This window comes from Halonotius sp. GCM10025705, assembly GCF_042662885.1.
Classification (GTDB): Archaea; Halobacteriota; Halobacteria; order Halobacteriales; family Haloferacaceae; genus Halonotius; species Halonotius aquaticus.
In genome coordinates this window covers 111,265-221,411 of the sequence record NZ_JBHSZD010000001.1, presented here as the reverse complement: position 1 = coordinate 221,411, position 110,147 = coordinate 111,265, and the positions used below count along the sequence as shown (strand labels likewise).

The 110,147-nt window shown below is 62.4% G+C and carries 107 protein-coding genes, 1 tRNA gene and 22 pseudogenes (2 of these 130 only partly in view); 66 read left to right on the top strand and 64 right to left on the bottom strand.

Features of this window, described 5'->3' with window-relative positions; all coding sequences use genetic code 11:
* The 4 genes from ACFQJB_RS01320 to ACFQJB_RS01305 form a co-directional block, all read left to right on the top strand.
* Positions 1 to 293, top strand: the 3' portion of a protein-coding gene (locus tag ACFQJB_RS01320) for a hypothetical protein (protein ID WP_379723050.1). It extends 274 nt beyond the left edge of the window; the window shows 293 of its 567 coding nt (coding positions 275-567); the start codon falls outside the window, past its left edge; it ends in the stop codon at positions 291 to 293.
* A 126-nt stretch (positions 294 to 419) separates the two neighbouring features.
* On the top strand, positions 420 to 878 hold the full coding sequence (locus ACFQJB_RS01315; RefSeq protein ID WP_379723047.1) for a PH domain-containing protein: 459 nt from the start codon (positions 420 to 422) through the stop codon (positions 876 to 878).
* Positions 875 to 2,560 carry a PH domain-containing protein gene (locus ACFQJB_RS01310; protein ID WP_379723044.1) on the top strand — a complete coding sequence of 562 codons (1,686 nt, stop codon included), beginning with the start codon at positions 875 to 877 and terminating at the stop codon, positions 2,558 to 2,560. Before ACFQJB_RS01315 ends, ACFQJB_RS01310 begins: the two co-directional genes overlap by 4 nt.
* A gap of 87 nt (positions 2,561 to 2,647) precedes the next feature.
* The gene (locus ACFQJB_RS01305; protein WP_379723041.1) at positions 2,648 to 3,016 is read left to right on the top strand and encodes a hypothetical protein; all 369 of its coding nucleotides are present in this window, start codon (positions 2,648 to 2,650) and stop codon (positions 3,014 to 3,016) included.
* A gap of 47 nt (positions 3,017 to 3,063) precedes the next feature.
* On the opposite strand, the gene ACFQJB_RS01300 is transcribed toward ACFQJB_RS01305, so the two are convergent.
* Positions 3,064 to 4,407 (bottom strand): RNA-guided endonuclease InsQ/TnpB family protein, encoded by a 1,344-nt coding sequence (locus tag ACFQJB_RS01300; protein ID WP_379723038.1) that lies wholly within the window; start codon positions 4,405 to 4,407, stop codon positions 3,064 to 3,066.
* 389 nt (positions 4,408 to 4,796) lie between these two features.
* Positions 4,797 to 5,443, bottom strand: a pseudogene (locus ACFQJB_RS01295) (bifunctional 4-hydroxy-2-oxoglutarate aldolase/2-dehydro-3-deoxy-phosphogluconate aldolase).
* Positions 5,444 to 5,986: 543 nt separating this feature from the next.
* On the opposite strand from ACFQJB_RS01295, the gene ACFQJB_RS01290 reads away from it, so the two are divergent.
* Positions 5,987 to 7,306 (top strand): winged helix-turn-helix domain-containing protein, encoded by a 1,320-nt coding sequence (locus ACFQJB_RS01290; protein ID WP_379723035.1) that lies wholly within the window; start codon positions 5,987 to 5,989, stop codon positions 7,304 to 7,306.
* 85 nt (positions 7,307 to 7,391) lie between these two features.
* Here the strand turns inward: ACFQJB_RS01290 and ACFQJB_RS01285 are convergent.
* Both ACFQJB_RS01285 and ACFQJB_RS01280 read right to left on the bottom strand, forming a co-directional pair.
* Positions 7,392 to 8,155, bottom strand: a pseudogene (locus ACFQJB_RS01285) (ABC transporter permease).
* Positions 8,152 to 9,135: an ABC transporter ATP-binding protein gene (locus ACFQJB_RS01280; protein ID WP_379723032.1), complete on the bottom strand. Its 984-nt coding sequence runs from the start codon at positions 9,133 to 9,135 to the stop codon at positions 8,152 to 8,154. The pseudogene ACFQJB_RS01285 and the gene ACFQJB_RS01280 overlap by 4 nt, the downstream one beginning before the upstream one ends.
* A 288-nt stretch (positions 9,136 to 9,423) precedes the next feature.
* On the opposite strand from ACFQJB_RS01280, the gene ACFQJB_RS01275 reads away from it, so the two are divergent.
* Complete coding sequence (locus tag ACFQJB_RS01275; protein ID WP_379723030.1) at positions 9,424 to 10,440, top strand: aldo/keto reductase; 1,017 nt, start codon at positions 9,424 to 9,426, stop codon at positions 10,438 to 10,440.
* A 22-nt stretch (positions 10,441 to 10,462) separates the two neighbouring features.
* Here the strand turns inward: ACFQJB_RS01275 and ACFQJB_RS01270 are convergent, their stop codons facing one another.
* From ACFQJB_RS01270 to ACFQJB_RS01255, 4 genes are all read right to left on the bottom strand, one after another.
* Entirely contained in the window at positions 10,463 to 10,702 is a 240-nt protein-coding gene (locus ACFQJB_RS01270; RefSeq protein ID WP_379723027.1) for a SelT/SelW/SelH family protein, read from the bottom strand.
* Between the two features lie 62 nt (positions 10,703 to 10,764).
* Positions 10,765 to 11,337, bottom strand: a complete 573-nt coding sequence (locus ACFQJB_RS01265) for a response regulator (protein ID WP_165853233.1) — start codon at positions 11,335 to 11,337, stop codon at positions 10,765 to 10,767.
* 99 nt (positions 11,338 to 11,436) lie between these two features.
* Complete coding sequence (locus tag ACFQJB_RS01260) at positions 11,437 to 12,135, bottom strand: DUF7546 family protein (protein WP_379723023.1); 699 nt, start codon at positions 12,133 to 12,135, stop codon at positions 11,437 to 11,439.
* A 3-nt stretch (positions 12,136 to 12,138) separates the two neighbouring features.
* Positions 12,139 to 13,485 carry a heme o synthase gene (locus tag ACFQJB_RS01255; RefSeq protein WP_379727916.1) on the bottom strand — a complete coding sequence of 449 codons (1,347 nt, stop codon included), beginning with the start codon at positions 13,483 to 13,485 and terminating at the stop codon, positions 12,139 to 12,141.
* 180 nt (positions 13,486 to 13,665) lie between these two features.
* Here ACFQJB_RS01255 and coxB point away from each other — a divergent pair, with 180 nt between their 5' ends.
* The gene (gene coxB, locus ACFQJB_RS01250; RefSeq protein WP_120101249.1) at positions 13,666 to 14,388 is read left to right on the top strand and encodes a cytochrome c oxidase subunit II; all 723 of its coding nucleotides are present in this window, start codon (positions 13,666 to 13,668) and stop codon (positions 14,386 to 14,388) included.
* Positions 14,389 to 14,474: 86 nt separating this feature from the next.
* Positions 14,475 to 16,283, top strand: coding sequence for an ATP-binding protein (locus ACFQJB_RS01245; RefSeq protein WP_379723019.1), 1,809 nt, complete (start codon positions 14,475 to 14,477; stop codon positions 16,281 to 16,283).
* An 82-nt stretch (positions 16,284 to 16,365) separates the two neighbouring features.
* Here the strand turns inward: ACFQJB_RS01245 and ACFQJB_RS01240 are convergent, their stop codons facing one another.
* Positions 16,366 to 16,986, bottom strand: coding sequence for a hypothetical protein (locus ACFQJB_RS01240; RefSeq protein ID WP_379723016.1), 621 nt, complete (start codon positions 16,984 to 16,986; stop codon positions 16,366 to 16,368).
* 118 nt (positions 16,987 to 17,104) lie between these two features.
* Here ACFQJB_RS01240 and ACFQJB_RS01235 point away from each other — a divergent pair, with 118 nt between their 5' ends.
* Positions 17,105 to 17,836: a DICT sensory domain-containing protein gene (locus ACFQJB_RS01235; RefSeq protein WP_379723013.1), complete on the top strand. Its 732-nt coding sequence runs from the start codon at positions 17,105 to 17,107 to the stop codon at positions 17,834 to 17,836.
* A 92-nt stretch (positions 17,837 to 17,928) separates the two neighbouring features.
* Here ACFQJB_RS01235 and ACFQJB_RS01230 read toward each other — a convergent pair whose 3' ends face one another.
* Positions 17,929 to 18,924: a transcription initiation factor IIB gene (locus ACFQJB_RS01230; protein ID WP_120101238.1), complete on the bottom strand. Its 996-nt coding sequence runs from the start codon at positions 18,922 to 18,924 to the stop codon at positions 17,929 to 17,931.
* Positions 18,925 to 19,148: 224 nt separating this feature from the next.
* On the opposite strand from ACFQJB_RS01230, the pseudogene ACFQJB_RS01225 reads away from it, so the two are divergent.
* Positions 19,149 to 19,882: pseudogene (locus ACFQJB_RS01225) on the top strand (cobalamin-binding protein).
* Between the two features lie 6 nt (positions 19,883 to 19,888).
* Here the strand turns inward: ACFQJB_RS01225 and ACFQJB_RS01220 are convergent.
* The 7 genes and pseudogenes from ACFQJB_RS01220 to ACFQJB_RS01190 all read right to left on the bottom strand — a co-directional run bounded on the left by ACFQJB_RS01220 (position 19,889) and on the right by ACFQJB_RS01190 (position 25,022).
* Positions 19,889 to 20,218: a hypothetical protein gene (locus tag ACFQJB_RS01220; protein WP_379723010.1), complete on the bottom strand. Its 330-nt coding sequence runs from the start codon at positions 20,216 to 20,218 to the stop codon at positions 19,889 to 19,891.
* Positions 20,219 to 20,220: 2 nt separating this feature from the next.
* The gene (locus ACFQJB_RS01215) at positions 20,221 to 20,538 is read right to left on the bottom strand and encodes a MarR family transcriptional regulator (protein ID WP_379723007.1); all 318 of its coding nucleotides are present in this window, start codon (positions 20,536 to 20,538) and stop codon (positions 20,221 to 20,223) included.
* A gap of 89 nt (positions 20,539 to 20,627) precedes the next feature.
* Positions 20,628 to 21,782, bottom strand: a complete 1,155-nt coding sequence (locus ACFQJB_RS01210; protein ID WP_379723004.1) for an SPFH domain-containing protein — start codon at positions 21,780 to 21,782, stop codon at positions 20,628 to 20,630.
* Between the two features lie 59 nt (positions 21,783 to 21,841).
* Positions 21,842 to 22,450, bottom strand: a complete 609-nt coding sequence (locus ACFQJB_RS01205) for an NfeD family protein (protein ID WP_120101233.1) — start codon at positions 22,448 to 22,450, stop codon at positions 21,842 to 21,844.
* Positions 22,451 to 22,537: 87 nt separating this feature from the next.
* Positions 22,538 to 22,741, bottom strand: coding sequence for a DUF7312 domain-containing protein (locus tag ACFQJB_RS01200; protein ID WP_379723001.1), 204 nt, complete (start codon positions 22,739 to 22,741; stop codon positions 22,538 to 22,540).
* 72 nt (positions 22,742 to 22,813) lie between these two features.
* Positions 22,814 to 24,564: pseudogene (gene pyk, locus ACFQJB_RS01195) on the bottom strand (pyruvate kinase).
* An 83-nt stretch (positions 24,565 to 24,647) separates the two neighbouring features.
* Entirely contained in the window at positions 24,648 to 25,022 is a 375-nt protein-coding gene (locus ACFQJB_RS01190) for a response regulator (RefSeq protein ID WP_120101227.1), read from the bottom strand.
* Positions 25,023 to 25,173: 151 nt separating this feature from the next.
* Here ACFQJB_RS01190 and ACFQJB_RS01185 point away from each other — a divergent pair, with 151 nt between their 5' ends.
* Positions 25,174 to 25,875 (top strand): TVP38/TMEM64 family protein, encoded by a 702-nt coding sequence (locus ACFQJB_RS01185; protein ID WP_379722998.1) that lies wholly within the window; start codon positions 25,174 to 25,176, stop codon positions 25,873 to 25,875.
* Positions 25,876 to 25,884: 9 nt separating this feature from the next.
* Here the strand turns inward: ACFQJB_RS01185 and ACFQJB_RS01180 are convergent, their stop codons facing one another.
* From ACFQJB_RS01180 to ACFQJB_RS01150, 7 genes and pseudogenes are all read right to left on the bottom strand, one after another.
* Positions 25,885 to 26,307 carry a GtrA family protein gene (locus ACFQJB_RS01180; RefSeq protein WP_379722995.1) on the bottom strand — a complete coding sequence of 141 codons (423 nt, stop codon included), beginning with the start codon at positions 26,305 to 26,307 and terminating at the stop codon, positions 25,885 to 25,887.
* Positions 26,308 to 27,177 carry a sulfatase-like hydrolase/transferase gene (locus ACFQJB_RS01175; RefSeq protein WP_379727914.1) on the bottom strand — a complete coding sequence of 290 codons (870 nt, stop codon included), beginning with the start codon at positions 27,175 to 27,177 and terminating at the stop codon, positions 26,308 to 26,310. It lies immediately after the preceding gene.
* 50 nt (positions 27,178 to 27,227) lie between these two features.
* Positions 27,228 to 27,761, bottom strand: a pseudogene (locus ACFQJB_RS01170) (sulfatase-like hydrolase/transferase); the annotation flags it as partial.
* 76 nt (positions 27,762 to 27,837) lie between these two features.
* The gene (gene metG, locus ACFQJB_RS01165) at positions 27,838 to 29,979 is read right to left on the bottom strand and encodes a methionine--tRNA ligase (protein ID WP_379722992.1); all 2,142 of its coding nucleotides are present in this window, start codon (positions 29,977 to 29,979) and stop codon (positions 27,838 to 27,840) included.
* Positions 29,980 to 30,061: 82 nt separating this feature from the next.
* Positions 30,062 to 31,147: a tyrosine decarboxylase MfnA gene (gene mfnA, locus ACFQJB_RS01160; RefSeq protein WP_379722989.1), complete on the bottom strand. Its 1,086-nt coding sequence runs from the start codon at positions 31,145 to 31,147 to the stop codon at positions 30,062 to 30,064.
* Between the two features lie 86 nt (positions 31,148 to 31,233).
* Entirely contained in the window at positions 31,234 to 32,151 is a 918-nt protein-coding gene (locus ACFQJB_RS01155; RefSeq protein WP_379722986.1) for a PhzF family phenazine biosynthesis protein, read from the bottom strand.
* Positions 32,152 to 32,204: 53 nt separating this feature from the next.
* Positions 32,205 to 32,714, bottom strand: a complete 510-nt coding sequence (locus tag ACFQJB_RS01150) for a nucleoside deaminase (protein ID WP_379722983.1) — start codon at positions 32,712 to 32,714, stop codon at positions 32,205 to 32,207.
* Between ACFQJB_RS01150 and ACFQJB_RS01145 the strand changes: the two genes are divergently transcribed.
* The 3 genes from ACFQJB_RS01145 to ACFQJB_RS01135 all read left to right on the top strand — a co-directional run bounded on the left by ACFQJB_RS01145 (position 32,704) and on the right by ACFQJB_RS01135 (position 34,472).
* Entirely contained in the window at positions 32,704 to 33,522 is an 819-nt protein-coding gene (locus ACFQJB_RS01145) for a phosphoribosyltransferase (RefSeq protein WP_379722980.1), read from the top strand. The two genes, ACFQJB_RS01150 and ACFQJB_RS01145, sit on opposite strands and share 11 nt — an antisense overlap.
* Positions 33,523 to 33,595: 73 nt before the next feature.
* On the top strand, positions 33,596 to 33,976 hold the full coding sequence (locus ACFQJB_RS01140) for a DUF5820 family protein (RefSeq protein WP_379722978.1): 381 nt from the start codon (positions 33,596 to 33,598) through the stop codon (positions 33,974 to 33,976).
* 49 nt (positions 33,977 to 34,025) lie between these two features.
* Positions 34,026 to 34,472 carry a UPF0179 family protein gene (locus ACFQJB_RS01135; protein WP_379722975.1) on the top strand — a complete coding sequence of 149 codons (447 nt, stop codon included), beginning with the start codon at positions 34,026 to 34,028 and terminating at the stop codon, positions 34,470 to 34,472.
* Here ACFQJB_RS01135 and ACFQJB_RS01130 read toward each other — a convergent pair.
* A complete protein-coding gene (locus ACFQJB_RS01130; RefSeq protein WP_379722972.1) occupies positions 34,469 to 35,287 on the bottom strand; it encodes a succinylglutamate desuccinylase/aspartoacylase domain-containing protein in 819 nt (272 codons plus the stop codon). The two genes, ACFQJB_RS01135 and ACFQJB_RS01130, sit on opposite strands and share 4 nt — an antisense overlap.
* Before the next feature lie 63 nt (positions 35,288 to 35,350).
* A complete protein-coding gene (locus tag ACFQJB_RS01125) occupies positions 35,351 to 35,833 on the bottom strand; it encodes a DUF309 domain-containing protein (protein ID WP_379722969.1) in 483 nt (160 codons plus the stop codon).
* Between the two features lie 89 nt (positions 35,834 to 35,922).
* Here ACFQJB_RS01125 and ACFQJB_RS01120 point away from each other — a divergent pair.
* Positions 35,923 to 36,006, top strand: a tRNA-Leu gene (locus ACFQJB_RS01120).
* A 136-nt stretch (positions 36,007 to 36,142) separates the two neighbouring features.
* Positions 36,143 to 37,081, top strand: a complete 939-nt coding sequence (locus ACFQJB_RS01115; protein ID WP_379722966.1) for an alpha/beta fold hydrolase — start codon at positions 36,143 to 36,145, stop codon at positions 37,079 to 37,081.
* Positions 37,082 to 37,091: 10 nt separating this feature from the next.
* On the opposite strand, the gene ACFQJB_RS01110 is transcribed toward ACFQJB_RS01115, so the two are convergent.
* From ACFQJB_RS01110 to ACFQJB_RS01100, 3 genes and pseudogenes are all read right to left on the bottom strand, one after another.
* Positions 37,092 to 37,376: a DUF7508 domain-containing protein gene (locus ACFQJB_RS01110; protein WP_379722964.1), complete on the bottom strand. Its 285-nt coding sequence runs from the start codon at positions 37,374 to 37,376 to the stop codon at positions 37,092 to 37,094.
* A pseudogene (locus tag ACFQJB_RS01105) lies at positions 37,373 to 37,813 on the bottom strand (DUF5796 family protein). The gene ACFQJB_RS01110 and the pseudogene ACFQJB_RS01105 overlap by 4 nt, the downstream one beginning before the upstream one ends.
* A 48-nt stretch (positions 37,814 to 37,861) precedes the next feature.
* Positions 37,862 to 41,281 carry a BGTF surface domain-containing protein gene (locus ACFQJB_RS01100; protein WP_379722961.1) on the bottom strand — a complete coding sequence of 1,140 codons (3,420 nt, stop codon included), beginning with the start codon at positions 41,279 to 41,281 and terminating at the stop codon, positions 37,862 to 37,864.
* A 124-nt stretch (positions 41,282 to 41,405) separates the two neighbouring features.
* On the opposite strand from ACFQJB_RS01100, the pseudogene ACFQJB_RS01095 reads away from it, so the two are divergent.
* A pseudogene (locus tag ACFQJB_RS01095) lies at positions 41,406 to 41,474 on the top strand (zinc-ribbon domain-containing protein); the annotation flags it as partial.
* A gap of 299 nt (positions 41,475 to 41,773) precedes the next feature.
* Here the strand turns inward: ACFQJB_RS01095 and ACFQJB_RS01090 are convergent.
* The gene (locus ACFQJB_RS01090) at positions 41,774 to 43,120 is read right to left on the bottom strand and encodes a hypothetical protein (RefSeq protein WP_379722958.1); all 1,347 of its coding nucleotides are present in this window, start codon (positions 43,118 to 43,120) and stop codon (positions 41,774 to 41,776) included.
* 96 nt (positions 43,121 to 43,216) lie between these two features.
* Between ACFQJB_RS01090 and ACFQJB_RS01085 the strand changes: the two are divergent.
* Together ACFQJB_RS01085 and ACFQJB_RS01080 are read left to right on the top strand one after the other, a co-directional pair.
* A pseudogene (locus tag ACFQJB_RS01085) lies at positions 43,217 to 44,106 on the top strand (shikimate kinase).
* The gene (locus tag ACFQJB_RS01080) at positions 44,103 to 44,396 is read left to right on the top strand and encodes a chorismate mutase (protein ID WP_120101185.1); all 294 of its coding nucleotides are present in this window, start codon (positions 44,103 to 44,105) and stop codon (positions 44,394 to 44,396) included. Before ACFQJB_RS01085 ends, ACFQJB_RS01080 begins: the two are co-directional and overlap by 4 nt.
* Positions 44,397 to 44,432: 36 nt before the next feature.
* Here ACFQJB_RS01080 and ACFQJB_RS01075 read toward each other — a convergent pair whose 3' ends face one another.
* Positions 44,433 to 45,068 carry an IS6 family transposase gene (locus tag ACFQJB_RS01075; RefSeq protein WP_379722955.1) on the bottom strand — a complete coding sequence of 212 codons (636 nt, stop codon included), beginning with the start codon at positions 45,066 to 45,068 and terminating at the stop codon, positions 44,433 to 44,435.
* 101 nt (positions 45,069 to 45,169) lie between these two features.
* On the opposite strand from ACFQJB_RS01075, the gene ACFQJB_RS01070 reads away from it, so the two are divergent.
* The 4 genes and pseudogenes from ACFQJB_RS01070 (at position 45,170) to ACFQJB_RS01055 (ending at position 46,555) form a co-directional block, all read left to right on the top strand.
* Positions 45,170 to 45,361 carry a hypothetical protein gene (locus ACFQJB_RS01070; protein WP_379722952.1) on the top strand — a complete coding sequence of 64 codons (192 nt, stop codon included), beginning with the start codon at positions 45,170 to 45,172 and terminating at the stop codon, positions 45,359 to 45,361.
* On the top strand, positions 45,358 to 45,750 hold the full coding sequence (locus tag ACFQJB_RS01065; RefSeq protein WP_379722949.1) for a type II toxin-antitoxin system VapC family toxin: 393 nt from the start codon (positions 45,358 to 45,360) through the stop codon (positions 45,748 to 45,750). Before ACFQJB_RS01070 ends, ACFQJB_RS01065 begins: the two co-directional genes overlap by 4 nt.
* 149 nt (positions 45,751 to 45,899) lie before the next feature.
* On the top strand, positions 45,900 to 46,130 hold the full coding sequence (locus ACFQJB_RS01060; RefSeq protein ID WP_379722946.1) for a hypothetical protein: 231 nt from the start codon (positions 45,900 to 45,902) through the stop codon (positions 46,128 to 46,130).
* Positions 46,131 to 46,139: 9 nt separating this feature from the next.
* Positions 46,140 to 46,555: pseudogene (locus tag ACFQJB_RS01055) on the top strand (PIN domain-containing protein).
* A gap of 20 nt (positions 46,556 to 46,575) precedes the next feature.
* Here the strand turns inward: ACFQJB_RS01055 and ACFQJB_RS01050 are convergent.
* The 7 genes and pseudogenes from ACFQJB_RS01050 to ACFQJB_RS01020 all read right to left on the bottom strand — a co-directional run bounded on the left by ACFQJB_RS01050 (position 46,576) and on the right by ACFQJB_RS01020 (position 52,713).
* The gene (locus ACFQJB_RS01050) at positions 46,576 to 47,475 is read right to left on the bottom strand and encodes a DMT family transporter (protein ID WP_379722943.1); all 900 of its coding nucleotides are present in this window, start codon (positions 47,473 to 47,475) and stop codon (positions 46,576 to 46,578) included.
* Between the two features lie 65 nt (positions 47,476 to 47,540).
* The gene (locus tag ACFQJB_RS01045; protein ID WP_379722940.1) at positions 47,541 to 48,221 is read right to left on the bottom strand and encodes a carbonic anhydrase; all 681 of its coding nucleotides are present in this window, start codon (positions 48,219 to 48,221) and stop codon (positions 47,541 to 47,543) included.
* Between the two features lie 64 nt (positions 48,222 to 48,285).
* A complete protein-coding gene (locus tag ACFQJB_RS01040; protein WP_120101179.1) occupies positions 48,286 to 48,735 on the bottom strand; it encodes a Rieske (2Fe-2S) protein in 450 nt (149 codons plus the stop codon).
* 50 nt (positions 48,736 to 48,785) lie between these two features.
* Positions 48,786 to 49,775 (bottom strand): aminotransferase class IV, encoded by a 990-nt coding sequence (locus tag ACFQJB_RS01035; protein WP_379722937.1) that lies wholly within the window; start codon positions 49,773 to 49,775, stop codon positions 48,786 to 48,788.
* On the bottom strand, positions 49,772 to 50,431 hold the full coding sequence (locus tag ACFQJB_RS01030) for an anthranilate synthase component II (protein WP_379722934.1): 660 nt from the start codon (positions 50,429 to 50,431) through the stop codon (positions 49,772 to 49,774). Before ACFQJB_RS01030 ends, ACFQJB_RS01035 begins: the two co-directional genes overlap by 4 nt.
* A gap of 16 nt (positions 50,432 to 50,447) precedes the next feature.
* A pseudogene (locus ACFQJB_RS01025) lies at positions 50,448 to 52,003 on the bottom strand (anthranilate synthase component I family protein).
* Positions 52,004 to 52,047: 44 nt separating this feature from the next.
* Positions 52,048 to 52,713: a helix-hairpin-helix domain-containing protein gene (locus tag ACFQJB_RS01020; protein WP_379722931.1), complete on the bottom strand. Its 666-nt coding sequence runs from the start codon at positions 52,711 to 52,713 to the stop codon at positions 52,048 to 52,050.
* Between the two features lie 186 nt (positions 52,714 to 52,899).
* Here ACFQJB_RS01020 and ACFQJB_RS01015 point away from each other — a divergent pair, with 186 nt between their 5' ends.
* Positions 52,900 to 53,631, top strand: a complete 732-nt coding sequence (locus ACFQJB_RS01015; protein WP_379722928.1) for a hypothetical protein — start codon at positions 52,900 to 52,902, stop codon at positions 53,629 to 53,631.
* Positions 53,632 to 53,659: 28 nt separating this feature from the next.
* On the opposite strand, the gene ACFQJB_RS01010 is transcribed toward ACFQJB_RS01015, so the two are convergent.
* The gene (locus tag ACFQJB_RS01010; protein ID WP_379722925.1) at positions 53,660 to 54,466 is read right to left on the bottom strand and encodes a shikimate dehydrogenase; all 807 of its coding nucleotides are present in this window, start codon (positions 54,464 to 54,466) and stop codon (positions 53,660 to 53,662) included.
* 83 nt (positions 54,467 to 54,549) lie between these two features.
* On the opposite strand from ACFQJB_RS01010, the pseudogene ACFQJB_RS01005 reads away from it, so the two are divergent.
* From ACFQJB_RS01005 to ACFQJB_RS00990, 4 genes and pseudogenes are all read left to right on the top strand, one after another.
* A pseudogene (locus ACFQJB_RS01005) lies at positions 54,550 to 56,009 on the top strand (D-aminoacyl-tRNA deacylase).
* A 30-nt stretch (positions 56,010 to 56,039) separates the two neighbouring features.
* Positions 56,040 to 57,206 carry a cell division protein FtsZ gene (gene ftsZ / locus ACFQJB_RS01000; RefSeq protein WP_120101150.1) on the top strand — a complete coding sequence of 389 codons (1,167 nt, stop codon included), beginning with the start codon at positions 56,040 to 56,042 and terminating at the stop codon, positions 57,204 to 57,206.
* 84 nt (positions 57,207 to 57,290) lie between these two features.
* The gene (locus ACFQJB_RS00995) at positions 57,291 to 57,464 is read left to right on the top strand and encodes a protein translocase SEC61 complex subunit gamma (protein WP_120101148.1); all 174 of its coding nucleotides are present in this window, start codon (positions 57,291 to 57,293) and stop codon (positions 57,462 to 57,464) included.
* A complete protein-coding gene (locus tag ACFQJB_RS00990) occupies positions 57,464 to 57,901 on the top strand; it encodes a transcription elongation factor Spt5 (RefSeq protein ID WP_120085663.1) in 438 nt (145 codons plus the stop codon). Before ACFQJB_RS00995 ends, ACFQJB_RS00990 begins: the two co-directional genes overlap by 1 nt.
* A 125-nt stretch (positions 57,902 to 58,026) precedes the next feature.
* Here ACFQJB_RS00990 and ACFQJB_RS00985 read toward each other — a convergent pair whose 3' ends face one another.
* Entirely contained in the window at positions 58,027 to 58,323 is a 297-nt protein-coding gene (locus ACFQJB_RS00985) for a DUF7565 family protein (protein WP_379722921.1), read from the bottom strand.
* Between the two features lie 128 nt (positions 58,324 to 58,451).
* Here ACFQJB_RS00985 and ACFQJB_RS00980 point away from each other — a divergent pair, with 128 nt between their 5' ends.
* Complete coding sequence (locus ACFQJB_RS00980; RefSeq protein WP_379727912.1) at positions 58,452 to 59,186, top strand: PHP-associated domain-containing protein; 735 nt, start codon at positions 58,452 to 58,454, stop codon at positions 59,184 to 59,186.
* A 27-nt stretch (positions 59,187 to 59,213) separates the two neighbouring features.
* Here the strand turns inward: ACFQJB_RS00980 and ACFQJB_RS00975 are convergent, their stop codons facing one another.
* Complete coding sequence (locus ACFQJB_RS00975; protein WP_379722918.1) at positions 59,214 to 59,708, bottom strand: metal-dependent hydrolase; 495 nt, start codon at positions 59,706 to 59,708, stop codon at positions 59,214 to 59,216.
* Between the two features lie 120 nt (positions 59,709 to 59,828).
* Between ACFQJB_RS00975 and ACFQJB_RS00970 the strand changes: the two genes are divergently transcribed.
* The 4 genes from ACFQJB_RS00970 to ACFQJB_RS00955 all read left to right on the top strand — a co-directional run bounded on the left by ACFQJB_RS00970 (position 59,829) and on the right by ACFQJB_RS00955 (position 62,973).
* Positions 59,829 to 60,932, top strand: coding sequence for a pyridoxal phosphate-dependent aminotransferase (locus ACFQJB_RS00970; RefSeq protein WP_379722915.1), 1,104 nt, complete (start codon positions 59,829 to 59,831; stop codon positions 60,930 to 60,932).
* A gap of 71 nt (positions 60,933 to 61,003) precedes the next feature.
* A complete protein-coding gene (locus ACFQJB_RS00965; protein ID WP_379722912.1) occupies positions 61,004 to 62,176 on the top strand; it encodes an ArsA family ATPase in 1,173 nt (390 codons plus the stop codon).
* A 48-nt stretch (positions 62,177 to 62,224) separates the two neighbouring features.
* Positions 62,225 to 62,605 (top strand): helix-turn-helix domain-containing protein, encoded by a 381-nt coding sequence (locus ACFQJB_RS00960; protein ID WP_379722909.1) that lies wholly within the window; start codon positions 62,225 to 62,227, stop codon positions 62,603 to 62,605.
* Positions 62,602 to 62,973, top strand: coding sequence for a type II toxin-antitoxin system PemK/MazF family toxin (locus ACFQJB_RS00955; protein ID WP_379722906.1), 372 nt, complete (start codon positions 62,602 to 62,604; stop codon positions 62,971 to 62,973). Before ACFQJB_RS00960 ends, ACFQJB_RS00955 begins: the two co-directional genes overlap by 4 nt.
* Positions 62,974 to 62,986: 13 nt before the next feature.
* On the opposite strand, the pseudogene ACFQJB_RS00950 reads toward ACFQJB_RS00955, so the two are convergent.
* From ACFQJB_RS00950 to ACFQJB_RS00935, 4 genes and pseudogenes are all read right to left on the bottom strand, one after another.
* Positions 62,987 to 63,810 (bottom strand): annotated as a pseudogene (locus ACFQJB_RS00950) (SDR family oxidoreductase).
* A gap of 82 nt (positions 63,811 to 63,892) precedes the next feature.
* Positions 63,893 to 64,696, bottom strand: coding sequence for an endonuclease V (locus ACFQJB_RS00945; protein WP_379722903.1), 804 nt, complete (start codon positions 64,694 to 64,696; stop codon positions 63,893 to 63,895).
* A 2-nt stretch (positions 64,697 to 64,698) separates the two neighbouring features.
* Positions 64,699 to 65,610 (bottom strand): rhomboid family intramembrane serine protease, encoded by a 912-nt coding sequence (locus ACFQJB_RS00940; RefSeq protein WP_379722900.1) that lies wholly within the window; start codon positions 65,608 to 65,610, stop codon positions 64,699 to 64,701.
* A gap of 79 nt (positions 65,611 to 65,689) precedes the next feature.
* Entirely contained in the window at positions 65,690 to 65,821 is a 132-nt protein-coding gene (locus ACFQJB_RS00935) for a hypothetical protein (RefSeq protein ID WP_379722897.1), read from the bottom strand.
* A 298-nt stretch (positions 65,822 to 66,119) separates the two neighbouring features.
* Here ACFQJB_RS00935 and ACFQJB_RS00930 point away from each other — a divergent pair, with 298 nt between their 5' ends.
* Positions 66,120 to 66,473, top strand: coding sequence for a PadR family transcriptional regulator (locus ACFQJB_RS00930; RefSeq protein ID WP_379722894.1), 354 nt, complete (start codon positions 66,120 to 66,122; stop codon positions 66,471 to 66,473).
* A gap of 24 nt (positions 66,474 to 66,497) precedes the next feature.
* Here ACFQJB_RS00930 and ACFQJB_RS00925 read toward each other — a convergent pair whose 3' ends face one another.
* Positions 66,498 to 67,094, bottom strand: coding sequence for a DUF7108 domain-containing protein (locus ACFQJB_RS00925; RefSeq protein WP_379722892.1), 597 nt, complete (start codon positions 67,092 to 67,094; stop codon positions 66,498 to 66,500).
* Positions 67,087 to 67,675, bottom strand: a pseudogene (gene rnhA / locus ACFQJB_RS00920) (ribonuclease HI). Before rnhA ends, ACFQJB_RS00925 begins: the two are co-directional and overlap by 8 nt.
* A gap of 140 nt (positions 67,676 to 67,815) precedes the next feature.
* Between rnhA and ACFQJB_RS00915 the strand changes: the two are divergent.
* Positions 67,816 to 68,778, top strand: a complete 963-nt coding sequence (locus ACFQJB_RS00915) for a transcription initiation factor IIB (protein ID WP_379722889.1) — start codon at positions 67,816 to 67,818, stop codon at positions 68,776 to 68,778.
* 290 nt (positions 68,779 to 69,068) lie between these two features.
* Positions 69,069 to 70,331: a DNA repair protein NreA gene (gene nreA, locus ACFQJB_RS00910; RefSeq protein WP_379722886.1), complete on the top strand. Its 1,263-nt coding sequence runs from the start codon at positions 69,069 to 69,071 to the stop codon at positions 70,329 to 70,331.
* 5 nt (positions 70,332 to 70,336) lie between these two features.
* Here nreA and ACFQJB_RS00905 read toward each other — a convergent pair whose 3' ends face one another.
* Positions 70,337 to 70,789, bottom strand: coding sequence for a DUF302 domain-containing protein (locus ACFQJB_RS00905; protein WP_379722883.1), 453 nt, complete (start codon positions 70,787 to 70,789; stop codon positions 70,337 to 70,339).
* 60 nt (positions 70,790 to 70,849) lie between these two features.
* Positions 70,850 to 71,143 (bottom strand): DUF5789 family protein, encoded by a 294-nt coding sequence (locus tag ACFQJB_RS00900; RefSeq protein ID WP_379722880.1) that lies wholly within the window; start codon positions 71,141 to 71,143, stop codon positions 70,850 to 70,852.
* Positions 71,144 to 71,277: 134 nt separating this feature from the next.
* Between ACFQJB_RS00900 and ACFQJB_RS00895 the strand changes: the two genes are divergently transcribed.
* Positions 71,278 to 72,411: a DUF7139 domain-containing protein gene (locus ACFQJB_RS00895; protein WP_379722877.1), complete on the top strand. Its 1,134-nt coding sequence runs from the start codon at positions 71,278 to 71,280 to the stop codon at positions 72,409 to 72,411.
* Here the strand turns inward: ACFQJB_RS00895 and ACFQJB_RS00890 are convergent.
* A pseudogene (locus tag ACFQJB_RS00890) lies at positions 72,408 to 74,200 on the bottom strand (helix-hairpin-helix domain-containing protein). The gene ACFQJB_RS00895 and the pseudogene ACFQJB_RS00890 overlap by 4 nt on opposite strands.
* A gap of 155 nt (positions 74,201 to 74,355) precedes the next feature.
* Between ACFQJB_RS00890 and mntA the strand changes: the two are divergent.
* Positions 74,356 to 74,790 (top strand): type VII toxin-antitoxin system MntA family adenylyltransferase antitoxin, encoded by a 435-nt coding sequence (gene mntA, locus ACFQJB_RS00885; RefSeq protein ID WP_379722874.1) that lies wholly within the window; start codon positions 74,356 to 74,358, stop codon positions 74,788 to 74,790.
* Positions 74,790 to 75,218 carry a type VII toxin-antitoxin system HepT family RNase toxin gene (hepT, locus tag ACFQJB_RS00880; protein ID WP_379722871.1) on the top strand — a complete coding sequence of 143 codons (429 nt, stop codon included), beginning with the start codon at positions 74,790 to 74,792 and terminating at the stop codon, positions 75,216 to 75,218. The genes mntA and hepT overlap by 1 nt, the downstream gene beginning before the upstream one ends.
* Positions 75,219 to 75,234: 16 nt before the next feature.
* Here the strand turns inward: hepT and ACFQJB_RS00875 are convergent, their stop codons facing one another.
* Positions 75,235 to 75,672: a DUF5788 family protein gene (locus ACFQJB_RS00875; protein WP_379722868.1), complete on the bottom strand. Its 438-nt coding sequence runs from the start codon at positions 75,670 to 75,672 to the stop codon at positions 75,235 to 75,237.
* Positions 75,673 to 75,782: 110 nt separating this feature from the next.
* On the opposite strand from ACFQJB_RS00875, the gene ACFQJB_RS00870 reads away from it, so the two are divergent.
* The 7 genes and pseudogenes from ACFQJB_RS00870 (at position 75,783) to ACFQJB_RS00840 (ending at position 81,935) form a co-directional block, all read left to right on the top strand.
* Entirely contained in the window at positions 75,783 to 77,126 is a 1,344-nt protein-coding gene (locus tag ACFQJB_RS00870) for an alkaline phosphatase family protein (RefSeq protein ID WP_379722865.1), read from the top strand.
* Between the two features lie 62 nt (positions 77,127 to 77,188).
* Positions 77,189 to 77,620: a DUF5791 family protein gene (locus ACFQJB_RS00865; protein ID WP_379722862.1), complete on the top strand. Its 432-nt coding sequence runs from the start codon at positions 77,189 to 77,191 to the stop codon at positions 77,618 to 77,620.
* A 1-nt stretch (position 77,621) separates the two neighbouring features.
* Positions 77,622 to 78,514 (top strand): annotated as a pseudogene (locus tag ACFQJB_RS00860) (SDR family oxidoreductase).
* 89 nt (positions 78,515 to 78,603) lie between these two features.
* Positions 78,604 to 79,778: pseudogene (locus ACFQJB_RS00855) on the top strand (DHHA1 domain-containing protein).
* 77 nt (positions 79,779 to 79,855) lie between these two features.
* Complete coding sequence (locus tag ACFQJB_RS00850) at positions 79,856 to 80,959, top strand: aldo/keto reductase (RefSeq protein WP_379722859.1); 1,104 nt, start codon at positions 79,856 to 79,858, stop codon at positions 80,957 to 80,959.
* A 42-nt stretch (positions 80,960 to 81,001) separates the two neighbouring features.
* Positions 81,002 to 81,376, top strand: coding sequence for a methylglyoxal synthase (locus ACFQJB_RS00845; protein WP_379722856.1), 375 nt, complete (start codon positions 81,002 to 81,004; stop codon positions 81,374 to 81,376).
* Positions 81,377 to 81,410: 34 nt separating this feature from the next.
* Positions 81,411 to 81,935, top strand: coding sequence for a DUF7332 family protein (locus ACFQJB_RS00840; RefSeq protein WP_379722853.1), 525 nt, complete (start codon positions 81,411 to 81,413; stop codon positions 81,933 to 81,935).
* On the opposite strand, the gene ACFQJB_RS00835 is transcribed toward ACFQJB_RS00840, so the two are convergent.
* A complete protein-coding gene (locus ACFQJB_RS00835) occupies positions 81,936 to 82,430 on the bottom strand; it encodes a hypothetical protein (protein ID WP_120101095.1) in 495 nt (164 codons plus the stop codon).
* Between the two features lie 44 nt (positions 82,431 to 82,474).
* A complete protein-coding gene (locus ACFQJB_RS00830; protein WP_379722850.1) occupies positions 82,475 to 82,897 on the bottom strand; it encodes a DUF371 domain-containing protein in 423 nt (140 codons plus the stop codon).
* Between the two features lie 142 nt (positions 82,898 to 83,039).
* On the opposite strand from ACFQJB_RS00830, the gene truD reads away from it, so the two are divergent.
* On the top strand, positions 83,040 to 84,422 hold the full coding sequence (gene truD / locus ACFQJB_RS00825; protein ID WP_379727910.1) for a tRNA pseudouridine(13) synthase TruD: 1,383 nt from the start codon (positions 83,040 to 83,042) through the stop codon (positions 84,420 to 84,422).
* A 55-nt stretch (positions 84,423 to 84,477) separates the two neighbouring features.
* On the opposite strand, the gene ACFQJB_RS00820 is transcribed toward truD, so the two are convergent.
* Positions 84,478 to 85,311 carry a universal stress protein gene (locus ACFQJB_RS00820; protein WP_379722847.1) on the bottom strand — a complete coding sequence of 278 codons (834 nt, stop codon included), beginning with the start codon at positions 85,309 to 85,311 and terminating at the stop codon, positions 84,478 to 84,480.
* Between the two features lie 364 nt (positions 85,312 to 85,675).
* Here ACFQJB_RS00820 and ACFQJB_RS00815 point away from each other — a divergent pair, with 364 nt between their 5' ends.
* The 4 genes and pseudogenes from ACFQJB_RS00815 to ACFQJB_RS00800 all read left to right on the top strand — a co-directional run bounded on the left by ACFQJB_RS00815 (position 85,676) and on the right by ACFQJB_RS00800 (position 88,217).
* A complete protein-coding gene (locus tag ACFQJB_RS00815; protein WP_379722844.1) occupies positions 85,676 to 85,825 on the top strand; it encodes a DUF7512 family protein in 150 nt (49 codons plus the stop codon).
* 1 nt (position 85,826) lies between these two features.
* Positions 85,827 to 86,857, top strand: a pseudogene (locus ACFQJB_RS00810) (sulfite exporter TauE/SafE family protein).
* A gap of 140 nt (positions 86,858 to 86,997) precedes the next feature.
* Positions 86,998 to 87,348, top strand: a pseudogene (locus ACFQJB_RS00805) (helix-turn-helix domain-containing protein); the annotation flags it as partial.
* 158 nt (positions 87,349 to 87,506) lie between these two features.
* Positions 87,507 to 88,217 (top strand): type 1 glutamine amidotransferase, encoded by a 711-nt coding sequence (locus ACFQJB_RS00800; protein WP_379722841.1) that lies wholly within the window; start codon positions 87,507 to 87,509, stop codon positions 88,215 to 88,217.
* On the opposite strand, the gene ACFQJB_RS00795 is transcribed toward ACFQJB_RS00800, so the two are convergent.
* The 4 genes from ACFQJB_RS00795 to ACFQJB_RS00780 form a co-directional block, all read right to left on the bottom strand.
* Positions 88,218 to 88,571, bottom strand: a complete 354-nt coding sequence (locus ACFQJB_RS00795) for a thioredoxin family protein (RefSeq protein ID WP_379722838.1) — start codon at positions 88,569 to 88,571, stop codon at positions 88,218 to 88,220.
* A gap of 238 nt (positions 88,572 to 88,809) precedes the next feature.
* Positions 88,810 to 89,340 (bottom strand): DoxX family protein, encoded by a 531-nt coding sequence (locus ACFQJB_RS00790; protein WP_379722835.1) that lies wholly within the window; start codon positions 89,338 to 89,340, stop codon positions 88,810 to 88,812.
* Between the two features lie 293 nt (positions 89,341 to 89,633).
* Positions 89,634 to 90,206, bottom strand: coding sequence for a DsrE/DsrF/DrsH-like family protein (locus tag ACFQJB_RS00785; RefSeq protein ID WP_379722833.1), 573 nt, complete (start codon positions 90,204 to 90,206; stop codon positions 89,634 to 89,636).
* 1 nt (position 90,207) lies between these two features.
* Positions 90,208 to 90,453 (bottom strand): sulfurtransferase TusA family protein, encoded by a 246-nt coding sequence (locus ACFQJB_RS00780; RefSeq protein ID WP_379722830.1) that lies wholly within the window; start codon positions 90,451 to 90,453, stop codon positions 90,208 to 90,210.
* A gap of 270 nt (positions 90,454 to 90,723) precedes the next feature.
* Between ACFQJB_RS00780 and ACFQJB_RS00775 the strand changes: the two genes are divergently transcribed.
* The 5 genes and pseudogenes from ACFQJB_RS00775 (at position 90,724) to ACFQJB_RS00755 (ending at position 94,910) form a co-directional block, all read left to right on the top strand.
* Positions 90,724 to 91,917, top strand: coding sequence for an MBL fold metallo-hydrolase (locus ACFQJB_RS00775; RefSeq protein WP_379727908.1), 1,194 nt, complete (start codon positions 90,724 to 90,726; stop codon positions 91,915 to 91,917).
* Between the two features lie 8 nt (positions 91,918 to 91,925).
* A complete protein-coding gene (locus tag ACFQJB_RS00770; RefSeq protein WP_379722827.1) occupies positions 91,926 to 92,417 on the top strand; it encodes a YeeE/YedE family protein in 492 nt (163 codons plus the stop codon).
* Positions 92,414 to 92,893, top strand: a complete 480-nt coding sequence (locus ACFQJB_RS00765; protein WP_379722823.1) for a DUF6691 family protein — start codon at positions 92,414 to 92,416, stop codon at positions 92,891 to 92,893. The genes ACFQJB_RS00770 and ACFQJB_RS00765 overlap by 4 nt, the downstream gene beginning before the upstream one ends.
* Positions 92,894 to 92,927: 34 nt before the next feature.
* A pseudogene (locus ACFQJB_RS00760) lies at positions 92,928 to 94,123 on the top strand (anion permease).
* Between the two features lie 55 nt (positions 94,124 to 94,178).
* Positions 94,179 to 94,910 (top strand): DUF2103 domain-containing protein, encoded by a 732-nt coding sequence (locus ACFQJB_RS00755; protein ID WP_379722820.1) that lies wholly within the window; start codon positions 94,179 to 94,181, stop codon positions 94,908 to 94,910.
* A gap of 21 nt (positions 94,911 to 94,931) precedes the next feature.
* Here ACFQJB_RS00755 and ACFQJB_RS00750 read toward each other — a convergent pair whose 3' ends face one another.
* On the bottom strand, positions 94,932 to 95,519 hold the full coding sequence (locus ACFQJB_RS00750) for a hypothetical protein (RefSeq protein WP_379722817.1): 588 nt from the start codon (positions 95,517 to 95,519) through the stop codon (positions 94,932 to 94,934).
* 243 nt (positions 95,520 to 95,762) lie between these two features.
* Between ACFQJB_RS00750 and ACFQJB_RS00745 the strand changes: the two genes are divergently transcribed.
* The 4 genes from ACFQJB_RS00745 to ACFQJB_RS00730 all read left to right on the top strand — a co-directional run bounded on the left by ACFQJB_RS00745 (position 95,763) and on the right by ACFQJB_RS00730 (position 99,554).
* The gene (locus tag ACFQJB_RS00745) at positions 95,763 to 97,529 is read left to right on the top strand and encodes a cbb3-type cytochrome c oxidase subunit I (RefSeq protein WP_379727906.1); all 1,767 of its coding nucleotides are present in this window, start codon (positions 95,763 to 95,765) and stop codon (positions 97,527 to 97,529) included.
* Positions 97,530 to 97,794: 265 nt separating this feature from the next.
* Positions 97,795 to 98,154, top strand: coding sequence for a DUF7520 family protein (locus ACFQJB_RS00740; RefSeq protein ID WP_379722814.1), 360 nt, complete (start codon positions 97,795 to 97,797; stop codon positions 98,152 to 98,154).
* A gap of 112 nt (positions 98,155 to 98,266) precedes the next feature.
* Positions 98,267 to 98,536, top strand: a complete 270-nt coding sequence (locus ACFQJB_RS00735; RefSeq protein WP_379722811.1) for a DUF5816 domain-containing protein — start codon at positions 98,267 to 98,269, stop codon at positions 98,534 to 98,536.
* Positions 98,537 to 98,717: 181 nt separating this feature from the next.
* A complete protein-coding gene (locus ACFQJB_RS00730) occupies positions 98,718 to 99,554 on the top strand; it encodes a MinD/ParA family ATP-binding protein (RefSeq protein WP_379722808.1) in 837 nt (278 codons plus the stop codon).
* A 22-nt stretch (positions 99,555 to 99,576) separates the two neighbouring features.
* Here ACFQJB_RS00730 and ACFQJB_RS00725 read toward each other — a convergent pair whose 3' ends face one another.
* Both ACFQJB_RS00725 and ACFQJB_RS00720 read right to left on the bottom strand, forming a co-directional pair.
* Positions 99,577 to 99,933, bottom strand: coding sequence for an AMP-binding enzyme (locus ACFQJB_RS00725; protein WP_379727904.1), 357 nt, complete (start codon positions 99,931 to 99,933; stop codon positions 99,577 to 99,579).
* Positions 99,934 to 100,197: 264 nt separating this feature from the next.
* Positions 100,198 to 100,889: pseudogene (locus ACFQJB_RS00720) on the bottom strand (AMP-binding protein); the annotation flags it as partial.
* On the opposite strand from ACFQJB_RS00720, the gene ACFQJB_RS00715 reads away from it, so the two are divergent.
* Positions 100,818 to 100,982, top strand: coding sequence for a hypothetical protein (locus ACFQJB_RS00715; RefSeq protein ID WP_379722805.1), 165 nt, complete (start codon positions 100,818 to 100,820; stop codon positions 100,980 to 100,982). The pseudogene ACFQJB_RS00720 and the gene ACFQJB_RS00715 sit on opposite strands and share 72 nt — an antisense overlap.
* Here the strand turns inward: ACFQJB_RS00715 and ACFQJB_RS00710 are convergent.
* Positions 100,961 to 101,566, bottom strand: coding sequence for an AMP-binding protein (locus tag ACFQJB_RS00710; protein WP_379722802.1), 606 nt, complete (start codon positions 101,564 to 101,566; stop codon positions 100,961 to 100,963). The genes ACFQJB_RS00715 and ACFQJB_RS00710 overlap by 22 nt on opposite strands.
* Before the next feature lie 635 nt (positions 101,567 to 102,201).
* On the opposite strand from ACFQJB_RS00710, the gene ACFQJB_RS00705 reads away from it, so the two are divergent.
* Positions 102,202 to 102,936 carry an FIST signal transduction protein gene (locus tag ACFQJB_RS00705; RefSeq protein WP_379727902.1) on the top strand — a complete coding sequence of 245 codons (735 nt, stop codon included), beginning with the start codon at positions 102,202 to 102,204 and terminating at the stop codon, positions 102,934 to 102,936.
* On the top strand, positions 102,929 to 104,815 hold the full coding sequence (locus ACFQJB_RS00700; protein ID WP_379722799.1) for a sensor histidine kinase: 1,887 nt from the start codon (positions 102,929 to 102,931) through the stop codon (positions 104,813 to 104,815). Before ACFQJB_RS00705 ends, ACFQJB_RS00700 begins: the two co-directional genes overlap by 8 nt.
* On the opposite strand, the gene ACFQJB_RS00695 is transcribed toward ACFQJB_RS00700, so the two are convergent.
* Positions 104,812 to 105,453 carry an FAD-dependent oxidoreductase gene (locus ACFQJB_RS00695; RefSeq protein ID WP_379722796.1) on the bottom strand — a complete coding sequence of 214 codons (642 nt, stop codon included), beginning with the start codon at positions 105,451 to 105,453 and terminating at the stop codon, positions 104,812 to 104,814. The two genes, ACFQJB_RS00700 and ACFQJB_RS00695, sit on opposite strands and share 4 nt — an antisense overlap.
* Positions 105,454 to 105,658: 205 nt before the next feature.
* Between ACFQJB_RS00695 and ACFQJB_RS00690 the strand changes: the two genes are divergently transcribed.
* Both ACFQJB_RS00690 and ACFQJB_RS00685 read left to right on the top strand, forming a co-directional pair.
* Complete coding sequence (locus tag ACFQJB_RS00690) at positions 105,659 to 107,422, top strand: 2-oxoacid:acceptor oxidoreductase subunit alpha (RefSeq protein WP_379722793.1); 1,764 nt, start codon at positions 105,659 to 105,661, stop codon at positions 107,420 to 107,422.
* Positions 107,419 to 108,281: pseudogene (locus ACFQJB_RS00685) on the top strand (2-oxoacid:ferredoxin oxidoreductase subunit beta). The gene ACFQJB_RS00690 and the pseudogene ACFQJB_RS00685 overlap by 4 nt, the downstream one beginning before the upstream one ends.
* Positions 108,282 to 108,331: 50 nt before the next feature.
* On the opposite strand, the gene ACFQJB_RS00680 reads toward ACFQJB_RS00685, so the two are convergent.
* Positions 108,332 to 109,033 carry a DUF6517 family protein gene (locus tag ACFQJB_RS00680; RefSeq protein WP_379722790.1) on the bottom strand — a complete coding sequence of 234 codons (702 nt, stop codon included), beginning with the start codon at positions 109,031 to 109,033 and terminating at the stop codon, positions 108,332 to 108,334.
* 99 nt (positions 109,034 to 109,132) lie between these two features.
* Here ACFQJB_RS00680 and ACFQJB_RS00675 point away from each other — a divergent pair.
* Positions 109,133 to 110,147, top strand: a pseudogene (locus ACFQJB_RS00675) (geranylgeranyl reductase family protein) (it continues 358 nt past the right edge of the window).

The following is a 110,147-nucleotide window of genomic DNA, read 5'->3' as shown; positions in this document are numbered from 1 at the left end:
ACGTCCCACCAGCGGCGTTCACCGAATTTGAGGACGTACAGATCGCCAGCGTCGAGGAAGTCTCAGTACAGGATCTGGTCGTCCAGCGGCTCGGGAACCCGACACAGCTGGGCGACTGGAAGGAGGCGATGGATGCCGATAGTATACAGTACGTCCACACAACATTCTACGTGACAAAACCCGACGAAAAAAGATCCTACGAGGCCAACACGGTCGACTACACCGTCGACGACGACGGGTGGTACGTGCGCTACGACGCCAGCAAAGCAACCCACGGACAAGCGGGTTCCTGAACCCCAGCACGTCGATCCACGGACAGACAGATTCCTGACCGGCGGGCGGGTGATATTGAGACTTATACACCCACCACACGTACTGATTGGTATGCATACTGGGCGTCGCCGACAGGAGGCCTGGCGATGAACGCGCTCAACTCACGGATCCGGATCATCTGGGTGCTCCGATCGCTGCTCGGCGCGCTCATCCTCGGCGGTGCCGCCACCGGGGTCGCCGTCTACCGCTCGGCGTCGCTGTCGATCCCGGCCGGCCTCACCGCGCTGTTTGTCATTCTCGGCGTTGTCCACGCAATCTTGCGGTACCGCAACTGGCGATACGTCGTCAACGATGACGCCCTCTATCTCGAACGCGGCGTGCTCACACAGGTTCGCACCGAAGTCCCGCTTGTTAGGATCCAACACGTCGACTCTCGACGGTCAGCCTTCGAGCGACTCGTCGGCCTCGCCAGCACCGTCGTCTACACCGCCGGCTCCCGCGGCGCGGACGTGACGATTCCAGGACTGACACCCGACGACGCAAGCGACCTCCGGGAGCGACTCAAGGGGCTGGCCATCGACGCCGACGGGGAGGACGCGGTGTGAAGTTAGCCCCGCTGTCGGTGCCGTATCGGGCCCTCCAGAAGGCCGGCCGGCTGGCGATCACGCTTGTCGTTCTTGGCTCTGTCGGCACCGGCGTCGGCTTCGGTGGCGCGCTGGTGGCCGCCGGGATCGGCGGTGCCATCGCACTGGCACTCGCCTACGAGTTCGCCTACTACCAGCGGTATCAGTACACATTCACCGACGACACCTTCGATATCGAATCCGGCGTGCTCAACCGTCGAGAGCGAGAGATCCCCTACGGCCGGGTACAGAACGTCGACATCAGCCGAAACGTCATCCAGCGACTGCTCGGGCTGTCGGCGATCAACCTCGAAACCGCCGGCGGCGGCTCGACGGAGGCGGCGATCAGATACGTGACCGCCGATGCGGCGACAACGATTCAAGACGAGATCCGCCGGCGCAAACGTAGCGATGACCAACAGCGACGCACGGGAACCGAGGCAGTCGACGACGCAGAGGGAGACACCACTGGCGGTGACAGCGAAGCGAGCGACAGCGCGGCAACACGCGAGTTCGACGAACCCGACGAGGAGTTGCTGTTTGAGATCTCGGCGAGCGAGCTGGCGTTGGCAGGGATCCTTTCGTTCGATCCACGCGTCCCGGGGCTGTTGTTTGCGGTCTTTACCGGGTCGATCCCGTTTGTCTCGCCGGTCGTTCCCGAACCGGCGGCCGTCGCAACCACCGGGCTCGATCCGACGCTTGTGTTGTTCGTCATGGGCGTGGTGTTACTCGTCGGCTTGGTCGTCCTCTCGTGGGTCGTCGGCGCGATCTCGGCGGTCGTCAACTACTGGGGGTTCCGACTGACGCGATCCGAGACCGAGCTTCGGTATGAGCGCGGCCTCCTACAGCGATACAGCGGGACGATCCCCTTCGAGAAGATCCAAACGGTGACGATCAGCGACAACCCGCTGAAACGGCGGGCGGGGTATGCGACGCTGGCGGTCGAAACCGCGGGCTACGCGCCAGGGCAGGCAAACGACCGCGGCAGCGAGGCCGCCGTGCCGATCGCCGGCCAGGATCGGATCCGGCGGTTGGCCGAGGAGATCGACGGCTGTGAGACAGGTGCGTTCAATCGGCCGCCAAAGCGGATTCGACGGCGGTATCTCGCGCGGTATCTCATCGCACTGGCTGGGGTGACCGGGCTGCTGTATGCGGGCAGCGTTGTCATCGACGCAGCCGCCGGCCTCCCGTGGTATCTCCCGCTGGTGGGCGTGCTCCTCGCGCCGATCGCTGCCCACTACAAATGGCTCCATCGCGGCTACCAGCTGGGTGCCGACCATTTCGTCACCCGAAACGGCGTCTGGAACCGCGAGACCAAACGGGTTCCTTACCACCGCCTGCAGACCGTTATCGACAGTCGAACGCTGTTCCAACGCCGATGGCGCGTCGCCACCGTCATCGGCGATACGGCAGGATCGCTGTCGCTGCTCGGCAATGACGCCGCCGCTGTCGACATCGAGGTCGACGACGCCGTCAGCCTCCGGTCGGAGCTGCGGGATCGCCTGCAAGCGTCGCTGGCTGATCGGCGACGCCAGCGGACGGGGTGGTCAGCAGCGGCACAGGAGAAGGAGCAACCTGGTGGTACAGCCTCGACTGCAGACGCGAATGAATCGACCGGAGGAGAGACCAACACAACGGCTGACGACGAGCCACGTCGCAAATAACGTTGAATGAGAGAAAACACCACAATCACGCGTTCATATCTTGCAGATTGCTCAATGTTTAAGTAGTGGTGTATGTGAACGTTGAGCATGGAGTCGCCACGATCGACCGCCCAGCGGTATCGTGTGCTCTCCGAGATGACGACACAGGATGGGATGACGGTCGCGGATCCGGCCGCGGGAACCGTCTTGCAGGTGGTGAGCTATCAGGACGACGCACTCCACGATCGGCTCGCAGGCGTGAATGTCGGCAGCGTCGTCACGATTGGCTTGGAGCGCGCCGGCACACGGGCGAACGCGTATGTCGCGTATCGGCCGCCCGAAGGGTGTACCATCAGACACAATCCACCACTACAGCTAGAGACCCGGGCGCAGAGAACTGACGACCCAGCGACGACAGAGATCAGCCATCCCGTGCTCCATCACGGCTCGGACGATACAACTCCACCGACAGTATGACATCCTCCGCGCCGTGAACGGCGCGGTTTCCTCCGTGGGAGTCTCGGCTAGGCCGATTCCCCGGCGGCAAGATTCCCGTCGCTGTTGACGGTACTCCGGTCTGTGCGCTGTTGTTTGGGACGATGAAAGTGTGATATCTCCAGCCATTCATGGCTGTCCCACTCCAACCGCACGGGCCGTGCCATCGGCCTGACTGCCTGCTCGGTTTGCCGGGCTAAGAACGTCTCACTAGCGGTGAGGTCGGCGTGGCCCTCAAACCCGCACTGACACATCAACGTATCTTGATGCCGGTGTGTTCGATCTGTTGAGCCACACTGCGGGCAATCTTGGCTTGTCCACGCCTCTGATCGAACCGCAACCGAAATACCGTATTCCTCGGCTGTCGTCGCCAACCGCTCGGTGAAATGTTTGAACGCCCAGAAGTTGTGTGTCTTGGCGTTCGTCTCGACCGACCAGTGGGTGTTGAGTACGTCGGTCAAGCCGCCGATATACACGGTAGCAACGCCCTCGTCGTACAGTCGTTCGATCAGGTCACGACATAGCGCGGCTTGGGCGTGGTCGCGGCGGCGAGTACGTTGGCGATACAACCGCCGGATACGCTGACTGCTGTATCGGCCTTCCGATAGTTTGGACTGTAAGCGGGCGATTTCTCGCGTCGTGTCACGGAATCGGTCGAACAGCTCACGCCCTTCGTACAGATATTGCTCACCGGTCGTTGTAGTGCAAGCGACGAGATTGTTGGCACCGATGTCCAGAGCGGCCGATTCCTCGGCCAGTGGAGCTGCCTGTACATCGCCAGAAACAGTCACAGGCTGCGAAGCTCTGAATACATCGTCTGTCTCGTCGTACCACAATTCTAACCGGCTTTGATCGTCATACTCAGGCCAGTTTGGGTCGCCAACAATTTCCAGTCGAAGGCGGCTTCTCGGGCTGCTATGTTTGTCTCGCAATTCCTCGCCGACGACGAACTCTAGCCGAGAGCGGTCGCCCCACTCGATGGTGTATGCGTCCTTGCGGATGACACCTTTGAGAACACGCCCATCATCTTCGTTGCCACGGAACCCCGGCGGCTCCGGATGTTCCGTCACCTGCTGGTTGTCAGGATCGTGGAACTGGTCTTTGAGTCGGAAGAACGACCGCCATGCCTCACTGTTTTTTGCAATCACTTGCTGGGCGGTTGAGGCACCGAGAACGCCTTTGTACTGGCCTTCGAGCTGGCCGGTATCGGCGTCCCATACGTCACCCTCAAAGCCGTCTTCGTCGTTGTACCGCATCAATCGCTGGTAGTTGATTTCGTTCCAGAGCGCGGCAGAAGCGTCCAACAACTCCCGTAGCACCTGCTCATCGGCATCGCAGAGCGGGCGCACGGCGAAGGTGTTGGTTCGCTTCATCTGCTATTTCACTGTACGTTCCCGGCGGGTTTGAACGTCAGCCTTCCACGGTGAAAGTGAAATGATATCACCACCATTTGAGACTCAGGATTAGCAGTGGTGGGCGGATGATTCAGTGGAGCGCACGCGATTCACGCCCGTCCCCAGAAATCGGATATTTCTGGTGTGCGAACAAATCGCGGAGCGATTTGTCAACGCCCTGTTCGGCGTCCGGTTCCGACTGTGGTCGGAACACTCCCGCCTCACGGAAAGGGCGGGACTCTCTCGCTGTATCAGGTAGTCGGTGAACCGGGGGAAGCCAACGACGTAGCTTATTTTTGTATTTTTACGTTGTAGAAAACAATTCGACAGTGCGGTTCAAGGCGAAAAAGAACCACTCACACGCCGAATCAGGTGCGAGCGTCGTCGATCACGGCCCGAAACTCCTTGGCAGTCTCCGTGATGATCTCAAAGTCACCGCGGGCTGCGGCCTCGTAATCGACGAGCGCGCCGCCAGCACCGACACATTCCGCGCCAGCCTCGATGTAGTCGCCCGCATTGTCGGGGCTGACACCGCCGGTCGGCATCAGCGGGATCTGCCCGAGTGGGCCCTTGATCGCACCGAGATGCCCCGGGCCGAGTGAGGAGGCCGGAAACACCTTCAGCAGATCCGCGCCGGCCTCATAGCCCGTGATTGCCTCCGTCGGCGTCATGATCCCCGGTGCGACGAGCGTGCCGTAGCGGTTGCAGGTGTCGATCACGTCCTCATGCAAGCTTGGGCTGACGACGAAATCCGCACCGCTGAGCATGACCGTCCGGGCGGTCTCGCTGTCGAGAACGGTACCGACACCGACGGCGATTTCGTCGCCGAAGGTGCTGTCAAGCTCCTCGACCATCCCGGCGATGCCAGGCGTGTCGGCGGTGAGTTCGATTCCGGTGACGCCGCCGGCCAGCAGCGCGTCGGTGATCTCGATCAGCGTGTCGGCGTCAACCCCCGGAGGACAGCGACGACACCGCTGTCCCGAAGCTGTTGGAACACATCGTGTTTGGTGCGCATGATTGGTGTAGCGTCACCCACGGTAGTAAAAACCGGGTTCGCAGCGACAGGCAATCGAGGGGGAGCCCAACATCAGTTCATTGAACTGTCGGAATAGTGGTGGTAAAACTGATTTCGGAGACACAAAGCGGGTATCGCCGTCTATGCGCAACAATCGTGTATGAAGGCGTTAGATTGATTACTATTGCTTCGAGTTGACAACCCGTATGAACAGTGGAGTCGGCGGAGTGGGGGCCGCCAGCGACGGACGGACTAGCCAGCTAACTAACACATCTGCAACGGGAGGGAGCGACCAATGATGAAGAAACCGACCGACTCAGCGTCCTTCAGCGACACCGAATCGGCGGTGCTCGAAGCCGCGCTTCGCGACCCGGAGGCGACAAACGCCGACATCGCCGAGCAGACCGATACACGGGTTGCCCTCGTCCGGGATATCCGCGAGGAGTACGAAGATCAGGTCGAACTCCCAGACGACGCCGCTGACGCAGGCGACGCGGTTGATATCGATGTCGACGCCGCGACCTCACCGACTCGCAGCTCGCGGTGCTGGAAGCAGCAGCCCGCGATCCGGACGCGACAAACGCCGACATCGCCGAGGAAACGGGCAAGCGAATCACCTTCGTCCGGGATACCCGCAACGAGTACGAAGACCAGGTCGATGTCGGCGTCGAGCCGGCTGCCGACGAGGACGACAGCGGCGCGACGGACGGCAGCGACGAGGTCGAACTCAGCGACCGCCAACAGGAGATTCTCGCGCTTGCCGAGGAAGATCCGGAGCTGACCAACGCTGAGATCGCCGAACAGACCGGCGCGCGGGTCACACTCGTCCGGGATACTCGCAGCGAACACGCCGACGGCGGCTTCGAATTCGGCGGCGAAGCAGCCGACGACAGCGGGTCGGCTGACAGCGACGGCGGCTCGACCGACGGCAACCTTCAGGAACAGATCCAACAGGTCGCCGCCGACAACCCCGAGTGGACGTACGGTGAGATCGCCGCGGAGGTCGGTGCACGCGTCCCGCTCGTTCGGGATACGCTTGCCGACTACGACTACAGCAGCGGCGGCGGGATCGAAACCGCCGACGACGGCGAGTTGCCAGCCGGTGTCGACGCGAGTATGCTCACCGACACCGAACAGGCGATCCTCGAACTCGCCCAAGAGGATCCCGAGTTGACCAACGCCGAGATCGCCGCCAAAACCGGCACTCACGTGGCGATCGTTCGGGACACTCGGGTCGAGCACGAGCCCGGCAAATCGGCCGACTACGGCGGCCAAGGTACCATCGAGGAGGACGATGCGGATGACGACGATGCCGGCACAGTCAGTGCCAGCAGCGACGATGACAGGGAGTGGGAGCCCGGCGAGCCAAGCGACCTCCAGACGGAAATCCTCCGGCTCGCCTTCGATGATCCGGAGTTGACCAATGCTGAGATCGCCGCCGAAACCGGGGCCAGAATCCCGGTCGTCAGAGACACCCGCGACGATTACGCCGATCTCGAGCGCTCGGATCTCGACGACGACACCGGCGAAGAGACGGTCGAGTCGTCGATCGACGCCGGCCCCGGCGAGCCGACAGCCGTCCAGGAGTCGATTCTGGATGCCGCCGCCGAGAATCCGGATGCAACCAACGCCGAGATCGCCGACGAGCTTGACGTGCGGGTCACGCTTGTTCGGGACACACGACGAACCTACGACGCCGACGACGCAGGCGACAGCGCAAGCGGGGCTGACACAGCCGACGCGGATGCTGACAGTGCAGCCGAGACAGCCGCCGAGCCCGAGGCCGGCGTCTCAATGGGGCGACTCGTTGCACTGGCGGTACTGGTGATCCTAATCATCGTCGTCGTACTCAGCCTCAACTGACGACGATCGTCGTGGCTGTTTTTGCGGTCGCAACTGGATCGATTGCCGGCGTTGTAACAGCTGAAATTCGGTCGGGATCGATCAGTCAGTCAGTTCGCGGGATTGCGTACGCACCGGCGACGAAGAACGCAACCGCCAGCACCGCGACCACAGCCAGTTCAAGCCCGTATGGCTCCTCGATGGCCGGCCCGTACGTGAGTGCGCGAACGCCGCGAGCGAAGTAGGTCAGCGGCGAGAGTTCGACAAGCGGTGCAAACCAGCCGGGGAGGAGTTCAAGCGTGACGAATGTATCTGACAGAAAGAGCAGGGGAAACGCGATCGTGTTGCTGGCGGCGATGACGCCGTCCTGCGTCGAGGAGAGCCGCCCGAGGATCGCCCCAAAGCCACAGAACAACACGACCGCACCCACGATAAACGGCCCCAACAGCGCGAGCCGGGGAGTGATCGGCACCACAGCCCCAGTTAAGACGACGACCAACCCAAGGATCAACAGGCTGGCGAGGCCGATGATGGCGACATTGACAAGCGTGTGAGCAAGCAGCCACTCGCCACGCCCTGCGGTGTCGTCGCCAGCTTTTCAAACCGGTTGTCGTCGCGGTGGCGAGCGATCTCACTACCGACGCGGGACAGCGGGGTGAACAGCACCACCGTCGCCAGATAGCCGGGGATGTAGTAGGCTGCCGGTTCGGCGAACAGCCCGCCGTCGGTCGGCTGGGTGCGGACAAGCGCGCCGAAGATCACAACCAGGAGGACAGGGAAAAAGAACGTAAAGAAGACCGCCGTTCGGCGACGGAGGAAGGAGTGCCACGCGGCGACGGCCTCCGCACGAATCCGTCGAAGGCGGCTCATTGGGCACCCTCCTGTGGCTCGGCTCCGGTCGGTGAGGGTTCGTCTGTCGGTGTGGCGACCGTGGTGCTGTCGGCGTTGCCAGCGGTTGCGAAGGTCTCACCGGTCAACTGGAGATAGACATCGTCCAGGCTGGGCTCACTCCAGGCCAACGAGCCATACTCGATACCGGCTGTCGACAACACCGCGACCGCGTCGCCGATCTCGACCGGTGAAACGCCGTCGACGACGACCTCAGTCGATCCCGCAGTGGCCGCGAAGTCGGCGTCGGTAAGTGCGTCGACAGCGGCCGCCGCTTGGTCGGTGTCGATGACGAGTTGGCTCTCGCCGCCGTGTGACTCGATCAACTCGGCTGGCGTCCCGACGGCGACTAGTCGGCCGTCCTGGAGGAGCCCAACCCGATCAGCGAGCCGCTGAATCTCTGTCATCGAGTGACTTGTGAGGACGATTGTGGTGCCGCCATCAGCCAGTTCCTCCAGCAGCGACCATAGCGACTGTCGCCCGGCGGGGTCGATACCGGTCGTCGGCTCATCGAGAAAGAGGAGGTCGGGGTCGTTGACCAGCGCGATCCCGACGCAGACGCGGCGTTGCTGGCCACCAGAAAGCGTCTCATACCAGCTGTCGGCGGCCTCAGCCATCCCGACGGCCGAAATCACGTCGTCTGTGTCGCGGGCCGTCTCGTAGAGTCCGCCGTAGTAGTCGATCAGCTCGCGGGCGGTCAGCCGAGCAGGGGGCGAAAACGACTGGGGGAGCAGTCCGATCCGATCGGCGTCGACCGCGGTTGGGGCCTCGCCGTGAACGGTGATCTCGCCGTCGACCGGCGTCGTGCCGGTGAGCGCGCGGACGAGTGTCGTTTTCCCCGCGCCGTTGGGGCCGATCAGCCCGAAGACCTCACCGTCGGCGACCGAGAGATCGACATCGTCGACGGCGACCGTCTCGCCGTAGCGTTTGCTGACACCGGCGGCGACAACAGCCTCGTTCATATCCGCACTCAGCGCGGTTTCGGCCTAAGGATTCCGTTTCACCGCTCCCGGGTTGTCGAGCCCAACAGCTAAGATGGGGGAGTCACAAACATTCACATATGGCCGGGGGCTATGGGGGTAGTGGCGACACCTGTCACGGTGACAGGGGCTACCTATCGACGGTTGCACTCGTCATGATGTTCGTCATCTGTGTGGCGATCAGTCTGACAACAGGCATGGCTGTCTTCTTATAACAGTTCTACCGCCGCGGGTGGATACGCTTTTCACGCGATAGAATCACCTGCCTGCATGGACTATCGACAACTCGGTGCGACTGGAACCCGCGTCTCGGAACTCTGTTTCGGCACGTGGCGGTTCGGCCGCCGAACCAACGGGGTGCTGGAAACTGACGAGGACGACGCCCACGAACTGCTTGATGCCTTTGCCGATCACGGCGGCAACTTCATCGATTCGGCGAATATTTACGGCGACCCCAACGGCACCAGCGAGTCCTACATCGGGAGTTGGCTCGAAAACAGGGATCGGGAAAAGTACGTCCTCACCTCGAAGGTGTACTTCGAGTACGACGAGGACAACCCCAACGGCTCGGGGCTCTCGCGAACCCATATCCGCAACCAGATCAACAAGACGCTGGACAATCTCGGCACCGACTACCTCGACCTCTACTACATTCACCGCTGGGATGAGAACACGCCGATCGAGGAGACGCTCTCGGCGCTGACCGGCCTCGTCGAGGACGGCCGCGTGAACTACCTCGGTGCCTCAACGATGGCGGCCTGGCAGCTCACGAAGGCCCTCTGGAAAGCTGATGTCAACGACTACCAGCGGTTCGATGTTGTCCAGCCGTTGTTCCACGCCGGCTACTACAAGGACGTCGAGGACTACCTCTCGGTGGCAGCCGATCAGGATCTCGCCGTCTGTCCGTACTCACCGCTGGCCGGCGGCTTTCTCACCGGAAAATACACTCGTAAGGATCCGGACGACCCGAAATCGGTGCAGGCACCTGACGGCTCCCGGGCCAGCTTCGACGACCGCTTCGAGCGATTCTATCTCTCCGAGCGCGGCTGGAAGGTGCTCGACGAGATCCGCGCTGTCGCCAACGAGGTCGACGCCACACCAGCGCAGGTGTCGCTGCGCTGGCTGATGGATCAGGACGCCTTCACTTGTGTGCCGATCATCGGCGCGCGGACGGTCGATCAACTGGAAGAAAACGTCGCCGCCGCCGAGGTGTCGATCACCGACGACCAACACGACCGCATCACCGACGCCCGATTCAACGAGGACGGCGTACGGTGGGGCCACTGAGCGACACCGCTGCCGCAGGCGATTAGCGACCAGCGACGTGTGGGCGAACGCGGCGAACGATATCGTCGACATCGAATGGGTCGTCCGCTTTGTCGAACACGACCTCGTCGTCGACACGGACGATGAACACGCCGTGATCGCCCATCACCAGCGAGATTCGATCAAGCTGGTCGGCGAACTGCCGGCAGATCGCTTCTTCGACGGTGAGTGCGCGATCAAGAAAGCCACACGGAACACAGTATTCGATTTCAATCGTCGACATACCGGCGAGACGGACGGTGGCGGCAAAAGCTGTGGGTTGCTGGTGGAACCCCGGTCTGTCGTCTACTCGCTTTCGTGGATCCCACGGAACGCATCGCGGAGGTCATCGTCGGGGAACTGCTCGAGAATCTCGTTCATCTCGGTTTCCAACTCGTCGATCCGCCCTTCGAGGTCATCGAACCGCTCGTCGTCGATCTCGGTCGGCGAGAACTCCGCGGTCAGGGTTGCGTACTTTTTGTGTGTCTCGTAATACTCGGAGACCAGCTCCTCGTAGTCGTCGATCAGGAAGGCCTGTTCGACCGCGGTCAACAGCTCTTCCTTGGAGACGGGTTTGGTGAGGTAGCCCGCCAGCGGCATGTCGATGATGTCGAGATCCGGGTCGACGGCGGTGACCATAATCACCTGACAGTCGGATTCCCAGTCGTCGATGTGATCGAGGAGTTCGTCACCCGACATCCCTGGCATCCGGCGGTCGAGCAAGACGAGATCGATATCCGAGGTAAGTTCAACCAACGCCTCGCCGCCGGTGAACGCCACCCGCGCCTCGTAGTCGTCCTGCAGGTGATGGGCATGCAGTGCAGCGAGGGATTGTTCGTCCTCGACGATGAGGATCGTTCGCTCACGCTCGGAGTCCATTGTCGATGCTTCAACAGCACCCATCAAAACTATTTCGCACACGAAACGATGGTGACGCCGCGTATGACCGAAAGCACCCGCTGCGTCACCGCGACCGGCCTACCAGAGGTACGCTGACCGCCATCGCTGCAGCCACGGCACCACGGTCGGCCGCCAGTAGAGCAGCCCAGCCGTTACCAGAAACACAGCCGTCGACAGCCCGTAGGAGACCTGCAGCGCCGAGGTGACAAGCAGGGAGCCACCGCCCGTGAGCGCCGAGATGAGCGAGGCGAGAATCGGCCACGAACAGGAGACACACGAAAATAGGCCGATCAGCCCGGCGGCCGCCGAGCCAGCAGCGTCGATGACGGTCACGTAGACCAGATACGCGAGCGCGGCGTAGCCAACGAGATAGTTCGGCATCAACGTGATCGTCACCCGCTGGCCGCTGTACAACAGGGCTGGCCCATACCCCGGCGGCAACGGAGCGATCCGTAGCCCGGTCGCCGCCTCGCCGACACCGACCGTGATGAGCCCGCCAGCGACCGCCAACAGCGCGAAGTAGCCGCCACCGACCGCCAGCGCGCGGCGACGAACCCGGGTCGCCACGGTCGCCGCCGGCCGGCTGTTGCAGACGACCCACACGCTCACGTTGATCCAGACGGCAGCATAGGCGACCAGACGGAGTGACGCAAAGCTCGCGGCCGTCAGCAGCACGTAGAGAACAGCAGCCAGCAGCTGGCTGTTTAGAAACAGCGCCCAGTAGAGCCGGCGACCGGTCGGCACGGGGATCGAGAGTCCGCCGGTCGTCGCAGCCATCGGCTACAGCACCAAGCCCTCGACGACGATGGCCAACAGGACGGTGCCAAGATAGGCATTCGAGGCGTGGAACGACCGGAACGCCGCCGCCTCGGTCTGTTCGTAGTGCAGGCGGATGACAAACCAGAGGAACAGCGCGCCGAAGCCGACGGCGACAGCGACGTAGATCCAGCCGAGGACATCAGCAGCGGCCAACGCCGCGCCGGCGATCAGCGTTGCCCCGAAGTACCACAGGATGTGTCGCCGCGTTGCGGTTTCACCGTAGACAACCGGCAGCATCGGGAACCCGCCGCGCTCGTAGTCATCCTTGTAGGCCAAGGCGAGACTGTAGAAGTGCGCCGGCGTCCAACAGAAGATGAACGCCGCAAGCAACAGGCCACCAACGCCGATCGAGCCGGTGACCGCCGCCCAGCCGATCAACGCCGGCAGCGCGCCGGCCGCACCACCGAGAACGGTGTTTTGGACGGTGTTTGGTTTTAGGATCAGCGTGTAGATCACGCTGTAAAACAGAATGGCGACGACGCCGAGGGCGGCTGTCAACAGATTCACCGTCGCAAAGAGGGCGATCGACAGCGTCGTCAACGCCAGCCCGAAGGCGACGGCGTTGCGGAGCGGTACCAGATCCGTCGCCAGCGGGCGATCGCTGGTACGGGCCATCCGTCGATCCACGTCGCGTTCGAGAATGTGGTTGAACGTCCCCGAGGCACCGATCGCCAACGCGCCGCCAGCGAGGGTCGCCCCGACCGTGTAGGGCGTCAGCCCCGGGCCGCCGGCCAGTGCCATCGCCGCCGCCGCAACGAGACACAGCAGCCACATCAGCCGTGGCTTCATCAGCCGAAAGTACGCAAACAGCGTCGCTTTCGTCCGCTCGACCGGATCGGTCGGCACCGGTGGGCGACTCTCAGGATCGAGCGGTTCAGATGGCTCCGGTGGCCCACTCGGCACATCGTCTGGGTCGCCGGTTTCGGCTTCCAGCCACCACGTGAGGGCAGCCAACAAGCCCCCGAAGATCGTCACGCCAGCCAGCAGGTGGATCGCCGAGATGCGGTCGGTACCGCCGGTCGTTGCCACAACCGCGCCCAGTCCAGCCTGGGCTGGATAGGCGAAGATCGCGACGGCGACCGCGAGTTTGACGCGGCGAGCGGCGTCGGTGCGGACGACCGCCACCGCCGACGCGAGAACGCCGAACCCGACGACAACGGCGACAATTCGGTGGCCGAAGGCAACCCAGCCATCGAGGGTCGCTGGCAGCGACCAGCCGGAGCCACAGGCTGGCCAGGCCGTACAGGCCGCGGCGGCGTCGGTCAACGCCGTCGCCACGCCGACAACGAGGAGCAGATACACGCCCATCGTTGTCGCCGCCAAGAGGAGCGGCACCCGATCCGGAAGGCGAACGCTGGAACTCACTACAGGAGGGTTGGGTATCGACGTATATATGCGTCCGGATTCACGCTATCCGGCGGCCCAACGGGGAGCCGATACTGTGGAGTCAGCAGGTATTTACACACGCCACACCAACAGGGGACAACGATGAACGCAAGGCGTCTCGCGGCGGTCTCGACGGTCGCAGCAGTGTTGGTGACACTGCTTGCCGACCCAGTTGCCGCCCAATCGACCTCGGCGGAGTTGATCTATGGGCTCAACGAGCAACTCCTGATCGTTGCGATCCCGATCACGCTGTTAGTCGAAGGGATTCTGCTGTATGCTGTCCTCAAGTTCAAGAGCAACGACGAGCCAAAGGAGACCAAGGAGAACCGGCGGCTTGAGATCACCTGGACGGTCGCGACGGCGGTCATCCTCCTGTTTGTCGGGGTTGCCTCCTACGGCGTGATGGCCGACGACAGCGTCGAGTTCACCGGCGGCGAAGAAGAGGTCGCCCCCGACGAAAACGACGTGCTGATCCAAGCCCAAGCCTACCAGTGGGGCTGGGATATGACCTACCCTGAGCAGGATGTGACGGTCAGCGGGGCCGGTGAGGGGCCGACAATCGTCGTCCCGGCGAATCAGGACATCTATGTCAACGTAAGCTCGCGGGACGTGATCCATGGCTTCCACGTGCCGGAGCTGGGGATGAAATCCGATGCCATCCCGGATCAGACGAACTACATCAAAACGAACGTCAGCGAGACGGGGACGTATCAGGGCTACTGTACTGAATACTGTGGCGTCGCCCACTCCCAGATGTACTTCACGATCGAGGTCGTCGACCAAGCCGAGTACAACGAGTGGCTTGACGAACAGCAGGCGAGCTAACGACCGACACCAACCGCCGCCGTCAACACCGGCCGAACGATGACCGCTATGCTTATTTTCGCCGTCCACCTCTGCTGCCCATCTTGATGATTCAGTTGCTTGGAGCAGGCGGGAGCCTGCTGGCCGGTTCGGGGCTCCCGACCCCCACGTTTTCGGTGTACGTGCTCGCATTCAGCCTCGCCGCTGTCGTCTGTTTTGCTGCGATCCCGCGAGCGCGGGCGATCAACGCGGCCGATGACACCCGCAACGGGCTGGTCGCGCTCGTCGCCATCAGCGGCGTGTGGGCCGCCCTACAGGTCGGCTATCTCGCCGCGCCGACGCTGAGCCTCCAGTATGGCTTCTATATCGCCGGCCTTGTCGTCGGGCTGAGCACGGTTGGCCCCTGGCTATACTTCTGTTCGGCCTACACCGGCCGCTCGCTGCACGATAACCCGACCTACCGGCGGATCGCCATCGCCGTCTATCTGGTGATCGTGTCGATCAAGGTCACCAACCCGATCCACGGGCTGTATTTCACCGCAACGCCGACGACAACGCCGTTTATCCACCTGATGATCGATCACGGCACGCTACACTGGCTGGCGATGGGATTGGCCTACGCGCTGGCGACGGTGGGCATCTTCATGCTCTTCGAGCTGTTCGCACAGGTCGATTACGACACCCGCCCGTTCGTCGGGCTCGTCGGGCTGACGGCCCTACCGGTCGCCCTCGATATTCTTGGCTCGATCAGCCCGAACGTTATCGATATGTCCTACTCCGCACTCGGCGTCGCGGCCTTCGCGGTTGGCGTGCTGTTCGTCTACACCGACCGCTTCGAGACGATCCAGCTGGCCGGCCAGTACGACAGCCCGGTGGTCGTCCTCGGCGACGACGACGAGGTCAGAGATTACAACCGCCGGGCCGCCGAGCTGTTTCCGGCCCTCAAAGACGGGCTGGGCGAGGAGCTTGCCACCGTGGTACCGACGCTGTCGCAGTGCCCCAACAACGAGGCGGTGATCGAACTGGAGATCGACGGCGAAACGCGGTACTTCCAATCGACAACGAATCCCTTCAGCGCGAGCCGCGTCCAACTCGGCAGGCTCCTGGTATTGACCGACGTAACCGCCCAAGAACGCTACCGCCGGCAGCTCGAAGCCCAAAACGAACGGCTCGAACAGTTCACCGGCATGGTCTCGCATGACCTCCGAAACCCCCTGAACGTCGCCCAAGGCAACAGTGAGATCATCCACGAGCTGCTGACAGCGGCACAAACTGACGACGGCCGCTACGAACCCCTCACCCCTGACACACTGGAAACCATCGACACCGCCGCCGAGACACTCAGTCGAACCTTACAGCGAATGGAGTCGCTGATCGACGACCTGCTCGTGTTGGCACGAGAGGGTCAAGAAATCGACGAACTTGAGCCTGTCTCGCTGGCAGCCATCGGCGAGAACTGCTGGGCGATGGTCGAAGGGAAAGCGGCCACGTTCGTCGTCGACGACGACCTCACCGTCGAGGCCGATCCCGATCGGCTCCAACAGCTGTTGGAAAATCTGTTTCGGAACGCGATCGAACACGGGGGAAGCGACGTGACGATCCGGATCGGGACACTCGACACCGAGGCCGGATTCTATATCGAAGACGACGGCCCGGGCATCCCGGCCGAGAAGCGGGATGACGTGTTCGAATCCGGCTACACGACAAACCGCAGCGGCACCGGCTTCGGGCTAAGCATCGTCTCGGAGATCGTTGCAGCCCACGATTGGGAGATTGCCCTCACCGAAAGTGCGACCGGCGGCGCGCGCTTCGAGATTATGACCGGCAGCGACGACGCGGGCGAGGATACCGCTGACACACCCACCGCCGACAGCGATGCGGTCGACACCACAGCCGACAGCGGTCGCAGCGAGTAGCCACGTCGCTGACGATCCAAAACTGGAGATCAGTGGCTAAGAATGGGACGGCCACAACAGCATCGCGCTGGGCAACGCCGTGCTACAGCGTGTATGTTAGTCGCTGGTTCGGCGCGTTCGTCAGCGCGACGGTGTGGATCACCTTCGCCACGTCGACCCCCTGCGGTAACTGTTCGACCGGTGTGATCACGCGCGCACTGCACCGCGGTTCGATCACAACATGGTTGGTGTGACAGCCCGGCGCCAGCTCCGCGGAGTTCAGCGCGATAGGGGCTCGGTCGTAGGTGTAGCCGTCGCTGCCGATGAACGTGGTACGACGGCTCAGCCAGTGGAGTCGCTCACCACTGGTGTTTTCGATATCGAACATAGCACAGTGGTGTACCGCCCCCGTATCGGCGACCGCATCGCGATGGTGGCTGTAGACGAGATCCGCGATCGACACCTTCGGCACGCCGACCAGCGTAGCCGTTAGCCTGTCGGTCTCGATGGTCAACGCCGACCCCGCATGCGACCGAATCCGGTCGGTGACCGTCGGCTCGGCCACAACCGTCGTATCGGCAGCCGGCGACGACGCAGGATCGGTAGCTGCTTTCGTGGAGAGATCACGCCACGCAACCGACGACGACTCCCCCGGCTTCTCGTCTGTGGTTGTAGCCCGGTTCTCCGCGTCTGTTTCCACGACCCGGTCGCGTGAGCGTGTCATACCCGTAAACTTCGGGCGAGAAGATAATAAGTGATATGCATATTAGCTTGACATATGTTCGCAAGCCACGACCCACGCTGAGAGCAATCTATTTACTTGCGGGCGGTGGAGTATCGATATGTCCCTGGCAGACGTTATCACATATGTTAAAGACAAGGAGAAGACCCTCGTGGTCTTCAATCCGTCAGCCGGCAGCACACTCATCACCGACCTCAGGGACTACTTTTCGACACAGAACGTCACTGTCACGGGCAAACAGACACATTCCGGCGAGCCCGAAAACGTCGCCGTCCTCCGGCTCAACGGCGAGGTGTTAGCCTCGGTACCGGTTACACAGCTCCAGGAGCTACTGGCCGGTGGCGGCCTTCGCGAGACAGGAATCGGGATCGACGACACCGACTACCATGAGATCCTCCAGCATCTCAAGGAGACGACGTTTACCTCCTATGACAAAGCCGAGATGGTGACCATCTCCCATGAGATCGAGGATCGCGCGCTCCGCGTCGGCGGCGGCCGTCTCCTCGCCGGCTTTCAGGAACCCACGAAACTCACCGAGCAGGCCGACCGTTATGAGCGACTGGCCGCACAGTCGCTAGATATCCACACCTTCGCTATGCCGGGCGAGCCTGTCGAAATTGATGGGCTTACCCATCACACCGAAGCGACCACCGAGATCGGCGAGTCGTGGTTTGTCGTCTTCGATGGCAACGGCGATGACAGCTACAAAACGGCGTTGCTGGCGACCGAGCAGGCGCCAAACCAGTTTTATGGCTTCTGGAGCGACGATCCCGAGATCGTCGATAGCATCGGCGACCACCTCGACAGAACGTATCTCACGGTTGCACCGTAACAAGATCACTCGATGCGCTCGTCAAAACTGAAAAACAGCACACCAGCAATCACAGCACTGACGACCGACCGCTGATCGGGACGACCGACCGCTCAGACCAGCATCTCTTCTTCGGCTTCCAGCAGCTCGTGATACCGGTTGCGGATCGTAACCTCGGAGATATCAGCAACCTCCGAAACCGCGGCTTGGGTCGTCTTTTCGTTCGTCAGGAGCGCGGCCGCATACACCGCGGCGGCAGCCAGCCCAACCGGCGATTTGCCGCTGTGGACGCCCTGCTCTTTGGCGTTTTTCAGCAGCTGTTTCGCTCGCATTTCGGACTCCTCGGAAAGCTCCAGCGAGGAGGCAAACCGCGGGACGTACTGCTCGGGATCGGCGGGCCGCACCTCAAGCGAAAGTTCCCGGACGACGTAGCGGTAGGTACGGGCAATCTCGCTTTTCTCAACTCGCGATACGTCAGCGATCTCATCGAGGCTCCGGGGAACGCCGGCCATCCGCGCGGCGGCGTACACACAGGAGGTCGAGACGCCCTCGATTGAGCGACCCGGCAGCAGATCCTCGTCGAGTGCGCGCCGGTAGATGACCGACGCCGTCTCACGGACGTTGTCGGGGAGGCCGACCGCCGACGCCATCCGGTCGATCTCGCCGAGGGCCTGTTTGAGGTTGCGCTCCTTGCTGTCGCGGGTGCGGAACCGCTCGTTCCATTTGCGGAGCCGCTGCATCTTCTGGCGTTGTCGGGCGCCCAGCGAACGGCCGTAGGCGTCCTTGTTTCGCCAGTCGATGTTGGTCGACAGGCCCTTGTCGTGCATCGTGTTCGTTGTCGGCGCGCCAACGCGGGACTTCTGGTCTTTTTCGGCGCTATCGAAGGCCCGCCACTCGGGACCGCGGTCGACGGAGTCTTCGGTGATGACGAGCCCGCAGTCGTCACAGACAGTTTCGCCGTGTTCGTCGTCGGTGATGACGTTGCCGCTGCACTCGGGACACCGCAGACCGGCTTGTTCGTCCTCGGTTTCGGTTGTCGACTCGGTACCACGCTGCCGCTCTCTGGAGGGCGATCGATCGGTCGTCTTGGTAAAGGTTTGATCACTCATTGTCTGGGGCCCCCTGCGAGATGACGAACGGGGGAGCTATCGTCTCCTACACAATGACAGACCGATACTTAAGCAGTGTGGTATTGTTTTGCGACAGCATCGCTACCGGCCGAATTTGGGTGAATGACCCTGATAGTTTGGTATCAGAAACACAATATGAGTCCGACGGATGGCAGCGACTCACAAAGCGAGCATATTTTGAAACCACCACTCCCAACGAGGGTATGGAACAGCCGCGGATCGTCTCGCTGGCGCCGAGCGCGACGGCCACGCTTGCAGCCCTCGGCGTCGCCGATCGTGTCGTTGGTGTCACCGCACACTGCGAACTCGACCGGCCAACAGTCGGCGGCTGGCTGAACCCCGATTACGAAATGGTCGCCGACCTCGATCCTGATCTCGTCTGTACCAGCGACGGCCTCCAACGAGAGATCCGCGATGCGCTACAGGAACGCGGCCATCGCGTCCATCACCACGAGCCGAGCCGACTTGATGCGGTGCTGGCGGGCTTCAAATCACAGCCGCGGCTGCCGGTGTCGACGACGCCGGCGAGCAGTTGGTCGCCGACTGCCGACAGCGACTCGACGCTGTTGCCGAAACCGTCGGTAGCGACGACGAGCCGGTCGTCTACTGCGAGGAGTGGTCAGACCCGCCGATGGCCGCCGGCAACTGGGTGCCCGATGCGGTCGACGCCGCGGGTGGTCGCTACCCCTTCGTCGACCCGGGTGATCGCTCACAGGAGGTCGATCATGAGGCTGTCGCCGAGACCGACCCCGACCACGCTGTGTTGCATATCTGTGGCACCGGCGACAGCGTGTCCGCTGATCGACTGCAAGAGCGCGGGTGGTCACTAGATGCTGAAGTCCACGTTGTCGACGACTCACTGCTGAATCAGCCGAGCCCCAAACTGATCGATGGGATCGAACTGCTCGCTGCACGATTATATCCCGAGTGCTTCTGAGCCAGTCTACCGAACACCGAGATAGCCAGCCGCTTCGGTGGCGATTTGCTCACTCATTGCATCGATGAGGCGGCCTTCTGCTCGGTCGATGTCGGCGTGACGGATCGAGACGACCGTCCACGGGTTGACGTAGCTATCTCTGGGGAGGCCACCAGTTGCGAAGTCACGGTCAGTGAGCCGCACCGCAGCCTCACGCTGGGTCGTCGTGATCGCTGCGTAGAGGGCTTCCTCATCGCTGAACGGATGGCTATCGTCGCTCAGACAAACGTAGGGGCGGTAGTCGGCGTCGCCAAACAGATCTGGGCCTTTCACGACGACGCCACGCTCGTAATCCATGGTTACTCCTCGCCGTAGTAGTCGTCGGTCGTTGACGCCGAACTCGCCTGTGTCTGGGCCGCGTAGGATGCAAGCCGATCGTCCTCACCAAGAGCCCAGTACCGACCGCGATGGCGAACGAGCCCGCGGTCGTCCAGCCGGGACAACACCGCGCCGACGCTGCCGCGTTTGATCCCCGTCGCCTCGTGAATCTCCGTCTGCGTAAACGCCTGCTCGCTGTTCGTCGCAAGGAAGCGAAGAACCCGATGCGGTTGGGTGCCTTCCTGTATGTCGAGTACGTCCGCGGGCTCCTCATCAAACTGATCGATGCTGATCGGCATGTGTAATAGGACGTAAGATATCGTAATAAACCTGCGGGCGAACCGTCGCTTGCGATACAACGCAAAATCAAAACAGTCAGCGGCGACCGCTACTCGGTCTCTTCTTCGGTGACGAGTTCCTCGTCGTCGACCGGTTCATCGAGATCCGGCTCCGGAATATCCGGCTCGCCAACATCGGCCTCGCCGCCAGCGATGTCAGCCTCGCCGGATTTGATCTGTTCGGCCTCCTGTTCGAGCTGTTCGATATCCATCTCGGCGGCCTGATCGATCTCGCCGAGGATCTCGTCGATATCGTCGAGGCCGAGCATCTTGCGCGTCTCGGCGTCGAACTCCTTGCCTTCGAGGCCCTCGGTTTCCTGCACATCGCTGCCGGTGAGCGTCTTGCCGTAGCGGCCAACCAGCGAGGTGAGCTCCTGCGGGAGGATGAACGTCGAGGACTCGCCTTGGCCGATGCGTTCGAGGCTCTCCATGCCGCGTTCGATGATCGCGCGTTCGCCCATCGCCTCGGCGGATTTCGCACGCAGGACAGTCGAGATCGCATCACCCTGTGCTTCGAGGATCTGACTTTGTTTCTCACCCTGGGCGCGGATGATGTCGCTTTGTTTGTCACCCTCGGCGGTTTCGACGGCACTGCGGCGTTCTCCCTGTGCTTCAAGAATCATCGCACGGCGGCGACGCTCCGCGGAGGTCTGTTGCTCCATCGCCTGCTGGACATCCTTCGATGGGTTGACCTCACGCACCTCGACGCTCTCGACGCGAATCCCCCACTCGTCGGTGGGTTCGTCGAGTTCTTTGCGGATCTTCGAGTTGATCTCTTGGCGTTTGTTGAGTGTGTCGTCAAGTTCCATATCGCCCAGCACGGCCCGCAGCGTTGTCTGGGCGAGGTTGGAGACCGCCTTCTTGTAGTTGTCCACTTCGAGGAACGCCTTCTTCGCGTCCATCACTTTGATGTAGACGACGGCGTCGGCGGTGACGGGTGAGTTGTCCCGGGTGATCGCCTCTTGTCGCGGCACGTCCAGCGTTTGGGTACGCATATCGAACGCGTAGGTGCGGGAGACAAACGGCGGAATAAGGTTGAACCCCGGTTCAAGCAGCTTCCGGTACTCGCCGAAGACCGTGAGCGCCTCTTTCTCGTAGGCATCGACGATCTCGACGGTCTGCCAGATCGTCACAGCGACGACTGTCAGGAACAACAGCCCGACAGCAAGGGTCGTCAACTGCAGTTGGAGGACAAGCGGATCCATAACATGACGTTAGGTTGAGACCCCAATAAGGGTTGGCTTCGTGGCCCTATCTGGGAGGATTACCGCTCAGCGTCGGTCTCTGTGGCAGCCGCGCTGTCGGCGTGTTCAGCCGCAAACGCCGCCGCGGCGGACTCATCCTGCACACCCTCTTCGCGGCCCGCAGCCAACTGCCGGTCAATGTCATCCTCGATGGTTTCGAGCGATTCAACGGTGACGACGTTGCCGCCGCCGGGGTCAATCACCATCACATCCGCGCCTTCAGGGATCTCGCCGTCCATCGACCGCGCCGAGTAAAAGGGGTTGAAGCCGCCGCCCTGGAGTTTGACCTCGCCGCCAGTAGGAGTGACCCGTTCGGTGACCCGGCCGGTCATCCCCTGCAGCGTCTCGGAGTCACTCGTCTGGGCTTGGCCCTTCCCGCCGTAGAGATCGAGTTCGTGGTAGACGTAGAAGGCGATAATCCCGAACAACAGCACGAACAAGCCGAGCGCAAACGGCCCGAGAAACGGGAACAACAATCCGACCAGCCCCGCGCCGAGGAGCCCGATGCCGACGACAACGAAGTTCGCACCCGGCGCGAGGGCCTCCGCCAGCGAGAGCAACAACCCGGCGGTCACCAACAGTAGCGGCACCGCCTCCGGGCTGATGAACTCCGTGATCAACACGACCATACACCCCATATGTGTTCAACGGATTTAACCCTTGAACACGGCCACGTGGACGCCACCAGCACGCACCGAATACAGGCGATGACAGTCTTACAGGCCGGTGACGACGACACCAAGCGTCAACAACACGCCAAGCACGACGAAGGTTGCATGCTCCAGTGAGATCGATTCGGGTTCGATGATGGTGTCGTCGGGATCGTCCTCAGCATCGGGGCCGACAGCATCGATCGAAAACCGCCACTCGCTGTCGTCGTCGGCTGGAGACTCGACATCGCTGTCGACGGGATCGGCCATACCGTGACAACGGGTGGGAGAATAATAACCCTTGTCTCAACGGTGACAGTACCGGCGTGGTGATCGACGGTGTTAGCGCGGCGTCGACTGCAGCACGTCGCCGTCGAAGACGATCCCGCGTTCGGCATCGATGCTGATCGTCTCGCCGTCAGCGATTGAGTCCGGAACGGTGGCATCGCTGAGCATCGGAATCCCCAACTCGCGGGCGACGACGGCGGGGTAGCCGGTGAGCCCGCCGCGGCTGTCGATGATACCGGCGATCTGTGTGACATCGCCGGTGAACTCGCCGTCGAAATCAGCCGAAAGCGAGAGAATCGCGCCCTCGGGAACAGTCGAGAGGTCGCCGTCGGTGATCCGCGCCAGCGGGCCCGACGCTCGGCCACCGGTGATGGATTTGCCGCTGGCGACCTTCTCGGCGGCGATGTGGACTTTCAGCATGTTGGTTGTGTTGGCCCCTTCGACCTCCGAGAACAGCCCGGAGATGGCGACAACGGTCTCGCCGCTTTTCGCCGCCCCAGCACTGATCGCCGCCTGGACGCTGCTTTCGAGGATGGTGTCGGCGTCCGCTTCGTACTGGTGATACTGCGGGGTGACGCCCCAGACCAAGGCGAGTTGGCGACGCACCCGATCGTTCGGCGTGGTGGCGACGACGGGTACTGGTGGTCGGAACTTCGCGGCCTTCCGGGCAGTGTAGCCGGATTCGCTGGCGGCGACGATGGCGGCCGCACCGATATCACGGGCGAGATAGCGGGCCGACCGCGCCAGCGGTTCGGTGCGGGAGCGATCACTGGCGGCAGGGACGCGCTGTTCGACAGTTTCGGCGTACTCGTCGGTTGACTCGACGCGGCTGACGATGTTGGCCATCGTCTCGACGACTCGAACCGGGTGATCGCCGATAGCAGTTTCCCCGGAGAGCATGACCGCGTCGGTGCCATCGAGCACGGCGTTGGCAACGTCGGAGGCCTCCGCTCGCGTCGGCCGCCGGTTGCCGATCATCGAGTCCAGCATCTCGGTTGCCGTGATGACCGGCACGCCGTTGTCGACGCATTTCTTGATAATCCGTTTCTGGATCATCGGGATATCCTCAAGCGGGCACTCAACCCCGAGATCGCCGCGGGCGACCATGACGCCGTCGGCCGCGCTGATGATCGAATCGAGGTTTTCGACCGCGCCGGCGCGTTCGATCTTGGCAACGACAGGGATGTCCGCGCCAAACTCTTCGAGTTTGTCGGCGATGGCATACACGTCCTCGCCGTCGCGGACGAAGCAGCGGCGACGAAGTCGGCCTCCTTGTCGGCGGCGAGTTTGAGCTCCTCTTTGTCGCCGGGGGTGATGAGATTGATATCGAGGTCGACACCCGGGATGTTGACGCCCTTTCGACTTTGGAGCTTGCCGCCGTTGGCGATCTTGGCGGTGACCTCCTCGCCGTCGACGTTGGTGACGGTGGCTTCGATCCGGCCGTCGTCCAGCAGGATCCGGTCGCCTTCGCCGACGCCTTTGATCGATACCGAGAGGCCGACCCGCTCGGGGGTCGCGGTATCGCCCGGCGCGAAGACGACCTCCGAGCCCGCTTCGAGTTCGACGTGACCGTCGATCTCGGCGGTTCGCACTTCCGGCCCTTTGAGATCGACCATCAGCGCAAGCGAGCGGTCGCCCTCGGCGTCGACCTCCCGGACGCGGTCGATAACTGTCGCTCGGTGCTCCGTCGAACCGTGGCTCGCGTTGAGCCGGGCAACGGACATTCCCGCCTCGTTCAGCGCACGAATTGTCTCCGTGTCGCTGGAGGCTGGCCCGAGCGTACAGACGATTTTCGCGTTTCGCATGGCTCGGCGTACGTCAGGCGGCTTAAAAAGCCCCACGATCCGCCCGTCAACGACGCCTGCCGGCGGGCTGGAACGATTGTGACTCAGCCGGCCAACGATCCATCGAGTGCGTCGTCGAGTTCGGCGGTTAGCTCCGGGCCCTCGAAGGGTTTTGTCACGTAGCCGTCGGCACCGGCTTTCGCGGCCTGTCGCATCTTCTCGGTCTGGGAGACGCTGGTGACCATGACAACGGTCGTCGACGGCGACCGGTCTTTGATCGCCGAAAGCGCCTCGATCCCGTTGAGTTTCGGCATCATGATATCCATCGTCAGCAGATCCGGCTCGGTCTCAGCAAAGACCTTGATCGCCTCACGGCCGTTTTCGGCGGTACCGACGATCTCGACGTGGTCGTCGATCGCCTCGGAGACGACCGTCCGCTGAAACGCGGAGTCATCAACAACAACTGCTCGGGGTGGCATAGCCGCTGTACGGACGGCACGCGCATAACAGTTGGTCTCTGGGTCGTCGGCTTCGGGACGGTCAGCCTGACTGTTCAGTCGACGCGAAAACAGCGCGGTCGACAACAAAAACGGGTAGGTTCAAGCATCTCCCGGCATCACCTGTGAGCAGATGAAGGTGTTTGCCTCGCGGGCGGATCGATGGCGGACGCTCCTGCTTATCGTCGCCGTCATCGCCGCGTTTGTTGGCCTCTACGTTGGAGCCCGTCGGTATGCCCCCTTCGTGTTCAATGCCCAAGCCCTCCGGGCGTGGATCGCCGGCTTCGGCATCTTCGCACCGTTGGTGTTTGTGTTCCTGCAAGCCGCTCAGGTCGTCCTCGCGCCGATCCCCGGACAGGTCGTCGCCCTCGTCGCCGGCTACCTCTTCGGGCCGGTCTATGGGACGATCTACAGCCTGACAGGGGTGTTGATCGGCAGCGCGATCGCCTTCAGCCTCGCCAAGCGGTACGGCCGATCGTTTGTCGAGCGGGTCATCGCCGACGACGTGATCGATCGGTTCGACGCCTTTGTCGAGCGGGTCGGTGCGCCCGGCCTGTTTGCGTTCGTCATCATTCCCGGGTTGCCTGATGATGCGATCTGCTTTCTGAGCGGGCTGACGACCTGGCGACTCCGGACGTTTCTGGCCGTCATCGCGGTCGGCCGGCTCCCGGCGTACGTCATCACCGTCTACGCGGGCGGTGAGTTCGCCAGCGGGCGGTTCATCGAAGGCATGGCACTTGTCGGGCTCATCATCACGATCTCGGCGGTCGGCTACTACAAACAAAACGCCGTGCGTGATCTGGTAACCCGACTGGAGCCGCGGCTGCCGTTTTGAGCAGCCATCTCAGCCCCACGTCCATTTTGCATCAAGCACGTACCGATACAACCCGCTGATGAGGATGGCGACGGCGTTGCCGACAAGATACAGCAGCCCGAGCCACTCAACGAGTGCGTAGAGGATGGCCAACTGCAGCGGGATCGCCGTCCCGCGGACGATGTTTGTTTTCAGCAGCCCGACGAGGTAGTCGACCCGGCCGGTGTTCTGTGAGTCCTGAAACGTCCAGGCATTGTTGAGAATATACGAGAGGATGATCGTGATCTCGATGGCGATCGTCGCCCCCAGCAGGTAGTTCACCCCAGCGCTGTCGACAAAGAGCCACAGCAACGCCATCTGGATGGCAGCAGTGAACGCGCCGACAGCGACAAACCGCCGAAGCTGGACGGCAAGCGGGCCATACAGGAGGGCACGGAGAAACGAACGAAGCACCTATTTGTACCCCAGCGCGGCGAGTCGTGTTTCGAGTTCCTCGTCGACAGCGTCGTCGTCGGTGGTGTCGGCGTCGGCTGCGGCCGACAGCATCGCGGCGTGTTCGGCGGCGAGCTCGCCGAACCGATCGTATACCTGCTGGGCGTCGGCAGCCAAATCACCCTGCTGAGCGACCATATCATCCTGCTGGGTTGGATCCCGCTGTCGGTCGTAGAGTTCGATCCCGCCGGTTTCAGTGTTCTCGATATAGATCCACCGCTCATCGCGGACACTGACCAAGAGATCACCGTCGTCAAGCGATCGCGGGATCGGCTGGGTGGTGACCTCCTCGCCGCGGACGGCGACCGAGACGATCGGCGTTTCAGCTGGAGCCGCCCCATCCCGAACGGTCGGCAGCAGCGACTCGCCAGTCCACACGTCAGGGGCCGCAACCCCGAAGCAGTCGGCGATCGTCGGCGGGAGCGCGTCAAGCCCCACAGGCTGGTCGATTCGGCGGGCGTCGCTGCCAGGGAGGTCGACGATGAGTGGCACGGTGATCAGTTCATCGTAGAGCTTCGGGTAGTGGGCGAGATGGCCGTGTTCTTGGAACTCTTCGCCGTGGTCGCCGGCGACGATGACGGCGGTATCGTCGTCGTGGCCGGTTTCCGACAGCGTCTCCAGCAGGCGACCGATACTGGCGTCAACCTGGGTGACGGCAGCTTGGTACAACATGCGGAGGTCGTCAGAGTCTGCGGGCCGACCTCCAGACCGAAGGCGGTGCGGGCGTGGGCCCGCAGCATGCGGTGGGTGCCAACCGTGTCGTCGGAGACCGCGCGGATGTATCGGGGGGCAGGGACGTACGGCGTGTGGGGATCCATGTAGTGGATCCACAGGAAAAACGGCTGGTCGTCGTCCTCGCGAGCCTCGATGAACTCGGTTGCGCCCTGCTCGATATCGAACATCCGGGAGGTGTCGAGGAAGGGTCGGTCGTCGGCGTCGCCGCTGAGCCACGATTTGACGCGGCGAATCGGCGAGGTTGCCAACTGTACCCACGCCTCAAGTGTCGGGTGGGTCGCGAGATACCGGCTGTAGATGCTCGATCCGACGCTGGCGACGAAGGGTTCGAACTCATCGAAGCCGTCGTCGTATCCCCAATGCGAGGTCAGAAAGCCGTTGGCGGCGTTGTACCCGCCGGTGGCGATGTCAGCGTCGGCGAGGACGCGCGGCAGCGTCGGCGAGTCGTCGACGCCGATGCGGCCGTTGTCAGCGAACACCGGCCGTGAGGCAAGCATCGAGGGAAACGAAAACGGCGTCCAGTTGCCGGTTGCAAAGGCGTTCTCGAAGACCGTCCCCCGATCAGCCAGCGACGCCAGCGTTGGCGTCTGGCCGACCTCGCCGTAGGGGCTGATGGCGTCGGCGCGCAGCGAGTCGACCGTGATGAGGACGGTGTTCGACACGTCGGTATCGGAATCCATGGTGACAGCGGCTGTATAGCCCTCAGACGGGCCACCGCTATGAAAAGCCTGCTATTGCGACGCTGTCGCCCGACTACTACTGGATTCGGGTGCCGATCGGGGCATCGCCGTGGGTCGTCAACAGGTCAGCTTCATCGCCAGCGGCCAGCAGCATCCCGTTGGATTCGACGCCGAACAGCTCGGCCTTTTCGAGGTTGGCGACGATGATGACGCGGGTGCCCGGCAGCGAATCGAGATCATGCAGCTGTTTGATCCCTGCAACGAGTTGGCGTTCCTCGTGGCCGATATCGACCTGTAGCTTGGCGAGTTTGTCGGCGTCTTCGACGCCCTCGGCGTCGATGATCTCGCCGACTCGAATATCAAGGTCTTGGAAGTCCTCGAAGCTGATTCGCTCCTCGGAGAGTGCTTCGAGGTCGGCAGCCTGTGCGTCGGTGTCGGCGTCAGTGGTGTCGTCGCTCATGGTGTCGTTATCGGTATCGTCTGTGTCGTCCGCGTCGTCATCATCCGCTTCGTCGTCGGTCGCATCGGCAACCCGCTGGTCGAGCTTTTCATTGAGTTCTTCGACGCGTTCGGCCTCGATCTTGGCGAACAGTTCGTCGGGCTCGTCGAACTCGCCCTGCGGGGCCTCGCGGGCAACGGCAACGGTCGCGTCGGCGACATCGCCATCCTCCCCGAGTTGGCTCCAGAGCCGATCGCAGGTCTCGGGGGCAACCGGCTGGAAGAGAACGGCGAGGGCTTTCGAGAGTTGAACGCAGTCGTAGATGACCTGTTGGGCCTGTTCGGGATCGTCGTCAGTGAGCTTCCAGGGCTCGTTGCGCTGGATGTACTCGTTGCCGAACCCCGCGAGGTCGATAGCGGCGTTGCCGGCCTTGCGGATCGAGTAGTCGTTGATCGCGGACTCGAAGTCGGCGACAGCCTCGGCGATGCGGTCGTCGACTTCGTCGGAGACAGTCGCGTCGGGCGCGCCGCCGTAGTTGCGGGCGGCGAACAGCAGCGAGCGGTAGACGAAGTTGCCGAGCGTCCCGACGAGTTCGGTGTTAACGCGGTCGCGGAACTTGTCCCACGAGAAGTCAACGTCCTGCTGGAAGCCGCCGTTGGTGGCGAGGTAGTAGCGCAGGAGGTCGGGATGGAACCCCTCATCGAGATACTCGTCGGCCCAGACCGCACGGTCGCGGCTGGTCGAGAAGCCCTTGCCGCCCAACGTCACGAACCCGGAGGCCATGATCGCCCGCGGCTCGACGTAGCCCGCGCCGTTGAGCATCGCCGGCCAGAAAATCGCGTGGTGCTGGATGATATCGCGGCCGATCACATGGACGATCTCTCCGTCGTCTTTCCACGGCTGCTCCCAGTCGTAGGTGTCGCTGCCAACGCGGTCGGTGTACTGTTTCGTTGAGGAAATGTACTCAATCGGTGCGTCAACCCAGACGTAGAGGACAAGGTCATCGGCATCGTCGCCGTCAGCGTCGGGGGCGTCTTCGGGGTAGTCGATCCCCCAATCGAGATCGCGGGTGATACACCAGTCCTGTAGTCCGGATTCGATCCATTCGCGCGGCTGGTTTTGGGCGTTCGACGTGCCTTCGAGTCGGTCGAGGAAGTCGGTGAGATAATCCGCAAATTCGGAGACCTCGAAGAACTTGTGCGTCCGTTCGTGGTACTCCGCAGGGTTGCCGGTGATCGAGGAGACGGGATCTTCGATCTCGCCGGGTTCGAGATGGCGTTGACAGCCGTCATCGCATTCGTCGCCGCGGGCCGTTTCGCCGCAGTACGGGCAGGTGCCCTCGACGTAGCGATCCGGGAGATGTTGATCCTCGATGGGGTCGTAGGCCACCATGATCTCCTTCTCGTAGATGTGGCCGTTGGCGGCGAGCTCGCGGACGATCTCTTTGGTGGTTTCGGTGTTCGTCTCGTCGTGAGTGTGGCCGTAGTTGTCGAACTCGATGTCGAACTGCGGGAACGTCTCCTTGTAGGTTTCATGCCACTCTAAGGCGAACTCCTCGGGGGAGACACCCTCCTTGTCGGCGTTGACGGCGACGGGTGTGCCGTGCATATCCGATCCGGAGACGAACGCGGTCTCCTGGCCGAGCGTTTCGAGTGCGCGGGCATACACGTCGCCGCCGACGTACGTTCGCAGATGGCCGACGTGCAGGTCGCCGTTTGCGTACGGCAGCCCGCAGGTCACCACCGCGGGACGGTCGGTTGGGAACTCCTCGTGACTCATTGGCTACGTGTTGGCGATGGGAGCCTAAAAGCCGCTGATTCGTCGGCGTCGCTGTCGGCATCAACAACAACGCTGGCTCGTGTTACGACCGCACGCGATCCAGATCAGCGAGGAACGCCTCCAGCGACGCCCGACGCACGTGGGGCATACAGACAATCCGGAGGTCGCCATCGGCCGTGCGGGCGATCCGCCACTCTTCGTCGCGCAAGGCCTCAAACGTCGCCGGCGACAGCGACGCCGTCACCAGCGGCAGCGTCGGCTCGACAACATCGATCCCGCGATCAACAAATTCCTCGGCCAAGAACTCGGCGTTGGCCTGCTGGTTGTGGTACTGCTGACGGTAGCCCGCCGGCCACAGTTCGTCCATCGCAGCGACCGCGCCGGCGACGCCAGCGCCGCTTCGGGTGCCGGTGAGTGTCGCCTGCGACGTGGTTTCCAGATATGGCGTATCGACAGCGAGGGCGTCGACGGTTTCGCGGTCGCGGGCGAGGAGGCCGCCAGCCGGCACCGGGGCCTGTCCGAACTTGTGGGGATCAATCGCCATTGAGTCGATGGGCGCGTCGGCAAACGACCATTCGTAGTCGGTGAACGGGAGGATGAAGCCACCCCACGAGGCGTCGACGTGCATGCGCGCGTCGGCATCGTGGGCGAGCTCAGTCATCGCGGGGATCGGATCAACGCGACCGTACTCGGTCGAGCCAGCGACGCCGATCACCAGCAGGGTGTCGTCGTTGACGGCCGCCGAGACAGCGTCGAGGTCGGCCCGGTAGTCATCGCCGACAGGAACCGTCCGGAGTTCCACGCCGAGCATTTCGGCGGCCTTGGTCACGCTGAAATGGACGCTTGTTGGGGCGACGATGTTCGGCGTGTCGCCGCCAGTCGTCTGTGCCCCGTCGGCAAGATTGCGGGCGGCGTGGACGGCCTGAATGTTGGCCTCGGTGCCACCGCTGGCGATATAGCCGTAGGCATCGTCGAGGCCAGCGATCTCGCCCAACTGATCGACGGCGTCCGTCTCTAGATCGGCGACGGTCTGGTAGGTCGCGGGATCGCCCGGATTTGTCGCCAAGAACTCAACGGCAGCCTCGTGAGCGCGAGGATGGGGCTCGGTACACATCGAAGAGAGCACCCGGTCGAACGCCTGTGGTTGCCGCTGCCGTACGCGCTGCATTACCACCTCATAACGGCGAAAGACGTTTAGCCGTTGTGTTCGATCCGGTAGTTCAGGATCGTCCATTCACGTCCGCGGCGACGGGGTCAGACCTCGATGATCTCGTCGTCATCGGCGGGCGGCACCGTGAGTGTGCCGTCAAGTGCGACCGCGGCCTCGCCGCCGACCCGAACCTCCTTGCGACCACGATCGTCGACGCCCACATCGACTCGGACGATCCCGCCGCGATCGACGAAATGACCCTGTTCAAATCGGAGGTCATCCGGCAGCTCGTCGAAGGCCTCGTAGGCGTCGAGATACGCGCCGCAGGCACCGCTTGCGGTGCCGGTCACGGGATCTTCGTCGACGCCAGCACCGGGGGCGAACATCCGAGCGTGCAGCGTCGATTCTGCGTCAAGGGTATCGAACGTGAAGGCGTAGATCCCGGTCGCGTCATACTCGTCGGCGAGGGCTTCGATCGCCCCGAGATCCGGCTGGACGCCGCTGAGTGCTTCGAGGAAGTTGACCGGGACGATGAGGAAGGGGAGTCCGGTCGTCGCCCGCGCGATCGGGAGGTCGGCACCGACATCCCGGAGCGTCGCGGGATCAACTCCGAGCGCGTCGGCCACCCGGTCGTAGTCGACATCGACGGTCTCGACCTCGGGGCGGGATTGGGTCATCCAGACGACGCCATCGTCCTGGAGTTCGATATCGAGGACGCCAACGTTCGTTTCCAAGGTGTGGGTGCCGGGTTCGATCACCCCGTCGGCGGCCAGCAGCGCGTGGCTGGCGATCGTCGCGTGACCACAGAGGTCGACCTCTTGGGTCGGCGTGAAATACCGGATCCGGCGATCAGCGTCGTCAGTCGTCGAGAGAAAGGCGGTTTCACTCGCCGACAGTTCGCGGGCGATCGCTTGCATCTGTGTCGCCGAGAGCCCATCGGCGTCGGGGACGACCCCCGCGGCGTTGCCGGCGAAGGGTTCGTCGGTGAAGGCATCGACGAGCAGCGTGCGGCGTGTGTCCATACCCACCCTACGGAACCAACGAGTTCAAACCCCGGGTTCCAGCCGGCGGTCGATCACCAACACTCCCGGTGTACCGCGTCGCCGTCGTCGGGCAGCACCGGGCCGGCAACGACGACCGGGTCGCTGCCGCGCTCGAAGACCGTCGGCGACGGACAGACCATCTCGGCGTCCCGGAGTTCGCCGAACCGTTCCGCACTCGTTGCGTAGACGACCGCGCGCACGCCGGCGTGATACAGGCCGCCGGCACACATCGGACACGGCTCGGTTGAGGTGTACAACACGAGATCGGCAGGCTCGTCGAACTCGGCGGCCGCCCGGCGGGCGAGCGTGAGTTCGGGATGTTCAGCCACGTCGCCCTCGGTGACGACCGCATTTTTCGCCTCAGCGACGACAGTGTCATCTTCGACGAGCACCGAGCCAAATGGTTCGTCGCCGCGGTCGGCCGCCTCCCGCGCCAGCGTCAGCGCACGACGGATGTGAGCCTCATGATTGAAGTCGGCAAACGGCGGCCCGGGAGTCGTCGCATCGATGTCGCTCGGATCGGCGACGCGGATGACTGACATACCCGGTCAGACGACGGCGACAGCAATGGACGTTTGGGGAGGGCAACACCGCCTGCTGAGGTCACGAGCGTTTTATGTACCACGGCGGCCCACCCCGAGACAAGATGAGCGGCCCCCAGCGGACTTCGATTGTACGGTCACGAACTGGGAGTACATCTACGGGCTGTGTCGAGACGTAAGTACCGCAGTGAAGGAAGCCGACTTCGAGCCGGATATCGTCGTCGCCCTCGCCCGCGGCGGCTGGTTTGCCGGGCGATGTCTCTGTGATTTCCTCGGGCTCGACGACCTGACGAGCCTGAAGATGGAACACTACGTCGGCGCGGCCGAGAAGGGCGCGGACGCGGAGATCCGCTATCCGCTGCCGGAGGGCAGTGTCGCCGACAAGGACGTGCTCATCATCGACGACATCGCCGACACCGGCGGCTCGATCAGCCGCGCCTACGAGTATGTGACCGACCGCGACGTTGGCGAGGTACGCACTGCGACCCTCCAGCTGCTGGATACCAGCGAGTTTGAACCCGATTTCGTCGGCGAACGCCTCGCCGAGTGGACATGGGTCGTCTACCCCTGGAACTTCATCGAGGATATGGTCGATCTGATCAGCGGCGTGATGGCCGACGCCGACAGCGAGACGTTTTCGCGGGAGGCGATCCGGGCGGAACTCGCCGCCGTCCACGGGATCGATCGCATCGAGATGGAGATTGCCCAGCCTGACCGTCTCGACGAGGTACTCAACGAGATGGATCGCCGCGAGGTCATCGAGTCGGTCGGCGACGACGAGTGGATGCTTGTCGACGACGAGGCGTGACCGACAACGACGCGACAACGAGAACGTCGCCGACAACCGCGACCGCTTAGTGGGTCGGAGCCAACCCACACCCATGGACGCGTCATCGCTCCCGGCCGGCTGGCAGTGTTGGCACGAGGAACGCGACGGCCGGGTGATCCTCGCCTACCGGCCCGATGTCTTCGACTCCGAGGCGTTTCCCGCGCCGTGTCTGCCGACGATCTATGTGACCAGTGGTACCCCACGGCGGCGACCCGGCAGCAGCACCACCGGCACCTGGCAGGTGACACTCTTCTTAGAGCCAGAGATCGAGGCGATCAACGAAAGCTACGAGGATCGAGCGGCCGCGATCGACGGTGCGATCGACCACGCCGATCGGTTTGCCGCCGGCGACGTCGACTACAGATCTCTGTATCAGGTGCCGCGGGAGGCCTACTTCGACCGACTCGACGAGCTGGTCGGCGAAAGCGGGTAGCGGTCGATCGAGGGGAACGGTAATCTGGCTTGATCCTGTAGGGACAGCTATGACAACCGTCACGCTGATCGGCGATCGCCTCGCCGAGGAGGGCCAAGAGTTCGTCTACGGCGGCGAGGCAGGGGGCTGTGAGGGCTGTCCCTACCGAAGCCAATGTCTCAATCTCACCGAGGGCCGTCGCTACCGCGTGACCGCGATCCGCGACAACGCCCAACTGCTTGACTGTGCCATGCACGACAGCGGGGTGCGTGCCGTCGAGGTCGAACCCGCACCGGTACGCGCCAACATCGCCTCTCGGGGGGCGTATGCGGGCAGCAAAGCCGAACTGGAGGGTTCCTGTCCGTACACCGAGTGTCCGAGCCACGAGTTCTGCGTCCCGGATGGGGCCGACTTCGAGACGGAGTACCGCATCGCCGAGGTCGTCGGGGAGCCACCACACGACTACTGTGAACTCGACCGCGATCTCACGCTCGTCGAGCTGGAAACCGAGGATTAGACCGTTTCCCACTCGGCGACCGTCCCGACCCGCTCGGAGCGATAGCCAAAGATGTCGGCGTAGCCATAGGGAGAGAGCAACACCGGGTAGAAATCCGTCTCAGCGTGGATCGGCTCGCCATCGATGGCAGCGAAGGCGGTGCCCGCGGACACGAGTTCAAAGTTGTCGACAAACACCTCATACTCCGTCCCCTCGGCTTTCGGGATCGGGCCCTCGACCCGAAAGACAGGGATCGTCTCAGGATCCGGAATCGAAAGCCGATCCATCGCATCGTCAAGCGGGAGCACCCCGGTTGCTGCTAAGAATGCTCTGACGAGTTCGTAGCCGTTTTTCGCGGCGTCATCGGTTCCCTGAAGCCCGCATTCGACTTCGATGACGTTTGGGTATTTGATCAGTCGGCCATCGGTATTGTCGTCGGTTTCGGTGATCACCGACACCGGGAGCTGCGGGACGATCTCGCGGGCGACCGTGTCGACGGCTTTGACCGCGCCGATCGGCTCGGCGTATGACTGTGTGGAGTGCAACGCAAGCGTCGTGCAGTCTTCGATCTCAGCCAGCAGGTCGGCGGCGAGTCGCCGTTCATGGGCGTCGGCAGCTGGATCGCCAGGGAAGACACGGTTGAGATCGGCCTCAAGATACCGCTGGCCGGCTTCGAGGGCTTCCTCGTTGGCGATAATCAGCTTGACCGGTCGCTGAACGGCCGGTTCCTCGGCAAGCAATCGTTTGATCGCCAGCGGGCCACAGGGCTCGTCGCCGTGGATCCCGCCGATAACCGCGACCTCGGGAGTCCCCTCACCGAGCTCGTAGACCTTCATTGTCGGTCTCACGCTACCGGGCTATTTTATCTCCCCGATATCCGAGAGCCAGCGGTCGGCGAATTACTCCAGTTCCTCGGCGTAGGCGTAATCCGCCGGGTAGGCTGCTGGGCTCTCGCCATCAACGGTGAGCTGCCAACCCTCAACGAGCGTTGGCTCTGTTTGGGCCGACCGGATTGTTGTCCGGATATCAGGGAGGGCAACGCCGTAGAAATCGTCGGGGACGCCATGGAGATACTGATTGGCCGTGCGGAACAGCGACCGCATCCCGTCGTCATCTTCGAAATCGACGTGTTTGTAGACGCCCGCGGCGACCTGCACCATCCCGTGGAGAAAGGCGCTTTCGGTGGTGCCGCTGCCGTAGTTGTACCACTCATCCTCGAAACAGTCGTGGGATTCGTGGTACGCGCCGTCGTTGAACAGCCGAATCCCATGTTCGACCGCCCGCCGGAGCGTGGCGTGTTCCCATTGGCGGTCGGAGTGTCGCCACCCAGTTGGGTTGCCGAGCGGCGGGGCGACGCCCGGATCGCGGGTGTGGTCGTCCATACCGCTGCTTTGCTGCCGACGGACAAAGGCGTGGCTGCTGGAGAAAACCGACGCGTTAAACAGGGCCGCGCTGGTATTGTCGCTCGCGTGCGAGGGTAGCCAAGCCGGGAAACGGCGGCGGACTCAAGATCCGCTCCTGTAGAGGTCCGTGGGTTCAAATCCCTCCCCTCGCATCGCCGGGGTCACTCCCGTGATGCGGGAAGACCGCTCTTGAGCGTTCTTCCCTCGCAAAACTTCTCTGCACCCACACGCCAAGCCACAGCATCAGCGAAGTGGCGGATATAACTATCTCGCTGCCCAACCACTGGTATGTCGATCCGCAAACTCCTCGCGTCCGCTGCGGTTGGTGGAGGAGCCATCACAGCGCTCAACCGGTGGCTGCAAGCGACCGCAACCGACCTCCAACCGCCACTCGACGGTGGCCACCATACCTACCGATGGCGCGGGATGGATGTTGCCTACACCGAGGCTGGCGACCCCGAAAATCAGACGCTGATCTTACTCCATGGAATCAACGCCGCCGGCTCAAGCGGTGAGTTCCGCGAGGTGTTTGACGACCTTGCCGAAGAGTACCACGTCGTTGCACCGGATCTCCCCGGCTTTGGTTGTTCTGACCGGCCACCGCTGCGATACTCCGCGACGCTGTACGAGGGGTTCGTCGCCGACTTCCTCGCCGAGTACGACGACCCCGCTGTCATCGCTTCGTCGCTGTCGGCAGCGTACACGCTGGACGCGCTGACAACAACCGAGACAGCGGTGTCCGAACTGCTCCTCATCTGTCCGACAGCCATCGCTGGCCCGGAACCGCCGAACCAGTGGCTCCGAGAGCTGTTTCGACTCCCGGTGGTCGGCACCGGGCTGTTCAATCTCGTCGCGTCGAAGCCGTCGATTCGGTATTTCAATGCCGATCACGGCTACTACGATATGGCCACCGTCACCGAGGACTGGCTACACTACGAGTGGCAGACAGCCCACCAGCCGAACGCTCGCTTCGCGCCAGCGTCGTTCATTAGCGGCTATCTTAACGCGGACATCGATCTCGCAGAGGCACTGTCTGAGCTTGTGATTCCAACAACGGTCCTGTGGGGTCGTGACGCCGAGATCACACCGCTGTCACAGGGTCGAGAGCTAGCAGCCGAGGCGGACGTCCCGCTTGTTGTCTTCGATGACAGCAAACTGCTACCGCACGTCGAGTTCCCCGAAGAGTTCGTCGCACTCGTTGACGAACGGCTCAGCAGCGATCGCTGATCCCGAGCGGTTAGTCATCAAGCTGTTCTGCGAGCAGTTGCTCGGCATGGGGCTTGTTGTTCGCCAGTTCCCATCGGATCTGCGCTGGATCGCCAACATCGGCCGCGTCGGTCGTGTAGTGGAACTCTGTTCCCTCGCCATAGGCCAAAAGTTCTCTCAGTTCGTCCGGTAACGCCCCGATCCCAAAGCCGATTGTGGTGCCCGCAGCATCGCCAAGCTCATACAGCGCGTATCGATCCGGGGCATTGGGAACGGTCGACCGGTCAAGCTCACGCCATGGTTTGCGGAGGCTCATGTATCCAGCTCCGATTCTGGGACGAACTCATAGCTTTCCTCGCCCCAATCGTCCTCAACGAAGACGAAGACGCGCCCTCGGGCGGTTTCGGGATCGGCGTCAATCGTCGTTCGATGATCGCCGCTCCGGCGTACCGTAACACCCGGGAAGACCTCCTCTTCGTCGCCGTCATCTAACAAAATGCGGCCGACTCCGGTGTCTTCGAGAATGTCATCGTGTGTTTTCAGATCGTTGACGTAGAGCATGACACCCTCCGTTTCGGTCGGATCAGTGACAAGCAGATGAGTTTCTTTGCCTGGGTTCGTGGTGAGCGAGCCACTGACCTTTGTTGGCTCCGCGGTACATCGTCGTTCGGTCGTCAGCGTAGGTGACGACGACGCCTTCGGGACGGAGTTCAACACCGAGTGTTCGGGGGCAACGTCGCTGTGGACTGCCATAGGATAGCTTCGTTTGAGATATTCAAAAGACCGTGGATTCAGCCGTAGTTAGCTCCAGAATCCGAGAACATGGGCAAGACCGGTAATAACGGTGGCGGCGACAACATCCCGGCTACGAAGACCGATAGCCCCGAAAATACTGGGGTCAGAATCGGTGTCGCCACCATCAGTATCGGTAGGATCGCTAGACTGATCAACAGGACTAGGGTTTGTGCCCGACGTGACGTTTTGACTATCAGTGATATCAGTTCCGCTTTCCGGTGCTGTCACGGTGAGTTGACCGGTTGCAGTGTCATCTTCGGTGCTGATAGTGTAAGGATACTCTCCGACTGGAAGTGTAACAAACCGATCAGAAAGATCGCGTGTGGTGTTTGTTCCAGCAGAGAGGAAAACAGCATCTTCGCTGATAGTTTCATTGTTAATTCTGAATTCAACAAGTTTGCGATCCGAAATACTTCCGGTATTGTTGATGGTCGCGTTAATTCCAGCGAGTGAACTTCGCTGTTCAACTGTCACCGACTCCGGTGCCGAAGTAATATTAAATCGAGCTGGACTCTCAAAATTCTCGACGACAGTTGCTCCACGTTTGTCAATGACACGGTTGTCAACGAGACGACCGTTGGAGTAGAATTCGACCTCGACACGCTGTTCGGGATCAAGTTGTGAGAAATCAGCCTCAGCAGTGAACAGTCGATCATCCTCTATTTCGACATCCTCGATCGTCACAAGCTCTTGATTGGGACCTTCGCTCTCAATAAATTGAATCGAGACATCTGATCCGGGTGCGATGGTTGTGAAGCCAGTCACTTTACCATCAGACTCAGCTGGAACAACGAGATCACCATCTGGTGTCGTTCGATCGTACTCGACGGTAGGCTCTAACACTTCAAACGAACTGTTTGCACGAATAGTGGTATCGCGATCACCAAAGTATGGATAATGTTCAATGCCCTCTTCAGGTTCAACTGCGCCTGGATTGAACGGATTCGGCTGTTCACCGTTCGCTATTGAGTAGTCATTGTATTGGAATCGTTCGCCGTCCGGAGACTGGTACTCCACCTCGAAATTGAGGATGTCGTTTTCTTTAGGCCGATTATCGAACGGGTTCGTTCCACGGGTGTCAATAATGAAATACGCACCACCGATCGTTGGTGTATCTCCAACAAGGCTTTCATTCTCAGTCGACCACTGATCGGCCGTATCGTCAGGCAAGACATAGATCTCGCTGTCACTCATCCCCCCGAATTGGAGTTCAGAACCTCCGTGATTGGCACCCGCATATCGTTCGGTGTCGAGACTGATTTCAACCCCTTCACGTCGGTTGTTCAACTGTGCGACCTTGCCAGCAGGAATGTTACCAGGATCATCAGAATTCTCATCGATAACCCCGTTGTTTGCAATACCATCCAGGCTTGCCCCGTACATTCCCGTTGCCTTCACCTCAACGAGAAGTCGATCACCGAGTGAAATATAGTCACTTTCAGTTGCGAGAGATTGTAACTCTCCGATGTCCTCTGTGGAGAGTGGCTCTTGATCCTCCTCAAACTGATCAAGTTCGTTCGCTGATCCAGCGGGCAGAACATACGTGTTGACTGCTCTCAAATCTGGCTGCGTGAGGACAATATTTGAACGATCAAATGGTCGCCGGAGATCAGGGATATTCTGATCGCGAAGCATTACCGTTCCAGTTCCGCCAGCAACAAGCCGGAACCGATCGGCTTGTAGCGGTGCCCCTCGTGGAGTAATACCGACCTGTTCCCTGAATTCTGCAAGGGTGTTTGCGACTTGGTTTCCGTTTTGATCAACAAATGAGACACCGCTAAACTCATTTTGTGGAGGATCACCAGCAGTTATAGGGTCATCAGTATCTCCACTTGGGCTGGGGTGTGCATAACTAGTAACGTCCCCTTCAATAGGAATGTACACATCACTGGAAGGTCGATTTGTTCCAACAAGACGGGTATTGATCACGAATCTAGCGTCGCCAGTGACATGGAGGATATCAAGATGGTTCTGTATGTTTGCTTCTCCATCTTCCTTGTCACCACCAACGAGTATGTATGCCTCATCAAAACTTTGATGCGTCAGATCGACCTCAACAAAGTCGCCTGCAGGTGACCGATAGGAATCTTGAGAAAATTCGTTTGTCTCATCAGTTCGTCGAATATCGGCAACCGTGAATGCATTTCGGACGGTATCGGAGCCAGTGCCACCATTAGCGTCTTTAACAATAAGTCGAACATCGTACTCGCCATCAATGAGATCATCTCGCGCTGGCATCGTGATTCTTGCAGTTTCAGTATCTTCCGAACCCGGAGGTGAGGTGAGAGGTACATCTTGAGAAATAAATTGTTCTCCGTTCGGATCAATAACAATAAGACGAGCATCAGTTACAGCGACACTACCGCTTCCAGAAGTAGGCGGATTCGTATTATTTGCCTCGTATTCAACGAGGACATCTTCCTCACCTCGCACATAATTATTCGTGACTGAGAGGATTTCTGCTCTTGCAGGGCTCGGAGAATACATTTCAGTCGCAACATCCGGCTGTGAAGAATTCACCGTGATATTTCTCCTTTGATCCGAAACAGCATGGCTAAATTCTACACGGCGTGTCGATTGTCGGTCAATTAGAATTGATTTGGTTTTGTAGGAGACCCCGGAAACATTGCTGATTATTTTTTGTGTCACTGGCTGATCAGCATTATTTTCAATATCAGCCCCAACGTGCAGTCTCCCATCCTCATAAGAGGTTTCAGTAATGCTGACCTCACCCGTTCTTGGAATCGTCACAGTTTCTGAGACGCTCTCATTTTGTGTCACCGCGTCAAATGTGTACTCACCAGGGAGCAAAAAAGTCTCATTATGGTACATTTTTGTTTGATTACCACCGCCAAGTTGGATGTTCTCGCTGTAGGAGTCTTGTGAGGTTCGGTTAAGATAGACTGTTTGGCTGCTATCGTTTGTACCCCTGTTTCTAATCGTCGCTGATAAATTAACACGAGTCCCACTGGTCTCGCTGATACCGCTAAAATCAGGTTCGACATTGAATGTGTCGTCTACAACAACAAATTCTGACCATTTTATCGGTATTTCTTCACTTTCTGCATCGCCACGGATTTCAACTGTTGGATTGATTTCTTTTGTTGGCCGAGAGGGAACCGAATTCCAAGATAGGGTGATCTTGGCTCCACTGGTAGGAATAGATACGTTTCGCTCAGTATCTCGTTCTTCGCCGTCAGCCATCAATCTCACATCAGTAGTTGTGGCTGCAGAACCTGAATTCGATATGGTAATATGAGCATCAAGTTGCTCTCCTTCGCTTAGCTTGTTTGTCCAATCAACATTGTCAATACTAAGATTCGAGTCTGCAGCAACACCACCAGTGAACACAACTGAGATAAAAATAACGCTAATGATCGAAATCGCAAATAGTCGGACTGCATCGGCGGTATAAGACTTACCCATGGGCTCAGTAGCTAAGGCTGCTAGGTGACGAACAGTAATATACTCATCGGCCCGATTATCAGATCGGTATATCTCCAATATGAAAGAATTGATATGCTGACCAGCTATTCATCTACCAACGACCATGCCGGCGTGTGATAACTGTGGCACCGAGGTCGACAACACAGCCACGTTCTGCCCGAACTGTGGTGAGCCACAGGACTCAGACACCAAACGAAAGGTGATAATTGGCCGGGTGAGCTACGCCGTTGGCTTCCTCATCATCGTCGGCGGGCTCTCAGTGCTTCCAGATAATCTTGGTGGCATTCCGGTTGTGTATGGCGGAATCCAGCTATTCCCACCAAGTCGACAACTGCTCGGCCGCGTATTCGGCCGCCCACCAAAGGTCTGGGCAAACGCTGTGTTCGCGCTTCTATTCGTCCTGTTGGCGGACTCCTCATCTATCTGTTGTGACCAGCCGCCGGAACCAATTATTGAGATGCGGGTCAGTCATCATCGACGACGGAACAACAACACCGTCAGCAACGAGAGTGTCGTCATGATCCCGCCCACGCCGATTGGGCCGATCAATCCGGTACCCCCGCTATCAGATGTACTACCATCATCACCAGAGACGGACTCTGATCCCGTTTCTGGCTCGGGAGCAACAACAGTGAGCGTCCCGGTCGCCGATTCGCCGCCGGCACCGACGGCATAGCGTTTGTCCCCCGGCTCTTCAGGAGCGGTAAACGTCGCTGCGATCTCTGTCGACGCCCCACCGGCCAACTGCGTTCTGACTGTTTGTCGCTGCCCGGCGAGTTCGAACGTTACAGCCTGCGTGTCGCTGCCGGGCCACTCGTTGGTGATCGTCGCCGACATCGTCACGGACTGGCCGGGGTCGACACGCTCTGGAAGCCGCAGTTGGGTGACGTTGAATGGCCCCGTTTCGACAGCCCCAGTCGACAACGAGGCGGTGTCCCGAACGCCCGTATCAGTCACTTCAACCATGACCGCCTCCGGCAGTCGCGGCAAGCCAGCGAAATCAGGGCGGAGCGACCCATCGGCAAAGCCACGGAGCACAATCGTCTCCTCGTCAGCATAGACATCATAGCTCTCGGCCCCGCGGGTGAACGGCCGACGGTCATCGAACGGCCCGTTTTGATTCCGGAGGAACCGATCGTCCATGAACGCGGTCTCTAACTGTGTGTAGTTGAGATCCGGACTGCTCACATTGACGTTGTAGCGGAGGCGATTCGATCGCACCTCCAGTTGCCGATCAGAGCCGACCGCGCTCGGTGGGCTTGGTTCCCACGCAACGTTCAGCGTCTGGACAAGCACCTCAAACGCGGTCGCCGACTCGGTCGGGACGGTTCCGTTGACACGCCCATCCTGGAACCTGAGCGCGACATCTCGCTGATCGGCCGGGAGGAGGATGTACGTGCCATTGAGCTCGGTCGTTTGCAGCGTTTCATTCCCCTCGACAAGATCGATCTCTCGAACGAGTCGCCCGATTTCATTGTCATCGGGGTCGTATACCCGCAGATGCAGCGTCTCAACGTCGGTTCGGTTCGTCGTATTGGCGAGGTCGCGACTGACATTACCGAGGCCGAGGCGTTGGCTCTGCCAGTAGACACCGCCGTCGGTTAGCGTGGCGTCAGGAGCGTCGCTCTCAGCGTCATCGACAGCGTAGACCGCGGTTGTCGTGTCACCGGTTGCGGCGGCTGCCGAGCCGGCGATGACACTCCCCACGATGAGGAGAGCCGCCACCAACACCGCCAGCCGCAGCGTGCGTGCCATCGGACTCACCGACCAGGGTGTCGCACCGAGACAGTGGCCGCAGCGGTTCGACGAACGTTGCACATGCCTATCAGTTCGAGCCCGATCGTATATAACCGCTGTCCTGCCAAACAGGGCCGAACCGCCACACCTTTGATCGCTGCACCCACCCCTGTTGGTATGAACGGCGTCGCAACCGCACCCGGTGCCGGTACCGTCCTCAACGCCCTGCGACCGGACAGGGCTCGGCGTTCGCTATCGATGTCGAGACGACGGCAACCGTCGAACTCGCGGCCGACGCCGACGCGGTGACCGGCGAGATCGCGGGCGCGACCGACGCCGACACCCGCCTGGTCGAACGCTGTGTCGAGCGCGTCGTCGACTGCTTTGGCGACGGCGAGGGCGGCACCGTCGCCACCGACAGCGAGGTGCCGATGGCCGCCGGACTCAAGAGTTCGAGTGCCGCCGCCAACGCGACCGTGTTGGCAACGCTCGACGCGTTGGGCGTTGACGTTGTCGACGACGACAGTAATGATCTGGCCGCTGGCGACGCGATCACGAAACTCGACGCCTGCCGGATCGGCGTCGAGGCCGCCCGCGACGTTGGCGTCACGATCACCGGCGCGTTCGACGATGCCAGCGCGAGCATGCTCGGCGGCGTCGTCGTCACCGACAACACCGCCGACGAACTGCTGGCCCACGAGACCCGCGAGTGGGCCGTCCTCGTCTGGACGCCGCCGGAACGCGCCTACAGCGCGGACGCCGATGTCGACCGCTGTGGGAACGTCGCTGAGATGGCCGATCTCGTCGCCGAGTTAGCCCTTGATGGTCGGTTCGGCGAGGCGATGACGGTCAACGGGCTGGCGTACTCGGCCGCGCTTGATTTCGATACCGACCCGGCCATCGAGGCCATGCCGCACTGCCACGGTGTTTCGCTATCCGGCACCGGCCCGAGCGTCGTTGCCGTCGGCGACGAGGCGTCGCTGGCGGCCGTCCGCGAGTCGTGGGCCGAGCGAGACGGGACGCTGATCGAGACCACCACACGAACCACTGGAGCATCCATCCAATGAGCACGAACCCCGAACCCGACGAGATGAGCCTGGAGGAACTGCGCGCAGAGATCGAATCGATCGACCGGGAGATCGTCGAGTTGATCGCCCGCCGCACCTACGTCGCCGAGACCATCGCCGATGTCAAAGCCGAACGCGATCTGCCGACGACCGATGAAAGTCAGGAAGACGCGGTGATGGAACGCGCTGGCGAGAACGCCGCCAAGTTCGATCTCGACTCCAACCTCGTGAAGACGGTTTTCCGGCTGCTGATCGAGTTGAACAAGGTCGAACAGCGCGAGAGTCGGTAGCACGGCACTCCGAAACGAGCCTCAAGGAGGTAGTGTTCAGATAAGCTGATTCCATGCGAAGCTGAACGATCTGAGCCAGTCGTCGGCTGTGTCTGCTGAGGCGTTGCTGAAACAGTTCGAGAAACAGATAGTTCTGCGTTTTAGTTCTCGGAAGACACGTTCGACAGCGTTTCGATTTCCATGCTTCTCGTATTTGAAATCGTAGCCGGCATGGTGACAGGCAGCCTGTAGTGAGTGGGCACCATCAATGAGAAATACGGCGTCAGCAACGTCGTGTTTCTCGCTGAGTTCAGCGAGAAACACTTCTGCGAGTCCGGTGTTTGTTGTCGGTTCAAGGCTTGTGTACAGCAATTCGTTCGTCTTTGGATCAACAGCTGCGTACAGCCAGTATTGGTCGTCGTTGAGTTGGATCACTGTTTCGTCAACCGCAACGTGATCCGGACTCTTCCCCGAAGTGGGTTGTAGATCGGCCTTGTGAATCCAGTTGTGCACGGTTGATCGAGCGCGTTTGACATCGAATATCTCAAGTACAGAAACAGTATTCGAAAGTGATAGGCCAGACAGATGGAGCTGAATACTGAGCTTCATCAGAAATTCCGGTGTCGCTTCTCGTTCCACAAAGTCTAACTCAATCTGGTCGATACTGCCACTGAGGCGTCCGAATTCTTCCATAACCACTTAGAAATCGTGACGCCTCACCTTTCAGTCCTTATCTGAACACCGCCCTCAAGGATGACCAAACTGATTTAGTATTAGCTCCGGTATCGTATTGTATGGGATGCTACGTATCGTCGCCAAGTTGGGCAAAACCGACCAACGAGAGCGACGAATCGACGGCCAAACTGAGTGATTTCGACAACGAGGACGAGTCGACAGGGAAACTCGGTGATGCACTATCTGGACGACTGGCAGATGTCGACATCGACTCCGTTGAGGCAGTGCGCGAAACGCGAGAGCGTCGATGAAGGTATTCGTCGATACAAACGTATTCATCGCCAGTATTACCGAGGAACCGGCCCGTGGCGAGATAGCGACCGAACTGCTGAACGAGAATCACGAGTTTTGCACGTCGATTCTGAATCTGATGGAAATTCGGTCAGTGTTAACGAAAAAGAAGCGTGTGGAACAGGAACAGGTCGAAGACGTGCTGGCCGATATTTACGGGCATGTCGACATCTATGCGCCGGAAATCAGCGACCAAATTTCTGCGTACAGTCTCCAAGAAGATACGCTACTGTACACGCTTGACTGCATCCTCCTCGCTCTCGCCGACGATGTCGATGCCACGATGGTCACATACGATGGCGAACTACTGGAGCACGGTGCAGTCGAGCCAGCCGAGTTGATCGATTAATTTCAGTAGTTAGGTTGCCACAGAAAGAGCGACAGCGTAGACGGAATCTGTAATATCACTCCGAGACCTGAACAAGGTCGAACAGCGCGAGAGTCGGTGACTCCGATTCACCGGAACACACAATATTCTGTGTGACCATAGGTTTCTGTATGCCCAGTATCACGGTCAACGTCGACGACGATCTCAAAGATCGGATGGAACAACATCCCGAAATCAACTGGAGCGAGGTCACGCGCCAGGCCATCCAAGAGAAAATTGAGACGCTCGACGTGATGGCCGAACTCACGTCAAGCAGCGAACTCACCGAAAGCGACGTGGCGGAGATCGCCGACCGGATCAACGAGAGCGCGCACGACCGCGTTGAATCCGAGTCGGAATAGCCTCAACCGATGAAACTGGTCGTCGATGCCAATGTCGTCATTTCCGCGCTCATCGCCGACTCGAAGACGCGTGAACTCCTCGTTACACTCGAAGTGGAGCTCCTCACACCGAGCTTCGTTCACGACGAAATCGAGAACTACACGGGGTTGATCGCTGAAAATCCGGTATGAGCCCGGATCGCGTCGAACAGTTCATCGACCTCCTCTTCCAGTATATCGACATCGTTCCCGCCCGCGAGTTCCACCCGTCTATCGAGGCGGCCGAAGCGGCTATCGGCGAAACCGATCCTGACGACGTATTGTACGTTGCGTGTGCGATCGCCACCGACGCGGCCGTCTGGAGCGACGACACTGATTTCGACGAACAGGCTGTCGTCGAGACCTATTCAACAAGCGACGTACTCGACGCCTTTAAGACGCGCTGACGATCCGACGAGTGATCCGGTCAGGCAATCCGCTCCCGGATCGTCGCCTGCTTCAACAGCAGAAAGCCGGCGAAGATGACGGCGAAGCCAGCAACGGCGGCGAAATCAAGTGACTCGTCGAGTACGAGCCACCCCGAGAGGGCGGCAAACACAGGAACAGCATACGACACAAGGTTGATCTCAATCGCACCGAGGCGATCGAGTAGTTCGAAGTAAATGACGTAGCCAACCGCGCTTGCAAACACCGCGAGATAGACGACTGAGATAATCGCGACCGGCGTGACGGTAACATCGCCGACGGATTCTGCGGGGAGACCAGCGCTCATCGCGTGGAGCAACAGGGATCCCAGCGCGGTCGACCACGCAACCATCCCTTCGGTGCCGATATCCCTGTCAACGCGCTGGACGACGACGCTGCCGAGGGCGACACAGGCCGCCGCCAACAGGACGAACGCCGGTGCGACGAGGTCGGCAGCGAGCGGGCCAGCTGATTCGGGCCAGGCGACCAACCCGACGCCGAGAAATCCGAGCAAGAGCCCGACCGTTTCGATCCCGCCGAGTCGTTCCTGCGGGAGCAAGACCCGAGAAAACCCGGTCGCGAGGATCGGGTTCATCGCGATGAGGATGGCGGCGACACCGCTGGTGACGCCCTGCTGGCCAATAAACAGGAAGGCGTTGTAGAGCGCGATGATGAGCGTCGCGCCGACGCCGACGACCAGCCAGTCAGCCTGGCTTCGGGGTCGCCACTCGCCGGTCGTCGCGGCCACGTAGCCGAGCATCAACACCGCGGTCACGTCGTATCGCACCGCCGCGAACAACACCGGCGGCATGAACTCCAAGCCGAGTTTGATCGCCATAAACGAGGTGCCCCAGAGAAACGACAACAGGAGGAACAGCCCGCCGTCGCGTGTGGTGCTCACAGTCGGGCTTTGGCGAGGACCTCATAAAGGAATTGCAGCGAGCGGGTGGGCGTCGGCTGGCGACGTCAGTACTCCCAGAGCCGCTCGATCCGGTCGTCGATCTCGGGATGGGCTGCCTGCAGCGCGTCGACGTCGGTTTCGCCGTCGATGTTGATGACGTGAACCTCACCGCGTTTGCCGTCGTACTGATCCTGAAAGTCATAGACGACACCGATCGTCGTCACGGCGTCCGGAACGTCATCGCTGTGCCGCAGATGATCGATCTGGCGGTCGACGTTGTATTCGACGAGTCGGTTGATCGCCGCCGCTCGTGAGAGATCCTCAGGAAGCCGTTCAACGCCGGGCGCAAGGTGCGGTTTCAGCAGCCCGAGACTGTGCTCGATGCCCGCTGGTTCGTCAAGCCCGTTGGTCAGATCCTCATAGGCAGCGGTGACCGCGCCACAGCCGGTGTGACCGACGACGATGGCAGTCTCAGTCCCAGTGTGAGCGATGGGATAGAGCACGTCGCCGGAGATTGCCGGCCCCGACGCTGTGTCCTGGATGACGCGGTTGCCGATGTTGCCGCAGCTAAACAGCTGGCCCGGTTCGGTGTTCTCCCACATTGCGTCCTGCAAGACGCGAGAATCAGAACAGCAGACAGTGACCGCACTCGGCGCTTGCCCGTCCTGGACAGCATCAAACCGGCTGTCGAACTGCGCGGCGTGGTCAGCGTTGGCGGCCAGCAACCCAGTAACAAATTCGTCCATAACCATCGATCTCACCGACGGCTCATATAGCTTCGTGACCGCCGGCAAGCGACTGGATTGGCGGTCAAAACTCGCGGTTTGATTTCGACCCCAGATCCGTTGGATCGGTCTCGATCCCGCCACAGCCGACGAACTCGTAGTCGTCGTCGACGAGCTGGACGACGCCGTCCTCAACTGCGAGATCGACCTCGCTGAGGTACGCCCCTTCGCAGGGCCCGAAGTTGCAGAACCCGGTGTCAGATTCGAAGTACGCCCCATGATTCGTACAGATGATCTCGCCGTTGCGCATCTCCGCGCCGGAGCCTTTGTCGAGTTTGATGTGTCGGAAGTGCTGGCAGTAGTTGAGCCAGCCGACGACGCCCGCATCATCCCGCAACATGATCGCCTCCCTGATTTCGCCGGATTCCCGGTCGGGACTCTCTTGAATGTCAGCGTCAGTCGGCCGCACACGGAACAAAAACGTCGTATCCGTCGGCACGTCGGCGACTGGTACGATCTGCCCGTCAGCACTCATTGGTGGACGATAACGCCCCGCCGGTTTAACCCTACAGTTCCCGGCAGCGATCAGTCGTAGTACTCGCGGTCGATGCGGGCATCGAAGAGCCGCGAGAGCAACGTCGTGACCGGCCCCGCAGCGGTCGAACCCGTCGTTTCGCTATTGCTGTCGTCGTCGCCAACGTCGTTACTGTCGTCGCTTCTGGCATCGCCGCCGATCTGAATCCCATCGACGACCTCTACCGGTCGAATCTCCCACGTCGAATTCGTCAGAAAGACCTCGGCGGCGTTGCGGATCTCGTCGGGCGTGTACTGACCCTCTTCAACTGGAATTCCCTCTTCGTCGGCGATGTCGAGGACAACGCGGCGGGTGATTCCCGGCAGCACCGGGCCGTCGAGACTCGGGGTTCGGAGCGCGTTGTCGCGAACGAAAAACAGGTTGCTCGTCGCGCCCTCGGCGACGTGGCCGTCGGCGCCAACCATGATCGCCTCGTCGGCATCGGAGACGCGGAGTTCGAGGCGGGCGAGGATGCCGTTGAGATAGTTGTGGGTTTTCGCTCGCGCCGGAATCGCAGCGTCGGGGACGCGTTTGGTTTTGACCGTCTGGAGCGTCGCCGGCCCCTCGTAGACTGGCTGGCCGTCGCTGCCGCCGCGGGGCAGCGGTTTGACGATAACGACGACCGTCGGATCGACAGCCTCGTCGGGTGTGAGTTTGCCGGGCTGGACGCCGCGGGTGATCGACAGTCGGACGTAGGCCTCGCTGAGATCGTTGGCGGCGAGTGTATCCGCGATCCGCTGCCGGAGGTCATCGGTGGCGAGTCCGTGCTCTAAGCCCAGTACTGAACACGTCTCCTGCAACCGATCGGCGTGAGCATCCCACGCGAAGATCTCACCGCCGTAGGCGCGCATTGTCTCGAAGGCGGCGTCGCCGTAGAGGAAGCCGCGGTCAGCGACGTTGACACTGGCTTCGTCGGCCGGTACTAACTCGCCGTCGACGTGAAAAACGAGGTCGTCGGGTGAGTCGGTTTCGTCGGTGGTCGGGTCGGTTGGATCACTCATTGCTGGCCTCCGTTCGTAGCATGCTCCTCGCAGATGGCGACGAAGTTTGCGACCATCCCCTTGCCGTCATCGGTCAGGATACTCTCGGGATGGAACTGGACGCCGTACTGCGGCTGCTCGCGGTGGCGGACGCCCATCACGATCTCGCGGTCGTCGGCCGTGTGAGCGGTTTCGACGAGGTCGTCGGGCAACTCGCCGCGTTCGACACACAGCGAGTGGTAGCGGCCGACGCCGAGTTCGCTGTCGAGGCCCGCGAACAGGCCCTCGCCGTCGTGAGTGATCGTCGAGGATTTCCCGTGGACGACGCTGGGCGCGTGGCCGACGCGAGAGCCGCGGGCCGCACACATCGCCTGGTGACCAAGGCAGACGCCGAGAATTGGACATTCGAACTCGAAGACGTCCATCGAGACGCCGGCTGACTGCGGCGTTCCGGGCCCCGGCGAGAGGACGATCCCGTCGGGGTCGATCTCGCGAACCCCGTCGGGGTCGACGGCGTCGTTGCGCCGGACGGCCACCGCGCCGGCGAACTCGCCGACGTACTGGACGAGGTTGTAGACGAACGAATCGTAGTTGTCGATCACGAGTACCCGCGGCCCGTCGGCGACGTTGCCGTCGATGATTCCGGCCGGCGCTGCTGGCGGCGCATCCGCGCTCATGTCGCCCCCTCCGTGCTCATTTCGCGGCCTCCTCGACGGTCAGCCGGCCGGCGGCCAGCGCGTCGTCGATGGCGGTCACGAGTGCGCGGCCCTTCGCCAGCGTTTCCTCGTATTCGGCTTCCGGGTCGGAGTCGTGGACGATCCCGGCCCCGACGCGGAGGTAATATCGGTCTCGGTGCCGCGTCAGTGTGCGGATGATGATATTGAGCGTCGCCCGGCCATCGAAGCCGAACAGCCCCATACTCCCGGTGTAAGGGCCGCGCCGGGTCGCTTCGAGTTCGTCGATGATTTCCAACGTTTTGGGTTTCGGCGCGCCGGTGACGGTGCCACCGGGGAACATCGCGGCGACGGCGTCGGCCAGCGAGCGGTTCGCCCGCAGGCGCCCCTCGACTTCGGAGACGAGATGCATCACCTCGGCGTAGCGGTCGATCCGGCGGTACTCGCTGACCTCGACGGAGCCGAACTCGCTCACCTTGCCGAGGTCGTTGCGTTCGAGATCGACCAGCATTGCGTGTTCGGCGCGTTCCTTCTCGTCGCCCAGCAGATCGGCTTCCAGCGCGTCGTCGGTCGTCGCTGTCGAGCCGCGCGGCCGGGTGCCGGCGATGGGTTCGGTTCGCAGGCGGTCGCCCTCGCGTTCAAGCAGGAGTTCCGGGCTTGCGCTCACGAGGTCGATCCCGTTCCAGCGGTCGTCGCCGCGGCCCGAAAACTCGATCAGTCCGGAGTAGGGCGCGGGGTTGACCTCCCGGAGCGCGGCGTAGGCGGCGACCGGGTGGACGGCTGCGGGCGCGGTCAGCCGTTGGGAGAGATTCGTCTGGAAGGTGTCGCCATCACGGATGTATTCCTTCACCTGTCTGACGTGCTTGGCGAAGGCAGCCTCGCTGGTGTCGCCCGAAAACTCGGCGTCGTCAGCTTCGACCGGTGGGTCGCCGATATCAGGGTCGCCGTCGCGGGCGGCCGTCGCCAGCGACGATGCCCGCTCAACAGCCGCCTCGTAGATGTCGTCGATAGCGTCGGGGTCGGCGGCTTCGGGGATTCGCGGACAGCAGGTGATGCGCAGGTCAGCGGCGTCATCGTGTGGCTCGGGCCACGCGGCCACGCAGTCGTAGACACCGACTTGGAGTCGCGGGAGCCCGCGATCGTCGACCGCGTCGCCATCGAGCGTTTCGAGTTCGCGAGCGATGTCGTAGGAAAGCCAGCCGAACGCGCCGCAAGGATAGGGGATTTCACAGTCGCCACGAACGAGCGTTTCGCCGTCGAGCAGCCCAGCGAGGGCCGCAAGCGACGGCGTGTCGCGCTGGTCGTCGCCGCCGGCTGCCCGTTCGGTGTCGGCGACGACAACCTCTGGATTGACTGTCAGTCGTTCGACCGGCTCAACCGCAAAATAGCCCCAGCCCGGCTGCCCGCCTGTCGTCTCCAAAAGACGCCGCCAGGGCCGTCGCGAGCCCGCCGATAGGCGTCGAACGGATCAGCGACGGCGACCCGGAGTTCGACCGGGATACGCGCCCCCGGCGGGGCGTCGGCCGCCAGCGAGCGGAACGCCGCCCGCTCGGTGACGACAGTCGGCGATTGCATATACGCCCCCTGTCACCGCCGGCGGGTAACAGTTTCGTGCGCGGTTATTTCTCGCTCGCGCGATCAATCCAGTTGCTCACCGTTTTCGGCGAAACGTTGATATCTTCGCCGATTGCCTCGGCATCGCCCGCAGCCAACTCAGCGATGGAAGTGATGCCAGCGTCGTGGAGTCGTTCGCTGTAGGCCGGGCCGATGCCCTTGATCGAATCCAGCGGCGCATCGCTGTAGTCGTCGCCGCCGTCGTCGGCAGCCGTGTCGGTGTCGGGTTCGGGCTCAGTTTCCGTCGCCTCCGCCTCGTCAGCGGCCGATTCAGCCTCCGCATCGTCGACAGCGACCCCAGGGTCGGACTCGTCGGTCGTCGTGTCGGCTGGAGGCTCGTCAGGAGTCGCCGCCGCATCGTTCCCCGAAGCAGCCGCCTCAGCGGCCGGCGCGTCATCTGCCGCCTCAGCGGCCGGTTCGTCAGCTGCCACCTCATCAGCCGCAGCGTCATCATCGACCGGCTCCGGGTCGGGCTCAGTCGTCGAGTCCTCAGTGCCGGCCGGCTCGTCGACCGAGTCGGTCGCAGCCGGCTCGGTAGCCGAGGCGTCGACCGGCTCCGCGCCCCCGTCATCGGGGTCGTGTTCGACCGTGACCGTCGTTTCCGTGCGGCGGTCATCGTCGGCTCCCCCACCGATGCCGAGCAACGATTTGAGCTTGCTGAGTAAGGCCATTACCGGTTGGTACGCGTCGCCGCTATTTAAAAACCAGTCACAATCTAACACGATTGCGCCCCCTGAGACGATTCAATGCGTTAATGTATTTTCGCTGAAATCGCCACACATGGCTGCAATTCGGTCCTGAAACCGGCCATCGGTAGTCTCATTCGCAACCCGATCATCATCATCGTCGCGGTGGTGGTGGGCCTCCTCCAGTTACCACAGTTGCTCGTCCCAACAACGTCGCCACTCCTCTCAACGGCTGTCTCGCTGGGAATGAGCGGCCTGCTGCTGTTCTTGCTGCCCTTCTATCAGGGCGGGATTATCGGGATGGCCGACGACGCCCGTACCGGCACCACGAGTATCGGGACGCTGATTGACGTTGGGAAAGCGAACTACGTCTCGCTGCTGCTGTCGTATGTGGTGGTCGTTGCCATCGCTATCGCCTTCGGGATCATCGTCGCCATCGGCGCGGTTGTCGGCGGCGTCGGGGTCGTCGCCGGCGGCGGCCAACCGAGCCCAGCGATCCTCGCGGTCGTCGGCCTCATCGGCTTCCTCTTGGTCGTTGGCTATCTCGCAGTGATGGTGTGCATCCAGTTTTACGCCCACGAGATCGTGCTCAACGACGCCGCCGTCGCCGAAGGGTTCACCGGCAGTGTGAGCCTCGTCCGCGAGAACCTCCTGAGTGCGATCGGCTACAGCCTGCTCATGTTCGTCGGTGGCGGGGTTATCGGCGGTCTCAGCGGGGCGGCATCCGTCCTGCTGTCACCACAACCGCCGCTGCAGTCGATGCTGCCCGAGCTATCGCTGCCGGTGATGATCGGTGTCGGTCTCGTCTCGATCCTGGCGACGGCCCTGCTTGGGGCATTCTACGCGACGTACTCGGTGACGTTCTACCGCAATATCGCCGGCTCGTCTGGATTCCGGCTGTAAGCCTGCCACCGCGATACTGCGTGTGCGGTTAATCCAAGGCGTCGCGTAACGCCGCATCCATCGCCTCAATCGGGGCGTCCTCGTCGATCCAGATCTCGAAGGCTTCCACGCCCTGAAACAGCAGCATCCACAAGCCTTGGATCGTCGTCGCCCCCACGTCGTCGGCATCGCGGAGCAATCGCGTGTCCCGCGGTGTGTAGACCGCATCAAGGACGGCCAACTCCTTGTGGAGCAGTTCGGCCGGTACTGGTGTCGCGTCCTCTTCCATCCCGACGCTCGTCGCATTGACCAACAGATCGGCCGCCGGCACCGCCTCGTCTAAGCTGTCAAGGCCGCCACCGCTCGCACCGTCAACCTCGCTGGCCAGCGACTCGGCGCGTTCGACCGTCCGATTGGCGATATGCACGTCGGCCCCGGCGTCGGCGAGCGCGAACGCCGCCGCCCGACCCGCACCACCGGCACCGACAACGACTGCGTCTTGGCCGTCGATCGCGACATCGTGGTGTGTGAAGGAGCGCGTCACGCCGGCCGCGTCGGTGTTGTGCCCCTGCGGCTGGCCAGCGTCGGGGAAGGCGACCGTGTTGACCGCGCCGATGCGGGCGGCCAGCGGGTCGGGCTCGACGAGCTCGAAGACGTCCTGTTTGAACGGGATCGTGACGTTCAGCCCGGCGATCCCGAGGGCATCCGCACCGTCGATCGCCTGTTCAATCTCGTCTTCGGCGGGTTCGAAGGTAACGTAGGTCGCGTCGATACCGCGGTCGGCGAAGCCGGCCGTCTGCATCGGTGGCGACACCGAGTGGCCGACCGGGTTGCCGACAATTCCGTACACATCCATACACCGCCGTCGGGCGGCCAGTGCGTAAATTCCTGTGTTCTTCGATCCGGTGGCGTTTTGCTGATCGATCTCCCAGCGGGAATATGATCGGCATCGTCGTCAGCCGGGCCGACGAGGCCTCGACGCATCTCGGCCAGCAGCTTCGGGCGGTCGGCGAGTGGACAGCCCACGAGGATGAGCGCCGCGCCGACGGCGACGGCGGCGGCACCTACTACACGACAGCGGGCTTCGAACTCCGCGAGTTCGACACCATTCACATCGAACTTGCCGATCCCGCGCCGGCGTTTGCTGCCCCTGACGAGCTCGATTTGATCATCTTTGTCTCCCGACACGCTGGCGACACCGGCCGGCTGCTGACCGCCCACGTCACGGGGAACTTCGGGCCGGCGGAGTACGGCGGCGACGCCGGCTCGTTTGCCCGTGCTGCACCCGGTGCTCACAAGGCGGTCATCGAGGCCCTCAGCGAGCACGCGCCCGACGATTACGAGGTCGGTATCGAATGCACGCATCACGGACCGACCGACTGTACAGTCCCATCGATGTTCGTCGAACTCGGCAGCGGCGAAACGCAGTGGCAGGACGCCGAGGCCGCCCGTGCGATCGCCAAGGCTGTCCTTGATCTGCGCGGCGTCGCCGCGGATCACCGCCCGGATGGCCTCGAAGCACCGCGCCACGTCGTCGGCTTCGGCGGCGGCCACTACACGCCGCGCTGCGAGCGGATCGTCACCGACACCGACTGGGCTGTCGGTCACATCGGCTCAGATTGGCAACTGGACGCCATGGGCGACCCCGCCGCCAACCGCGAGGTGATCGATGCCGCCTTCGAAGCGAGTGCCGCCGAGCTGGCCGTCGTCGACGGCGAGAACCCCGACCAGAGCGCGTCATCGACGACCTCGGGTATCGGGTCGTCAGCGAAACGTGGCTCCGAACCGTAGGTGAGCGACCGCGTGCGGTCGTTGACGCCGCGGAAGCGACACTGTCGTCGGTCGCCGAGGGGCTTCGGTTCGGCGAGGTCGCCGTCGACAGCGACACCAACCGCAGCGGCGACACCAACCCGGCAGAGACGTGGACGGTCGTCTCGCTGCCCGACGACCTCATCGGAGCCGCAAACGGGATCGACGCCGACGCGACGGTAGCGGCTGTCGTCGAAACAACAATCGCCTACGAGACCACCGAAGGGGCGACGCTGCCGGCCGGTCGCGCCCTCGTCGCCGACACGGCTGATTTCGAGCAGCTGATCGATCGACTGGCTGGATTGCTGGCAACCGACTACGAATCGGTCGAACAGACGACCGAGGGCGTCATCTGTCGGGACACCGGGTTTGATCCAGGGAAGGCCGACACCCTCGGTGTGCCGGAAGGGCCGAAGTTCGGGCGGCTGGCGGCCGGCGAGACGGTGACGGTCAACGGCCGGGAGATTACCCCAAAGTCCGTCGAAAGCGAGCGCATCGAACGGTTCACCGTCGACTGGCCGGAATCGGATCCGGCCGGCCAGCGGGCTGAAACCGCGTCAGACGGCCGGCTGACGAATGGGGAAAGATAAATAGGCTTGGTTCGCAAGCCACGGACAGTAATGGACTCTATCGTTGACGACGCTATCGACGAGGCCGAAGACTCCGCGGCCGACGAGCAAACAGAGACTGGCCCGCCCAGCAACCCCCAGTCGGGCTCGATGACCGACGAGGAACTCCAAGACGTTCTCGAAGACCTCCAGACCGACATCACCGTCGTCGGCTGTGGTGGCGGCGGCGGCAACACGGTCAACCGCATGGCTGAGGAGGGCATCGAGGGCGCAAAGCTGGTCGCCGCCAACACCGATGTCCAGCACCTCGTCGACATCGAGGCCGACAGCAAGATCCTGATGGGCCAACAGAAAACTGAGGGCCGTGGCGCTGGCTCGCTGCCGCAGGTCGGCGAGGAGGCCGCCCTCGAAAGCCAAGAGGAGATCTACGATGCCATCGAGGGCTCGGATATGGTCTTTGTGACTGCTGGCCTCGGCGGTGGCACCGGCACCGGTGCGGCCCCCGTCGTCGCCAAGGCTGCCCGCGATTCCGGCGCGCTCACCATCTCCATCGTCACCACGCCGTTCACCGCGGAGGGCGAGGTTCGGCGCACCAACGCCGAAGCCGGGCTCGAACGCCTCCGCGACGTGAGCGATACGGTCATCGTCGTCCCCAACGATCGACTGCTCGATGCGGTCGGCAAACTCCCCGTCCGGCAGGCCTTCCAGGTCAGCGACGAAGTCCTGATGCGCTCGGTGAAAGGAATCACGGAACTGATCACCAAACCCGGCCTCGTCAACCTCGACTTCGCCGACGTGCGGACGGTCATGGAGAAAGGCGGCGTCGCCATGATCGGCCTCGGCGAATCCGATTCGGAATCGAAGGCCCAAGACTCGGTCAAAAGCGCGCTTCGCTCACCCTTGCTTGATGTCGACATCTCTGGGGCGAACTCCGCGCTCGTCAACGTCACCGGTGGCAACGACATGGCCATCGAGGAAGCCGAGGGCGTCGTCGAGGAGATCTACGACCGGATCGACCCCGACGCCCGCATCATCTGGGGTACCTCGATCGACGAGGAACTGGAGGGCACGATGCGAACGATGATCGTCGTCACGGGCGTCGATTCCCCGCAGATCTACGGTCGCAGCGAGGCCGCCGCCGAGCAGGCTGAAACCGCCCAAGAACCGAGCGAATCGGCCCCTGTCGACGATGACGACGATATCGACTTCGTCGAATAACACCGTATTTTCCGCGTTTGCTGACGATGCGGCCGCCGACACGCATCAATAGATAAAAAAGCCTCGCGTCGAACGTCGGGCAACATGGACGTTCCGTACGATCTCAACAGCTATGTGCGCGTGCTCAAACTGGCGAGTACGCCATCGTGGAACGAGTTTTCGCAGGTCTCGAAGATCGCTGGGGCCGGCATTCTGCTGGTCGGGCTGCTCGGCTTCATCATCTTTGCGATCATGAGCTTCATCCCCGGTGGTGTCTGATGAGCATCTACGCCGTCAAGACGACCGCCAGCCAAGAGCAGACGGTCGCCGATATGATCGCCACCAAGGAGGAAGACGAGATCCACGCCGTCCTCTCGCCTGACTCCCTAACGAGCTATGTGATGGTCGAGGCCGACGGCACGGCAGCTCTCGAACGGCTTTTCGATGAGATCCCTCACGCACGCTCGATCGTCCCCGGTGAATCCGGTCTCGCCGAGGTCGAACACTTCCTCTCGCCGACCCCCGACGTTGAGGGGATCGCCGAGGGCGACATCGTCGAACTCATCGCCGGGCCGTTCCAAGGCGAGAAGGCCCGCGTCCAGCGCATCGACGAGGGCAAAGATCAGGTGACCGTCGAGCTCTACGAGGCGACAGTTCCGATCCCGGTGACGGTTCGTGGCGACCAGATCCGTGTGCTGGACAGCGAGGAGCGGTAGCTCCTCGGGCCGTGCGAGCGGCGTAGCCGCGAGCAGATAGTGAGGAACGGTAGTTCCTCGAGTTGTGCGAGCGGCATTGGCGCTCGCAAACAGCAAAGAGCAGTACCGACGAATGAAAATGAGAATCAGTTGACAGCGTCGAGCTCTGCGACGACCGATTCGAGATCGGCCTCAGCTTCGATCTGCGTTTTGAGTTCTTCGCGTCGCCGTACAGCCTCGGAGTCGGCGTCGTAGGCGCGAACAAATTCGGCGCGGGTGTGTTCCTCAAAGGCGTGGCGGATGGCAAAGTAGCCGTCGGGGACGATCGTCCCACAGACCTGACACTCATGTTTTGTGTGTTGGGTAGTCTGGTGGTGGATTAACTTCTCGACGGTCTCGGTCTGTGTGCCACAGCCGTCGATGCCACACCGCCATGCACTCATAGGTCATGGTTGCGGTGGCGACGGTATAACGATTGCTGTGCCGACGGCGTCCGGCGACGAACCGATATCGACAAAGGGATGTGGGGAAACCATCGACCGTGAGCGACGCCGACCAGACCCGCGTCGACATGCACACGAAGCTGCTCGATGAGCGTGTCGTCTCGCGGGCGAAACAACGAGGGATCGACATCCTCGTCTACGCGCCACACTTCACACGACTGCCGCGGATCAAAGAGCAGGCAGCTGCCCACAGCGACTCGGAGCTGCGCGTCGTCCCCGCCCGTGAGGTATTTACCGGCGACTGGAACAACCGTCGCCACCTGCTGGCGATCGGCCTCGATGAGCCGGTGGCGGATTTCATCACCTTCGAGGGTGCGATGGCCGAGTTCGACCGCCAGGACGCCGCGGTGGTGATTCCCCACCCCGAATTTATGAACGTCAGTCTCACCCACCCGGAGATTCGCGCCCATGCCGCTCGGATCGATGCCATCGAAACCTACTGCGCCAAGCTGTTCCCCTACCAGAACCGCCGCGGCCAGCGGATCGCCGCCGACCTCGACCTTCCAGGCTTTGGCTCCTCGTATGCCCATCTCCCGGGCACGGTCGGCGAGGCGTGGACACAGTTCGACCGTCGGATCGAGTCGACCGATGACCTTGTCGACGCACTTACGACCGGTGCCGACCGGGAAGTGATCCACCGCGATGGGCTGAGCCACCGCGGCCGCCGACTACTTGAGTACGGCCATCTCGGCTACGAGAACAGTTGGAAGAAGATCGATCGCCTGCTGCTGTCGGGTGACGAGCCGACCCACCCGCGAAACCTGCTCTATGAGGGCCGGTTCGACGATGTGCGCGTGTATTGAAGATTGATATGACGATTTGTGTGACGATCAGAGCGGAATACTGAGTCCCATCTCAGCGGTGTAGGTAGTCACCTCAGGCACCACGTAGAACAGCACGCCAGCGAAGGCACCAACCTCGGCGATGGTGACCAACACGGTCACAAGATCGGATTTGCTGCTAGAGACCGGAATCCCGACCGGGAGGTTGTATTCGGTCTTCGAGAGCGGGTAGAACAGCGCGATCCCGCGGGTGCTGCCGACGACATCAAGGATGTAGTGGGTCGCAATCCCGATCCAGACGTAGTTGAGGTTGCCCATGTAGATCGGCCACGCGGCGAAGATCCCCAAGACGAGAAGGTTGTGCAGCGTCTTCCGGTGTTTTCCGAAAGCGGTGTCAACATCCGGAAACAGCGCGCCCAGCGTCACCGGCACCAGGAGTTCGACCATCATCCGCCCGGTCTCGATGGTGGCCGACGGCTCCAAAACATACCCCAATCCGATGCTCAACAGGACGGCGTTGAGCACGTGCCCACGTTTGTTCATCGAGTGAGCCAATACAGCCACGCTACGTGTATCTTTGTGATCGACGCAGTCGCTGGCGAGGGCCCAGGAGCCACGGCAAAGTGACGAAAGACACAGGGCAACGGCGTGTCAGCCGTCAGTATGGACTACCAGACGCCGAAGTTCTTCCACGTGATGCAGTACGCCGACGCCGCCGACGGCGACACCATCGACATGGTCAGCGGCAACCCCGACTGGGAGCCGCCAGCGGCGATCCGCGAGGGGCTCCACGAGTACGCCGACGGCGACGCCGCCGACTTCCAGTACCCGCCGAGCGACGGACTGACCGATCTCCGCGAGGAGATCGCCGCCCGGCGCAACATCGATCCCGACCGCGTGATCGTCACCAACGGCACCGGCGAGGCCAACTACCTCGGAATGGCTCGCGCGCTCGACAGCGACCGCGGCAGCGAGGTCGTCCTCATCGATCCCGTCTACCCTTACTACCCCGGTAAGGCGTCGATGCTCGGCGGCGAGACCCGGTTGGTCGCCGCCGACCGCGACGGCAGCCTCGATACGGCGGCGACCTGCGAGGCCATCGGCGACGACACCGCGCTGGTCGTGCTCAACACGCCGAACAATCCGACCGGCGCGGTCTACGATCTCGATGCCGTCGAGGCGGTCGTCGAGACCGCCGCCGACCACGACGCCCTCGTGGTCGTCGACGAAGTCTACGACCACTTCGACTTCTCGGGGGACTTCGAGAGCGCGCTGACGCTCGAGGCTGACAACGTCATCGTCACCAGCGGCGTCTCGAAGTCGATGGCGATCACGGGCTTTCGCGTCGGCTACGCGATCTTCCCGCCCGCGCTCGTCGAACCCGCGAAAACCCGGCATATGCTCGTCAACGTGACGACCAGCCGGCCGGCCCAGCAGGCCGTCTACGAGGCCTATCGGGAGACCGATCCCGACTACTACGCCGACGCCCGCGACCGCCTCGAATCCCGGATCGAGACGTTCACCAGCGCGCTCGACGCGGCCGGCGCGGAGTACACGAGGCCGGACGGCGCGTTCTACGTGCTGGCGCGGTTCGAGGGCTTCCCGGGAACGATGGCTAACGTCAAGACGCTGATCGACGAGGCCGGCGTCGCGGGGATGCCGGGAGCGACGTTCGGCACCGCCCGCGAGGACTGGATTCGGTTCGCGCTTGTCACGCCGCGGGTCGAGGCGGCTGCCGAGCGACTGGTCGACTATTTTGCTGACTGACAGCCGATCACCGTCGTCAACGACTATGCCCGACCGACGGCTACACAAGTCCACGCTGTCTGGAGGGAGATATGAGCGATATCGACGTCGAGGCAGTCGAGGAAGTCGACGACGAGGGCGATGAGACTGACGGGTCGGTAGCCGTTGACGCCGCTGGCGATGACACAGCAGTGGAGGTCACGGCGACGACGACCGACCTCCCGGACGGCGTTGACGCCCCCGAGTACGTCCTCTACGGCGGCAAGGGCGGCGTCGGCAAGACGACGATGGCCGCCGCGACCGCGCTATCGAGTGCAGCCGGCGGCGCGGCGACGCTCGTCGTCTCGACCGATCCGGCCCACTCGCTGTCGGACACGCTCGACACCGATATTCCGGCGCGACCGACCCAAATCCGCGAGGAGATCCCGCTGTGGGCCGCCGAGATCGACCCCGACGCCGCGATGGAGGAGGGCGTTTTTGGAGCCGACGACGACCCGCTGGGCGGGATGGGCGACCTCGGCGATCAACTCGGCCCGATGGGCGACATGCTCGGCGGCATGGGCGAGGGCGACGACGAGGCCGGCCTCGGCGCGATGATGGGCATGGGTGGCTCAATGCCCGGCGCGGATGAGGCCGCGGCGATGCGGCAACTGCTGGAATACCTCGATGACCCCCGGTTCGACCGCGTCATCGTTGACACCGCGCCGACCGGCCACACGCTGCGATTGCTCCAACTGCCCGAGATCATGGATTCGATGGTGGGCCGGTTCATGAGCATCCGCCAGCGCATGAGCGGGATGGTCGACGGCCTCAAGGGCATGTTCGGCGGCGGAGACGACGATCCCGAGCCGTCGGCCGACCTCGACGAACTCCGCGAGCGGATCGAACGCCTGCGGGCCGTCCTGCGCGACCCAGACCAGACGGATTTCCGGGTCGTGATGATCCCCGAGGAGATGAGCGTCGTCGAGTCCGAGCGGCTCGTCGGCCGCCTGGGCGAGTTCGGGATTCCGGTGCAGACCCTGGTCGTCAACCGCGTCATGGAGAGCGTCGACGATATCACCGACGCCGACATCGACCCCGAGTGGATCGTGACACCGAACCTTGAGGACTGTGAATTCTGCCAGCGACGCTGGCAAGTCCAGCAGGACGCGCTGCAGGCGGCGACCGACCTGTTCCGCAGTCGGACGGTAAAGCGCGTGCCGCTGCTCGCTGATGAGGTTCGCGGCGAAGGCGCATTGCGCGTTGTGGCGGCCTGTCTGCGGTAGTGGCGCGGCCAAAGCTATTTTCGTTACGCTACGTTACAGACTGATACGATGGCGATCCCGAAAGACGAGTTCGACCGGCTCAAGGAACGCGACAGCGACCACGCGGTCTACGAGCAGGGGACGAACGCCCACACCATCCTCCAGTTCCTTGCAACTCATTCCGAACAGGCATTCCCGCCAAAGGAGATCGCTGCCGAAACCGGAATTCCGCCCGGGAGCGTCCGTGGGACGCTCTCGCGGCTCGCGGAGACTGGCCTCCTCGAACACGCCGACAAATACTGGTCGATCAACGAGGCCGAACTCGCCACGCGGCGGGCCGCGCTCGTGAGCCAACAGGCCATCGACACCGACCAGTACGGCGGCTACGACCGCGAGGCCGAAGTCGACAACGCGGAACTACCGCCGGAGCGGGAGTCACGAGAGGAATGACTCGCGGCCAACTCCCGAACCGCATCCGACGCGGTGATGTCGTCTGGGTCGACGACCCGTTCGGCTTCGATGCGAGCGAGGTTACGGATGATCCCGACGACCACCCCTACGTGATCATCAGCACGGACGCCCACCCGTTCCATGGTACCGAATATCTCGCTATGCTCATGACGACGACGAAGCGAACCGAGGCTATCAGCGTCAAAGAGACGGGCTGGGAATACGGCTCGCTCTCGAAGCCGTCCTACATCTCGCCGTGGACAGTCGTGACGGTGAAGGATTCGGCACTGTTCGGCTATCAAGGACAATTGGAACCAACCGTCGTCGATACGGCTGTCGAACAGTTGCCACCCTATGTCGGACTGTAGCGGAAAACGACACTCAACTCAGTCGCTGTAGCAACGACCACACCGCATCACGCGCACTATCGGGAAGGAATCGGGCGAGAACAGCCGCCGATGCGGCCTTCCCGACCGGAATCCGAGCCGGCGGCTTGGTCGAACTGGCGGCATCAACGATATCCTCGGCGACACGCTCCGGCTCGACCGATCCGGGGCCGTCGCCACCGATGGCTTGGGTGTCGTCGAACATCGTGTAGAAGTCCTCGTAGGCACCCGAGCGGTCGATGCCGTCGACCTCGTCTTCAGCGCGCTCGGTGAACCCCGTTTTGACCGGTCGGGTTCGATGACGACAACGTCGATATCGAAGGGTTCGACCTCGGCGCGTAACGCGTCGGACATGCCCTCGACCGCGAACTTCGAGCCGCAGTAGACACCGCCGCCGGGGAAGGCGACGCGGCCAGCGACCGAGGAGATGTTGATGATCGTGCCGTCTTCCTCGCGGCGCATGTGCGGCAGGACAGCCTTGATGAGGCGGTGGGGGCCGTAGACATTGACCTCATATTGCTGTTCGACCTGCGCCATCGGCACGTCCTCGACCGGGCCGAACTGGCCGTAGCCGGCGTTGTTGACGAGACAGGAGATGACGCCGTGCTCGTCGAGGATGCGGTTGACGACGCGGTCGATGTCGTCCTGTTCGGTTACGTCGAGTTCGGCAGTCTCACAGCCGGCGTCGGCCAGCGGCTCGATGTCCGAGCGGTCGCGGGCGGTCGCATAGACCGTCCAGCCCTCCTCGAGGAAGGCCAGTGCCGTCGCCCGCCCGATCCCGGATGAACAGCCGGTGATGAGTACCGTCTTCGGTTGCACACTCCCACGTTGCCGTCGGGGGAGTTAATTATGCAGCATCTTCCGGATGGCCATTGCGGCTGGCCTAACACCCGCCACCAACTCACGACAGTTTGGATTTGATTTCGTCGGCATAGCTGTCAGCCAGCCGCGTCGGCTCCGGGAGCTTGTAGCCGTTACACAGCGCGGAAACGAGATCGGCAGTCGTCTCGGCGGCGACGCGGTGGCCCGGGCTGACGTAGAGCGGATTGATGTGTCGATTTGCCGACTCGTACTGCCGGGACTGGTAGGCGTAACCGATGACCGTGCCGTCAGCGCAGTCGACCGCATCGTCGGTCTCGATTGGCGTTCGCCAGCCAGCGGGCCGACCGTGGACTGACTCGCGGGGCGTCCCACAGAGCAGGTTTTTTGCGATGCCGACACTCGGCGTGTCGAAGACGACGCCGAGATGGGTCGCCAGGCCGGCCTGTCGGTAGTGGATTCGGCCGCTGCCATCGAAACACAACAGATCTGACTCGCAGTCCAGCGTTTCGAGTGCCGCCACAATGGGGCCGCCCTCACGGAACGCCAGCAGCCCCGGCATGTAGGGGATCGATAGCTCGGTCACAGCGTGAGTTCGTTCGACGACTTCGCCGGCCTGTAACACGACGACCGCGCTGATCGCCCGGTCATCAAGGAATGCCTGATCGACGCCAGCGACGAGTGGGGCGTCGGCGGGGGCTTCAGTGTCGCCAGCGGCCGCACCGAGCGATTGCTGGGTCGAGTCCGACGATACATCGACCGCAGTCGGATCAAACTCGAAACGATCCTCGAAAACAGCGGTGTCAGCGATCTCGCGCTGGAGCGATTCCATCGCCTCCTGCGACAGCGACGCGTCCGGCAGGAATTCAGGGTGGACTGGCTCCACGGTCAGAACCGACCGCGACCAGGGCCACCGGGGCCGCCAGGGCCGCCGCCGAACTGAAGTTGGTTTGGTACCTGCACCTCACCTTTGAGTTGGCGGCCGTACCATAGCCCGATTACAAGGCCGACGAGGTGGGCGAAGTGAGCGACGTTGCCCATGCCAGCCGAACCGGCCGCGCCGGGGTTGATGAAGAAGAGCACCGAGATGAGCGCGAATCCGAAGGTCAGAATGTACAGCGGAAGCGGAATCACAAAGAACAGCAGCACCTTGAGATCCGGCTTGAGAACGGTAAGCACGCCCATAATCGCAAAGACCGCGCCGCTGGCCCCAAGCACCCGGGAGGTCTCACCCATGATCAGCGAGATGCCGACGTGACCCAACCCGGCGAGTGCGCCCGCGGCGAGGAACAGGGCGACGAATTTCTTCGAGCCGGTGTAGCGTTCGACCAGCGGGCCGAAGAAAAACAGGACGATGCTGTTGGCCGCGAGATGATAGAGCCCGCCGTGGGAGAAGATCGAGGTAAGCCACGTCCAGAGATATTCAGGGTTGGTCGTCGACAACGTAAACAGCGAAACGTAGGCGCGAGGGCCGACGAAAACGCCGACAAGCTGTTGGAGGAGGAAGGTGATCCACATCAATCCCAACAGTGTGTAGGCCGCGTTGCCACGGAAATAGCCAAGCGGGCCACCGACGCTCCGCAGTTTGTTGAGAACCCCTTGTGTTGTCGATGTCCCACCAGAGGTTTCGACAGAGTCGTCGAACCCACTATCGAAGACGCCATCAGGATCATTCCAGTCGTCAAGGCCCGGACAGTCGTGGTTTTCCGGCAGTCGATGGTCGGCACAAAACGTGTGGCCACACCGCTTGCACTGATACGGCATGTTCTCGTCGGCACCACACTCGTCGCAGTTGGCCATTACCAATAGCTAACAGCGGCGGGATAAAATGCGTTTGGCTCTGTGGGGTATCGTCGACACCAGCGGACGGACAGCGGAATCACGACTGCTCGGTGTCGTCGCTGTCGTCGGTATCGCCCCTCGGTTGTGTCTGCTCGGCGGTCGCTGCCTCGAAGTTTGTCGGGACGACCGTCAGATGCTGGATGCCGAGTGAGTCGGTGCTCGCACTCATGGTATCAGTGGATAGCGTCCACAGCATCAAATAATTACCCATGCGCATATCGCATGCAGCATTGGAATGATATGCATGATGGACATCAATCTTTGAGGAGCGATCTCATCAATACTTGTGTGCTATAGTGACAAAATAACACATTAATGCTTGATTCGGTTGCAAACGATCAGAAAGTGCTGTTTTGAACAACACACAGCTATATTTCCGACTTATACCGCTGAGTTGTCGCACGAAGAGTGGCGCAAATTGTTGATTTTGCAAACTGTTAAATAGATACATGACATATCAATATGTGATGTCAGAGGCACAATCAATCAGCGACGGTTCGGGCAAAGTGCGGGATCTCACCGCGTTTCAGCAGAACATTCTCGCTATCCTCGCCGAAGAAGCACGGTACGGCCTTGCGATCAAGCGAGAACTCGAGAACTACTACGGAACAGAAGTCAACCACGGGCGACTCTACCCCAACCTTGACGACCTTGTCGAGGACGGCCTCGTCGAAAAGAGCGAACTCGACAAGCGAACAAACGAGTACGAACTCACCGACGCCGGCTACAACGCGATCCTCGATCAGTTCGAGTGGACGCTCTCGAAGTTCGTTACCGATGACGAGCGCGCTGACGACGTCCGCACACTGATCGATCAGTAAGTCATCGTCAACAGTCACTCACCACTACGTTTTCGCCGACCACTCCGGGCACTCGGTGTCGGCGAACCTAAACACATACTCCAGAGAGGCGTCTAACGCCGCCTGCTGGTCAGCCGAAGCCCAGACGTTTCGCGGATAGTATTCCTCACAAAACTCAGCAAGCTCGTCAGCGGTGGCGGTTTCGATGCGACGACAGTAGTGGTTCCCCATGAAATCAGCAAACGCCCGGGCGTTAGCCTCGTGGATCGGCCCGTGGGCGTCGCCAACGGCCGCAACAAGCGCAGCATTGTCAGCCTCGACAGCCGCCCACGTGTCGTCGCCAGCCCCCGAAAGGGGAATCTCAACCGCACGGTTGGTGTCGTCAATGCGGTCTAACTGAACCGTTCCGTCAGCTATCCACTCGTCGGGATACAAGACAAGCGTGTCGTCGTCCTCGCGGATACGAGCCGTGTAGTCGTGAGCCGCAAGCGTCTCATCCCGGTCGGTGCGGTACGCCTTCGCCTCGGTCTCGTCGGTGGCCTGACGGGCCAACCGTGTCAGCCGCTCGGCGGCGTCGACAACCGCCTCCGGGAGTGGTGTCGCGTCATCGGAGTCGGCGTCTGTAGGATCTCCGTCAGTCATCAAAGGCCTCGTTTGCGAGTTCGTCGGCGCGTTCGTTGACGGCGCGGGGGACGTGGGCAATCGACCAGCGATCGAAGTCGGTGAGCAGTTCGCGGACGCGGACACGTTGCTCCCGGCTCTGGATCGTTTGTGTCCCACTCGCCGCGAACCTGCTTGACGATTAGCTGGCTGTCGCCGCGGATGTCGACCTCGCTGGCGCCGAAGTCCTGGGCTCCCTCAAGGGCTCGAAGCAACGCCGCGTACTCGGCTTGGTTGTTCGTCGTTTCGCCGATCCGCTGGCCGCCCTCGGCGGCGATCCCGTCGCCGGTGACGATCACCCAGCCGACCGCCGCCGGGCCGGGGTTGCCGCGACAGGCCCCATCAAAGTAGACGTGCGCGCGGCCGCCGCCGTCCTCCAACAGCAGCGTCAGTTCGGCCGGGTCAGCGCCCTGTACCACGACCTTGTCATCGTAGGCGACGGCGACCGCCGCGCCGCGTTCGGCCCGCCAGCGTTCGTGGTCGGTGTTACCCGCCTCGACGCTGACGCCGGCTGCCCGGAGCTTGTCGGCCGCGGCGTCGGGATCGCACGTGATCGTCGGCATAGCTATGGGGTCGATCGGGAGCCTAAAAGATAGTTCGCTCTTGAGAGAAAAATTTGGGATTTCGGGAACATATCTACGGGATGTGATCTCACCACATACACAAGACTTAACAATGAGCAGTCGACAACCATATAAGTGTAATGACACGGTCCAGCCGTCAGCGATCCAACCGGGAGCCCCAACGTCAGGAAACCGAGGCCGAGGAGGAGGAGATCGACCTCGACAACGTCGATCCTGACGAGGTCAAGCGCACGGCCGACGACGAGCTCATCCATGAGCCGACCGGTCTCATTCTCGAAGAAGATCAGATCGATCGCGGCCCGGAGTGGCGAGCGTTCAACCACTCCGAACGACAGGAGAAATCCCGTGTCGGCGCGCCGACGACGAAGACGATGCACGACAAGGGGCTGACGACAACCATCGACTGGCAAAACAAGGACGCCTACGGCCGATCGTTGTCCTCCGAAAAGCGAAGCCAGATGCACCGGCTCCGCAAGTGGCAGGAGCGCATCCGCACGAAGGACGCCGGCGAACGGAACCTGCAGTTCGCACTCAGCGAGATCGACCGCATGGCAAGCGCGATCGGCGTGCCCCGGTCGGTACGCGAGGTTGCCTCAGTCATCTATCGCCGCGCGCTCAACGAAGACCTCATTCGGGGTCGCTCCATCGAGGGCGTCTCGACGGCCGTCCTCTATGCCGCGTGTCGAAAAGAAGGCATCCCGCGTAGCCTCGAAGAGATCGCCGAGGTCTCCCGTGTCGAGCGCAAGGAGATCGGTCGAACATACCGGTATATTTCTCAAGAACTCGGCCTTGAAATGCGACCCGTCGATCCGAAAAAATACGTCCCGCGCTTTTCCTCACAACTCGAACTCAGCGAAGAAGTCCAGGCGAAAGCCAAGGAGATCATCGACACCACCGCCGAGCAAGGACTCCTCTCCGGCAAATCGCCAACTGGCTTCGCCGCCGCCGCGATCTACGCCGCCTCGCTGCTCTGTAACGAGAAGAAAACCCAGCGCGAGGTCGCTGATGTCGCCCAAGTGACCGAGGTCACGATCCGCAACCGGTACCAGGAGCAGATCGAGGCGATGGGCATTCCGACCTGAACGACGGGATCTGATTTTCGGCGGTACTCAGTATGAACAAGCAGGCAACTGCATTAGCCGACTGAGCAACCGCAACCCTCGGCGGACTGAAAGGGCGAGTCGCTCTCGGCGAACCCGGACGATGTAAGCACTGCAGGAGTGAGCGTAGCGAACGACGAAGCGCGCAGCGAGTCCCGGGAGCCGAGAGCGACGAGGGCTTTCTACACATATTCCCAAACCGGATCAATTGTAACTCTACCCCGCACACCTAGCCGAATATTGAAGCCGACTGCCGCCCCACCATCGTATAGATGCGGCTTTCGGAGTTCATCGAGATCGAGAAAAACGAGCGCGCCGAGCGTCGCCGCCTCGCCGGCGAGAAGTCCTACGAAATCCTCGACCGCCTCGACGGCGTTGGCGACCAGTTTGCCGACATCAGCGGCGGCGACGCCGTCGGCAGCGTTTCGCCGTCGATCTTCGTCGGCCGCTCGGGGTACCCAAACGTCTCGACCGGACTGCTCTCACCGGTCGGCAACGAAAGCGACGCCGGGCAGTTCGTCACCGACGGGGCGTGGTACGAGGAGGGCGTCAGCATCGGCGACGTATTCGAACGCCGCACCTCGCTGTTGAACGCGAGTCAAACCATACCCGTCGAGACCAACGTCCACGACACCTGGGAGGGCTTTCTCGGCGTCCAACGTGAGGTCGCCCTCGCGGATCGACCGGTCGGCATCGAAGTCGGCCTCGACGGCACGCCCGAACTCGATCTCGCCAACAGCGTCGACGAGGTATCAGCCCCGACCGGCCCGCAAGCACGCGCCAACGACGCGACGCTGACCGAGAACCCCCACGTCCCCCGCCCCGTGAAAAAGACGCTCGAAGACGACGACTGGCGGGCGACGGGCGCGATGAACTACCTCTACAACCGCGGGTTCGACGTCTACGAGATCAACACGATCCTCTCGGCGGGCGCACTCGGCCAGCAAGCAAACCGTCGGCTCGTCCCAACACGGTGGTCGATCACCGCCGTCGACGACACCGTCGGCCAGTATCTACGGGGCAAACAGCGCAACGCCACAAGCGTCGATACGGTCTCGGTCTGGCACAACGAGTATCTCGGCAACAGTTTCTGGATCATCCTTGCACCCGGCCAGTGGGAGTTTGAACTGGTCGAGTTCAAAGCGCCCGGCAGCGTCTGGAACCCCGATCCGACCGCCGGCGTCTGGCTCGCCAGCGACTACGAGGGCCGGGAGGGCCGCACCGGCTACGTCGAGGAGACCGCCGGCGCGTACTACGCCGCCCGGCTGGCCGTCCTCGAATACCTCGATTCAATCGGCCGGCAGGCGAAAGCGCTCGTCCTCCGGCACGTCTCCGACGACTACTGGGGCCCGGTCGGCGTCTGGCAGGTGCGAGAAGCGATCCGCCACGCCTTCGACGGCGACCACGCCGTCAGCGAAACGTTCGACGATGCGGTCGCGGGCATCACCGAACAGCTACCGGTGAGCCTCGCCGATCTGCAGCGGAAATCGACGCTCGCAGCCGGGCGGCAGACCGGCCTGGATGCCTTCGAATAGCGACCTCACTCGTCGCCGTCGAGTTCCGCAAAGACCGCTTCAACCATCTCACCGGTGTCGTCGATGATATCGTCCATTGCCTCGTCGTCAGTCGGCAAGCCGAGCAAGCGAGCGATCTTCATGATGCTGAGGTGGTAGACGCGCTGGACGCCCGGCTCCTCCTGCCAGACGATCATATTACACGGCATGAGCGCGCCGAGTCGTTTATCCGTGGCATCCAGCGCGCGGTCGGCGATCCCCGGATTGCACGCACCCAACACGTAGTAGGGATCGCGGTCAGCGTCAACCTTCTCATTGAGCATCTCTGAGGGCGAGAACTCGACTGGAACCCCGAATCCGTTGTCAGCGCAGACCTCACGGACATACTCGATGGCTGCCTCGTGTTCCATCTGCAGGGTCGCCTGTTGTTCACCGTACTCAGCGGGATCGATGGCTGCGGGGTCGATAGGCAACGTCATAGGTGCAATTGGGGGCGCGGTCGCAAAAGGAAGGTGGTCGACGCGTCGAACAACAGAGTGTTACTCGGTGGCGACGGGCTCGCGGCCGACCACGTCGCGGACGGCGGCGACAAACGTCTGTCGGCGATCAAAGTAGGTGTCCTCGACTGACTCAAGGATCGTCGCCAACGACTCGGGGCCGTCAGGCGTCCGGATGTCGGTGTCGCCGAACTTCTCGAGGATGTCGCTTTTCGTCTGTGGCCACGCAAGCCGGGCGGCGACGCGGGCGATCGGCGCGCCCTCGACGGCACGGCCGTCGCCGAGTTGTACCGTCGGCGTCGCCTCCTCGTCGCCGGTGTCGTCGTCATCTGACATAGCCGTGCGTTCGGTCGGTGTGTTCCTAATCGTTTCGATCGTCTCAGCCCACCGGAACCCCAGACGACGAGCATGTATACTGAATGCCAACTGTCTGACGTACTGTTTTGTACCGGGCCCGCGTACGTGGGGGTATGACCGCGCTTTCGGACGCCTATTCGGGGACTGTCGCCGACCAGCGGGGGCGGGGGCGGCTGTATCTCGGCGTCGGCCTTTTCGGTGTCGGCGCGATCCTCGTCGTCGCCGGGATCGTCGCCGCTGGCTCGGGGCTGTTGACCGCCCAGGGCTACTCGCTGGGTGAGGCTCGCTGGCTCGCCGGCGTCCTCGGCGGTGTCGGCGTCCCGGCGGTCTTCCTTGGGATCTTTACCATTCTGCCGGCCGGCCGAACAACGCGGGGAGCCGCCCTCATCGGCGCGTCGATCGCCATGTTCGGCGTCGCGCTGTTTGCCTACGCCTACCCCTGTCAGTGGATCGGCAACACCTGCGCGACAAGCGGCCCGAATCTGACGCTGCCGACCGCAGGCGTCTACTTTCTCGGCACGCTGACGACGTTCTGGTGTCTGTTCACCGGCGTTGCTAACTTCAAAACCCGCAACGACCCCGGCGGAACGGTACGGATGGAGATCCGCAACATCACCCGTCAGGGTGACAGCGGCGACGACGACAACGGCGATGGCTTCGGCGGCCTCGGCGGCGTCGGCCTCTTTGGCACCGATCCCGATGGCGATGTAGCGACCCAGACGAACACGCCGGGATCGGCACCGGCCGGCGGGGCGGCCGCCACCAGCGACGGCGGTGCGACAACCGAGCAACTCGCCTCGCCGCTGGACGGGCCGACGACGACCCAGCAGGCGACAGGGTCAGCGGCGGCGGGAACTGACGGAGCCACAACCGGATCGACCGGATCGACCACGTCGACGGCGTCGACGCCCACGACCGAGCCGTCGACAACGACCACGGAGCCGTCAACAACGACCACCGAGACGGCGTCATCGGCGACACAGTCGTCGACATCAACACCCGACCAGCCCAAATCGACGACCAACAGCGGCGTCGACCGGGTGTCGCCGAAAGCCAGCCGCGGGCCGACAACCACCGCATCCGGGCGATCAGATAAGTCGGGAGGCGAGAACTCGATCGATCGCTACTGCGGGAGCTGTGCGCAGTTCAAATACGTCCGCACCGACAGCGGCATCAAGCCCTACTGTGCCCACCACGACGAACTCATGGACGACATGGAATCCTGTGACTCTTGGGAACCCCGTTAGTGCAGAAACGCCCGTAGCTCCGCACTCGTTTTCGCGTTCAGCACGTCAGCCGGTTCAGCCCACCCACGACGAGCCGTTTTGACGCCGTACCGGCGATTATCAAACTCAGCGGGGCTGTGCGCGTCGGTGTTGATCGCCACCGTGCCGCCGGCCTCGACGACGGCTCTGACCGCCTCGCCGGCGAGATCCAAGCGGGCCGGGTTCGCATTAATTTCGAGTGCTGTGTCGGCGTCGGCGGCCGTTTCGGCCAGCCGTGTCATATCGACCGAGAGGCCGGCGCGGCTGTTGAGCAGCCGACCGGTCGGATGGCCGATCACATCGACCGATGGATGGGTCGCCGCCTCACAGAGGCGGTCGGTCGCAGCGTCGGTGTCCTGATCCAACGCGCTGTGGGGGAGGCAACGACGATGTCCAACTCGGCCAACAACTCGTCGTCGGTGCTCAGTGAGCCGTCGGCCGCGATGTTGGTCTCAACACCGTGAAAGACGGTGATGTCGCTGTCGGCCGCCACCGCCGCAACCGCCGCCATCTGCTCGCGGAGGGCATCGTCGTCGAGTCCGATGTCCTCGATGATTCCCGGGCCGGTAGCGTGATCGGTCACGCAGTGGAAGTCGTCGCCGCGGTCGGCCGCGGCCGCCACCATCTCCTCGATCGAGTGGCCGCCGTCCGACCACTCGCTGTGAGTATGGCAGTCGCCGTTGATGTCATCTGTCTCAACGAGCGTCGGAAGCGTGCCTTCGGCGGCGGCGTCGATCTCACCGGTATCCTCACGGAGTTCCGGTGGGATCCACGCCAAGCCGAGTTCCGCGTACATCGCGGCCTCCGATTCGCCGGCGAGTTTGACGCCGACGCGTTGGCTGTCCGCGGGATCGGACTCGGCGTCGCTGCCAGCAGGATCATCGCTGTCGACGTCGGTATCGAGATCCGAGATATCGAAGAGGCCGTACTCATTGAGCTTGTAGTCCTGTGCGATCGCCCGGTTGCGAAGCCGGACGTTGTGCTCCTTGCTGCCGGTGAAATACTGGAGGGCCGCGCCAAACTCGTCAGGAACGACGACGCGAAGATCGACCCGGACGCCGTCGGCTCTGAGGCTGGCCTTGTGGCTCCCAGCTTCGATCACATCGTCGGCGTCGTCCCAGTCGGTGAAGCCCTCGACGACCGCCTCGCTGTCGTCGCTGGCAACAAGGACATCCACATCCCCGATGGTATCCTTCCACCGGCGGATCGAGCCGGCGACATCAACGCGACCGACAGCATCGAGCGTGTCGAGATACGCACAGAGGTCGTCGGCGACGGGGCGAGCCGCACCGAGTCGTTCGCGCTGTTGGCTCTGGCGGGCGAAGGGGATGTTCTCAAGGATATTCTGCTCGGTTTTCGCGCCGAAGCCCGTGACCTCCTGGATCTCGCCGGCCTCGGCAGCGGCTTCCAGTTCGTCAAGCGTTGTAATGCCCAGCGCCTCATAGAGGGTACCGACCGTCTTCGGGCCAACACCCTCGACGCTGGTGAGGGCAGCCATCTCGACGGGCAGCGATTCCCGCAGGTCTTCGAGTTCCTCGATCGCGCCGGTCTCGACGTATTCGACGACCTTTGAGGCGATCGCGTCACCAACGCGGTCGATCTCGGCGACGGAATCCTCGCCGGTCGCGGCCAGTTGGTCGATCGGCTCCGGGTAGTCGGCGATGTTCTCGGCGGCCCGGCGGTAGGCGTTTGGCTTGTACTCGACGCCCGTTGCTTCGAGGCGGTCGGCAAACTCGACGAGCAGGCGGGCGACCTCGTCGTTGGAGCTCATTGCGTGTGAGTTGTGGAGCCGGCCACTTAGCTCCGGGCGCCCGGCGAGCGTCGCTCACAACGACAGCGGGAGAGAGCGGTCGGACGATGCAACAGCCGGCTTGGCCGGCCGCTGGCGTCGTAACACGTATTGTCCATGCGGCCGAATATCGATACATGACGGCCCGAGAGGCACCACACATCGAGACGGCGGATCTCGACGCGATCCGTGTCGCACTCGATGGAACCGATGTCGAGTTTGCCCTCCTGTTCGGCTCCCATGCGCGGAGCGAGGCGACCGACGACTCTGATCTCGACATCGCGGTTCGGTTCCCGGATGGGCTGAGCGACCGCGACCGCTTTCGGGCTCGCAACCGGATCGACGCGACACTGCAGGCACACGCCGAGGGGACGGTCGATGTGAGCGACATCGACGCGCTGCCGGTGGCCGTCCAGCACGCCGCACTCCGTGACGGGATCGTGCTGTGTGGCGATGACGATGCGGTTGCAAAGTACCGCGAGCAGATCACCGCCGCGTATGAGTCAACAGCCGACGAGCGAACCGACGAGCGGCAGGCGTTCATCGACCGGCTCGCGCGGGGCGATACCTGATGGTCGACGAGGCAGTCGTCGTCGACAAACTCCGACTGATCAACGAGTACACGAACGATCTCAAGCGGATGCGTGGGCCCTCGAAAGCCGACTATCTCGACGATATGGTGCTCCAGCGCGCCGTCGAACGGACGTTCATGAACCTGATCCAGGCGTGTATCGACCTCGCGGCACACGTTCGGTCGACCGAATTGGAACCGACCGCCGACACCGCGAAGGCGGAGATCGACGCCCTCGAAATTGCCGAAATCATTTCCTCGGAGACGGCTGACCGCCTGACCGAAGCGGTCGGCTTCCGGAACGTTCTCGCCCATCGGTACGGCGATGTCAACCACGATGTCGTCTACGAAGCCCTCCACAACGATCTCCGTTGGTTTGAGCAGTTCCAAACAGAAGTCGCTCAATGGTTGCAAACAGACACCACGTAGTGACGGCACCAGAGAGCTATCGCCGATTCCGGCTGTTGTCGTCCTCGTGGCCGAGTGCCTTCTTCAGGAACTGCGTCCAGCGTTTCTTGTCAGCGGCGTCCTGTCGCTGGGCTTCGGCTTCGAGGTCGACAGATTCCAACTGGTCGAGGACATTGAGCGCGCGGTCGATCCCGACGATCTCATCGGCAAGGTCGACACCCTCCTCGTAGCTGATCCCGCCGTCTTCGATCTGCTCGACTCGCTCGATGCGGGCCCGACGAAGGTTTCGTTTGGCGGTTTCGACGCGGTCGCGCTCGCCCGGCGGGATCGTCTCCCGGCGTTTGATCTCGAAGACGAACGCCCGGAGATCGATCGTCTCGCCTTGGATCTCGATCGCCTCCGGGAGCTGGTGGCCGACCGTCGCCCCGTCGCGGCCGATCCGTTCGAGGAGCTGTTTCTGCTGGTAGGCCTTCACAATTGTACTCAGGGCTCGGCGTACTTGCCTCCACCGCCACGGCGTCACCGACAGCGGCCCAAATCGGCCGAAAACTGAACCTTCTTATGTGATTCACCAGTAGAACCGATATGGGTTTGTTCGAACGGCTGCGCGGTGACGACGGCCCCCGCGTTGCGTTCATCGGCATCGACGGCGTGCCGTACAGTCTTCTTTCGGAGCACAGTGATCGGTTTCCGAATCTAACCGCCCTCGCCGACGAGGGTGCCGGTGGCGCGATCGACAGCATCGTCCCGCCGGAATCGAGTGCCTGTTGGCCCGCGCTCACGACCGGCGTCAACCCCGGCGAAACGGGCGTGTATGGCTTCCAGGATCGCGAAAACGGCTCCTATGAGACCTACGTTCCGATGGGCCGGGACGTTCAGGCGACCCGGCTGTGGGATCGGGTCACCAACGCCGACCGGAAGGCAACCGTGATGAACGTCCCCGTCACGTTCCCGCCACAGCGGAACGTCCAGCGGATGGTCTCGGGCTTTCTCTCACCGGGCGTTGAGAAGGCCAGCCACCCCGAGGAGTTGACCCAGACGCTGGAAGACGGCGACTACATCATCGATGTCAACGCCAAACTCGGCCACAAGGACGACAAAAGCGAGTTCGTCGATCACGCCCACAAGACCATGGATCGGCGGTTTGAGGCCTTCGAGCAGTATCTGTCGGCCGACGACTGGGATCTCTTCTTCGGCGTCTTCATGACGACCGACCGGGTCAACCACTTCCTGTTCAAGGATTACGAACGCGACGGCGAGAACAAGGAGGCGTTCTTCGAGTTCTACGAGCAACTCGACGACTATCTCGGGCAGATCCGGGAAATGCTGCCGGATGACGTCACGCTCGTGGTCGCCTCCGACCACGGCTTCACCAGCCTCGATTATGAGGTACACTGCAACACGTGGCTCGAAGAGGAGGGCCTGCTGTCCTACGAAGACGACGACCACAGCGAACTCGGCGATATCGCCGACGACACGACAGCCTACTCGCTGATCCCCGGGCGATTCTACATCAACCTCGAAGGCCGAGAGCCCCGCGGTAGCGTTCCCGAATCCGAGTACGAGGCCGTCCGCGAGGATCTCAAAGCCCGGATCGAAGCCCTCGAAGGCCCCGACGGCACGCCGGTCTGTGAGCGCGTCGTCGAGAAGGAAGACGCCTTCCGCGGCGACCACGACGACATCGCCCCCGATCTCGTGGCGGTTCCGAACCACGGTTTCGACCTGAAATCAGGGTTCAAGGGCCACGACGATGTCTTCGATACCGGCCCGCGCAACGGGATGCACAGCTTCGATAACGCGACGCTGTTCATCGACGACGATGACGCAACCATCGAGGACGCCGATCTCTACGATATCGCGCCGACGATCCTTGAGCTGATGGAGATCGACTACGACCGCACCGACTTCGACGGCGCGAGCCTGCTGTAGAGACGCAGCCGTCGACCCACACGAGCGGCAAGCGTTTTGCCGGCGGCACCGCAACCGACGGTATGCTTCATACACTTGCTGACGAGACAGCCGATCTTTCTCCGAACGGACTCCACACCGCCTACAAGGAGTATCTCCAGCGAGTCATCGAGACGGTCGGCGTCGACACCGCGGTCACCGACACCGATCTCGACGGCGACACCATCGAGGCCGTCGTCGACGGCGAGACCGACGATCTGACGCTCACCGCGGCGGCTGCTCTCGCCGCCCTCGACGACGACACACCCGACGCCGAGGCGATCGTCCTCGAAACACGGGATCACCTGCTGATGGGGATGACGACGGCCGTCCTCGATGTCGACGCCGTCGCCGCCGAACTCGACGCTGATCTCACCGGCCAGGAAGTCCAGCAGGCCATCGAAGGCCGTATCGACATGACGCTACCCGAACTCGCGGCGATCCAGTCGGTGATCGAACAGCGGCTGGAGGCCTGAGATGGCACGGGTCGTCATTCTCGGCTGTGGCTACATCGGGCTCGAACTCGGCCGCCAACTCACCGCGGCGGGCCACGAGGTCATCGGCGTCCGTCGCTCTGACTCCGGCCAGCAGGCCATCGAGGCGGCCGGCTTCACCCCCACCAAGCTGATCTTACCGATTCTGACGATATCGACACGCTCCCGGATGCCGACTGGGTGGTCTTCGCCGCCTCATCCGGCGGCAGAGACGCCGCAGCAGCACGGGAAATCTACGTCGACGCGCTGGGCGACGCGATCGACAACTACGGGGGTCGCGAGTCGCCACCGGATCGCCTCGTCTACACCTCCAGTACAGGCGTCTACGGCGACCACGACGGCGACTGGGTCGACGAGGAGACACCGCTGGAGCCAACGACCGACAAGACCGAGATGCTCGTCGAGGCCGAACGGATCGCCCGCGAGGCGGCCGCCGCCCACGGCATCGACGGAACCGTTGCGCGGTTTTCCGGCCTCTACGGGCCGGATCGCTACCGGCTGGATCGGTATCTGGAAGGGCCGGTCACAGCAGGCTATCTCAACATGGTACACCGCGTCGACGCCGCCGGCGCGGTCGCCTTCCTGCTGACCGAAGACTGCGCCCGCGATGAAGTGGTGCTCGTGACCGACAACGAGCCGGCCGACAAATGGGAGTTCGCCGACTGGTTGGCCGACGCGTGTGGCGTCCCGGAGCCACCCAAACAGACGAAAGAGGAACGCCTCGCCGAACGCGACCTCTCAGCGGCGGGTCGTCGTCGCGTGCTGACAAGCAAACGCTGTTCGAACGAGTATCTCCGCGAGCTTGGCTACGAGTTCACGTATCCGACCTACCGCGAGGGCTATCAGGCTGCGATCGACGCATACACCGGCGAGTAAGCCACCATCGTCGTCGCTGGGGCAGGGTCGGTGTCGACAGCAGTAGATCGACACGAACGTTCTTGATGGCGGCCCCAAATAGGCGTGGTATGGAGCAGTTCGTGGCCATCGATGGCGCGGTCTCAGCGGTCGCGACCGCCATCGAGAGCCGGCCGATCCTCGTCGCGATCGGCCTCGTCATCATCGCCGGGGGCGTGGCAGCAGCCTACCGCTGGCTGCGGACGACCCCCGGCGATCGGTTCAGCGAACTGGTGGCTGACCGCGAGGCGGCGGTCGTGCTCATGCACCCAAACCCCGATCCCGACGCGATGGCGGCGGCGATGGGTGTCGCCGCCCTCGGCGAGCAGGTCGACACCGAAATAACGATCCAGTATCCCGGCCAGATCCGCCACCAGGAAAACCGGGCGTTCCGAACCGTCCTCGAACTCGATATCGACCCCGTCGATCACGTCACCGAGTTGGCCGCCGAGGACGTGATCCTTGTCGATCACAACGAGCCCCGCGGCTTCGATGGCTGTGATGGGATTCTCCCGCTGGCGGTCATCGACCACCACCCTGGCGACGGCAGCGGCGAACAGTTTACCGACGTGCGTACCGATTACGGAGCTTCCTCAAGCATTGTCGCCGAATATTTCCGGGATATCGACGCGGTGCCGGTGCCGGCCGACGAACACGCCAGCGAGACCAACGCCAGCCGGGTCGTCCCCTCCTTTACCGCGACCGGGCTGCTGTATGGGATCTTAGCGGACACCCAACATCTGACCGTCGGGGCGGCGGCCGCCGACTTCGACGCCGCCGCCTATCTCCAGCCCGGCGTCGACGAGGACAAACTCGACCGCATCGCCAACCCCGAGGTCGACGCCGAAGTGCTGGAGATCAAGGCCCGAGCGATCGCCGGCCGCCAGACCCAGGGTTCGTTTGCCGTCTCGGATGTCGGTACCGTCACCAACGCCGATGCGATCCCGCAAGCGGCCGACGAGCTCATCCGACTGGGGATCACCGCGGTCGTCGTCATCGGCGAACGCGAGGGGACGATCCACCTCTCGGGGCGCTCACGGGATGATCGGGTTCACATGGGCCGGGCCTTAGAGCAGGCGACTGCCGACGCCCCAACCGCGAGTGCCGGCGGTCATGCCCGGATGGGCGGCGGCCAGATTGCCCCCAAACCGAGGTCACCGACGGCGGCGAAACCGACCGTGAGCCGGCGATGAACCGGGATGCGCTTGTCGAGGAGATCTTTGCCTCACTGTCAGGTGACGTGTGAAACTGTCGCGATCCCAGTAACATCCACACGCTGACGCCGATCCCGACGCTTATTCGCCGCGCGCCGAAAATGGGGCCATGGCAACCGAACGCGGGACATGGAACTACCGAGACCGCTTCGGCGACAGCTTTGGTCGCACCTACTTCAGACGGTTCCCGCCCGGCGTCGCCGCCTCAGTCGGGCTCGGCACCTATCTCGGCGAACCGACCGATACCGTCGACGACGACTACCGCGAGGCGATCACCGCCGCCCTCGACAACGGGATCAATATGATCGATACGGCGATCAACTACCGCTGTCAGCGAAGTGAGCGCGTTGTCGGCGACACCCTCGACGCAACCGATGTCGACCGCGACGGGATCGTTGTCGCCACGAAAGGCGGCTTTCTCCCCTTCGACGGTGAGCGACCCGCCGAGCCGGGGCGGTACATCCGCGAGCAGTACGTCGAGCCCGGGATCGTCGACCCCGAGACGCTTGTCCGCGGCAGCCACAGCATCGAGGCCGGCGTCATCGACCACCTGCTCGATCGGTCGCTTGCGAATCTCGATCTCGACCGGATCGACTGCTACTACGTCCACAACCCCGAAACACAGCTACTCGACCGCGACCCCGAGGCGGTCTACGACAGCCTCGAAGCCACCTTCGAGCTGTTGGAGCGGCGGCGGGCGGCCGGCGATATCGGCTGTTACGGGCTGGCGACGTGGGAGGCGTTTCGGGTCGATCCGGGAGCCGAGCAGTTCCTCTCACTGCCGAGGCTACTGGATCGAGCCACACAGGCCGCCGAGACCGTCGGTGTCGACGACCACGGCCTCCAGGCTCTCCAGCTTCCGTTCAACGTCGAGATGGCCGACGCGTTCACACGGGCGACCCAGCCGGCCCCACCCGACGCCGACGAGGAGGGCCCAGTCAGTGTCCTGGAGTATGCCCACGCCGCCGGGCTCCACGTTGTCACCAGCGCGAGCCTCGGGCAGGGCGCGTTGGCAACATCGTTGCCGTCGGCGATCGCCGCGGAGTTGGCCGGCGATACGACCGCCCAGCGGGCGATCAACTTCGCCCGGAGCGCGCCCGGCGTGACGACCGCACTGGTCGGAATGTCCTCGCCGGCCCACGTCGCCGAAAACGTCGCTGCCGGCACATTCGACCCGCTGGGTGCGAGCGCGTTCGATGCGATCTTCGAGTGAGACCGCGAACTTTCAAGCCCCCAGCGGGCACAGCACAAGCCAATGCGATTGGCACTGATCGCCCACGACGAAAAGAAGGATGACCTGATCGAGTTCGCCCGCGAGCACGAGGAGTGGCTTGCGAAGGCCGAACTGATGGCGACCGGGACGACCGGCAAACGTCTGATGGAGGCAACCGACTTAGATGTCGAACGGAAGGCCTCCGGGCCACTCGGCGGCGATATGCAGATCGGCGGCGAGATCGCCGACGGCGACTGCGAGGGACTGATCTTCCTGCGGGATCCGCTGACCGCCCAGCCACACGAGCCGGATGTCTCCGCGCTGTTGCGGATCTGCGACGTTCACGACACACCGTTGGCGACCAACGAGGCCTCCGCAACGTTCCTACTGGAAGGCCTATTCGCTGACGACCGCTGAGGAGACTTTTGTACGAGCGGCGACAACAGACTGTATGGCCACCCCGAGGCTGCACCGAATAGCGGCTGTGGTCGTGAGCCTGCTGCTCGCCACAACCCCGGTTGCGGCCGTCGGCGGGACGGGAGTCGGTGACGGGGGCGACAGCACCGCAGCGATCAGTATGTCCACCGACAGTCCGGCCAGTCCACTCCAACAGTCCGCCACAACCGGCGACAACGCCTGTTTCCCGGCGGGCGGCTACAACTTCACCATCGGGACGCTCGGCCCACAGATCGAGATGGTCGTCCACCTCTCGCTTTTGACCAATCTTGGCGGCCCAGGCACCATCGGGATCGAGCTTGCGGGGACGACTGCCGAGGACGTACCGCCGATGATCGAGCTTCGAACAGGCGTCGTCTTCCGTGGGGTGACCGATGTTGAGCGGTTCCTCAGCGATCCCTTCGGGCTGTTTGCGATCGCCTACGAGTACCGGTTCAACCTCCCGCTGGGCGGCAGCGGCGTCGACTACCAGTCTGACGAGCCGCCGCTATCCGGGCCTGTTGGCGACGCCGACTGTTAGTTAGTCACTGACGACAGCCCGAACGTCCTCACCGGAGTAGGTGGCGAGTTCCTGAAAATTCGCCCCGTAGCCGCCGACCTTGGCGTTGATCACAAGGCGGCTCAGCCGCTCGCGCTCCGATGATGAAAGTCTGATCCCCCCGTTTGGGAAGCCAACGCGCTCTTCGACGCCCGGACGGAGATCAAAGACGCGATCGACGGTGCGAAGCGGCTCGTTGCTGTCGTCCGTATAGAGAAAGGCTCTGAGCGTGATCGGCTGGCGTTCCGTCCCGGTGTTTTCAGCCGTCACGACAAAGTCGATTGCCGCGCCCTTATCCTGGAGCGTCTGCTCGCGGAAGACAATCCCCGAAAACGGATCCGCTTCGCCGTCGGCCGTGCCGTTTTCAGCCTCCTCAAAGCCGGGAAGCTGGGGATCAAGCTCCGGTGGGCCGCCGAGACAGCCGGCAAGCCCGACCGAGATCCCGAGGGCGGCAAGGGCCGCACGTCGTGTGGGCATAACGTGGGGTACGGTCGCCGCCGGTAAAACAACGGCGTCGTTGGCTATGAGTCCACGCGGAACTCAACGGTCGCTGTCGCGCCAGCAGCCAGTTCGGCCACCAACTCGCGGTCGATGTCGGCGGCTGCGGCGTCGGCGTCGATCATGACGGTGCGGTCATCGGTGTACGTGGAGGTTCGAGCAACCATGCTGCGGTCGTCGTCGAAGGTCAACTCGGGGTGGCCGCGACCGGTGATCGTCTGACTGTGGTCGCCGACCTCGATGATGACCGTGATCTCGGCGTCGGCCGATTGGGCCGCTGCGACGAACGCCGGATCGAAGTCGGCGGGCACCTGATCGGCCTCGATCCCGAGAATACAGTCGCCAGCGGGGGTTAGCCAGTCGTCGCTGGTGAACTCGAAGGTCGACTCGTGGGTCGCCTGGACGTGCTCGTGGCCGTGAGCGGTGATCGTCTCTGTTGCTGCCATATCCGGGCTCCCTCGGGACGCCGCAAGTATCGCTCGGTTCGCTATCGGTACGCAGTCGCTCGTCGGAAGGGACAGAGGGATGTGGGAGCCCGTTCGACGGGAGGTATGCACAACGACCGCCGGTCGCTCGGAGTGGTCGCCGATGCGTGAGGCCCACCCCATCGAGCAGGCAGTCGGCATCGACTACTACGTCAGCGACGCCGACGGCATCGGCGGGCAACTCCGCGTCGAGCCCGCGGATTTCCGGGTCAAGGAAATCGAAAACTTCGAGCCCGAACCGCTTGCGGCCGATCCCGGTGCCTACCCTGAGATCCTGCTACGGGTGACGCTGCAGTCGTGGGACACCAACGATTTCGCCGGCCGACTCTCGGATGCACTCGAAATCAGCCGCGAGCGGATCTCCTGGGCCGGCACGAAGGACAAACACGCGGTGACGACACAGCTCTTCTCCGTGAGCAACGGCGACCCAGATGCCATCGCCGCCCTCGATATTCGGGCCGCCGAGATCGACGTGCTCGGCCGAACCGGCCGACCGATATCGTTCGGTGACCTCCACGGCAACCGGTTTCAGATCCGGGTGCGGGAGGCCGACGCTGACGCGGGCGAGCGCGTCGAGGAAATCACCGACGATCTACGGGCCTTCGGTGGCGACGAGGGCGACGACAGCAGCGGCGGCACTGATGATACCGTCATCGCCGGGATCCCCAACTGGTTCGGCCAACAGCGGTTCGGCAGCCGCCGGCCGGTGACCCACGAGGTTGGCCTGAATATCGTTGCCGGCGAGTGGCGCGAAGCGGTGCTATCGTACGTCGCCAACCCCTTCGAAACCGAACCAGAAGCAACGCAGGCAGCCCGGGCGTTCGTCGCCGAGGAGGCCGAACGCGACGATCCCGACTGGGGGGCCTGTCTCGACGAGATACCGGGACAACTCGGCTATGAGCGATCGATGCTGCATCGGCTCGCCGAGGACGGCGCGTCCGCCCCCGACGATTTCCGGCACGCACTCGAAGCCGTCCCCTGGAACCTCCAGCAACTGTTCGTCAACGCCGCCCAGTCGTATCTGTTCAACCGCATCCTCTCGGAACGGCTGCGCCGCGGACTGCCGTTCGACCGCCCGGTCGCCGGCGACGTCTGCTGTTTCGTCGACAGCGACGCTCCCGAGGGGCTGTACGCGCCCGACACCGACCGCCTCCAGCGCGTCGCTGACAACCGGGTTGCGGTGATGGAGCGCCACTGTGATCGTGGCCGGGCGTTCGTGACCGCGCCGTTGGTCGGCACCGACACCGAGTTGGCCGACGGCGAGCCCGGCGAGATCGAACGTGAGGTGCTTGCGAACGCAGGCATCGAACCAGGCGACTTCGAATTACCAGGAGAGTTCACCTCAAGTGGAACTCGGCGAGCGATTTTGGTGCGTACCGATCTCGCTGTCGATCCCGAGAGCCTGACGTTTGCATTCGCGCTGCCGAGTGGGTCATATGCGACCGCGTTGCTGCGGGAATATCAGAAAGGCGGCCCGATGGAATAGAGGAGTTGTGTTGAGGAAACAGAGGAAGACAACCGCGCGCTGTGAGCCTACCAAGTTAGGCTGTTCGCGGCGGCGGCACCATGTAGACGTTGCTTGACGCCTGGGCGATAATCGTCTCGGAGACGCTGCCGATCAGCAGCCGCCGGAGGCGACTCTGCCCGCGAGAGCCAAGCAGGATCGTCGTCGGCGTCACCTCGGCTTCGGCTTCGAGGATTTCGTCGGCTGGATCACCGTACCGAACCTGGGTGTCGGTGTCGATATCCCACTGATCGAGTCGACCTTCGAGTGTCGCCAACTGGTCGGCAGCGTCGGTGTCGGGTTCCTTTGGCGATTCGACGTGTACGAGCGTCGCCTCCTGGGTCGCATGACGGAGATACGAAAACGCGTTGAACGCGCGATCGGCGTTCTCCGAGAAATCCGTCGCATACAGAACGCGCTGGAAGAGGTGTTCTCGGAGCACGTCGGGATCGTTGGCCTCGCGTTCGATCCGGTTGACCAACAGCGGGACGACCGTCGTCCGGGAGAGGTTGCGCGCGGTCGATCCCAGAACCCGGTTGGCAAGGGGGCTTTGCCCGCGGGAGCCGACGATCGTCAGGTCGGCCCGCTCGGCGTCGGCGATCCCGTTGATTCGGCGGTGGGGCGTCCCCCGCACCACGTGGGTGTCGGTGCTGAAACCGGCGTCTTGCATGACACGCTCATACCGATTGAGTCCCTCTTTTCGGCGCTCCTCGAAGTTCATCCCCGGCATGCCGGCGTGCATGTTTGAGGGGATGACCGTGACCAGATGGATCTCCTCGACGCCGATGCGTTCGAGACACTCCAGACAGGTTTCGTTGTGGATCGCCGCCTCGCTGGCCGCCGACAGATCGGTTGCATAGATGGCGCGCATACCAGCAGATACACCCTCTGCCCTTAATATTGTTTCTATTAATCAATACTACTGCCGGTGTGATGGTCTCCTCAATCGAGCAATGCGCGGAGTCGCCAACCTCTGCGGGAAAGTATCGGTGACAACGACAAATGTATCAGCGCGCATAACAGAGTGCGCCGCGGTTTGTCGGTCGATTTCTGCGATACCTCATGGCGGCTGTATTCCCATAACGTATGGAGATATTCACGTGGGATAGCCGTCGCCGCCGCGTGAGTAATATTGTTTAGTAAACCCAAAACTATTATCACGCTGCTCCGACTACGAGCTACTGAGCAGAACAGTATGAAACACACAAGACTACGAACCAACGGGGCACGAACCGATGATTGAGGCTGGCTCGCTGTCGGCTAGCATCGACGGCGCGATACTGATCGGCGCGGTGCTGCTAGAGGCGATCATCCTCTACGGCGTCTACGGTGTCGTTGAGGATGTGCTTGGCCAACGCGTTGTGAACCGACTCAGGACAACATAAGATGGAAATACTCGGGCTCAGTTTGGCGATGGTGGGGCTGTTCGTCGGGTTCGGCCTCCTGATCGGCGTGCTGTTTGGGTTCTTCGGGATGGGTGGGTCGTTCCTCGTCACCCCGGCCCTGCTGGTCATGGGGTATCCAACGCGTGTGGCCGTCGGGAGCGGCCTCGCGTTCGTGTTCGGTACCTCGGTGATCGCAACGCTGAAACACCGGGATCTCGGTCAGGTTGACTACAAACTCGGGCTGTTGATGATCGTCGGCACAACTGCCGGCATCGAGGTCGGCAAGCAGACAGTCGTCTATCTCGAAGCGCTGGGGCTTGCCGGTTCGATCATCAGCGTCACCTACGTGTTCCTGCTCGGTGGGATCGGCGCGTTCGTCACCTACGAGGCCGTCAAAGGTGACAGCGACGGCAGGATCGATCACGACGCCGCCGAGGCGGCGGCTGATGCCGACGACATCCCTGATATCGCCAAGACGATCCAATCGTATCGCGTCCCCCCGATGATCGATCTTCGGGGTGGGATCACCGTCTCGCTGTGGATGATCCTTGGCGTCGCCTTTGCGACCGGGTTGCTGTCGGGCTTCCTCGGGGTCGGCGGCGGCTTCATCCGGATGCCGGCGTTGTTCTACCTCATCGGCGTGCCGGTGCCGATCGCCGTTGGGACAGATCTCTTCGAGATCGTCTTCTCCGGGGACTGGGAAGCTTCCTCTACGCGCTCGACGGCGGCGTCGATCTCTCGATCGTCGTCCCGCTGTTGGCCGGGAGTGCCTTCGGCGCGCGGATCGGCTCGGCGGCGACCAGCATCGTCAACGAAGACGACATCAAAGTCTACTTCGGGCTGATGCTGCTCGGCGGCGCGCTGGCGGTGGCTGTCCGTGAAATCGGCAAGGTGTACGAGATGCCGATCCTCAACCGTGTGAGCTTGGCGTTGATCCTCGGCTCCGCGCTGCTGGTCAGTGGGGCAGTCGTCTACAGCAGCATCACCGCACTGCGGGAGGAGAGCCGAACCGCCTCGCCAACCGTGGAGTGAAGAGACGGACGGCAAACTGACGGTGGTAACGACGAACTGGTGTCGACAACGACCGCGCCGCCGGCGATCACAGCAACTGTGCATAGAATTGTAATCTGTGCACAACACTTTTGCTGTCACAGCAAGTAGTGATTACTACGATGGTTGATTCAATGGCCGAACAACTCCGGTCAGATATGCGGTGTGAGGATCTCCTGGCCTGTTTTCACGGCCTGAAGCCGCTTGATCGGGAGTGCTTTCAGGCGTTCGTGACGGCCGAGGAACCGCTGACAGTCGATGACGTCGCCGACGCTGTCGATCGGGAACGGTCGACAGCGTACCGATCGGTACAGCGACTGCTACAGACCGGGTTCCTGGAGAAAGAACAGATCAACTACGACGCCGGCGGCTACTACCATGTCTACGTCCCAACCGATCCGGAGGTTGTCGCCAACGAGATGCAGCGACTCCTCAACGACTGGTACGCTCAGACAGGGCAGCTGATCCAGGAGTTCGAGGAGAAGTACGCCGACGTCACGCCGCCGACAGCCGAAGTGGAATCCTAACGACGCGACAACGACGCCGAGGGTGCACACGACGGCTATAGTTACACAACGTGACCATCGCGCCCATCGAAACCGCACCGATATTGCAATACAATAACACAACTATGAAACCACAGATCGCCGTCGTCGACGCCTCAATCGGCGACACACCGGCCGAACGGAACCTGACCCGAGAGATCGACGCCGAGACAGCGGTCTACAAAGCCAGCGAGGGCGAACGCCCGCCGGCACCGGAGCAGCGCGATCGGGCCTACGATGCCGTTGTCATCAGTGGTTCCCAGACATCGGTCTACGATGATCACGACTGGATTCACGAGTTGACCGCGTGGGTTCGCACCGCACAGCGGGCGGACGTACCGATGCTCGGGATCTGTTGGGGCCACCAGCTGCTCGCCCAGGCGTTCGGCGGCCGGATCGTCGATATGGGCGCGTATGAGATCGGTTACCGATCGATCGAGCAGCGCGGCGATGATCCGCTGTTTGCCGGGATCGACTCGCTGATGACCGCGTTTGAGACCCATTCCGACCGCGTCGCCGAGTTGCCAGCCGGGGCCGTCGAGGTGGCACGCAACGAGTATGGGGTTCAAGCTTTCCGGCTGGGTGCCAGCTACGGCCTCCAGTTCCATCCGGAGTACGATCGGCAAACCGCCGAGTGGATTCTTGACTCAAAGGAGCTCGACGAGGAAACAGACGCTGACGCCGCCGCAACGGTCACCGACGACGCTGTCGCCGCAGCCACCGAGACAGCCGGTGTGTTCGACACCTTCCTCGACATTGTCGCCGACCACAGCCGCCAGCCTGGTCGGTCGTGGTAGTTACCGATAGGAGTCGATAACGTTCGTCAGCTGGGCCGCACTCTTGACACCGACCAACCGATCAGCCGGCTGTCCGTCGCTGAAGACGACTATCGTCGGGACACCTTGGACGCCGTGCTGTTGGGCGAGCCGCTGATGGCGGTCGATGTCGACCTTTGCGACAGCGGCGTCGGTGGTAGCAGCGACCTCCTCGACGATCGGTTCGAGCTGTTGACACGGGCCACACCAGTCCGCATAGAAGTCGGCGAAGGGGCCCGGGCCGCGATCAACCTCCTCGTGGCGTTCCGCGGGGCCGACTACGTCGACTACAAGAAGGTACCAGCCTGAGTGAGTTGCTGCTACGAGGCAGCCCATCTCACTCAGCGCGTGGGAGCGTCACAACAAAACCCGCACCCTCCGAATCGTTGTCAGTGACCGACACCGAACCGTCGTCGTGAACCAACAGTGCCGTCACACGCCAAATCAGCCGGGGCTGTCATATTCGGGACAACGCTCGGCACAAACAAGCAAGCGGTGGCTGTTTTCAGCTATCGGGAACGAGGCGACAAAAAGTGGACTGAATCGGGGCGAAACGCGGGGACGCCGCAGCCGGCTACCCGAGGAGGTAGCGCAGCCACGGTCGTTGGCTGACGAACTCGGTGTCCTCGATGAAGCCGTCAACGCCGGCCACGCGGCCAGCGGCGAAGATGCCGACGATGGCGAACAGGAGCAGCCCCATCAGGTCGCCGTTGACGTAGCCGTGGGCCCAGTCGGCGTTCCCGAGGTAGAACAGCACCATCAGGAAGCCGCCGAAGAAGGCGGCCAGCCGCGTCAGCGCGCCGAGCATGACGCCAAGCCCGATGAGGAACTCCCCAACCGGGATCATGAAGTTGGTGAACTCAAGCAGCCACGGCGTCTCGGCGACGAAGCCGAAGAGCCACGCGATCGGGCTGTCGGCGTTGGCGAGGTAGCCGGTGGCGTCGAACGGCTCACCAGCAACGAAGGTGAACTTCGTCCAGCCGGCGTGGAGGAACCAGTAGCCGGTGATGAGCCGCACCGCCAGCAGCAGATAGGTCGCAGCCGATCCGGCGTCATCGAAGGCGTCTGTCCGGCCGAACAGCGATGTGGTTTGTGTTGTTGTCATTAGGTCTCCCTCACAGGTAAGTATTGGCGCCGCATTGTATAAACGTACTACACTGATTCCCGACAGATGGGAATACGGGTTGGAGACTGCAATCCGGCGTCAAACCGATTATACGACGCCTAAACACGGTACTAGCTGAAAGACGATTGGTGAACGGAAGAACATATCAAAAATATATAGGTTTATTCCGGCAATTACGGCCCACGATACGGCCGCTATGGGTGGTGGAAACACTCTCTTGAGCATCGAAGAAGAGCGGATTGTCGGTCGATCGGCGACGGATATACTGTTGCTCAGACCAGCAGTTGAATATCGGATTCGGCCATGTGCTGCAGTGCGGTGGCCGCGCCGACGCCGACAGTCACGTCGTCGTAGAAGTCGTCCTCGTCGTAGTCCATCAGCTCGATGGTCATCTGGCAGGCTTGGAGTTCAACGCCCTGCTCCAAGGAGAGGTCGATCAGTTCCTTGATCGTCGCCGTGCCGTTGTCGTCGATTCGGTTCTCCATCATGCGCGTGGCGAGCCGATCCATCCCCGGGAGGGCAGCCAGCGCGTTCGGCATCGGCATGTTGGGGTTGCCGACCGCCGACAGCTGGAGGTTCTCTGATTTCTCCTCGTGGAGAATGTCGAGGCCCCAGAACGTGTGGAAGACGACGACATCCCAGCCGAAGGCGGCCGCGGTGCTCGCCAGGATCAGCGGCGGGTAGGCCATATCGAAGGTGCCCTGCGTCGCCACGATCGTCATCTTCTGTTGCTCATCGTCGGCTTCGAGTGCGGCAACCGTCTCCTCTAACTCCTCGACGCGGGCCTGTAGCTCGGCGGCACTCGGCTGGGCACCGTCAGCGGTACTGGATGGCTCTGTGCTCATGTTAGGCCGTCTTCTCGACGTAGTGTTTGTACACGTCGCCGTCCTCGAGTTGGTCGAGGAGTTCGACGCCGCTGGTGCCGGCGGCCCAGCCGTCAATGTCGCTCATGCTGCCCTTGTCAGTCGACAACACCTCAAGGACGCCGCCTTCCGGCACGTCGTCGATGGCGGATTTTGTTTTGACAACCGGCATTGGACACGATGCACCCTTCACGTCAAGCGTCTCGGTAACGTCGTAGTTTACGCTCATGCTGTGTGGACTCCGTTTGTATTGGAGTTACCCTACAATATTGGAGCAGGATATAAAAGAATACCGATTAGTGTGCATCTCTCAAACAACTGCTGTGGCCGCACCCTGCGATATCGCGCACGTGAAAAGGATATTTAGCCTCTTTTCTGGGTGATTCGCCGTTCTAACGGCCTGTTTCGGCGCGAGTGGTGCAGTCATCTATATTGTATATATTGAGAATTACTATACAAACTCTTTTGTATCCCCACCCTGTAGAGAGTGATGTCTCACATGGACGCTGACGACTTTCCAACCCCAGATGCAGACGTGACTAGTATCGAGCCGGAAGCGCTGAAAGGCCGGATCGACGACGGCGAGTCGGTCACTCTCCTCGATGTGCGGATGGCCTCGGAGTACGAGGAGTGGCACATCGACGACGAGAGCGTCGAGTCGATCAACATCCCGTACTTCGAGTTCCTTGACGAGGAGGTCGACGACGACGTGCTCGAACAGATTCCCGACGACCGCGAGCTTGTCGTGCTCTGTGCGAAGGGTGGTGCCAGCGAGTACGTCGCCGGCACGCTCCTCGAACGCGACTACGACGCGATCCATCTCGAAGACGGGATGAACGGCTGGGCACGGCTCTATGACGCCGTCGAAGTCACCAACTACGACGGAGCCGGCACGCTGCTGCAGTATCAACGACCCTCCTCGGGCTGTCTCGGCTATATCGTCTACGACGACGGCGAGGCGGCCGTGATCGACCCACTGCGCGCGTTCACCGACCGATATCTCGACGACGCCGACGAGCTCGGTGTCGACCTGAAATACGCGCTCGACACCCACATCCACGCCGACCACATCAGCGGCGTCCGCGATCTCGACGCGGAAGGCGTCGAAGGCGTCATCCCGGCGGCTGCCGTCGACCGCGGCGTTACCTACGCCGACGAGCTGACGACCGCCGCCGACGGCGATGAGTTCCAGGTCGGCGACGCGACCATCGAGACGGTCGCCACCCCGGGCCACACCACCGGCATGACCTCCTATCTCGTCGACGACTCGCTGTTGGCGACCGGCGATGGGCTATTCATCGAAAGCGTCGCCCGGCCGGATCTCGAAGAGGGCGACGAGGGCGCACCCGACGCCGCCCGGATGCTCTATGACTCGCTGCAGGAGCGCGTGCTGACGCTGCCCGACGAGACGCTGATCGGCGGGGCGCACTTCAGCGACGCCGCCGAACCAGCCGCCGACGGCACCTACACCGCGCCGATCGGCGACCTCGTCGAGGAGATGGACGCGCTGACGCTGCCGAAAGACGAGTTCGTCGACGAGATCTTGGCTGACATGCCGCCCCGGCCGGCCAACTACATCGATATCATCGAAACCAACCTTGGCCAGCAGACGGCCGACAACGAGGAAGCCTTCACCCTTGAGCTTGGCCCGAACAACTGCGCGGCCAGCCAAGAGTCGATGGCGGGGGACTAAGCCGACCGATGGTCGCCGACCTCCTCGTCCTGCAGACGGTCGCTGAGCTGTTTCCCAACGGGATCAGCCGGTATGCGATCGGTGGGCTGTTCGTCGGGCTCGGCGCGGCCGTGATCTACGCCGGCACCGCGATCAACGCCGGGGCGAGTACGTTCCTTGAGTCGACGCTGTCGTACGTCTCCGATCGCTCGCGGTTCAGTCGATATGTCGGCTCCCGCGACTGGCGGCTCGTCTTCACGCTGGGGATCATCCTCGGGGCGGCCGTCTACGCCGTCGTCTTTCAGGGCGGCGCGTGGACAACCGACGTTGCCCCGTGGCGACTCCTCCTCGGTGGGATCTTCGTCGGGGTCGGCACCCGGGTTGGCAAGGGGTGTACCTCCGGCCACGGCGTCTGTGGCGTCGGCTCGGCGTCGAAAACGTCGATCGCGGGTGTGATCGCCTTCCTGTTGACCGCGATCATCACCGCCCAGGTTGTCGCCGCACTGGGGGTGACGCCATGAGCACCGCCGCCGGGGGCAACGAGGGCCGCCATCCCCTGTTCATGCCGTTGATCCTCGTCGGCGGACTGATCTTCGGGTTCGGGCTTGGCTACAGCCACATGGCGCGCCCGGAGGTCGTGCTCGACTTCCTGCAGTTCGAGGACTTCGGGCTGCTGTTCGTCATGTTCGGCGGCGCAGCGGTCACTGGGCTTGCCTACATCGTCGTCCCACGACTGTTTGATCGCGCGCCGCTGACCGGGGACGGCTTCGGTCGCCGACTGAAAAGCTTCGATCGCAACGTGTTGATCGGCGGTGGCATCTTCGGCGTCGGCTGGGGGCTGTCGGGCATCTGTCCGGGCGCGGGGTACGCCAGCCTCGGCGTCGGCAACTTTCCGATCCTGTGGGCGATCGGTGGCATGTTCATCGGCGCGTACGCCCAGGGCGTCTGGCGGAGTCGCACCGCACAGTCCGATGCCGCACCCGCGAGTGCGGACTAACGGCTGAACCACACGATTCTCTCATCACACTCTCATGGAACTTGCAGCTATCGCGTTGTTTCTCGTCGCTGGACTCGCTAGTCTATTCATGGCGTGGGTAATCGGGGCTGGCTCAAGCGGCGCGACCCCCTTCGCGCCGGCGGTCGGGGCCAACGCCATCCCAACGATGCAGGCCGCCTTCATCGTCGGCCTGCTCGGCTTTGCCGGCGCGATCACCCAAGGCGCCAACGTCTCGGCGACCGTCGGCAGCGGGCTAATCGGCGGCGTTGAGATCCCCGCGGTCGGCGTCATCGTGATCTTACTCGTCGGGGCCGGGCTGATGGCCGTCGGCATCCGCACAGGGTATCCGATCGCCACCGCCTTCACCGTCACCGGGGCGGTTGTCGGCGTCGGGCTGGCGATTGGGGGCGCGCCCGCCTGGGCCACCTACCAGCAGGTCGGTGCCGTCTGGATGTTGACGCCGATCGTCGGCGGCGGGATCGCCTACGGGATCGCCAGCGTGTTGCCGCGAGCAGACGCCCCCGAAACAGTCACCGTCCCGGTGTTGGCGGCGATCGTCGGCGTCGTCCTCGCGAACGTCAAGTTCGCGTTTCTCGGCCCCGGCGGCACGATGGGGTCGCTCACGGGCGGGGTTGGCCGACAGCTTGGGAGCGGACTGGGCACAACCGTCGGCGTTGCCGCCGTGGTTGCCGTGGGGATCGCCGCGGTCGTTCGGTGGGATATCAGCCGCGATGAGGCCGGCGGGCTGCGACACGTCTTGCTCGTGTTGGGCTCGCTGGTCGCCTTTTCGGCTGGCGGCAGTCAGGTCGGGCTCGCGGTCGGACCGCTGTTGCCGCTGTTTTCGACAGTCGGGGCCCTCTCGCCGGCGATCATCCTTGCTGGTGGTGGGGTTGGCATCCTCGCGGGGTCGTGGCTCGGCGCGCCGCGGATGATCAAATCACTCGCGCAGGATTACTCCGATCTCGGCCCCCGGCGGTCGATCGCCGCCCTCGTCCCGGCGTTTCTGATCGCACAGGTGGCGGTGCTGTTGGGCGTGCCGGTCTCGTTCAACGAGATCATCGTCAGCGGGATCGTCGGCGGCGGCGCGGCCGTCGGCGGAGGATCGGCAGTCGACCCCGAAAACTGCTGGTCACCGTCGGCGCGTGGGCCGGCTCCCTTGGGTTGTCGTTTGTCGTCGGCTACGGTGTGATGACCGGGCTTCAGGTGGCGTCGTCGACCCCGCTCGCGTGATCGACCGGCAGCCACAACCGAACGGCGTTTTAGGCTCCACGGGATACAGACAGCCATGGAGTGCCGGCAGTGTCACACCGACCTCGACCGCCCGGGGGACTACTGTTTGGTCTGTGACACCGCCAACTGCGACGCTGTCGTCGCCGTCTTCGAGCGCGATGCGGCGACGCTGACGATGCTCGACGGCGAAACAATCGTCGGCGAGACGACGATCACAACTGTTCCTGAGGTCGACAATACCCACGACGACCGCGCCACCGTGGTTGAACTCCGCAATTTCGCCGGGCGGGTTGCCGACGAGATTCGCCGAAAACGGCCTGAAACAGTCTTTGCCGCCGGCGAGCGCGACCCGCTGCGAGAGACCCGCAAACAACTCCACTACGAGTTCTATCGTGTGCCCGATGAGACGCCCGTCGAGACGGTGCGCAACCGCCGCGGCGAATCAGCGCTTGCGGTCGTCGACATCCCGCCACGGGAGAAGATCGGCGGCAGCCACTCGACGATCATCGGCGATCGGGCCGGCCGCAACGCTATCAGCATCGTTGCCGACCACCCCCATATTAAGAAAATCATCCCCGGGCCGATCGATGCCGGCGGCAAGGGCTCACAGAGCAGTCTCCGCGCAAAGATCACCCGCGCCGACCACAACGGCAACGTCCGCATGCTGCTGCGGGATGGCTCAAGTGTTCAGGAAAACCGGCTGGTGACAACCGCGCCTGATCTGGAGACGGGTGAACGCGTGCGGGCAGATCTGAATGAAGCTTTGGAGGACGCGGAACTCAAATAGCGGCGGTCAGTCGACCGACGCTCAGCGCGTCTGCGTCGACCGGGGTTTGGACGTAGGAACGTCATCCGGACACCGCCAGCCCAGCGGTTTCAGTTGCTGTGTGTAGAAGGCGGTGAGGCTCTCGGTGAAAAAGACCTCAAAACTGCCGCGGTACTCCGTCCCACGTCGGCTGCGAGTTGTCGTCGCTGATCGCGGGGCGCGTCGAAGTACGATCGCCCGCCGCCCCGACGGCAGGATGTAGGCCGTTACCGACCCTTCGCCGACGCAGGTAGGTGGTCGCACCAATCGACTGTCAGTCGCGGTCGCTTGCTGTTGGGTTGGCTGGTCTTGTGTCCGACCACGAGTCTCGTATTTTCGGAGTTGCAGATGCTGTTGATCGAGGCCGTTGAGTTCGGCACAGAGCTGTTTCCACTGCCGAACGCGATAGCGAACGTCTGCGGTATTAGGGATGTCAGTGTTGGCAAACCCCGTTGCCAGATGCGTCGAGAGTGTCTTGCTGACCGCCCCAAAGGAACGATCAGTCTGATTGGTGATAACAAGTGAGATCTCGGGGATGGTTCCATCCGGAAACCGATCCTCGTAATCCTTCAGTAGCTGTTTGGCCCCCATCTGCGTCCCCCAGTTGTCAATTAGTTGAATTAGCCAGTATATAAATCCATTTTTGTAGTCTGCTGTATATTCAGTTGCAGTTACAATTTTGGCAGCCAAGGAGCCGGATGAATGTGGGAGTGAAACAGCGACCTCAGCGAGCATCCCTCCACCGATCAGCCGGCGGGACCCGAATCATTCTTAGGGTACGATGTCCATACCAATTGTATGGAACTCAACGCGCAGATCGCAGTGACCGTGCTGATGGGGGTGTTCCTCGTCGCGGTCGCCACGTTCCTCACACGGATCGAGAACTGGCGATCGTACACCCCTGTCGGCGGTGGGGGCTCCTTCATCGAGGAGTCCGGTTACATTGACGAAGAGAAACCGGCCGGGATCATCCGGTGGCTGACAACCGTCGACCACAAGGATATCGGCATCCTCTACGGGCTGTACGGCATCATCGCCTTCGCGGTCGGCGGCCTGATGGTCACGGTTATGCGGTTCGATCTCGTGACCTCTTCATCACTGCTCGGCACATCAACGTACAACGCCTTGCTGACCAGCCACGGGATCACGATGCTGTTCCTCTTCGGGACGCCGATCATCGCGGCGTTCGCCAACTACCTCGTCCCACTGATCATCGGGGCCGACGACATGGCGTTCCCACGGATCAACGCCATCGCCTTCTGGCTGTTGCCGCCAGCCGCACTGCTGATCTGGGCCGGCTTTTTCGCCAAACCGCTGGGCCTGTTTGGGCCCGCCCAGACGGCCTGGACGATGTACACGCCGCTGTCGCTTGGAGCCGTTGGGCCGAGTGCTGACGCCGTCGGCGGTGCCGGCGTCGACCTCATGCTGCTCGGACTGCATCTCTCCGGGGTTGCGGCGACGATGGGCGCAATCAACTTCATCGCCACCATCTTCACGCACCGTGGCGAGGAGGTTTCCTGGGCGAACCTCGATATCTTCTCGTGGACGATTCTCACCCAGTCTGGGCTGATCCTCTTTGCGTTCCCGCTGCTCGGCAGCGCGCTGCTGATGCTGCTGGCCGACCGGAACTTCGGCACCGCCTTCTTCCTGACTGATGGCGGTAACATCCTCTGGCAGCACCTCTTTTGGTTCTTCGGCCACCCCGAGGTCTACATCCTCGTGTTGCCGATGATGGGGATCGTCAGCTACGTCCTCCCGCGGTTTGCTGGCCGGAAACTGTTCGGCTTCAAGTTCGTCGTCTACTCCACGCTGGCGATCGGTGTGCTGTCGTTCGGTGTCTGGGCCCACCACATGTTCGCGACCGGCATTGACCCCCGCGTTCGAGCATCGTTCATGGCGGTGTCGATGGCGATTGCGATCCCCTCGGCGGTGAAGACATTCAACTGGATTACGACGCTGTGGAACGGCCGGGTTCGGCTGACGACGCCGATGCTGTTCTGTATCGGCTTCATCTCGAACTTCATCATCGGCGGCGTCACCGGTGTGTTCCTCGCGTCGATCCCGATCGACCTCGTGCTCCACGACACCTACTATGTGGTCGGCCACTTCCATTACGTCGTGATGGGTGCGATCGCCTTCGCCGGCTTTGCGGGCATCTACTACTGGTTCCCGCTGGTCACCAACCGGATGTACCAGGCCAGCCTCGGCAAGGCCCACTTCTGGCTCACGATGGTCGGCAGCAACATCACGTTCCTCGCGATGATCCTGCTGGGCTACGGTGGGATGCCGCGGCGGTACGCGACCTACCTGCCGCAGTTTGCGACGCTCCACCAGGTCGCCACGCTCGGAGCCTTCCTACTGTTGATCGGCCAGATCATCTGGCTGTACAACATGGTCTCCTCGTGGTTTGAGGGCAAACGCGTCGAAAGCGGCGATCCGTGGGATCTCCGTCAAGATAACGTGCGCACCGTCGAGTGGCAGTGGTTCGAACAGAAACTTGACACCCAGATCGCAACCGACGGCGGCGACGAGGAGGTCGCAACCGACGGCGGCGAACCAGCCGAGGAGACGGAGACGGTCGCTGACGAGCGCGACGACTGAGAAACCGGCCGCGGTTTTTTTGCGATGCTCGTTTTGAACGCAAGCAGCATCAAGAAGAGCGCTATCGTTTCACACAGACGAGTAACCACCAGACACCGGCCGGCTACATCACCAAGACGATCCCGGTCACAAACATCATCAGCGCGATCCCGCCGAGAACGATGCCGAGCAGATCGCTGTCATCCATACACGGTGTTGGGCTGCCGGGGGCAAAACGACATCGGTCGGACGAAACGGGTAACCGGCTGCCGACCGCACAACGGATATGGCTACGAACGTTGGCGGGCGACGGCTCGTCGTTGGGATCTACGTCGGCATCGTCTGTTTTACCGGGGTTGCCGGCTACCTCGCAGCGGGTGTTGTCGGTCAGATCGAGCCACCACGACTGCTGTTTCTGATTCCGTTGCCGGCAACCCGGCTTGGGTTGGCCGCCTACGGCGCGATCACGATCGCGCTCATTCTCGGCGTGCTCCTGATCGCCGTCACCGTCGTCGCCGACCGTGTCGACGATGTAGAGCCGGAGAGCATCGGCACTCAAGCGACCACCGACGAGCGGACGGAATCGACGACCGACGACGAGCGAACCGAATCCACAGCCGATAGCAACGACGACGCGAACCGGTGATGGCGGCCGCCGCCGCACAGCCGCAGCGAGGAAAGGGAGCGTGAATCTAACAACTGTCCAGTTTTATCGAATGAACGCATATCTTTAGTCATTGTACATGATAGACTGTGCTATGAGTGCCGACCCTGCAGACGGTGATGTGTTGACCGCCGCGGTGCGAACCGCCGACGGCACCGGGTATGCCGCGTACAACGAGCGCGCCGACGGCTCGGTTGCCCCATTCTATGTCGTCTACGCTGACAGCGACCGCAGCGAGCGATACGGGTTCATCTGTGGAGCCTGTGGCAGTCTCGCTGTCGGGATGGATCCGATGGGACGGCTCGATTGCGAGGAGTGTGCCAACAACCGCAAGGCGTCCCAGTGGGACGCGGCCTATCTCTGAGAGACACTCGGCTCGCTGCTCACGACGCGACGACCGGACGACCGTCCCAATGGTCGACATGTTAATAACATGGATTTATGCCTGTGTCGGTGTGAGTGGCGAACATGGGTGACGGGCGCGTTATCGCAGTCGCGGGGGCGAAAGGCGGCGTCGGGAAGACGACGACCGCGATCAACCTGGGGTGGCACTCGCCCAAGCCGGCCAGACAGTGGCCGTTGTCGAACTCGATTTGGCGATGGCGAACATCGTCGACTTTCTGCAGTTCGAACCCGAACGCACCCTCCACGACGTGTTGTCCGGCACCGCCCCAACAACCGAGGCGCTGTATCCGATCGACGACCGCATGCACGTCCTGCCGTCGGGCACCGAGTTGGCGGAGTTCAACGCGATCAACGTCGCCGCGCTCGCGCCGGTAATCCGAAGCCTTCGGCCGGCCTACGATTTTGTGCTGCTTGATACCGCCGCCGGCGTCAGCCCCGAGACGATCTATCCGCTCCGATTGGCCGATGAGGTACTGATCGTCTCAACGCCGCGGGTCGCCTCGATCCGCGATGCGAAGAAGACCATCGAGTTGGCCCACCGCGTCAACGGTGAGGTGATGGGCGTCGTCTTCGTCCGCGCGGGCACTGGCCGCGCGCCGCCGCCCGAACGGCTGGCGACGTTCCTCGAAACCGACCTGATCGGCGCGGTGCCGGAAGACGAGACGGTCGCGGCCGCCCAAGATATGAGCCAGCCGATCTGTCTGTTCGATCCGGACAGCCCGGCGGCAACGGCGTATCAGGAGATCGCTGACGGCCTCGTCCTTGGCGACGGGACGGACGACGAGGAGGATGATGACTCCGTGCTCGGTATGGGCGGCGTCGCCGACCTCCAAAACGCCGAGGAGATCGCCAAAAGCGCAGCCGAAGCCGATCCTGACGGGATGGACGGGGCGACCAAACCGCTCGAAGGCGATGAGCTCACCACCGGTGATCCCGACGACAACGGCTTCGAATTTGTCAAACGAAAAGGCGAATAACTGATCGTCGGTGCCGCCTGAGTCAGTCGTCGCCGCCCGCGGCCGTCTGAATGTCGTCGACGATCTCGGGATTGCGGAGGGTGCTCGTATCCCCTAACTCGTCGTCGTTGGCGATGTTTTCAAGCAGGCGACGCATGATCTTCCCCGAGCGCGTTTTCGGGAGTTCCGGCGTGAAGACAACTTTTTCTGGGCGAGCGATCGGGCCGATGGCGTCTTCGACACCCTCGATAACTCGTTCGCGGAGCTCCTCGCCTTCCTCGTAGCCATCCTCGGTGATGACGTAGGCGTAGACCGCCTCGCCTTTGATCTCGTGGTCGCCGCCGACGACGGCGGCCTCGGCGACGCCTTCGACGCCGACGATCGCGGATTCGATCTCCATCGTGCCGAGGCGGTGGCCCGACACATTGAGTACGTCGTCGACACGGCCGAGAACAGTAAAGTAACCGTCCTCGTCGAGTTTCGCGCCGTCCTCGGGGAAGTATACCCAGTCCGCCGAATCGTCGCTGTCGACCTGTGAGTATTCGCGCCAGTATTCGTTGATAAAGCGGTCGTCGTTGTTGTACAGCGTGCGCAGCATCCCGGGCCACGGTTTGTTGACGACGAGATAGCCGGCCTCGCCTGCACCGACCGGGCTGCCGCGGACGTCAACGATGTCGGCACTAACCCCCGGCAGCGGCGGCCCCGCGGAGCCGGGTTTCATCTCACCGATCGCCGGCAGCGTCGTCAGCATCATCCCGCCGGTTTCGGTCTGCCACCAGGTGTCGACGATGGGGCAGGACTCATCGCCGATGTGTTTGTAGTACCACTTCCACGCGCGTGGGTTGATCGGCTCGCCGACGGTGCCGAGCAGCCTCAACGAGGAGAGATCGTGAGCGTCGGGGTACTCCGTGCCCCACTTCATGAACGAGCGGATCGCCGTCGGCGCGGTGTACAGCTGGTTGGCTTCGTATTCCTCGATAATCTCCCAGAGGCGATGGCGGTCGGGATAATCCGGCGTCCCCTCGTACATCATCGTCGTCGTGCCCAAGGCGAGCGGCCCGTAGACGATGTAGGAGTGGCCGGTGATCCAGCCGATATCGGCCGCACAGAAGTAGGTGTCCTCAGGTTTGATATCGAGGACAGCATGCGAGTCCAACTCGCCCACGAGAGATAGCCACCCGTGGTGTGTTTGACCCCCTTCGGCTGGCCGGTCGTTCCGGAGGTGTACATCAAGAATAGCATATCCTCCGCACTACGGGAAACGGGGTCGACCGTCTCGCCGTCGTGGGCGGCAACGAGGTCGGCGTAGGTGTCGTGGGCCGAGAGATCGTGATCGAAGCCATCGTCGTCGGGCAGGCGGTTGACGACGATGGTGTCGGTGTCGTGGTCAACATCGGCCAGCCCCTCGGTCGCTTTTTCGAGGTGGTTCAGGGGTCGCCGCGGCGGTAGTAGCCATCACAGGTGACCAGATGCTCGGAGTCGGCGGAATTCATTCGCGTCGCCAAGGCGTCGGCCGAAAAGCCCGCGAAGACGACCGAATGCGGCGCGCCGATCCGAGCACACGCCAGCATGGCGATCGGGAGCTCCGGGATCATCGGCATATACAGGGTGACGATATCGTCTTCTTCGACGCCTTGGGCGCGAAGGGCGGCAGCAAAGGCGTTGACCTCGTCGTGGAGTTCCTGATAGGTGTAGGTTCGGTTTGCCTCGTCGGTCGGTTCGCCAACCCACTCGATTGCGGCCTCATCGCCGCGCTCGTCGAGATGGCGGTCAAGGCAGTTCGCCGAGGCGTTCAGTTCGCCGTCGGCAAACCACTCGTAGAACGGCGGGTTGCTGTCGTCAAGAATCTCGGTGTACTCGGTGTCCCAATCGAGGAGGTCGGCCGCCTGCGTCCAGCAGTCCGGCCAGTTGGCCTCAAACTCGTCGTAGATGTCGGGGTCGGTGACGTTCGCCTGCTCGACGAAGTCAGCCGGCGGTTCGAAGGAATCCTGTTCGGCGAGTCTGGCTTCGAGGTCGACATCGGGATCAGCCATTGGTATCTGATCTCACTTGATTGTCCATGATAAATCTACTCACCATCTCGCAGTAAATGAGAATGCAGTGCAAAATCGAGCGTCGCAAAACCGCATGCGGACAGCGATGTCAGTGCTGCATACTCTGGTGGCGTTACCGATTCGGGCGCGCGTGCCGACGGCAACAACGTCTGCGGCGGCAGCTGTACCACCGCTGGGGAGATGTGTCAACAGGTGTCGTAAGGACTTAGTATAATAATTAGTAAGAACAGATAGTTGATGGAACTCGCCTACAGCTCGGCGTCCGGTGACGTACTCCGAGACGAGCTGACGAGCCTGAGTTCACAGGAGCGCGTCGAGGGGCTGTTGGTGTTGGCCACGCCGTCAGTCGATATCACCGCCGATAGCTTCGAGACCACACTGGAATCACTGTCGGTGCCAGTCTGTGGCGGGCTGTTTCCACAGGTGATCGTCGACGGCGAGCCACGAACGTCGGGCCTGCTGGCGATCGGACTCCCAACGTCGCCGACAGTCACCGTCGTCTCCGAGTTGAGCGAGGCCGACGACGAGCTTGATGCGTCGCTGCCGGCGGGGGCTCGGAGGCCGCCTTCGTCTTTGTCGACGCCCACGCCGACGCCGATGGGGTTGGATCGCTTATCGACGCGCTGTTCCGCACCTACAGCGTCGGCCTCAGCGTTGTCGGCGGCGGGGCTGGCCGCCTCGACGGCGGCGGCGAGCCGTGTCTGTTTACCGGCGACGGCGTCATCGAGGACGCAGCCGTGATGGCTGCCGTCGACCAACCGATCGGGATCGGCGTCCGCCACGGCTGGAACGAGGTCGCCGGACCGTTTCGCGTCACCGACGCCGACCACGGGACGATCCGCGAACTCGACGGCGAGTCGGCCTTCGAGGTCTACCAGAACGCGATCGAGACCAACACCGATGCGACGCTCCACCGGGAGGACTTTTTCGAGACCGCCACCGCCTACCCATTCGGCATCAGCCGGCTGGACGGCGAGGCGATCGTCCGCGATCCCTTCGCTGTCGACGGCGACGCCATCTCCTGTTTCGGGCCCGTGCCGGAAGGGGAGTTTGTAACGGTGCTGGCCGGCGACCCCGACTCGTTGATCGGTGCCGCCGAGCAGGCAGCCGATACCGCTCTGACAGAGAAGCCGATCGCCGACGGCGCGGGAACCCTCTGTGTGTTTGATTGTATCTCCCGGCATCTGTATCTCGATGAGACCTTCGACCAGGAGGTCGCGGCGATCGATGCCGCCGGCTGGCCGATGGTTGGCGCGCTCACGATCGGCGAGATCGCCAACGACGGCACCGGCCATCTAGACTACTACAACAAAACAGCGGTTGTGGCGGCGGTGAGCGACGATGCCTGAGCGCCAACAGCGGGTGCAAGCCCTCTATGAGATCGCGCTCACGATCGGTGGCAAAGAGACACTCACGGAGACCGCCGACGCCGCGTTAGCGGGCTATCTCCGAAAGCTAAACTGCTCGGTCGGCGGCATCTTCCGGGCGACCGAGGACGGCTATACGCCGACGGCGACGATCCCAGCCGATCCGGCGGGCAACGCCTTACTGTCGGCCGGGATCGACCAACTCGCGGAGCTATCGAGCGAAGCGTTTCCCAGCCACACCGAGCCGACCGCCGGGGATCACTGCTATCTGTTTTCGCTGCCCGACTTCGGCGCGCTCGTCATCGGCAAACAGGGCGGGGAGATCGATACCGCAACACGGTCGGCGTTGACGCCGCTCAACGAGAAGCTTGCTGAGGCCTGCCGGAACAAGCTCGTCGAACGCCAACTCCGCGAGCAGCGCAACCGGTTTGAGGCTGTCTTCGACGCCATCCCCGAGCCGATCGCCGACACCGTCGTCGAGGACGGCACCGAGGAGATCATCGCCAGCAACGCCGAGTTTGAGCGCACGTTCGGCGACACCGACGAAACACCCGGCACCGCGATGGTACCCGAGGTCACCGACAGCGACACCGGGGAGTCGACACAGCATAGTCGCCCGATCGACACCGACGAGGGCGACCACCGGATCACCACCGAAACGACCTGTGAGACCGTCGATGGCCCCGGAGAGTTCCTCTTCCATGGGGTTCCTGTTGCGGGCGACCAGGCTGACGAATACATCCACCTCTACGTCGATATCACCGACCAGAAACGCCGAGAGGGTGAGTTGCAGCGATATGAGCGACTCGTTGAAAACCTCCCGATCGGCGTCTACCGGACAACGCCTGGGCCAGACGGCGAGTTCAAACTGGTCAATCAAGGGCTGGTCGACATCCTTGAGGCCGACTCGAAGGCCTACTTCGAGAACCGGTCGGTCAGCGAGATCTACGTCGACCCCGACGAACGGGCGGCCTTCAGCGATCGACTGCTGGCCGAAGGGACTGTCGACAACGTCGAACTGCAGTTTGAGACCGCCGCCGGCAACCAGATCTGGGGCGAAGTCTCCGGCATCGTCACCGAGACCGACGACGGCCCGGTGTTCGAGCTCGCCCTTCAAGATATCACGACCCGAAAAGAGCGCGATCAGCAGTTAGACGTGCTCAATCGGGTGTTGCGCCACAACCTCCGGAACGCCCTGAACGTGATCGATGGCAACGCAGCGATGCTGAACGCGGGGCTTGACGACGATGAGCTCCAAAGTCACGTCGAAGGGATCGAACGCCGGGTGTCGAATCTCGAAGAGCTCAGCGAGAAAGCGGTCACCGTCCGCTCGCTGTTCGATCAGGGGCGGTCGACGACAACGGCCTGCGACGTGCAGGCATTGCTCATGCGAGTTGCCAGAGAGTTCGAGGATCGCCACCCCGGAGCGCGCGTCGTCGTCGACGCCCCCGAGGAGTCGCTGTATGTCAACGCCGACGTGCGGCTGAAGATGGCCCTCTCAGAGTTGGTCAACAACGCCGTCGTCCACAACAACCGCGCAACCCCAGAGGTACAGTTGACCACCGAAACGGTCGTCCGGGACGGCGAGCCAGCCGTTGAGATCGTGATCACCGACAACGGCCCCGGCATCCCCAAACACGAACGAAAAGCGATTGAAAGCGGCGAAGAAACGCCGCTGCAACACGGAACCGGGCTCGGGTTGTGGCTGGTCTACTGGGCGATGTCGCTGCTCGGCGGCGACATCCACATTGACGACGCCGAGCCGGGCACGCGGATCGCGCTCCGGCTCCCGCAGGTCGGCGGCGACGTACAATCACAGTCTGACAGCGGAACAGGCGTCGCGGTCAACAGCGGCGACTAACCGAAGTTTTCGATCTTGGCGGCGTCCGGGTCGCCGCCGGCGGCGTCGATGGCGTCGGTTGCGGCGGTAACAAAGCCAGCAAACCCATAGACAAACACCTGTTCGTCGTCGTTGGTGGTGAGTGCCTCGTCGACGGCGGCAGCAAAGCCGTCGTCGTCAGTGATCGTGACGGTTGCACCAGCCGAATCGAGCGCCGACAGTCGTGATTCGTGTATCGGGTTGGTGGCGCGGTAAACGATGTGTACCGCGTTGCCGTCCTCGTTTGCGCGTTCGCCGATGCCAACAGCCGGGCCGACACCGGGGCCGCCTGCCAACACGACGACACGGGTTTCACCCTCGTAGTATTCGGCACCGAACGGGCCGCTCATGTCGATCTCGTCGCCGGCTGTCAGATCGGCGAGGTGGTCGCTAAACGGGCCGCTTTCCTGTGGGTCGATCTCGACTGTAATCTCGAAGGTGTCGGCCACATCAGGCGAGGACAGCGTATAAAAGCGAGCGTAGTCCTCACCATCGACGGTTGCCAGCAGCTTGATAAACTGTCCCGGCTGGGCGTCGAAGCCGTCGGGGCTCTCGAACTCGATGGCAACCGTCTCCGGGCCGACAGCGGTCACATCAGTGACCGTCACCGTCGCATCCATACATCCGCTTCGGGGGCGACGTCAAAGGCTCTTTGCTCCCGGTGGGATCGGACGCAACGCGGTGATATTAACCATGAAACCAAAAACAGTTGAAAACGGTCGCTTCGTTTGTCCATCTCCGGACAGAAATGGGGAATACTGGCGGTTCAGCGGGTAGTGTTCCAGAAGGCTTTTGATTTGTGGTGAAGTAGGTCGGCCACTACCAATGCCTGCGGATTTCAACTGGGCTGTCGGCGGCGAGGCCGGCGACGGCATCGACTCTACGGGGAAAATCTTCGCTCAGGCACTCTCGCGGGCCGGCCGCCACGTGTTCACCTCGAAGGATTTCGCCTCACGTATCCGCGGCGGATACACGGCGTATAAGATCCGCACGTCGGTCGACCGCGTCCAGAGTGTCGTCAACCGGCTCGACGTGCTGATCGCGTTGACGCCGCGAACCATCGAGGAAAACCGCGAGGAGCTCCACGATGGCTCGGTCATCATCTACGACGGCGAGCGCACCACCATGCAGGACGCGCCGATCCCGGATGGCGTCATCGGCCTTGACGTGCCGCTGAAACGGCTCGCCGAGGACGCCGGCGGCGCGATCATGCGCAACGTCGTCGCGCTGGGGGCGGCCTGTGCAGTCACCGGGTTCCCGATCGAAAACCTCGACAGCGCGCTCGAAAAGCGGTTCGGCGCGAAAGGCCAGAAGCTCGTCGACAACAACAAGGAGGCCGCCCGCAAGGGCCAATCCTACGTCGAGGACAACCACGACCACGACTTCGAGTACGACCTCGAAACGACCGACAACGACTACGTCCTCCTGAACGGCGACGAAGCCATCGGGATGGGGGCGATCGCCGCCGGCTGTCGCTACTACGCCGGCTACCCGATCACGCCCGCAACTGACGTGATGGAGTATTTGAAGGGTCGGATCGAGCAGTACGGCGGCCACGTGGTACAGGCCGAAGACGAGCTCTCGGCGATCAACATGGCGCTGGGCGCGGCCCGAGCCGGCGCGCGGGCGATGACCGCGACCTCCGGGCCCGGCATCGACCTCATGACCGAGAGCTTCGGACTCGTGGCGACGACCGAGACGCCACTGGTCATCTGTAATGTGATGCGGTCGGGGCCCTCGACAGGGATGCCGACCAAACAGGAGCAGGGCGATCTCAACGCGATGCTGTACGGTGGCCACGGCGAGATCCCCCGCTTCGTGCTCGCGCCGACAACGATCGACGAATGCTTCTGGAAAACCGTCGAGGCGTTCAACCTCGCCGAGAAGTACCAGCTGCCGGTGTATCTCACCGCCGACCTCTCCTTGGCGGTGACCGAGCAGACCTTCGAGCCCGACGCCTTCGATATGGACGCCGTCGAAATCGACCGCGGGAAGCTCGTCGACGAGGACGGCCTCGCCGAATGGCAGAACGAAAAGGGCCAGTTCCAGCCCCACGCGCTCACCGACGACGGGATCAGCCCGCGGGCGATCCCCGGTACCGACGAGGGCGCCCACATGACGACCGGGCTCGAACACGACGAGTTGGGCCGGCGTACCGAGGATACCGACATGCGGATCAAACAGGTCGACAAACGCGACCGGAAGGTCGAGACGGCCGAGGAGCGCGAAGATTGGGAACCCCGAGAGTTCGGCGAGAGCGACGCCGACACACTGATTCTCTCGTGGGGCTCCAACGAGGGCGCGATGGTCGAAGCCATCGACATGCTCGCCGACGACGGGATCGACGTGCGGTTCATCTCGGTGCCGTACATCTTCCCGCGACCGGATCTCAGCGACGCCATCGACGACGCCGACGACGTGTTTGTCGTCGAGTGCAACAACAACGGTCAGTTTGCCGACCTACTCGAACGCGACGCACTCACCCGCGTTGACCGCATCAACAAGTACAACGGCGTCCGCTTTACCGCGGACGAACTCGCCGAGCGGATCAGTGGGGCTCTCGCCGACGCCCCGGAGGTATCACAATGAGCTCAGACGTACGCTTCACCGATTTCAAATCCGACAAACAACCGACGTGGTGTCCCGGCTGCGGTGACTTCGGGACGATGAACGGGATGATGAAAGCACTCGCCAACACCGGCAACGACCCCGACAACACCTTTGTCGTCGCCGGTATCGGCTGTTCCGGCAAGATCGGGACGTACATGCACAGCTACGCGCTCCACGGCGTTCACGGCCGCGCGCTGCCGCTGGCGGCGGGCGTCAAGATGGCCAACCCCGATCTCGAAGTGATGGCCGCCGGCGGCGACGGCGACGGCTACTCGATCGGTGTTGGGCACTTCATCCACGCCGTCCGCCGGAACGTCGATATGACCTACGTCGTCATGGACAACCGGATCTACGGGCTGACGAAGGGCCAGGCCTCACCGACCTCGCGGGAGGACTTCGAAACATCGACAACGCCGGAGGACCGAAACAGCCGCCCGTGAACCCGCTCGCGCTCGCGCTCTCAGCGGGCGCGACATTCATCGCCCAATCGTTCTCCTCGGATGCGATGCGGCACACCGAAATCGTTCAGGAAGCGATCGAACACGACGGCTTCGGCTTTGTCAACGTCTTCAGCCCGTGTGTGACGTTCAACGACGTCGACACCTACGACTACTTCCGCGACGAGTTGGTCGATGTCGGCGAAACCGACCACGACCCGACTGATCTTGAGGCGGCTCAAGACGTGATCCTTGATGCCGAAAATGAGTACCAGGGCGTCCTCTATCAGAACGAACAGGCCAACGCCTACGGTGCGGAACACGGCCTCACCGAGAACATGGCGGAGATCCCCGACGGCGCGCCCGAGGATGCGACGGATCTCGTCCGCGAATTCTACTGAGTCGACACCGAATTGCTGACGAGATTGGCTGTCGACTGCGGGTGTTCCTCTCAGCTGTCGATCTTACTGTGTCTGATTCGCTGTTTCAGGTGGTTCGACCGGATGCTGGAGCGATTCGAACAGCGTGTACATCGTCTCCGTGTCAACCAATGCCTGTGGCTGGAAGCCCAACGCGAAGATGACATCCGACCCCCGTCGCCGTACTCGTGGGTCGTCGACAGCAGATAGAGTCGGATCGGCACGCCGCCGTCGCTGCTGAGTTCGCTTGGCACCGCACCACCGCCACCGGTTTCGAGAACCCCGGTGAACTCCTCGATCGTTCGCGGCTCCCCGAAGATCGACAGCTCAGTCTCGCCGTCGGCTTCGAGATCACGGATCGACGCGCCGCCGCCAAGCTCCTCCAGCAGCCGGGTGATGAGCTCACTCCCGCTGAGTTGAGCCAAGGGGTTCAGCGACTGGCCGACGAGTGTGACATCCGGCGTGCTCAAAACGACACACGGCCCGGTCTCAGACTGGTAACCCGTCGTCCACGTCGTGATCCCGACCTCGCGGGATTCACCGGCAACCTCAACAGTTTCGTTGATCGCAAACACCGACGGTCCCTCAGTGTCGTACCCTTCGGCGGCGGCAACCTCAGGGTCAAGGGTTGCCGGTGCAGCCGTATATTCCAAATCGCCCGTGAGCCCGGAACAACCGGCCAGCCCGGCAACCCCAACAGCACCTATCGCCGTGATGACCTGTCGTCGATACATATCACTATTCAACAGGTCAGTCTGTTTCACCGTTTCGGTGCCGGCGACAACGACGGACGGATGACGCACTTTTTTACTCGGCACAGCAATAGGGCGTGTATGTCCTCCGACGCCTACGATATCGTGGTTGTCGGCGGCGGTACCGCCGGGGCCTTCGCGGCCGCGACCGCCGCCACCGACGGCCTCGATGTCGTGATCGTAGAGCGAAAATCCGAGGCCGACGCCGGCCATATCGCCTGCGGCGACGCCATCAAGGAAAAAGTACGTTCCCCGACGTGATCGATCTCGACTACCTCAAAGACGAGTCATTTACCAACCGCGAGATCCGCCGGGCAGTGTTCGAAAACCCCGCCGACGGCGAGGATATCGAGATCGAGTTTGGCGAACCCGGCGCGGTACTCGACCGGAAACGCTACGGCGAAGTCCTCTTAGAGGAAGCCGACCGCGTCGGCAGCGAGATCCACTACGACACTGTTGTCCAGGATGTCACCCAGGCCGACGACGGCACCGTCACCGGCGTTGTCGGCACCCGCAAGGGCGAGCCCGTCAGCTACGACGCCGAGGTCGTCATCGACGCCGCCGGCGCGCTGTCGATCCTCCAAGAGAAAACCGACTTCGACGGGAGCTACTTCGATACGAATGTTCGGTACTCACAGTTCTGTTCGGCCTACCGCGAGGTCATCGATGTCGAGGAGCCCGTCGAGTGGCACGATGCGATCGTGTTCAAGCCGACCAAGGAACTCGGCTATCTCTGGTATTTCCCCCGGACAGCGACGGAGATCAACGCCGGGCTGGGCTTCCAGATGGATCAGCCGGAGATGCAGATGGTGCCGGAGCTCAAGCGGGCCGTTGAGGATCGCCCGGATCTAATCGAGCCGACCGTCCAGGATAAACTGGGGGCAGCGTTGCCAACTCGCCGACCATACGATTCGGCGGTCGCCGACGGCTACATCGCGGTCGGCGACGCCGCCGGCCACGTCAACCCGACAACCGGCGGCGGCATCCCAGGAGCGGCGAAATCGGCCTACTGGGCGACCAAACAGGCGATCGGGGCGATCGCCGACGACGACGTGAGCGAGGCCAATCTCTGGGAGTACAACCGCAAGGTGATGAC

Bases quoted from the DNA above. Each gene is read 5' to 3' on its own strand.
- ACFQJB_RS01315 (WP_379723047.1), top strand. From the start codon at position 420: ATGAACGCGCTCAACTCACGGATCCGGATCATCTGGGTGCTCCGATCG.
- ACFQJB_RS01305 (WP_379723041.1), top strand. From the start codon at position 2,648: ATGGAGTCGCCACGATCGACCGCCCAGCGGTATCGTGTGCTCTCCGAG.
- ACFQJB_RS01300 (WP_379723038.1), bottom strand. From the start codon at position 4,407: ATGAAGCGAACCAACACCTTCGCCGTGCGCCCGCTCTGCGATGCCGAT.
- ACFQJB_RS01280 (WP_379723032.1), bottom strand. From the start codon at position 9,135: ATGAACGAGGCTGTTGTCGCCGCCGGTGTCAGCAAACGCTACGGCGAG.
- ACFQJB_RS01275 (WP_379723030.1), top strand. From the start codon at position 9,424: ATGGACTATCGACAACTCGGTGCGACTGGAACCCGCGTCTCGGAACTC.
- ACFQJB_RS01270 (WP_379723027.1), bottom strand. From the start codon at position 10,702: ATGTCGACGATTGAAATCGAATACTGTGTTCCGTGTGGCTTTCTTGAT.
- ACFQJB_RS01265 (WP_165853233.1), bottom strand. From the start codon at position 11,337: ATGGACTCCGAGCGTGAGCGAACGATCCTCATCGTCGAGGACGAACAA.
- ACFQJB_RS01260 (WP_379723023.1), bottom strand. From the start codon at position 12,135: ATGGCTGCGACGACCGGCGGACTCTCGATCCCCGTGCCGACCGGTCGC.
- ACFQJB_RS01255 (WP_379727916.1), bottom strand. From the start codon at position 13,485: ATGGGCGTGTATCTGCTCCTCGTTGTCGGCGTGGCGACGGCGTTGACC.
- coxB (WP_120101249.1), top strand. From the start codon at position 13,666: ATGAACGCAAGGCGTCTCGCGGCGGTCTCGACGGTCGCAGCAGTGTTG.
- ACFQJB_RS01245 (WP_379723019.1), top strand. From the start codon at position 14,475: ATGATTCAGTTGCTTGGAGCAGGCGGGAGCCTGCTGGCCGGTTCGGGG.
- ACFQJB_RS01240 (WP_379723016.1), bottom strand. From the start codon at position 16,986: ATGACACGCTCACGCGACCGGGTCGTGGAAACAGACGCGGAGAACCGG.
- ACFQJB_RS01235 (WP_379723013.1), top strand. From the start codon at position 17,105: ATGTCCCTGGCAGACGTTATCACATATGTTAAAGACAAGGAGAAGACC.
- ACFQJB_RS01230 (WP_120101238.1), bottom strand. From the start codon at position 18,924: ATGAGTGATCAAACCTTTACCAAGACGACCGATCGATCGCCCTCCAGA.
- ACFQJB_RS01220 (WP_379723010.1), bottom strand. From the start codon at position 20,218: ATGGATTACGAGCGTGGCGTCGTCGTGAAAGGCCCAGATCTGTTTGGC.
- ACFQJB_RS01215 (WP_379723007.1), bottom strand. From the start codon at position 20,538: ATGCCGATCAGCATCGATCAGTTTGATGAGGAGCCCGCGGACGTACTC.
- ACFQJB_RS01210 (WP_379723004.1), bottom strand. From the start codon at position 21,782: ATGGATCCGCTTGTCCTCCAACTGCAGTTGACGACCCTTGCTGTCGGG.
- ACFQJB_RS01205 (WP_120101233.1), bottom strand. From the start codon at position 22,450: ATGGTCGTGTTGATCACGGAGTTCATCAGCCCGGAGGCGGTGCCGCTA.
- ACFQJB_RS01200 (WP_379723001.1), bottom strand. From the start codon at position 22,741: ATGGCCGATCCCGTCGACAGCGATGTCGAGTCTCCAGCCGACGACGAC.
- ACFQJB_RS01190 (WP_120101227.1), bottom strand. From the start codon at position 25,022: ATGCCACCCCGAGCAGTTGTTGTTGATGACTCCGCGTTTCAGCGGACG.
- ACFQJB_RS01185 (WP_379722998.1), top strand. From the start codon at position 25,174: ATGAAGGTGTTTGCCTCGCGGGCGGATCGATGGCGGACGCTCCTGCTT.
- metG (WP_379722992.1), bottom strand. From the start codon at position 29,979: ATGAGTCACGAGGAGTTCCCAACCGACCGTCCCGCGGTGGTGACCTGC.
- mfnA (WP_379722989.1), bottom strand. From the start codon at position 31,147: ATGCAGCGCGTACGGCAGCGGCAACCACAGGCGTTCGACCGGGTGCTC.
- ACFQJB_RS01155 (WP_379722986.1), bottom strand. From the start codon at position 32,151: ATGGACACACGCCGCACGCTGCTCGTCGATGCCTTCACCGACGAACCC.
- ACFQJB_RS01145 (WP_379722980.1), top strand. From the start codon at position 32,704: ATGACTGACATACCCGGTCAGACGACGGCGACAGCAATGGACGTTTGG.
- ACFQJB_RS01150 (WP_379722983.1), bottom strand. From the start codon at position 32,714: ATGTCAGTCATCCGCGTCGCCGATCCGAGCGACATCGATGCGACGACT.
- ACFQJB_RS01140 (WP_379722978.1), top strand. From the start codon at position 33,596: ATGGACGCGTCATCGCTCCCGGCCGGCTGGCAGTGTTGGCACGAGGAA.
- ACFQJB_RS01135 (WP_379722975.1), top strand. From the start codon at position 34,026: ATGACAACCGTCACGCTGATCGGCGATCGCCTCGCCGAGGAGGGCCAA.
- ACFQJB_RS01130 (WP_379722972.1), bottom strand. From the start codon at position 35,287: ATGAAGGTCTACGAGCTCGGTGAGGGGACTCCCGAGGTCGCGGTTATC.
- ACFQJB_RS01125 (WP_379722969.1), bottom strand. From the start codon at position 35,833: ATGGACGACCACACCCGCGATCCGGGCGTCGCCCCGCCGCTCGGCAAC.
- ACFQJB_RS01115 (WP_379722966.1), top strand. From the start codon at position 36,143: ATGTCGATCCGCAAACTCCTCGCGTCCGCTGCGGTTGGTGGAGGAGCC.
- ACFQJB_RS01110 (WP_379722964.1), bottom strand. From the start codon at position 37,376: ATGAGCCTCCGCAAACCATGGCGTGAGCTTGACCGGTCGACCGTTCCC.
- ACFQJB_RS01100 (WP_379722961.1), bottom strand. From the start codon at position 41,281: ATGGGTAAGTCTTATACCGCCGATGCAGTCCGACTATTTGCGATTTCG.
- ACFQJB_RS01080 (WP_120101185.1), top strand. From the start codon at position 44,103: ATGAGCACGAACCCCGAACCCGACGAGATGAGCCTGGAGGAACTGCGC.
- ACFQJB_RS01075 (WP_379722955.1), bottom strand. From the start codon at position 45,068: ATGGAAGAATTCGGACGCCTCAGTGGCAGTATCGACCAGATTGAGTTA.
- ACFQJB_RS01070 (WP_379722952.1), top strand. From the start codon at position 45,170: ATGGGATGCTACGTATCGTCGCCAAGTTGGGCAAAACCGACCAACGAG.
- ACFQJB_RS01065 (WP_379722949.1), top strand. From the start codon at position 45,358: ATGAAGGTATTCGTCGATACAAACGTATTCATCGCCAGTATTACCGAG.
- ACFQJB_RS01060 (WP_379722946.1), top strand. From the start codon at position 45,900: ATGCCCAGTATCACGGTCAACGTCGACGACGATCTCAAAGATCGGATG.
- ACFQJB_RS01045 (WP_379722940.1), bottom strand. From the start codon at position 48,221: ATGGACGAATTTGTTACTGGGTTGCTGGCCGCCAACGCTGACCACGCC.
- ACFQJB_RS01040 (WP_120101179.1), bottom strand. From the start codon at position 48,735: ATGAGTGCTGACGGGCAGATCGTACCAGTCGCCGACGTGCCGACGGAT.
- ACFQJB_RS01035 (WP_379722937.1), bottom strand. From the start codon at position 49,775: ATGAGTGATCCAACCGACCCGACCACCGACGAAACCGACTCACCCGAC.
- ACFQJB_RS01030 (WP_379722934.1), bottom strand. From the start codon at position 50,431: ATGAGCGCGGATGCGCCGCCAGCAGCGCCGGCCGGAATCATCGACGGC.
- ACFQJB_RS01020 (WP_379722931.1), bottom strand. From the start codon at position 52,713: ATGGCCTTACTCAGCAAGCTCAAATCGTTGCTCGGCATCGGTGGGGGA.
- ACFQJB_RS01010 (WP_379722925.1), bottom strand. From the start codon at position 54,466: ATGGATGTGTACGGAATTGTCGGCAACCCGGTCGGCCACTCGGTGTCG.
- ftsZ (WP_120101150.1), top strand. From the start codon at position 56,040: ATGGACTCTATCGTTGACGACGCTATCGACGAGGCCGAAGACTCCGCG.
- ACFQJB_RS00995 (WP_120101148.1), top strand. From the start codon at position 57,291: ATGGACGTTCCGTACGATCTCAACAGCTATGTGCGCGTGCTCAAACTG.
- ACFQJB_RS00990 (WP_120085663.1), top strand. From the start codon at position 57,464: ATGAGCATCTACGCCGTCAAGACGACCGCCAGCCAAGAGCAGACGGTC.
- ACFQJB_RS00985 (WP_379722921.1), bottom strand. From the start codon at position 58,323: ATGAGTGCATGGCGGTGTGGCATCGACGGCTGTGGCACACAGACCGAG.
- ACFQJB_RS00980 (WP_379727912.1), top strand. From the start codon at position 58,452: ATGCACACGAAGCTGCTCGATGAGCGTGTCGTCTCGCGGGCGAAACAA.
- ACFQJB_RS00975 (WP_379722918.1), bottom strand. From the start codon at position 59,708: ATGAACAAACGTGGGCACGTGCTCAACGCCGTCCTGTTGAGCATCGGA.
- ACFQJB_RS00970 (WP_379722915.1), top strand. From the start codon at position 59,829: ATGGACTACCAGACGCCGAAGTTCTTCCACGTGATGCAGTACGCCGAC.
- ACFQJB_RS00965 (WP_379722912.1), top strand. From the start codon at position 61,004: ATGAGCGATATCGACGTCGAGGCAGTCGAGGAAGTCGACGACGAGGGC.
- ACFQJB_RS00960 (WP_379722909.1), top strand. From the start codon at position 62,225: ATGGCGATCCCGAAAGACGAGTTCGACCGGCTCAAGGAACGCGACAGC.
- ACFQJB_RS00955 (WP_379722906.1), top strand. From the start codon at position 62,602: ATGACTCGCGGCCAACTCCCGAACCGCATCCGACGCGGTGATGTCGTC.
- ACFQJB_RS00940 (WP_379722900.1), bottom strand. From the start codon at position 65,610: ATGGCCAACTGCGACGAGTGTGGTGCCGACGAGAACATGCCGTATCAG.
- ACFQJB_RS00935 (WP_379722897.1), bottom strand. From the start codon at position 65,821: ATGAGTGCGAGCACCGACTCACTCGGCATCCAGCATCTGACGGTCGTC.
- ACFQJB_RS00930 (WP_379722894.1), top strand. From the start codon at position 66,120: ATGTCAGAGGCACAATCAATCAGCGACGGTTCGGGCAAAGTGCGGGAT.
- ACFQJB_RS00925 (WP_379722892.1), bottom strand. From the start codon at position 67,094: ATGACTGACGGAGATCCTACAGACGCCGACTCCGATGACGCGACACCA.
- ACFQJB_RS00915 (WP_379722889.1), top strand. From the start codon at position 67,816: ATGACACGGTCCAGCCGTCAGCGATCCAACCGGGAGCCCCAACGTCAG.
- nreA (WP_379722886.1), top strand. From the start codon at position 69,069: ATGCGGCTTTCGGAGTTCATCGAGATCGAGAAAAACGAGCGCGCCGAG.
- ACFQJB_RS00905 (WP_379722883.1), bottom strand. From the start codon at position 70,789: ATGACGTTGCCTATCGACCCCGCAGCCATCGATCCCGCTGAGTACGGT.
- ACFQJB_RS00900 (WP_379722880.1), bottom strand. From the start codon at position 71,143: ATGTCAGATGACGACGACACCGGCGACGAGGAGGCGACGCCGACGGTA.
- ACFQJB_RS00895 (WP_379722877.1), top strand. From the start codon at position 71,278: ATGACCGCGCTTTCGGACGCCTATTCGGGGACTGTCGCCGACCAGCGG.
- mntA (WP_379722874.1), top strand. From the start codon at position 74,356: ATGACGGCCCGAGAGGCACCACACATCGAGACGGCGGATCTCGACGCG.
- hepT (WP_379722871.1), top strand. From the start codon at position 74,790: ATGGTCGACGAGGCAGTCGTCGTCGACAAACTCCGACTGATCAACGAG.
- ACFQJB_RS00870 (WP_379722865.1), top strand. From the start codon at position 75,783: ATGGGTTTGTTCGAACGGCTGCGCGGTGACGACGGCCCCCGCGTTGCG.
- ACFQJB_RS00865 (WP_379722862.1), top strand. From the start codon at position 77,189: ATGCTTCATACACTTGCTGACGAGACAGCCGATCTTTCTCCGAACGGA.
- ACFQJB_RS00850 (WP_379722859.1), top strand. From the start codon at position 79,856: ATGGCAACCGAACGCGGGACATGGAACTACCGAGACCGCTTCGGCGAC.
- ACFQJB_RS00845 (WP_379722856.1), top strand. From the start codon at position 81,002: ATGCGATTGGCACTGATCGCCCACGACGAAAAGAAGGATGACCTGATC.
- ACFQJB_RS00840 (WP_379722853.1), top strand. From the start codon at position 81,411: ATGGCCACCCCGAGGCTGCACCGAATAGCGGCTGTGGTCGTGAGCCTG.
- ACFQJB_RS00835 (WP_120101095.1), bottom strand. From the start codon at position 82,430: ATGCCCACACGACGTGCGGCCCTTGCCGCCCTCGGGATCTCGGTCGGG.
- ACFQJB_RS00830 (WP_379722850.1), bottom strand. From the start codon at position 82,897: ATGGCAGCAACAGAGACGATCACCGCTCACGGCCACGAGCACGTCCAG.
- truD (WP_379727910.1), top strand. From the start codon at position 83,040: ATGCGTGAGGCCCACCCCATCGAGCAGGCAGTCGGCATCGACTACTAC.
- ACFQJB_RS00820 (WP_379722847.1), bottom strand. From the start codon at position 85,311: ATGCGCGCCATCTATGCAACCGATCTGTCGGCGGCCAGCGAGGCGGCG.
- ACFQJB_RS00815 (WP_379722844.1), top strand. From the start codon at position 85,676: ATGATTGAGGCTGGCTCGCTGTCGGCTAGCATCGACGGCGCGATACTG.
- ACFQJB_RS00800 (WP_379722841.1), top strand. From the start codon at position 87,507: ATGAAACCACAGATCGCCGTCGTCGACGCCTCAATCGGCGACACACCG.
- ACFQJB_RS00795 (WP_379722838.1), bottom strand. From the start codon at position 88,571: ATGGGCTGCCTCGTAGCAGCAACTCACTCAGGCTGGTACCTTCTTGTA.
- ACFQJB_RS00790 (WP_379722835.1), bottom strand. From the start codon at position 89,340: ATGACAACAACACAAACCACATCGCTGTTCGGCCGGACAGACGCCTTC.
- ACFQJB_RS00785 (WP_379722833.1), bottom strand. From the start codon at position 90,206: ATGAGCACAGAGCCATCCAGTACCGCTGACGGTGCCCAGCCGAGTGCC.
- ACFQJB_RS00780 (WP_379722830.1), bottom strand. From the start codon at position 90,453: ATGAGCGTAAACTACGACGTTACCGAGACGCTTGACGTGAAGGGTGCA.
- ACFQJB_RS00775 (WP_379727908.1), top strand. From the start codon at position 90,724: ATGGACGCTGACGACTTTCCAACCCCAGATGCAGACGTGACTAGTATC.
- ACFQJB_RS00770 (WP_379722827.1), top strand. From the start codon at position 91,926: ATGGTCGCCGACCTCCTCGTCCTGCAGACGGTCGCTGAGCTGTTTCCC.
- ACFQJB_RS00765 (WP_379722823.1), top strand. From the start codon at position 92,414: ATGAGCACCGCCGCCGGGGGCAACGAGGGCCGCCATCCCCTGTTCATG.
- ACFQJB_RS00755 (WP_379722820.1), top strand. From the start codon at position 94,179: ATGGAGTGCCGGCAGTGTCACACCGACCTCGACCGCCCGGGGGACTAC.
- ACFQJB_RS00750 (WP_379722817.1), bottom strand. From the start codon at position 95,519: ATGGGGGCCAAACAGCTACTGAAGGATTACGAGGATCGGTTTCCGGAT.
- ACFQJB_RS00745 (WP_379727906.1), top strand. From the start codon at position 95,763: ATGGGGGTGTTCCTCGTCGCGGTCGCCACGTTCCTCACACGGATCGAG.
- ACFQJB_RS00740 (WP_379722814.1), top strand. From the start codon at position 97,795: ATGGCTACGAACGTTGGCGGGCGACGGCTCGTCGTTGGGATCTACGTC.
- ACFQJB_RS00735 (WP_379722811.1), top strand. From the start codon at position 98,267: ATGAGTGCCGACCCTGCAGACGGTGATGTGTTGACCGCCGCGGTGCGA.
- ACFQJB_RS00725 (WP_379727904.1), bottom strand. From the start codon at position 99,933: ATGGAGATCGAATCCGCGATCGTCGGCGTCGAAGGCGTCGCCGAGGCC.
- ACFQJB_RS00710 (WP_379722802.1), bottom strand. From the start codon at position 101,566: ATGGCTGATCCCGATGTCGACCTCGAAGCCAGACTCGCCGAACAGGAT.
- ACFQJB_RS00700 (WP_379722799.1), top strand. From the start codon at position 102,929: ATGCCTGAGCGCCAACAGCGGGTGCAAGCCCTCTATGAGATCGCGCTC.
- ACFQJB_RS00695 (WP_379722796.1), bottom strand. From the start codon at position 105,453: ATGGATGCGACGGTGACGGTCACTGATGTGACCGCTGTCGGCCCGGAG.
- ACFQJB_RS00690 (WP_379722793.1), top strand. From the start codon at position 105,659: ATGCCTGCGGATTTCAACTGGGCTGTCGGCGGCGAGGCCGGCGACGGC.
- ACFQJB_RS00680 (WP_379722790.1), bottom strand. From the start codon at position 109,033: ATGTATCGACGACAGGTCATCACGGCGATAGGTGCTGTTGGGGTTGCC.